The organism is Serratia sp. CY47444, from assembly GCF_052168635.1.
Lineage (GTDB): Bacteria > Pseudomonadota > Gammaproteobacteria > Enterobacterales > Enterobacteriaceae > Serratia > Serratia bockelmannii.
Genome location: NZ_JBJNMH010000013.1, coordinates 1 through 115343 on the forward strand (window position 1 = coordinate 1; position 115343 = coordinate 115343).

General features: G+C 60.2%; 105 protein-coding genes, 4 tRNA genes and 1 other RNA gene. 30 read left to right on the plus strand and 80 right to left on the minus strand.

What is annotated here, in order from left to right; all coding sequences use genetic code 11:
* Positions 1-197: 197 nt before the first annotated feature.
* The 5 genes from hemG to ACJ8IL_RS16600 form a co-directional block, all read right to left on the minus strand.
* A complete protein-coding gene (gene hemG / locus ACJ8IL_RS16580; RefSeq protein ID WP_442516678.1) occupies positions 198-731 on the minus strand; it encodes a menaquinone-dependent protoporphyrinogen IX dehydrogenase in 534 nt (177 codons plus the stop codon).
* A gap of 21 nt (positions 732-752) precedes the next feature.
* Positions 753-2204, minus strand: a complete 1452-nt coding sequence (trkH, locus tag ACJ8IL_RS16585) for a Trk system potassium transporter TrkH (RefSeq protein ID WP_025304932.1) — start codon at positions 2202-2204, stop codon at positions 753-755.
* Positions 2205-2239: 35 nt separating this feature from the next.
* Positions 2240-2854, minus strand: coding sequence for an IMPACT family protein (locus ACJ8IL_RS16590; RefSeq protein WP_442516679.1), 615 nt, complete (start codon positions 2852-2854; stop codon positions 2240-2242).
* Positions 2854-4185 (minus strand): Xaa-Pro dipeptidase, encoded by a 1332-nt coding sequence (gene pepQ, locus ACJ8IL_RS16595; RefSeq protein ID WP_164100134.1) that lies wholly within the window; start codon positions 4183-4185, stop codon positions 2854-2856. The genes ACJ8IL_RS16590 and pepQ overlap by 1 nt, the downstream gene beginning before the upstream one ends.
* Before the next feature lie 112 nt (positions 4186-4297).
* The gene (locus tag ACJ8IL_RS16600) at positions 4298-5494 is read right to left on the minus strand and encodes an MFS transporter (RefSeq protein ID WP_043137482.1); all 1197 of its coding nucleotides are present in this window, start codon (positions 5492-5494) and stop codon (positions 4298-4300) included.
* Between the two features lie 233 nt (positions 5495-5727).
* Here ACJ8IL_RS16600 and fadB point away from each other — a divergent pair, with 233 nt between their 5' ends.
* Positions 5728-7917 carry a fatty acid oxidation complex subunit alpha FadB gene (gene fadB, locus ACJ8IL_RS16605; protein ID WP_049203622.1) on the plus strand — a complete coding sequence of 730 codons (2190 nt, stop codon included), beginning with the start codon at positions 5728-5730 and terminating at the stop codon, positions 7915-7917.
* A 10-nt stretch (positions 7918-7927) separates the two neighbouring features.
* Positions 7928-9091 (plus strand): acetyl-CoA C-acyltransferase FadA, encoded by a 1164-nt coding sequence (gene fadA / locus ACJ8IL_RS16610; RefSeq protein ID WP_025304928.1) that lies wholly within the window; start codon positions 7928-7930, stop codon positions 9089-9091.
* Between the two features lie 172 nt (positions 9092-9263).
* Here fadA and fre read toward each other — a convergent pair whose 3' ends face one another.
* The 3 genes from fre to pepE form a co-directional block, all read right to left on the minus strand.
* Entirely contained in the window at positions 9264-9965 is a 702-nt protein-coding gene (fre, locus tag ACJ8IL_RS16615; protein WP_025304927.1) for an NAD(P)H-flavin reductase, read from the minus strand.
* A 50-nt stretch (positions 9966-10015) separates the two neighbouring features.
* A complete protein-coding gene (ubiD, locus tag ACJ8IL_RS16620; protein WP_025304926.1) occupies positions 10016-11512 on the minus strand; it encodes a 4-hydroxy-3-polyprenylbenzoate decarboxylase in 1497 nt (498 codons plus the stop codon).
* Positions 11513-11598: 86 nt separating this feature from the next.
* Positions 11599-12324, minus strand: a complete 726-nt coding sequence (pepE, locus tag ACJ8IL_RS16625) for a dipeptidase PepE (protein ID WP_442516680.1) — start codon at positions 12322-12324, stop codon at positions 11599-11601.
* A 246-nt stretch (positions 12325-12570) separates the two neighbouring features.
* On the opposite strand from pepE, the gene rfaH reads away from it, so the two are divergent.
* Complete coding sequence (gene rfaH / locus ACJ8IL_RS16630; protein WP_442516681.1) at positions 12571-13059, plus strand: transcription/translation regulatory transformer protein RfaH; 489 nt, start codon at positions 12571-12573, stop codon at positions 13057-13059.
* Between the two features lie 45 nt (positions 13060-13104).
* On the opposite strand, the gene hemB is transcribed toward rfaH, so the two are convergent.
* The 12 genes from hemB to udp form a co-directional block, all read right to left on the minus strand.
* On the minus strand, positions 13105-14127 hold the full coding sequence (gene hemB, locus ACJ8IL_RS16635) for a porphobilinogen synthase (RefSeq protein ID WP_025304923.1): 1023 nt from the start codon (positions 14125-14127) through the stop codon (positions 13105-13107).
* Positions 14128-14141: 14 nt separating this feature from the next.
* A complete protein-coding gene (gene tatD, locus ACJ8IL_RS16640) occupies positions 14142-14924 on the minus strand; it encodes a 3'-5' ssDNA/RNA exonuclease TatD (protein ID WP_060434942.1) in 783 nt (260 codons plus the stop codon).
* Positions 14925-14977: 53 nt separating this feature from the next.
* On the minus strand, positions 14978-15748 hold the full coding sequence (gene tatC, locus ACJ8IL_RS16645) for a Sec-independent protein translocase subunit TatC (protein WP_442516682.1): 771 nt from the start codon (positions 15746-15748) through the stop codon (positions 14978-14980).
* A 3-nt stretch (positions 15749-15751) separates the two neighbouring features.
* Positions 15752-16297, minus strand: a complete 546-nt coding sequence (gene tatB, locus ACJ8IL_RS16650; protein ID WP_025304921.1) for a Sec-independent protein translocase protein TatB — start codon at positions 16295-16297, stop codon at positions 15752-15754.
* A gap of 3 nt (positions 16298-16300) precedes the next feature.
* Positions 16301-16564 (minus strand): Sec-independent protein translocase subunit TatA, encoded by a 264-nt coding sequence (gene tatA, locus ACJ8IL_RS16655; protein ID WP_004934452.1) that lies wholly within the window; start codon positions 16562-16564, stop codon positions 16301-16303.
* 80 nt (positions 16565-16644) lie between these two features.
* Positions 16645-18276, minus strand: a complete 1632-nt coding sequence (gene ubiB / locus ACJ8IL_RS16660) for a ubiquinone biosynthesis regulatory protein kinase UbiB (protein ID WP_025304920.1) — start codon at positions 18274-18276, stop codon at positions 16645-16647.
* Positions 18273-18881, minus strand: coding sequence for a ubiquinone biosynthesis protein UbiJ (gene ubiJ / locus ACJ8IL_RS16665; RefSeq protein WP_025304919.1), 609 nt, complete (start codon positions 18879-18881; stop codon positions 18273-18275). Before ubiJ ends, ubiB begins: the two co-directional genes overlap by 4 nt.
* A 13-nt stretch (positions 18882-18894) precedes the next feature.
* Positions 18895-19650 (minus strand): bifunctional demethylmenaquinone methyltransferase/2-methoxy-6-polyprenyl-1,4-benzoquinol methylase UbiE, encoded by a 756-nt coding sequence (ubiE, locus tag ACJ8IL_RS16670; RefSeq protein WP_025304918.1) that lies wholly within the window; start codon positions 19648-19650, stop codon positions 18895-18897.
* A 78-nt stretch (positions 19651-19728) separates the two neighbouring features.
* On the minus strand, positions 19729-21276 hold the full coding sequence (gene rmuC / locus ACJ8IL_RS16675; RefSeq protein WP_049209369.1) for a DNA recombination protein RmuC: 1548 nt from the start codon (positions 21274-21276) through the stop codon (positions 19729-19731).
* A gap of 140 nt (positions 21277-21416) precedes the next feature.
* On the minus strand, positions 21417-21947 hold the full coding sequence (locus ACJ8IL_RS16680) for a DedA family protein (protein ID WP_004934438.1): 531 nt from the start codon (positions 21945-21947) through the stop codon (positions 21417-21419).
* Positions 21948-22026: 79 nt separating this feature from the next.
* A complete protein-coding gene (locus tag ACJ8IL_RS16685; RefSeq protein WP_025304916.1) occupies positions 22027-22809 on the minus strand; it encodes a tyrosine-protein phosphatase in 783 nt (260 codons plus the stop codon).
* Between the two features lie 129 nt (positions 22810-22938).
* Positions 22939-23700, minus strand: a complete 762-nt coding sequence (udp, locus tag ACJ8IL_RS16690) for a uridine phosphorylase (RefSeq protein ID WP_004934432.1) — start codon at positions 23698-23700, stop codon at positions 22939-22941.
* 486 nt (positions 23701-24186) lie between these two features.
* On the opposite strand from udp, the gene ACJ8IL_RS16695 reads away from it, so the two are divergent.
* Entirely contained in the window at positions 24187-25014 is an 828-nt protein-coding gene (locus ACJ8IL_RS16695) for a dienelactone hydrolase family protein (RefSeq protein ID WP_442516683.1), read from the plus strand.
* A gap of 84 nt (positions 25015-25098) precedes the next feature.
* Here the strand turns inward: ACJ8IL_RS16695 and metE are convergent, their stop codons facing one another.
* Complete coding sequence (gene metE / locus ACJ8IL_RS16700) at positions 25099-27387, minus strand: 5-methyltetrahydropteroyltriglutamate--homocysteine S-methyltransferase (RefSeq protein ID WP_414105102.1); 2289 nt, start codon at positions 27385-27387, stop codon at positions 25099-25101.
* A 90-nt stretch (positions 27388-27477) separates the two neighbouring features.
* Here metE and metR point away from each other — a divergent pair, with 90 nt between their 5' ends.
* Positions 27478-28422 (plus strand): HTH-type transcriptional regulator MetR, encoded by a 945-nt coding sequence (gene metR, locus ACJ8IL_RS16705; protein WP_016929455.1) that lies wholly within the window; start codon positions 27478-27480, stop codon positions 28420-28422.
* A gap of 15 nt (positions 28423-28437) precedes the next feature.
* Here metR and ACJ8IL_RS16710 read toward each other — a convergent pair whose 3' ends face one another.
* Entirely contained in the window at positions 28438-29298 is an 861-nt protein-coding gene (locus tag ACJ8IL_RS16710; RefSeq protein WP_025304913.1) for a carboxylate/amino acid/amine transporter, read from the minus strand.
* 151 nt (positions 29299-29449) lie between these two features.
* Here ACJ8IL_RS16710 and ACJ8IL_RS16715 point away from each other — a divergent pair, with 151 nt between their 5' ends.
* Positions 29450-29779 carry a hypothetical protein gene (locus ACJ8IL_RS16715; RefSeq protein WP_060434764.1) on the plus strand — a complete coding sequence of 110 codons (330 nt, stop codon included), beginning with the start codon at positions 29450-29452 and terminating at the stop codon, positions 29777-29779.
* On the opposite strand, the gene ACJ8IL_RS16720 is transcribed toward ACJ8IL_RS16715, so the two are convergent.
* The 12 genes from ACJ8IL_RS16720 to ACJ8IL_RS16775 all read right to left on the minus strand — a co-directional run bounded on the left by ACJ8IL_RS16720 (position 29760) and on the right by ACJ8IL_RS16775 (position 42046).
* Entirely contained in the window at positions 29760-30716 is a 957-nt protein-coding gene (locus ACJ8IL_RS16720; RefSeq protein ID WP_342096142.1) for an AEC family transporter, read from the minus strand. The genes ACJ8IL_RS16715 and ACJ8IL_RS16720 overlap by 20 nt on opposite strands.
* A 60-nt stretch (positions 30717-30776) precedes the next feature.
* Positions 30777-31514, minus strand: coding sequence for a glycerophosphodiester phosphodiesterase (gene ugpQ, locus ACJ8IL_RS16725; protein WP_025304910.1), 738 nt, complete (start codon positions 31512-31514; stop codon positions 30777-30779).
* On the minus strand, positions 31514-32584 hold the full coding sequence (locus ACJ8IL_RS16730; protein WP_147823493.1) for a sn-glycerol-3-phosphate import ATP-binding protein UgpC: 1071 nt from the start codon (positions 32582-32584) through the stop codon (positions 31514-31516). The genes ugpQ and ACJ8IL_RS16730 overlap by 1 nt, the downstream gene beginning before the upstream one ends.
* 5 nt (positions 32585-32589) lie before the next feature.
* Entirely contained in the window at positions 32590-33435 is an 846-nt protein-coding gene (gene ugpE / locus ACJ8IL_RS16735) for a sn-glycerol-3-phosphate ABC transporter permease UgpE (RefSeq protein WP_025304908.1), read from the minus strand.
* Entirely contained in the window at positions 33432-34319 is an 888-nt protein-coding gene (gene ugpA, locus ACJ8IL_RS16740; protein ID WP_442516684.1) for a sn-glycerol-3-phosphate ABC transporter permease UgpA, read from the minus strand. Before ugpA ends, ugpE begins: the two co-directional genes overlap by 4 nt.
* Positions 34320-34397: 78 nt before the next feature.
* On the minus strand, positions 34398-35717 hold the full coding sequence (gene ugpB / locus ACJ8IL_RS16745; RefSeq protein WP_033636688.1) for a sn-glycerol-3-phosphate ABC transporter substrate-binding protein UgpB: 1320 nt from the start codon (positions 35715-35717) through the stop codon (positions 34398-34400).
* A gap of 187 nt (positions 35718-35904) precedes the next feature.
* Positions 35905-37092 carry an aminotransferase-like domain-containing protein gene (locus ACJ8IL_RS16750; RefSeq protein WP_197781282.1) on the minus strand — a complete coding sequence of 396 codons (1188 nt, stop codon included), beginning with the start codon at positions 37090-37092 and terminating at the stop codon, positions 35905-35907.
* Between the two features lie 44 nt (positions 37093-37136).
* The gene (livF, locus tag ACJ8IL_RS16755) at positions 37137-37838 is read right to left on the minus strand and encodes a high-affinity branched-chain amino acid ABC transporter ATP-binding protein LivF (RefSeq protein WP_025304905.1); all 702 of its coding nucleotides are present in this window, start codon (positions 37836-37838) and stop codon (positions 37137-37139) included.
* 1 nt (position 37839) lies between these two features.
* The gene (gene livG / locus ACJ8IL_RS16760) at positions 37840-38610 is read right to left on the minus strand and encodes a high-affinity branched-chain amino acid ABC transporter ATP-binding protein LivG (protein WP_025304904.1); all 771 of its coding nucleotides are present in this window, start codon (positions 38608-38610) and stop codon (positions 37840-37842) included.
* Positions 38607-39890: a high-affinity branched-chain amino acid ABC transporter permease LivM gene (locus ACJ8IL_RS16765; protein WP_025304903.1), complete on the minus strand. Its 1284-nt coding sequence runs from the start codon at positions 39888-39890 to the stop codon at positions 38607-38609. Before ACJ8IL_RS16765 ends, livG begins: the two co-directional genes overlap by 4 nt.
* Positions 39887-40813, minus strand: a complete 927-nt coding sequence (livH, locus tag ACJ8IL_RS16770) for a high-affinity branched-chain amino acid ABC transporter permease LivH (protein WP_015376290.1) — start codon at positions 40811-40813, stop codon at positions 39887-39889. The genes ACJ8IL_RS16765 and livH overlap by 4 nt, the downstream gene beginning before the upstream one ends.
* 117 nt (positions 40814-40930) lie before the next feature.
* Entirely contained in the window at positions 40931-42046 is a 1116-nt protein-coding gene (locus ACJ8IL_RS16775; protein ID WP_025304902.1) for a branched-chain amino acid ABC transporter substrate-binding protein, read from the minus strand.
* Positions 42047-42451: 405 nt separating this feature from the next.
* Here ACJ8IL_RS16775 and panM point away from each other — a divergent pair, with 405 nt between their 5' ends.
* From panM to ACJ8IL_RS16790, 3 genes are read left to right on the plus strand one after another with little or no spacing between them, the layout of a single operon-like run.
* Positions 42452-42844, plus strand: a complete 393-nt coding sequence (gene panM, locus ACJ8IL_RS16780) for an aspartate 1-decarboxylase autocleavage activator PanM (RefSeq protein ID WP_049209366.1) — start codon at positions 42452-42454, stop codon at positions 42842-42844.
* Positions 42841-44058, plus strand: coding sequence for a DUF3142 domain-containing protein (locus ACJ8IL_RS16785; protein WP_442516685.1), 1218 nt, complete (start codon positions 42841-42843; stop codon positions 44056-44058). Before panM ends, ACJ8IL_RS16785 begins: the two co-directional genes overlap by 4 nt.
* Before the next feature lie 43 nt (positions 44059-44101).
* Entirely contained in the window at positions 44102-46114 is a 2013-nt protein-coding gene (locus ACJ8IL_RS16790; protein WP_442516694.1) for a hypothetical protein, read from the plus strand.
* A gap of 64 nt (positions 46115-46178) precedes the next feature.
* Here ACJ8IL_RS16790 and rpoH read toward each other — a convergent pair whose 3' ends face one another.
* From rpoH to ftsY, 4 genes are all read right to left on the minus strand, one after another.
* Positions 46179-47036, minus strand: a complete 858-nt coding sequence (rpoH, locus tag ACJ8IL_RS16795) for an RNA polymerase sigma factor RpoH (RefSeq protein WP_004934345.1) — start codon at positions 47034-47036, stop codon at positions 46179-46181.
* 317 nt (positions 47037-47353) lie between these two features.
* Complete coding sequence (gene ftsX / locus ACJ8IL_RS16800) at positions 47354-48307, minus strand: permease-like cell division protein FtsX (RefSeq protein ID WP_025304898.1); 954 nt, start codon at positions 48305-48307, stop codon at positions 47354-47356.
* Entirely contained in the window at positions 48297-48968 is a 672-nt protein-coding gene (gene ftsE, locus ACJ8IL_RS16805) for a cell division ATP-binding protein FtsE (protein ID WP_004934337.1), read from the minus strand. Before ftsE ends, ftsX begins: the two co-directional genes overlap by 11 nt.
* A gap of 5 nt (positions 48969-48973) precedes the next feature.
* Positions 48974-50590 carry a signal recognition particle-docking protein FtsY gene (gene ftsY, locus ACJ8IL_RS16810; RefSeq protein WP_442516686.1) on the minus strand — a complete coding sequence of 539 codons (1617 nt, stop codon included), beginning with the start codon at positions 50588-50590 and terminating at the stop codon, positions 48974-48976.
* Between the two features lie 242 nt (positions 50591-50832).
* On the opposite strand from ftsY, the gene rsmD reads away from it, so the two are divergent.
* Both rsmD and ACJ8IL_RS16820 read left to right on the plus strand, forming a co-directional pair.
* Positions 50833-51453, plus strand: coding sequence for a 16S rRNA (guanine(966)-N(2))-methyltransferase (rsmD, locus tag ACJ8IL_RS16815; RefSeq protein ID WP_060434779.1), 621 nt, complete (start codon positions 50833-50835; stop codon positions 51451-51453).
* Positions 51443-51715 (plus strand): DUF1145 family protein, encoded by a 273-nt coding sequence (locus tag ACJ8IL_RS16820; RefSeq protein ID WP_004934327.1) that lies wholly within the window; start codon positions 51443-51445, stop codon positions 51713-51715. The genes rsmD and ACJ8IL_RS16820 overlap by 11 nt, the downstream gene beginning before the upstream one ends.
* Positions 51716-51718: 3 nt before the next feature.
* On the opposite strand, the gene ACJ8IL_RS16825 is transcribed toward ACJ8IL_RS16820, so the two are convergent.
* Positions 51719-52075 carry a DUF2500 domain-containing protein gene (locus tag ACJ8IL_RS16825; protein ID WP_342096145.1) on the minus strand — a complete coding sequence of 119 codons (357 nt, stop codon included), beginning with the start codon at positions 52073-52075 and terminating at the stop codon, positions 51719-51721.
* Positions 52076-52234: 159 nt separating this feature from the next.
* Here ACJ8IL_RS16825 and ACJ8IL_RS16830 point away from each other — a divergent pair, with 159 nt between their 5' ends.
* Complete coding sequence (locus ACJ8IL_RS16830; RefSeq protein WP_025304894.1) at positions 52235-52861, plus strand: lysoplasmalogenase; 627 nt, start codon at positions 52235-52237, stop codon at positions 52859-52861.
* 40 nt (positions 52862-52901) lie between these two features.
* Here the strand turns inward: ACJ8IL_RS16830 and ACJ8IL_RS16835 are convergent, their stop codons facing one another.
* Positions 52902-53279, minus strand: coding sequence for an AprI/Inh family metalloprotease inhibitor (locus ACJ8IL_RS16835; RefSeq protein WP_025304893.1), 378 nt, complete (start codon positions 53277-53279; stop codon positions 52902-52904).
* Positions 53280-53333: 54 nt separating this feature from the next.
* Positions 53334-54797, minus strand: a complete 1464-nt coding sequence (locus tag ACJ8IL_RS16840; RefSeq protein ID WP_025304892.1) for a serralysin family metalloprotease — start codon at positions 54795-54797, stop codon at positions 53334-53336.
* A 683-nt stretch (positions 54798-55480) separates the two neighbouring features.
* On the opposite strand from ACJ8IL_RS16840, the gene ACJ8IL_RS16845 reads away from it, so the two are divergent.
* Entirely contained in the window at positions 55481-57799 is a 2319-nt protein-coding gene (locus tag ACJ8IL_RS16845; protein WP_173889832.1) for a zinc/cadmium/mercury/lead-transporting ATPase, read from the plus strand.
* Between the two features lie 80 nt (positions 57800-57879).
* On the opposite strand, the gene tusA is transcribed toward ACJ8IL_RS16845, so the two are convergent.
* Positions 57880-58125, minus strand: coding sequence for a sulfurtransferase TusA (gene tusA, locus ACJ8IL_RS16850; protein WP_025304890.1), 246 nt, complete (start codon positions 58123-58125; stop codon positions 57880-57882).
* A gap of 219 nt (positions 58126-58344) precedes the next feature.
* On the opposite strand from tusA, the gene ACJ8IL_RS16855 reads away from it, so the two are divergent.
* The 3 genes from ACJ8IL_RS16855 (at position 58345) to ACJ8IL_RS16865 (ending at position 60123) form a co-directional block, all read left to right on the plus strand.
* A complete protein-coding gene (locus ACJ8IL_RS16855; protein ID WP_049209361.1) occupies positions 58345-59004 on the plus strand; it encodes a 7-cyano-7-deazaguanine/7-aminomethyl-7-deazaguanine transporter in 660 nt (219 codons plus the stop codon).
* A gap of 40 nt (positions 59005-59044) precedes the next feature.
* Positions 59045-59479 (plus strand): GNAT family N-acetyltransferase, encoded by a 435-nt coding sequence (locus tag ACJ8IL_RS16860; RefSeq protein WP_043142199.1) that lies wholly within the window; start codon positions 59045-59047, stop codon positions 59477-59479.
* An 80-nt stretch (positions 59480-59559) separates the two neighbouring features.
* On the plus strand, positions 59560-60123 hold the full coding sequence (locus ACJ8IL_RS16865) for a DcrB family lipoprotein (RefSeq protein WP_025304887.1): 564 nt from the start codon (positions 59560-59562) through the stop codon (positions 60121-60123).
* 35 nt (positions 60124-60158) lie between these two features.
* Here the strand turns inward: ACJ8IL_RS16865 and glpC are convergent, their stop codons facing one another.
* From glpC to glpA, 3 genes are read right to left on the minus strand one after another with little or no spacing between them, the layout of a single operon-like run.
* Positions 60159-61358, minus strand: coding sequence for an anaerobic glycerol-3-phosphate dehydrogenase subunit GlpC (gene glpC / locus ACJ8IL_RS16870; protein WP_147823499.1), 1200 nt, complete (start codon positions 61356-61358; stop codon positions 60159-60161).
* Positions 61355-62623 (minus strand): glycerol-3-phosphate dehydrogenase subunit GlpB, encoded by a 1269-nt coding sequence (gene glpB / locus ACJ8IL_RS16875; RefSeq protein ID WP_442516695.1) that lies wholly within the window; start codon positions 62621-62623, stop codon positions 61355-61357. The genes glpC and glpB overlap by 4 nt, the downstream gene beginning before the upstream one ends.
* Positions 62613-64262: an anaerobic glycerol-3-phosphate dehydrogenase subunit A gene (gene glpA, locus ACJ8IL_RS16880; RefSeq protein WP_147823500.1), complete on the minus strand. Its 1650-nt coding sequence runs from the start codon at positions 64260-64262 to the stop codon at positions 62613-62615. The genes glpB and glpA overlap by 11 nt, the downstream gene beginning before the upstream one ends.
* A 364-nt stretch (positions 64263-64626) precedes the next feature.
* On the opposite strand from glpA, the gene glpT reads away from it, so the two are divergent.
* Complete coding sequence (gene glpT / locus ACJ8IL_RS16885; RefSeq protein WP_025304883.1) at positions 64627-65982, plus strand: glycerol-3-phosphate transporter; 1356 nt, start codon at positions 64627-64629, stop codon at positions 65980-65982.
* An 82-nt stretch (positions 65983-66064) separates the two neighbouring features.
* Positions 66065-67144, plus strand: a complete 1080-nt coding sequence (glpQ, locus tag ACJ8IL_RS16890) for a glycerophosphodiester phosphodiesterase (protein ID WP_025304882.1) — start codon at positions 66065-66067, stop codon at positions 67142-67144.
* Between the two features lie 54 nt (positions 67145-67198).
* Here glpQ and yigL read toward each other — a convergent pair whose 3' ends face one another.
* Both yigL and pldB read right to left on the minus strand, forming a co-directional pair.
* On the minus strand, positions 67199-67996 hold the full coding sequence (yigL, locus tag ACJ8IL_RS16895; protein ID WP_025304881.1) for a sugar/pyridoxal phosphate phosphatase YigL: 798 nt from the start codon (positions 67994-67996) through the stop codon (positions 67199-67201).
* A gap of 4 nt (positions 67997-68000) precedes the next feature.
* A complete protein-coding gene (gene pldB, locus ACJ8IL_RS16900; protein WP_043142212.1) occupies positions 68001-69044 on the minus strand; it encodes a lysophospholipase L2 in 1044 nt (347 codons plus the stop codon).
* Positions 69045-69192: 148 nt separating this feature from the next.
* On the opposite strand from pldB, the gene rhtB reads away from it, so the two are divergent.
* Positions 69193-69813: a homoserine/homoserine lactone efflux protein gene (gene rhtB / locus ACJ8IL_RS16905; RefSeq protein WP_060434791.1), complete on the plus strand. Its 621-nt coding sequence runs from the start codon at positions 69193-69195 to the stop codon at positions 69811-69813.
* Between the two features lie 48 nt (positions 69814-69861).
* On the opposite strand, the gene rhtC is transcribed toward rhtB, so the two are convergent.
* Genes rhtC through pldA form a run of 3 tightly spaced genes read right to left on the minus strand, consistent with a single transcriptional unit; the run spans position 69862 to position 73249 of the window.
* A complete protein-coding gene (gene rhtC, locus ACJ8IL_RS16910; protein ID WP_049203601.1) occupies positions 69862-70482 on the minus strand; it encodes a threonine export protein RhtC in 621 nt (206 codons plus the stop codon).
* Positions 70483-70494: 12 nt separating this feature from the next.
* Complete coding sequence (gene recQ, locus ACJ8IL_RS16915; protein WP_049200049.1) at positions 70495-72327, minus strand: ATP-dependent DNA helicase RecQ; 1833 nt, start codon at positions 72325-72327, stop codon at positions 70495-70497.
* 43 nt (positions 72328-72370) lie between these two features.
* Complete coding sequence (gene pldA, locus ACJ8IL_RS16920; RefSeq protein ID WP_342096150.1) at positions 72371-73249, minus strand: phospholipase A; 879 nt, start codon at positions 73247-73249, stop codon at positions 72371-72373.
* A gap of 203 nt (positions 73250-73452) precedes the next feature.
* On the opposite strand from pldA, the gene ACJ8IL_RS16925 reads away from it, so the two are divergent.
* Both ACJ8IL_RS16925 and rarD read left to right on the plus strand, forming a co-directional pair.
* A complete protein-coding gene (locus tag ACJ8IL_RS16925; protein ID WP_141971678.1) occupies positions 73453-73923 on the plus strand; it encodes a thioesterase family protein in 471 nt (156 codons plus the stop codon).
* Positions 73924-73989: 66 nt separating this feature from the next.
* On the plus strand, positions 73990-74877 hold the full coding sequence (gene rarD / locus ACJ8IL_RS16930) for an EamA family transporter RarD (RefSeq protein ID WP_025304876.1): 888 nt from the start codon (positions 73990-73992) through the stop codon (positions 74875-74877).
* A gap of 16 nt (positions 74878-74893) precedes the next feature.
* Here the strand turns inward: rarD and corA are convergent, their stop codons facing one another.
* Complete coding sequence (corA, locus tag ACJ8IL_RS16935) at positions 74894-75844, minus strand: magnesium/cobalt transporter CorA (RefSeq protein WP_004934262.1); 951 nt, start codon at positions 75842-75844, stop codon at positions 74894-74896.
* Positions 75845-76288: 444 nt separating this feature from the next.
* Between corA and ACJ8IL_RS16940 the strand changes: the two genes are divergently transcribed.
* On the plus strand, positions 76289-76762 hold the full coding sequence (locus ACJ8IL_RS16940; protein ID WP_025304875.1) for a WbuC family cupin fold metalloprotein: 474 nt from the start codon (positions 76289-76291) through the stop codon (positions 76760-76762).
* A gap of 45 nt (positions 76763-76807) precedes the next feature.
* On the opposite strand, the gene uvrD is transcribed toward ACJ8IL_RS16940, so the two are convergent.
* From uvrD to lptM, 6 genes are all read right to left on the minus strand, one after another.
* The gene (uvrD, locus tag ACJ8IL_RS16945; RefSeq protein ID WP_025304874.1) at positions 76808-78970 is read right to left on the minus strand and encodes a DNA helicase II; all 2163 of its coding nucleotides are present in this window, start codon (positions 78968-78970) and stop codon (positions 76808-76810) included.
* A gap of 78 nt (positions 78971-79048) precedes the next feature.
* Entirely contained in the window at positions 79049-79765 is a 717-nt protein-coding gene (gene yigB / locus ACJ8IL_RS16950; protein WP_025304873.1) for a 5-amino-6-(5-phospho-D-ribitylamino)uracil phosphatase YigB, read from the minus strand.
* Positions 79765-80676, minus strand: a complete 912-nt coding sequence (gene xerC, locus ACJ8IL_RS16955; RefSeq protein WP_060434799.1) for a tyrosine recombinase XerC — start codon at positions 80674-80676, stop codon at positions 79765-79767. The genes yigB and xerC overlap by 1 nt, the downstream gene beginning before the upstream one ends.
* Positions 80673-81386: a DUF484 domain-containing protein gene (locus tag ACJ8IL_RS16960; RefSeq protein WP_049203609.1), complete on the minus strand. Its 714-nt coding sequence runs from the start codon at positions 81384-81386 to the stop codon at positions 80673-80675. The genes xerC and ACJ8IL_RS16960 overlap by 4 nt, the downstream gene beginning before the upstream one ends.
* The gene (gene dapF, locus ACJ8IL_RS16965) at positions 81383-82207 is read right to left on the minus strand and encodes a diaminopimelate epimerase (protein ID WP_173889845.1); all 825 of its coding nucleotides are present in this window, start codon (positions 82205-82207) and stop codon (positions 81383-81385) included. The genes ACJ8IL_RS16960 and dapF overlap by 4 nt, the downstream gene beginning before the upstream one ends.
* Positions 82208-82278: 71 nt before the next feature.
* On the minus strand, positions 82279-82485 hold the full coding sequence (gene lptM, locus ACJ8IL_RS16970; RefSeq protein ID WP_004934241.1) for an LPS translocon maturation chaperone LptM: 207 nt from the start codon (positions 82483-82485) through the stop codon (positions 82279-82281).
* Positions 82486-82563: 78 nt separating this feature from the next.
* Here lptM and cyaY point away from each other — a divergent pair, with 78 nt between their 5' ends.
* Entirely contained in the window at positions 82564-82884 is a 321-nt protein-coding gene (gene cyaY, locus ACJ8IL_RS16975) for an iron donor protein CyaY (protein ID WP_173889847.1), read from the plus strand.
* 36 nt (positions 82885-82920) lie between these two features.
* Here cyaY and ACJ8IL_RS16980 read toward each other — a convergent pair whose 3' ends face one another.
* On the minus strand, positions 82921-85473 hold the full coding sequence (locus ACJ8IL_RS16980; RefSeq protein ID WP_019452546.1) for a class I adenylate cyclase: 2553 nt from the start codon (positions 85471-85473) through the stop codon (positions 82921-82923).
* 316 nt (positions 85474-85789) lie between these two features.
* On the opposite strand from ACJ8IL_RS16980, the gene hemC reads away from it, so the two are divergent.
* From hemC to hemY, 4 genes are read left to right on the plus strand one after another with little or no spacing between them, the layout of a single operon-like run.
* Positions 85790-86731: a hydroxymethylbilane synthase gene (gene hemC, locus ACJ8IL_RS16985; RefSeq protein ID WP_041037210.1), complete on the plus strand. Its 942-nt coding sequence runs from the start codon at positions 85790-85792 to the stop codon at positions 86729-86731.
* Complete coding sequence (hemD, locus tag ACJ8IL_RS16990; protein WP_025304868.1) at positions 86728-87468, plus strand: uroporphyrinogen-III synthase; 741 nt, start codon at positions 86728-86730, stop codon at positions 87466-87468. Before hemC ends, hemD begins: the two co-directional genes overlap by 4 nt.
* A gap of 22 nt (positions 87469-87490) precedes the next feature.
* A complete protein-coding gene (gene hemX, locus ACJ8IL_RS16995) occupies positions 87491-88615 on the plus strand; it encodes a uroporphyrinogen-III C-methyltransferase (RefSeq protein ID WP_016929498.1) in 1125 nt (374 codons plus the stop codon).
* 3 nt (positions 88616-88618) lie between these two features.
* Positions 88619-89815 carry a protoheme IX biogenesis protein HemY gene (hemY, locus tag ACJ8IL_RS17000; protein WP_004934228.1) on the plus strand — a complete coding sequence of 399 codons (1197 nt, stop codon included), beginning with the start codon at positions 88619-88621 and terminating at the stop codon, positions 89813-89815.
* 706 nt (positions 89816-90521) lie between these two features.
* Here hemY and ACJ8IL_RS17005 read toward each other — a convergent pair.
* The 20 genes from ACJ8IL_RS17005 to trxA all read right to left on the minus strand — a co-directional run bounded on the left by ACJ8IL_RS17005 (position 90522) and on the right by trxA (position 108293).
* Positions 90522-90650: non-coding RNA, RtT sRNA (locus ACJ8IL_RS17005), on the minus strand.
* Between the two features lie 32 nt (positions 90651-90682).
* Positions 90683-90759 (minus strand) — tRNA-Pro (locus ACJ8IL_RS17010).
* Positions 90760-90833: 74 nt separating this feature from the next.
* Positions 90834-90920 (minus strand) — tRNA-Leu (locus ACJ8IL_RS17015).
* Between the two features lie 41 nt (positions 90921-90961).
* Positions 90962-91037: transfer RNA gene (locus ACJ8IL_RS17020), tRNA-His, on the minus strand.
* Positions 91038-91100: 63 nt separating this feature from the next.
* A tRNA-Arg gene (locus ACJ8IL_RS17025) sits at positions 91101-91177 on the minus strand.
* 135 nt (positions 91178-91312) lie between these two features.
* On the minus strand, positions 91313-92716 hold the full coding sequence (gene thrP, locus ACJ8IL_RS17030; protein WP_025304867.1) for a bifunctional threonine/serine APC transporter ThrP: 1404 nt from the start codon (positions 92714-92716) through the stop codon (positions 91313-91315).
* Between the two features lie 366 nt (positions 92717-93082).
* The gene (wecG, locus tag ACJ8IL_RS17035) at positions 93083-93823 is read right to left on the minus strand and encodes a lipopolysaccharide N-acetylmannosaminouronosyltransferase (RefSeq protein WP_025304866.1); all 741 of its coding nucleotides are present in this window, start codon (positions 93821-93823) and stop codon (positions 93083-93085) included.
* Between the two features lie 14 nt (positions 93824-93837).
* On the minus strand, positions 93838-95205 hold the full coding sequence (gene wzyE, locus ACJ8IL_RS17040) for an ECA oligosaccharide polymerase (protein WP_342096151.1): 1368 nt from the start codon (positions 95203-95205) through the stop codon (positions 93838-93840).
* Entirely contained in the window at positions 95202-96287 is a 1086-nt protein-coding gene (locus ACJ8IL_RS17045; protein ID WP_060448382.1) for a TDP-N-acetylfucosamine:lipid II N-acetylfucosaminyltransferase, read from the minus strand. Before ACJ8IL_RS17045 ends, wzyE begins: the two co-directional genes overlap by 4 nt.
* Positions 96284-97534, minus strand: coding sequence for a lipid III flippase WzxE (gene wzxE, locus ACJ8IL_RS17050; protein ID WP_142591279.1), 1251 nt, complete (start codon positions 97532-97534; stop codon positions 96284-96286). Before wzxE ends, ACJ8IL_RS17045 begins: the two co-directional genes overlap by 4 nt.
* Before the next feature lies 1 nt (position 97535).
* Complete coding sequence (gene rffA / locus ACJ8IL_RS17055; RefSeq protein ID WP_060434811.1) at positions 97536-98666, minus strand: dTDP-4-amino-4,6-dideoxygalactose transaminase; 1131 nt, start codon at positions 98664-98666, stop codon at positions 97536-97538.
* The gene (gene rffC, locus ACJ8IL_RS17060; RefSeq protein WP_442516687.1) at positions 98653-99384 is read right to left on the minus strand and encodes a dTDP-4-amino-4,6-dideoxy-D-galactose acyltransferase; all 732 of its coding nucleotides are present in this window, start codon (positions 99382-99384) and stop codon (positions 98653-98655) included. Before rffC ends, rffA begins: the two co-directional genes overlap by 14 nt.
* Positions 99362-100243: a glucose-1-phosphate thymidylyltransferase RfbA gene (gene rfbA / locus ACJ8IL_RS17065; RefSeq protein ID WP_049295055.1), complete on the minus strand. Its 882-nt coding sequence runs from the start codon at positions 100241-100243 to the stop codon at positions 99362-99364. The genes rffC and rfbA overlap by 23 nt, the downstream gene beginning before the upstream one ends.
* A gap of 49 nt (positions 100244-100292) precedes the next feature.
* Positions 100293-101360 carry a dTDP-glucose 4,6-dehydratase gene (gene rffG / locus ACJ8IL_RS17070; protein ID WP_060448402.1) on the minus strand — a complete coding sequence of 356 codons (1068 nt, stop codon included), beginning with the start codon at positions 101358-101360 and terminating at the stop codon, positions 100293-100295.
* Positions 101357-102619 carry a UDP-N-acetyl-D-mannosamine dehydrogenase gene (gene wecC / locus ACJ8IL_RS17075; RefSeq protein WP_442516688.1) on the minus strand — a complete coding sequence of 421 codons (1263 nt, stop codon included), beginning with the start codon at positions 102617-102619 and terminating at the stop codon, positions 101357-101359. The genes rffG and wecC overlap by 4 nt, the downstream gene beginning before the upstream one ends.
* Positions 102616-103746: a non-hydrolyzing UDP-N-acetylglucosamine 2-epimerase gene (gene wecB, locus ACJ8IL_RS17080; protein ID WP_043142254.1), complete on the minus strand. Its 1131-nt coding sequence runs from the start codon at positions 103744-103746 to the stop codon at positions 102616-102618. The genes wecC and wecB overlap by 4 nt, the downstream gene beginning before the upstream one ends.
* Positions 103747-103832: 86 nt before the next feature.
* On the minus strand, positions 103833-104885 hold the full coding sequence (gene wzzE / locus ACJ8IL_RS17085; protein WP_442516696.1) for an ECA polysaccharide chain length modulation protein: 1053 nt from the start codon (positions 104883-104885) through the stop codon (positions 103833-103835).
* 27 nt (positions 104886-104912) lie between these two features.
* Entirely contained in the window at positions 104913-106010 is a 1098-nt protein-coding gene (gene wecA / locus ACJ8IL_RS17090) for a UDP-N-acetylglucosamine--undecaprenyl-phosphate N-acetylglucosaminephosphotransferase (RefSeq protein WP_127146898.1), read from the minus strand.
* A gap of 296 nt (positions 106011-106306) precedes the next feature.
* Positions 106307-107566, minus strand: coding sequence for a transcription termination factor Rho (gene rho, locus ACJ8IL_RS17095; protein ID WP_004934188.1), 1260 nt, complete (start codon positions 107564-107566; stop codon positions 106307-106309).
* Between the two features lie 400 nt (positions 107567-107966).
* Positions 107967-108293 (minus strand): thioredoxin TrxA, encoded by a 327-nt coding sequence (trxA, locus tag ACJ8IL_RS17100; protein WP_025304854.1) that lies wholly within the window; start codon positions 108291-108293, stop codon positions 107967-107969.
* A gap of 131 nt (positions 108294-108424) precedes the next feature.
* On the opposite strand from trxA, the gene rhlB reads away from it, so the two are divergent.
* Together rhlB and ppx are read left to right on the plus strand one after the other, a co-directional pair.
* A complete protein-coding gene (gene rhlB / locus ACJ8IL_RS17105; RefSeq protein WP_025304853.1) occupies positions 108425-109711 on the plus strand; it encodes an ATP-dependent RNA helicase RhlB in 1287 nt (428 codons plus the stop codon).
* Between the two features lie 5 nt (positions 109712-109716).
* Positions 109717-111213: an exopolyphosphatase gene (ppx, locus tag ACJ8IL_RS17110; RefSeq protein ID WP_025304852.1), complete on the plus strand. Its 1497-nt coding sequence runs from the start codon at positions 109717-109719 to the stop codon at positions 111211-111213.
* Positions 111214-111245: 32 nt separating this feature from the next.
* Here the strand turns inward: ppx and rep are convergent, their stop codons facing one another.
* Positions 111246-113270: a DNA helicase Rep gene (gene rep / locus ACJ8IL_RS17115; RefSeq protein ID WP_043142264.1), complete on the minus strand. Its 2025-nt coding sequence runs from the start codon at positions 113268-113270 to the stop codon at positions 111246-111248.
* A gap of 109 nt (positions 113271-113379) precedes the next feature.
* On the opposite strand from rep, the gene ppiC reads away from it, so the two are divergent.
* Positions 113380-113661: a peptidylprolyl isomerase PpiC gene (gene ppiC, locus ACJ8IL_RS17120; RefSeq protein ID WP_004934175.1), complete on the plus strand. Its 282-nt coding sequence runs from the start codon at positions 113380-113382 to the stop codon at positions 113659-113661.
* Between the two features lie 26 nt (positions 113662-113687).
* Here ppiC and ACJ8IL_RS17125 read toward each other — a convergent pair whose 3' ends face one another.
* Positions 113688-115190, minus strand: a complete 1503-nt coding sequence (locus tag ACJ8IL_RS17125) for a M16 family metallopeptidase (RefSeq protein ID WP_025304850.1) — start codon at positions 115188-115190, stop codon at positions 113688-113690.
* Between the last annotated feature and the right edge of the window lie 153 nt (positions 115191-115343).

A 115343-nucleotide genomic window follows, 5' to 3' on the forward strand; every position in this document is an offset into this window, starting at 1 on the left:
CGTATATTACGCTTTTCACCCGGAGAGTCAAGCGTTTATTTCGCTTTTCTCTCGCTGACCCGGCGGCTTGTCAGTCGTTGTTCCCGGTCAGTGGAGGCGCATTATAGGGAGTTCTCGGCGGGCCGCAACCCCTAAATGCAAAAAACTTTTCAAGCGCGGATTTTTTCGGCAAAACGCTGGCCAAACCCGCGTTTTTGTCACTTTTCGTACTGGATCTGGCTAAATTCCTGGGCAAAGCGGTCGACCTGTTGCCAATCTGTGTACTCCACTTCCTTACTGGTATCCGTTTCACCGCCCGCCATACGCATAATGAATTGAATCATGATGCGATCGAACCAGCGATAGCGCGGATAACGCAATGCGCCGGCAAACACCGCGCACTGTTTTGGCTGCCACGGCGAAGCCAACAGGAACTTGCGGGTATAGGCGTTGGTTTGTGGCGAACGCTTTTCCGGTTTGCGCGCGGTCAGGTTGACGGCAAAGAATGCGCTCGGCATCCGATTCAACTGCTCAGCATGACGCTTGACGAATTTATCCAGCGCCGAGTTAAAGTGCCCATAACGGATAGAAGCGCCGATCATCACCTGCTGATACTGGTTAAGATCGACCTGTTCTGCCTGCAGCAGATCGATCACCTCACAACGCAGCGTGTCCTGCAACTTGCTTGCTATATAAGAAGCGATAGCACGTGTTTGCCCGTCACGGCTCGAATAAAGTATCAATGCCTTCATGGCGTACTCCTTATATCAGGCTTACTCACGCCAGAAGGTTGGCGTGAACAGCACCAGCAATGTAAATACTTCCAGGCGCCCGAACAGCATCGTCACCACCAGGACCCACTTGGCCGCCGCCGGCATCGTGGTGAAGTTATCCGCCACTACGCCCAGGCCGGGGCCAAGGTTATTGAGCGTTGCCGTCACTGCGGCGAACGCGGAAAAGTCGTCAACGCCGGTGGCAATGATCGCCAGCATGCTGACGATAAACACCAGCGCATAGGCAGAGAAGAATCCCCACACCGCCTCCAGAATGCGTTCCGGCAGCGCGCGGTTGCCCAATTTGATGGTATAGACCGCGTTGGGGTGCACCAGCCTTTTCAACTCACGCGAGCCTTGCAGGTACAGAAGCAGGATACGGATCACCTTCAGGCCGCCGCCGGTCGAGCCGGCGCAACCGCCGATGAACGCCGAGCACAGCAACAACATCGGCAGGAACAGCGGCCACTTGGCGATGCTGTCGGTCGTGAAACCGGCCGTAGTCGCCATCGATACCACCTGGAAGAACGCCTGATTGAGCGTTTCCATACCGCTCTTATAGACGCCATGTCCCCAGAGCACCAACGTACACACCACCACCAGCGTCAACTGAACGAAGATAAACATGCGGAATTCAGGATCGCGCCCATACACCTTCAGGCTGCGGCCGCTCAGCAAAGCGAAGTGCAGGCCGTAGTTACAGCCGGAAATCAGCAGGAACACGGCGATGATGGTGTTGATGGTCGGGCTGGCGTAATAACCGATACTGGCGTCGTGGGTAGAAAAACCGCCGATGGCGATGGTCGAGAAACTGTGGCCGATGGCATCGAACACCGACATCCCAGCCCCCCAGAGCGCCAGCGCACAGGCGACGGTCAGCAATACATAGATTAGCCACAGGGTTTTGGCGGTTTCGGCGATGCGTGGACGCATCTTGTTATCTTTCAGCGGCCCGGGCATTTCCGCCCGATACAGCTGCATGCCGCCGACGCCGAGTATCGGCAGTATCGCCACCGCCAACACGATGATCCCCATGCCGCCCATCCATTGCAGCATTTGGCGATAGAAAAGAATAGCCTTCGGCAGCGAGTCCAACCCCACCAGCGTCGTCGCACCGGTGGTCGTCAATCCCGAGAAGGATTCAAAGAAGGCGTCGGTCAGCGACAAATTGGGCCGTTCCGAAAACAGGAACGGCAATGCCCCCACGCTGCCCAGCACGGTCCAGAACAGCACGACGATCAGGAAGCCTTCACGCGGCTTCAGCTCGTGTTTTTGCTTGCGGTTCGGCCACCACAGCATCAGCCCGATGGTCAGCGCCACGAAGAACGTTTGGCTGAACGCGCGCCCCGCCCCATCGCGATAAATCAATGCCACCAGGCCGGGAATAAACATCGTCCCGGAGAACAGGATGACCAGCAGACCAACGATACGGGTTATGGCGCGAAAATGCATTTCAGCACGATCCTTAGCAATTCAATTGGGAGGAATTATTGCGAAATGGGGGTTAATTGCAAATTACCGCGACTGAGATCACGCAATTTATTCCCAAACAGCTCGACCTCGGTGGCCGGCAACGCCAGATGCAGCACGACGGCGGCACCGTACTCGCCCTGCAGGATCCGACCTGCGGTTTGCTGCAGCAAGTTCTCCACCAGCGCCAACTGCGCATAGTCGCACTGCAAGATATATTCGGCTTCCGGCACCTTTTCTACCAACACCAGCTGCTTCAACGCCTGTTGAACACCGTTGCCATAGGCTTTCACCAGCCCGCCGGTGCCCAACTTGACGCCGCCATAGTAACGAACGACCACGGCGGTCACTTCGCCGATACCGCTGCCCATCAGCTGCGCGAGGATCGGTTTGCCAGCGGTGCCCGACGGTTCTCCATCGTCGGAGAACCCCAGCTGCTGTGAGTCATCGGGGCTACCGGCGACGAAGGCCCAACAATGGTGCCGCGCCGCCGGGTGCTCATCCCGCACTTGCTGAATAAACGCCTTTGCCGCTTCTACCCCGCTGGTTGGCGCCAGCAGGGTGATAAAACGGCTCTTCTTTATTTCTTCGGTAAAGCGGGTTGCTTCCGCCGGTATCGGGTACGACCGCATCAGGCCAGGTTCAGATCGCGCGTCATGTTCTCGATACGCTTTTCATGGATCACGATATTGTCTTCGATGCGAATACCGCCATACGGTTTCAGCGCATCGATGCGATCCCAGGCGAAGTGCTGCTTGAACTCACCGCTGCGCCACGGCGCCAACAGAGATTCGATGAAGTACAGACCCGGCTCGATGGTCAACACCATGCCCGGCTGCAACACGCGGGTACAACGCAGGAACGGATACTTGGACGGCGCCGCCAGATGGGTGCCTTGCTCGTCCTGCATAAAGCCTGCGGCGTCGTGCACCTGCAGGCCCAGCGGGTGCCCCAGCCCGTGCGGCAGGAACGGCGTGGTGATGCCCGTTTCAACCATCACCTCTTCGCTGAGGCCATTCACCAGTTTGTGATTCTTGAGCAACTTGGCGATGCGCTGGTGCATCTGCACATGGTAGTCGGTATAGCGCACGCCGGTTTTAATGGTGTCGATCAGCGCCAGCTGTTCACTATTGAGATCTTTCACCAGATGAGCGAACTCGCTGCCGCTTTGCGCCGCATAGGTACGCGTCAGATCGGCGGCGTAGCCGTTATATTCCGCCCCGGCGTCGATCAGAAAACTCAGGGACTCGGCCGGCGGCTGATGATCCAGCTTGGTGTAGTGCAGCACCGAAGCGTGCTCGTTCAACGCCACGATGTTGTCGTAAGGCACATCGGTATCGCGGTGGCCGGTCGCCGTCAGGTAGGCCAGATTGATGTCGAATTCGCTCATGCCGGAGAGGAAGGCCTCATGCGCGGCACGATGGCCGGTTACCGCCGTCTTCTGCGCTTCGCGCATGCAGGCCAGCTCATAGCCGGTTTTAATCGAACGGTGGAAATCCAGGTAGTTCAGCACCGCTTTCGGGTTGATGTTTTCCGAAGGGATGCCGAGATCGCGGGCGCGCTGTTGGGCATAACCGATATAGCCGACACGCTCGCGCTGCGGCGGAAGCTGCTGGGCGATGGCGTCGGCGTTGGCCAGCGGCATCAATTCAAGGGATTTGGTCCAGAAACTGTCCGGCAGCGGCTCTACGCTGTGCCAGTAGTCAACCGGGGAGTAGAACCACAGCTTCGGCTTGTTGACGCCATCTATCCACAACCAGCAGTTCGGCACCGACGTCACCGGCACCCAGGCTTTGAAATGCGCGTTCACTTTGAACGGATAGCTATGGTCGTCCAAAAATACCTTTTGCAGTTCCCCGGAGTGAATCAGCAGCGCATCCAACTTGTTGCGCTCCAGCACTTCGCGCGCGCGTTTTTGCAGCTCTGCCAGGTGGTCGTTATACAAAGAAGCCAGCGTTTCCATCACAGTACCCTTATGCCTTAGCACGAAAGAAGTCATCTTAACACAGCGCTCCGACGCTCCAACCTCATCGCGTTGGGCATGCGGAGCAGCTCGCAATTCCCTGCAAATGCCGTTACATCCGCAGCTTAACCATTAACCAGCCGCCCAAACCGAGCAGCGCTATCGCCAGCGCCCACAGGCCATGGTGTTCCAACAACACCGCACCGGCCGCGGCGACGCCCGCCAGACACTGCTGCAGAAAGCCGCACAGCGCCATCGCATAGGCACCGTACTCTTTGGCATCGCTGACCGCCATCGCCATGCTGTTGGGAAACAGCACCGCCTGGCCAAAAATGGTCAGGCAATACAGCGCAATGAACAGCGCCATACCGGAAAGGCCGGCCAGGACGCCGCTCCACCACAGCAGCAGGATCGCCGCCGTCGCCAGCGCCACGATGCCGCTGCCGGCCTGCATCAGTTTTTTCCCGCCGAGACGCGCCACCGTACGGTTCACCGTCAGCGCCCCGCTGAAGTAGGCGACGCCGATCACCAGCCCCAGGGCGCCGAACGCCGTGACGTTGAGACCAAACCCCTGCTGCATGACGAACGGACTCACTTCCTGCAGTGTCACCGTGGTGGCAAAACCCAGCCCACCGACGCAGGCCGGCCAAAAAAATCCCGGCCGCCGCAGGATGGCGAAGTAGGTGGCCGCCATCGCCGGACGTGGCCCACGAGCGCGCCCTGCCTCCAGCGGCAGCGTCGCCATCAGCGCCAGAATGGCCAAACCGGTGGCGCCCATCAAGACGAAGCCCATCTGCCAGTGTGAATATTGGCTGAGCAGGCCGCCGACGAACTGGCCGCCGCCCAGCGCGGTGATAAAAGCGATGGAGAGCACCGACAGCCGTCGCGCCAGCTCGTCACCGCTCCAGTTATCCCGCACGATGATACGCGCGATGATCGCCGCACCGCCGGCACCCACGCCCTGCAGCGCACGCAGCGTCAGCAATTGGGCGCCGTTGCTGCACAGCGCCAACAGCCCGCTGCAGCCAATGAAAAGAAACAAAGACAGCGTCAGGGGCGCGCGGCGGCCAAAGCGATCGGCGGCCGCGCCCCAAAACAGCACCGGCAAGGCGGCGCCGATGACGAAGATTGAAATGGACAGCTCGGTGGCACGCCGGCTCATCGCCAGCTCCCGCATCACCGTTGGCAGCGAAGGCAAATACACGGTCGTCGCCATTTGCGCCATAAACACCAACAGACACGCCAGCGCCATGGTTCTGGCGGGAATGCTCCACAAGCCGCTGCGTTTAACACAAGCCGCCTTAGTCATGCGTAACCTCGTCTGAATGTTCATTCGCTGCGAGCAAGTGTATGAGTGCCGACACACTCCAGCAAATGCCGATAGCACATAAAATATAACTTCGTTTCAAATCAAAAAACTAACTTGGCGACATGTGATCCGACCAGCAAATATGCAATCTCTCATTTGCATATTTTTAACATAAAAACCACACTCCTCTTCATCTGGTCATACCAGATCATACGCTGATTCAGGAGATAGACATGCTCTACCAAGGCGAAACATTACAACTGCACTGGCTCGATAACGGCATCGCCGAGCTGGTGTTCAACGCATCAGGCTCGGTCAACAAGCTGGACACCCGTACCGTCGCCAGCCTGGGTGAAGCGCTCACCGTGCTGGAAAACCAGCCTGAGCTCAAGGGGTTGCTGCTGCGCTCCTCCAAAGCCGCGTTTATCGTCGGCGCCGATATCACCGAATTCCTTTCTCTGTTCGCCGCACCGGCTGAAAAGCTGCACGAGTGGCTGGTATTCGCCAACAACGTCTTTAACCGGCTGGAAGATTTGCCGGTACCGACCATTTCGGCCATTAACGGCTATGCACTCGGCGGCGGTTGCGAATGCATTCTGGCGACCGATTTCCGCGTCGCCTCACCGGACGCGCGCATCGGCCTGCCGGAAACCAAATTGGGCATCATGCCGGGCTTCGGCGGTTCCGTCCGCCTGCCACGCCTGCTGGGTAACGACAGCGCGCTGGAAATCATCGCCGCCGGCAAAGACGTCAGCGCCAAAGACGCGTTGAAAGTCGGCCTGGTGGATGCGGTGGTAGCACCGGAAAAACTGGCCGAAGCGGCGCTGAAAATGCTGCAACAGGCGATCGACGGCAAGCTGGACTGGCGCGCCGCACGTCAACCTAAGCTGGAGCCGCTGAAGCTCAGCCCGATCGAAGCGGCAATGAGCTTCACCACCGCCAAAGGCATGGTGCTGCAGACCGCCGGTAAACATTACCCGGCACCGATGACCGCGGTGAAAACCATTGAAGCCGCCGCCAAGCTGGGCCGCGATGAGGCACTGAAACTGGAAACCGCCAGCTTCGTGCCGTTGGCACGATCCAACGAAGCGCGTGCGCTGGTCGGCATCTTCCTTAACGATCAGTTCGTGAAAGGCCAGGCGAAAAAGCTGGCCAAGAATGTGGACGCGCCGAAACAGGCGGCGGTGCTGGGTGCCGGCATCATGGGCGGTGGCATCGCCTACCAATCGGCGCTGAAAGGCGTGCCGGTGATCATGAAGGACATCAGCGACAAATCGCTGACGCTGGGCATGAACGAAGCGGCCAAGCTGCTCAATAAGCAGCTGGAACGCGGCAAACTGGATGGCCTGAAAATGGCGCAGGTGCTGTCGACCATTCAACCAACGTTGGACTACGCCGGCATCGAGCGCGCGCAGGTGATCGTCGAAGCGGTCGTGGAGAACCCGAAGGTCAAAGCCGCCGTACTGTCGGAAGTGGAAAACCTGATCGGCGAAGAGACCGTTCTGGCGTCGAACACCTCGACCATTCCGATTAATCACCTGGCAAAATCGTTGAAGCGCCCGCAAAACTTCTGCGGCATGCACTTCTTTAACCCGGTACACCGCATGCCGCTGGTTGAAATCATCCGCGGCGAACAAACCAGCGACGAGACCATTGCCAAAGTGGTGGCCTACGCCAGCCGCATGGGCAAAACGCCGATCGTGGTGAACGACTGCCCGGGCTTCTTCGTCAACCGCGTGCTGTTCCCGTATTTCGCCGGTTTCAGCCTGCTGCTGCGCGACGGCGCCGACTTCCGTCAGATCGATAAAGTGATGGAAAAACAGTTCGGTTGGCCGATGGGCCCGGCCTACCTGCTCGACGTGGTGGGCATCGACACCGCACACCACGCGCAGGCGGTAATGGCGGCCGGCTTCCCGGAGCGCATGAGCAAAGACTATCGCGATGCCATTGACGTGATGTTCGACAACCAGCGCTTCGGTCAGAAAAACCAGCTGGGCTTCTACCGCTACAGCCAGGACAACAAAGGTAAGCCGCGCAAGGACAACGACGAGCAGACCGATGCGCTGCTGGCCGAAGTGAGCCAACCGCGCCAGACCATCAGCGACGAAGAGATCGTTGCGCGCATGATGATCCCGATGATCAACGAAGTGGTGCGTTGCCTGGAAGAGAAGATCGTCGCCAGCCCGGCGGAAGCCGATATGGCACTGGTGTACGGCATCGGCTTCCCTCCGTTCCATGGCGGCGCATTCCGCTACCTGGATACGCTCGGCACCGCCAACTACGTTGAGCTGGCCCAGCGTTACGCACACCTCGGCGCCCTGTATCAGGTGCCGGCCGGTCTGCGCGCCAAGGCCGAGCGCAATGAAAGCTACTACCCGGTGGCGACACCGCTGTCCGACGTCGCTACCCGCCAACCGGCATGAGGTCATAAAGATGGAAAACGTAGTTATTGTTGATGCCGTACGCACGCCGATGGGCCGCTCCAAGGGCGGCGCCTTCCGCCAGGTGCGCGCCGAAGATCTCTCCGCTCACCTGATGCGTGAAGTGTTGAGCCGTAACCCGGCGCTGGACGCCGCCGAGATCGATGACATTTACTGGGGCTGCGTGCAGCAGACGCTGGAGCAAGGCTTCAACATCGCCCGCAACGCCGCACTGCTGGCCGAAATCCCGCACCGCGTGCCGGCGGTGACCGTTAACCGCCTGTGCGGCTCTTCGATGCAGGCATTGCACGACGCGGCGCGCGCCATCATGGTTGGCGACGCACACGTCAGCCTGATCGGCGGCGTGGAACACATGGGCCATGTGCCGATGAACCACGGCGTGGATTTCCATCCGGGGCTGAGCCGCAGCGTGGCAAAAGCCGCCGGGATGATGGGGCTGACCGCCGAAATGCTGGCCAAGATGCACAACATCAGCCGCCAGATGCAGGATGAGTTTGCTGCCCGCTCCCACCAGCGCGCACATGCAGCGACGCTGGCGGGTTACTTCAAAAACGAGATCATTCCGACCAACGGCCACGACGCCGACGGCGTGCTGACCCGTTACGATTTCGATGAAGTCATTCGCCCGGAAACCACCGTCGAAAGCCTGTCGGCCCTGCGTCCGGCGTTCGATCCGGTCAACGGCACCGTCACCGCTGGCAGTTCTTCCGCCCTGTCGGACGGCGCTTCCGCCATGCTGCTGATGAGCGAGTCGCGCGCCAAAGCGCTCGGTTTGAAGGCCCGCGCCCGCATTCGCTCGATGGCGGTCGTCGGCTGCGATCCTTCCATCATGGGCTACGGCCCGGTGCCGGCCAGCAAGCTGGCGCTGAAACGCGCCGGTCTGAGCGTGCAGGACATCGATCTGTTCGAACTGAACGAAGCGTTCGCCGCCCAGTCGCTGCCGTGCATCAAAGATCTGGGGCTGATGGACAGTATCGACGACAAGATTAACCTGAACGGCGGCGCCATCGCGCTCGGCCACCCGCTGGGCTGTTCAGGCTCCCGCATCTCGACCACCCTGTTGAACAACATGGAACGTCGCGACGCACAGTTCGGCCTGGCGACCATGTGCATCGGCCTGGGCCAGGGCATCGCCACCGTGTTTGAACGCGTTTAGCTGTGTCTATCTTGGGATGACCGCGTCACCACTTCAAATCGCGGCATCCCGCCAAGTTTAGTTGCCGTTCTTCCCGCCTGTCAGGGGCGGGTTTTTTATACCTGAAATTTGCCGACGCCCAAATAAAAACGGGGCGACCCTCGGCCACCCCATTCACTGCGCATCGCCTCGGTCAGATAAACGAAAACGCGTCGCCAAACATATGCGCTTCCTGCGCGCCGCGTTCGGCGCAGAAACGCTCACGGGCAATTTTCGCCATCTCGAAACGCCCGGCGATGTAGATGTCGTGCTCCGCCAGCGTACCGAAATCCTGCAGCACCGCGCTGAGCACGGTGCCGCTGCGGCCGCGCCATTCGGCTTCCGGCTGCTCGACCACCGGGATCACCTTCAGATTCGGATGCTGCAACGACAGCGCTTCCAGCTCGCTCAAATCGTACAGGTGCTTCAGCTCACGCCCGCCCCAGTAGATGGAAATGTCGCGATCGGGCTGCTGCTCCAGCGCGGTCAACAAGATTGAACGCGCGTAAGAGAAACCGGTGCCGCCGGCGATCAGCACCAGCGGACGGCTGCCCTCTTCCCGCAGCCAGGCGTCGCCATGCGGCACGTCAACGGTGATCGCCTGCTCTTTCAGGATGCGATCCATCACCGCCATGGCGTACAGATTCAGCTCCGAAGCACCGATATGCAGCTCGATGTACTCTTGCTGCGTCGGGGTTGATGCCAGCGAGAACGGGCGCTTGTCGCGCTCGTCCATCACCACCATCAGATATTGCCCTGCCTTGAAAGAAAACGGCTGCTCGGGCACCAGACGTACCCGATAAACCGTATCGGTAATGGCCTCTACCGAGGTCACTTTACAGCTCAATATTGTCATGCGTTCCCTCTGTCGGGTCATCAATGCAAAGCTGAGAACAGGGCCTGACGCTACAGCGTCGGTTCCCTGTCACTGAAGATTGCGAGCTCATCCCAGATTTCGTCGACGCGCGCACGTACCTTTTCATCCATCTGAATCGGACGGCCCCATTCGCGATCGGTTTCACCCGGCCATTTATTGGTGGCGTCCAGCCCCATCTTCGAACCCAGACCGGAAACCGGCGAGGCGAAGTCCAGATAGTCGATCGGCGTATTCTCCACCAGAACGGTATCCCTTGCCGGATCCATTCGTGTGGTGATCGCCCAAATTACGTCGTTCCAGTCGCGCGCATTGACGTCGTCATCGCAGACGATAACAAATTTGGTGTACATAAACTGCCGCAGGAACGACCAGACGCCCATCATCACGCGTTTCGCATGGCCGGCGTACTGTTTTTTCATGGTCACTACCGCCAGGCGGTACGAGCACCCTTCCGGTGGCAGATAGAAATCGACGATTTCCGGGAACTGTTTTTGCAGGATCGGCACGAACACTTCATTCAGCGCCACGCCCAGGATCGCCGGCTCATCCGGCGGGCGGCCGGTATAGGTCGAGTGGTAGATGGCGTTGCGGCGCTGGGTGATGTGGGTGACGGTGAACACCGGGAACTGGTCGATTTCATTGTAGTAACCGGTGTGGTCGCCGTAGGGGCCTTCCGGCGCCATTTCACCCGGCTCGATATAGCCTTCCAGCACGATTTCGGCGCTGGCTGGCACTTCCAGATCGTTGGAAAGACACTTGACCACTTCGGTTTTATTGCCGCGCAGCAGCCCGGCAAAGGCATATTCAGACAGGGTATCCGGCACCGGCGTGACCGCACCGAGGATAGTGGCGGGATCGGCGCCCAGCGCCACCGCAACCGGGAAACGCTCGCCGGGGTGCGCCTGGCACCACTCCTGATAATCCAGCGCGCCGCCGCGATGCGACAGCCAGCGCATGATCACTTTATTCTTGCCCAGCACCTGCTGACGATAGATGCCGAGGTTTTGCCGTTCCTTATGCGGGCCACGGGTCACCGTCAGCCCCCAGGTGATCAGCGGCGCGGCGTCTTCCGGCCAGCAGTGCATCACTGGAATACGGCCCAGATCGACATCCTCACCCTGCCATACCTGCTCCTGACAAGGCGCGGACCCCAGCACCTTGGTCGGCATGTTCAGCACCTGCTTGAACTTCGGCATTTTGTCGAACAGATCGCGGAAGCCTTTCGGTGGCTCCGGTTCTTTGAGAAACGCCAGCAGTTTGCCGACTTCGCGCAGCGCGCTGATGTCTTCCTGCCCCATGCCCATCGCCACGCGATTGGCGGTGCCGAACAGGTTGCACAGCACCGGCATGTCGTACCCTTTCGGGTTTTCAAACAGCAATGCCGGGCCGCCTGCCCGCAGGGTGCGATCGGCAATCTCCGTCATTTCCAGGTAAGGATCGATCGGCTGGCTGATGCGTTTTAGTTCCCCTCTCTTCTCCAGCAACGAGAGGAAATCGCGTAAGTCACGGTATTTCATGCTGATCATTATAACGGCCTGTGGGGAGGGCATTATAAGCCCTCTTCACGGTTGTTGCTGCAATTTTGTTAACGCCGCCCGCTGCCGGGTGGCTCTCAGCCGCAGTTGAACGGCACCAGCGCAGCCAGCGCGCGCGTATCCTGATATTCGCGCGTCTCCTCGCCATGGCGGAACACCTTGAAGCCCTGCCCATTAGCGCCGAAGTAACGCAGCGCATTGCCTTCAACATGCAGCAGGCTGCCTTCCCGCAGCGCCACCACCGATTCGCTCGGGTTGATCGCGCAGAACTCCGCCAGGCGCTCGTCACGGGTTTCGCCCATGTGGCCGCTGATGTGCGCGTCGATGTAATGCGGGTTGATCTGTACCGGGAACAGCCCCAGCGCCGACAGCACCACGCTGCAGCGCACCGGCATGTCATTGGTGGTGCGAATGCTCGGCGTGGCCACATTGCAACCGGCGCTCCAGCCGACGTAAGGCACTTCACGCTCGCGCACCGCGCGCTGGATAGGCACGATCAGGCCTTGCTCATGCAGCATTTGGTTCAGCAACCAGGTATTGCCGCCGCTGACCAAAATGCATTCCGCCTGCGCGATCGCCGCCGCCGGTGAAGCGGCGTGGTGGATGCTGGTGACTTCGATGCCCAGCGTTTGCGCCAGTTCCTGCGCACGCTGGTCGTAGTCGTAACGGATCAGGGCGTAAGGGATAAAGACGGCGGATTTGATGCCACGACGCGCAATCATCGCCAGCAGTTGGCTTTTAGCGTACCCCAGCAGCTCGGCTTCACCAGACAGCTTGCCGTTGCTCAACAGAAACAGCTCCATTTATTTCTCCCTCGGTCGAAAACGATGAATAGCGTCACAGCCGGTAGCGCAACGCCTTGCCATACTGTGACGGTAACAAATTTTTAGCCCTCTGTTATACCAGCGCCGTATCGATAAGTGTGTGACCCCTCGCTAATAGCCGCAGATTCATAGAGATAGGTGATGTTACACGCTGAAACTTGCATCACTATGTATCCGGAATAGCTTTTGATATGCTTACCGGCTGGCAGAAAGGCATGTGAAACTATGGAATCCTGGTATCTACTTTATTGCAAACGCGGTCAGCTGTTGCGAGCGCAGGAACATCTGGAGCGGCAGCAGGTAAACTGCCTCAGCCCGATCATCACGCTGGAAAAGATCGTGCGTGGTAAGCGCATCGCGGTCAGCGAACCCCTGTTTCCCAACTATCTGTTTGTGGAGTTCGACCCGGAGCGCATTCACACCACCACCATCAGCGCCACCCGCGGCGTCAGCCACTTCGTGCGTTTCGGTGCGTTGCCGAGCGTCATCCCGAACAAGGTGATCGATGAGCTGCGCACGCACGCCTGCGAAACCTATGTCGATCCGGAAACCCCACAGCCGGGGGATACTGTTCTGATCGTCGACGGCGTGTTCGAAGGGCTGCAGGCGATCTACACCGAGCCGGACGGCGAGGCGCGTTCCATGTTGTTGCTGAACCTGATCAACAAGCAGGTCAGTCAAAGCATCGACAACCGACAGTTCCAGAAGATGTAATGCAAAAGGCGCCCTCAGGCGCCTTTTTGTTGGCTCATGTTCCGCTTAGCGGCGCATCGCGTCGTCGTGCAGCCACTGGGCGACACGCTTGGCGAAGTAGGTCAGCACGCCGTCGGCGCCGGCGCGTTTGAAGCACATCAACGACTCCATCACCGCAGGTTGCTCCTGCAGCCAGCCGTTCTGAATCGCCGCCATGTGCATGGCGTACTCGCCGGACACTTGATAAGCGAAAGTCGGCACACCGAAGGTATCCTTCACGCGGCGCACCACGTCCAGGTAAGGCATGCCCGGTTTCACCATCACCATGTCCGCACCTTCCTGCAGATCCTGCGCAATCTCCTGCAGCGCTTCGTCACTGTTGGCCGGATCCATCTGATAGGTTTTTTTGTTGCCGCCCTTCAGGTTGCCGCTGGAACCCAGCGCATCGCGGAACGGACCGTAGTAGCAGGAAGCATACTTGGCGGAGTAGGCCATAATCTGGGTATTCACCAAACCCTGCAGTTCCAGACGATCGCGGATCGCCCCGATACGGCCGTCCATCATGTCGCTCGGCGCCACGATTTCTGCGCCTGCTTCGGCATGAGACAGCGCCTGACGCACCAGAATGTCTTTGGTCACGTCGTTAATCACGTAGCCCTGCTCATCGATCACTCCGTCCTGCCCGTGGGTGGTGTAGGGATCGAGCGCGACGTCGGTCAGAATGCCCAGCTCAGGCACCGCGTCTTTCAGCGCGCGCACCGTGCGCTGTACCAGCCCTTCTGGGTTATAGGCTTCTTCCGCATGCAGCGATTTCAGACCCGGTTCGATCACCGGGAACAGGGAGATTACCGGCACGCCGAGTTTGGCGATGGTTTCCGCTTCCTTAATCAGCAGATCGATCGTCATGCGCGATACGCCCGGCATCGAGGCCACTTCTTCCTGGCGGTTACTGCCTTCCATGACAAACACCGGATAAATCAGGTCATTGACCGTCAGTTGGTTCTCGGCGACCAGGCGGCGGCTGAAGTCATGACGGCGCACGCGGCGCATACGACGACCAGGGAAGGTACCCGGAAATGCATAGCTCATAGTTTTCTCCTAGCTCAAACCAGCCGGAATAGCCGGCGGGCGTTCTCATCGGTTTTTTGCCCCAGCCATTGCGGCTCTTCCTGTCGCCAGACGGCGACCTGATGCACGATATGGGGCAGGAAACAGGGTTCGTTGCGGCGAGATGCGGGTTTAGGCTGTAAATCCCGGGGCAACAGATAAGGGGCGTCCGTTTCCAGCAGTAGACGCTCGGCCGGGATCTGCGGCAACAGGGCACGCAACTCCAGGCCGCGCCGCTCGTCGCAGACCCAACCGGTAATCCCGATCGACAGGCCTAGCGACAGGCAGCTTGCTAATTCTTCGGCGGTGCCGGTGAAGCAGTGCACCACGGCCGCGGGCAGTTTATCCAACCACGGCGTCAGTAGCTCGGCAAAACGTGCGTGTGCGTCGCGGCAATGAAGAAACACCGGCAATGCCAACTCCGCCGCCAGCGCCAGTTGCGCAATGAACGCCGCTTCCTGCTGCTCCGGCGTCGAGAAGTTGCGGTTGAAATCCAGACCGCATTCACCGATCGCCACCACTTCTGGGCCGGCGGCCAGGGCATAAATCTGCTCGGCGCTGTGTTCATCCCAGCTGCTGGCGTTATGCGGATGCACACCGGCGGTGGACCAGCAATAGCCCGCATGCTGCTGCGCCAGTTTGGCGGCCTCGCGGCTCTCAGGCAGATCGGTGCCGGTAATCAACATCCCGGTAACGCCCGCCGCGCGGGCACGCTCCACCACGGTCTCGCGGTCTTTGGCGAATTGGCTGCTGGTGAGGTTAACGCCGATATCAAACATGGTTTTTTCCAAAGCAAAAGCCGCCCAATGGGCGGCTTCGCAATCAAGATGGATCAGGGGGCTGGGGGTTCGTCACCCTCGTTTTCTTCTTCCGCCTGTGGACGACGTTTTCCGGTATAGAAGCGAGCGAAGAACACCCCCACTTCAAACAGCAGATACATCGGTATCGCCAACAGGGTTTGCGAAAACACGTCCGGCGGCGTCAACAACATGCCGACCACAAACGCGCCAACCAACACATACGGCCGTTTCTTCTTCAGATCTTCCGGTGAGGTGACGCCACTCCAGCACAGCAGAATGATGGCGACCGGCACTTCGAAAGCGACGCCAAACGCCATAAACAGCGCCATGACGAAATCGAGGTAGTTTTTGATATCGGTCGCAATGGTCACCCCCATTGGCGCGGTCTTGGCGAAGAAACCGAAGGCCAGCGGGAACACAATGAAGTAGGCGAAAGCCATGCCGAGGTAGAACAACAGGCTGCTGGACACCAGCAGCGGCATCATCAGGCGGCGTTCATGCTTGTACAGCGCCGGCGCGATGAATGCCCACACCTGATACAGGATCATCGGCGCAGAGACGAACACCGAGACGATCATGGTCAGCTTGATCGGCGTAAAGAACGGCGACGCCACGTCGGTAGCGATCATGCTCGCCCCGGCCGGCAGCTGCTTGAGCAGCGGCGCAGAGACCAGCTGGTAGATGTCGTTGGCGAAAAACACCAGCACCACGAACACCGCCAGCACGCAAATAATCGAGTTAAGCAGCCGCTTGCGCAGCTCTATCAGGTGACTGATAAGGGGTTGGGTATCTTCAACAGCCATGTATTAACGATCGCCACTAGGTTGGTGAGACGCTGGGGTTTTATCCGCAACAGGTTCGACAGGAGCAGGCACGGTTTCCACCGGCGCTTTAGCCGGTTGCGCCGCCACGACGGCTTCAGGTTCCACTGCCGGTTTAGGCACCGCGGCGGGCGCGCTGGCGCTGGTTGCCGCTTCCGCCGGCGTCACGCCGTCGTGCAAAGCTTCCGGATCGATGGCCTGCGGGTTATGAATGGTGTTCGCCAGCTCTTCTTTCTCGCCCCGGTAGGTGCGTTTCAAAGATTCCGTCGCGTCTTTCAGCTCATCCATCGACGCCTTCAACTCCGGCGTCAGGTTCTGCAGGCCGGCCTGTTCGGCTTTTTTCAGGCTGTCCTGCAGCTCCTGCAGCTTCAGCTCCTGAGACAGTTCGTGCTGCACCGAGGCCGCCAGCGAGCGCAGCGCGCGGATCCAGCCCGATACCGTTCTGACCGCAACCGGCAAGCGTTCCGGCCCCAGAACAACCAGGCCGATCACCAGCACCAGCAGCAGCTCACTAAACCCAATGTCAAACACGGTTTATACCTGCTCTTTGTTCTTCGACTCTTCCGGTTTCACTTCCGGCTGCTTATCGGTAATAGGCTTGGCCGAGAAGTCAGCATCATCCAGGCTGCTTTTTTCAGCCGTATTGGGGGTCGACGGCGTATCGTCACCGATCGCTTTTTTGAAGCCCTTGATCGAGGCGCCGAGATCGGAGCCCAGCGTGCGCAGTTTTTTGGTACCGAACAGCAGCACCACGATCACTGCGATGATCAACAATTGCGTAATACTAATACCGCCCATTTTAATTACCTCTAATTTTAAAGGGTCTTTTAAAGCCAGCCCGCATTATAGAGCCGACTTTACCAGAGTAACGAATTAAATCAGGTGGTTCGCTTCCAGCCAATCACCCAGCATACGATGCCGGCGGCCATCATCCAGGCGGGAAACACCTCGATTTGCCCCAGCAGCAACAGCGTGCCGCTTACCAACAGTGTAGCGCCAACGCCGAACAAATAACGTGACTGCCCCTGACGAACCCGCTGAGCCTGCATCTGGTTGGTCAGCTTATCAACGCTTTGTTGCAACAGTTTATGCTGCTGCAGGCTGTCGTAAAACAGCTCGGGCAGTTCGGGCAGTTTCTCCGCCCAGAACGGCGCTTTCTCTTTCAACGCACGCACCACGGCGGGAATGCCGACCTGATCGCGCAGCCAGCTCTCGAGGAACGGCTTGGCGGTGGTCCACAGATCCAGCTGCGGGTAGAGCTGACGTCCCAGTCCTTCAACATACAGCAAGGTCTTCTGCAATAACACCAGCTGTGGCTGCACTTCCATATTGAAGCGGCGCGCGGTGTTAAACAGATTCAGCAGCACGTTGCCGAAGGAAATCTCCGCCAGCGGCTTCTCGAAAATCGGTTCGCACACGGTGCGGATAGCAAATTCGAAATCTTCCACGTTGGTGTCACGCGGCACCCAACCGGAGTCGACGTGCAGTTCCGCCACCTTGCGGTAATCGCGGTTGAAGAAGGCGATGAAGTTTTCCGCCAGATAGCGTTTGTCATCCTTGTTCAACGAACCCACGATGCCGCAGTCGATGCCGATGTAGCAGGGATCTTCCGGATGTTCGTAGCTGACGAAAATATTACCGGGATGCATGTCCGCATGGAAGAAGCTGTCGCGGAAGACCTGGGTAAAGAACACCTGAACGCCACGTTCCGCCAACAGTTTCATGTTGGTGCCCTGCTGCTCCAGCGTGGCGATGTCCGAGACCGGAATGCCGTAGATACGCTCCATCACCAACACGCTTTCGCGGCAGTAGTCGGAGTAGACTTCAGGCACGTACAGCATCGGGCTGCCGTCGAAATTGCGACGCAGCTGAATGGCGTTGGCCGCTTCACGCAGCAGATTCAATTCGTCCAGCAGGGTTTTCTCGTACTCGCGTACCACTTCGCGCGGACGCAGGCGGCGGCCGTCCGGCAACAGCTTCGGCACCCAACCGGCCAGCCGGTACATCAAGCGCACATCGGCTTTGATAATCGGCCCGATATCCGGTCGGATCACCTTCAGCACCACTTCCTGGCCGGTGGTTTTCAACCGCGCGGTATGCACCTGCGCGATCGAGGCAGAGGCCAGCGGTTGCTGATCGAAGTCGTCGAACCAGGCTTCCAGCGGGCCGCCCATCGCCAGCTCGATATGCTTGCGCGCCAGCGCACCGTCGAAAGGCGCCACCCGATCCTGCAGCAGCGTCAGCTGATCGGCAATGTGCGGCGGGAACAGATCGCGGCGGGTCGACATCATCTGGCCGAATTTGATCCAGACCGGCCCCAATTCCTGCAGCGCCAGCCGCAGACGTTCGCCCAGCGGTTTGTCCTTGTGCCGATTAGGCATCCAGAACAGCAGCCGGCGGCCGAAGCGCAGCGGCAGCGTCAAACGCATTGTCGGGATCAGCTCGTCCAGCCCATAGCTGAGAAAAACGCGGACGATAAAATACAAACGACGCAGTTCGCCTGGGGTCATCGCTTGCCCTCCAACTTATCCATGCGGGCAATCAGCGCTTCCGCGCCGCGGGCGAGCGCATCCACTTCTTCATTGAACCACACCACTTCCAGCGGCCCCGGCGCCAGACGCCACTCTTCAGTCAGCGCCTCAGCCATGTCTTGCTGCCGACGCATCAATCCGGCCTTGAGTAACGAAGCGCCTTTGCCCAGCGCCTGCGTAATGCCCTGAGCGGCGATATCGCCGATATAAGGTGCCAGCCATTCCGCCGGATCCCATTCCGCCAGATCGAGCAGGCCAACCAGCTGTTGCACCACCTGAATATCGCCTTCCACCGTCAATTCGCCGCTGCGCATCAGCACTGGCAACTGCTGGCGATCGCGCAGCTTCAGTAAGGCGGGAATGCGGCTGCGCACGGTGCAATCGGCACTGTCTTCAGACTGCCCCAGCACGTCCACACGCAGTTCGCTGAACACCAGCACCAGCGGTGAAGCCAACTCTTCCAGTTCGATGCGCAGCACCTTGCCCGCCAGGCGTTGGCGAGCGGCTTTCATGCTGCGATCGCGAAACAGCAGGTTATTCAGCGAGGTTTCCAGCGCACCGGTCAGCAGAGGGGTAAACAGCATCGGCATCTCCCTCTCAGAACTTGAAGCCGCGATGCAGGGCGACAATCCCACCGGTCAGGTTGAAATAGGTGACGTTTTCAAAACCGGCGTTGCCCATCATGCCTTTCAGGGTTTCCTGATCGGGGTGCATACGGATCGATTCCGCCAGGTAACGGTAACTGTCCGGATCTTTCACCACCAGCTCGCCGATCTTCGGCAACACGTGGAAGGAGTAGGCATCATAAGCCTTGCTCAGCGGAGCCAGCAGCGGCTTGGAGAATTCCAGCACCAACAGGCGCCCGCCCGGCTTCAGCACGCGGAACATCGAGCGCAGCGCTTTGTCTTTGTCGGTCACGTTCCGCAGGCCAAAGGAAATGGTGATGCAATCGAAGTAGTTATCTGGGAACGGCAACGCCTCGGCGTTGGCCTGCACGTAATTGATATTGCCGACGATGCCGCGATCGCGCAGCTTCTCGCGCCCCATCTTCAGCATCGAATCGTTGATGTCCGCCAGCACCACCTGCCCCTGCTCGCCGACCATGCGGGAGAACTTGGCCGCCAGGTCGCCGGTACCGCCGGCCAGATCCAGCACGCGCTGCCCACGGCGCACGCCGCTGCAGTCAATGGTGAAACGCTTCCAGATACGGTGGATGCCGAACGACATCAGGTCGTTCATCACGTCATACTTTGCCGCTACCGAATGAAAAACGTCCGCCACCATGGCCTGTTTTTCGTCTCTAGCGACGGTGCGAAAACCGAAATCGGTGGTTTCCTGCGGTTGATCTGCCATTGTCCTGCCTGCTATTCAGTCAATTTTGTGTTGATGAGTGTACCAGAAGCCTGGGGAATACCCCACCTCGCCACGGCCTCAGCCGTGCGAAACGAAGCCCGGCTCCCCGGCGGTATCGTCATCGTCTTTCGTCTGCGGCAGCGCGGCGACATCATCGTCGTTCGCCTCTTCCGCGTCATCGTGTTGCGCGCCGGCTTGCTGCGCCAGCAGCGGGTTGATCGGCCGTTTGACCTCAACCCCCAGCGCGCGGAAACCTTCAATTTGGCCGATAAGATTACCACGGCCCTCGCTCAGTTTGTTCATCGCCTGACGATAACTGCCCTGCGCCTTGTCCAGGCTCTGCCCCAGCGCGGACATATCGTCCACGAACAGCCGCATCTTGTCATACAGTTTCGCCGCGCGATCGGCGATGCGCTGGGCATTTTGGCTCTGATGCTCATAACGCCACAGGTTGGTGATGGTACGCAGCGCCACCAGCAGCGTGGTCGGGCTGACCAGCATGATGTTGTGCTTGAGCGCTTCGCTGATCAACTCCGGCTCGCGATCGATAGCCAGCAGGAAGGCGGGCTCGACCGGAATGAACATCAGCACATAGTCCAGCGAGCGCAGCCCCGGCAGTTGCTGATAGTCCTTGCGGCCCAGCATGCGAATGTGACCGCGCAGCGAGGCGATATGTTCGCTCAGCGCCGCCTCGCGCTCCGCCTCATCCTCGCCGTTGAAATAGCGCTCGTAGGCGATCAGCGACATCTTGGCGTCGATCACCACATCCTTGCCCTGCGGCAGGCGTACGATCACATCGGGCTGCATGCGGCTCTGGTGATCCACCCGCACGTTGACCTGCGTTTCATACTCATGCCCTTCGCGCAGGCCAGAGGCTTCCAGCACCCGGCTCAGCACCACCTCGCCCCAGTTGCCCTGCGTTTTGTTGTCGCCTTTCAGCGCCTTGGTGAGGTTGATCGCCTCGCGCGCCATCTGCGCGTTCAACTGCTGCAGATTGCGTATCTCGTGCGTCAGCGTGTGGCGCTCCCGCGCCTCCTGGCCAAAGCTGTCCTGAACCTGGCGGCGGAAACCGTCCAGCTGTTCGCGCAGCGGCAGCAGTAAACGATCCAAGCTTTGCTTATTTTGCTCGTCCACCTTGCGGCCGCTGTGTTCAAAAATGCGATTGGCGAGATTTTCAAACTGGGTGGTGAGGCGCTGTTCGCTGTTGATCAGCAGGCGTTGCTTCTCCTCCGCCGCCATACGCGTCTCTTCCAGACGGATGGTGACTTCGCGCAGCTCGGCCTCCTGCGCGCTGTTAACCTCGCGCTGGGCGCGCAGCTCCTGATTGAGCAGTTCGCATTCGTTGCGCCAATGGTTGAGCTGTTGCAGCTTCTCATGTCCGGCTGCCAGCTGGCTGTGCAGGTTGCGCAGCTCCAGCTCGCTCTGGCGCAACTGCTGCTCATGACGCTGCAGGGTATCCTGCCGCACGGCCGTTTCCTGCTGCGCCTGCTGCAACGCTTGCTCCAGCAACCGCAGTTCGGTTTCATGTTGCGCATTCGTCTGCTGCACCCGCAGACTGGCGATCAGCCACCCCAACAGCATGCCGATCGCGACGCCGCCAATCCCATAAATCAGACTGGTATCCACCCTGCCTCCTGTTGCACCTTGCCGTTCCGGCGTTTCGCACGCCCATTGCCCGTCACGTTAAGGGGAGGCTGTATGGATGTCCAGCCTGATTTTGCCCGCCGCGCACAATATTGCGCGGCGCTACGCAATTTAGCGAGAAATCAGCCCAGCCACTGGCTGAGCCACTTGATGCCGAATGCCCCCGGCGCCAGAATGCCGAACGCCCAGATCATCGCCGACGTGACGTTGGCCAGTTGGAAATAGCGCTGCGGCATGCCGCAAATGCCGCCCACCAGCGGCACCACGGCGCGCAGCGGGCCGAAAAAGCGGCCGATGAAAATGCCCAGCACGCCCCAGCGCTCAAAGAAGGCATGGCCGCGCGCCAGCAGCTGCGGATTGCGCGACAGCGGCCACATATGGGCCACGCGATCCTGATAGTGATAGCCGATCCAGTAAGAGAGCCAGTCGCCGAAAAACGCCCCGGCGGCGGCGGCGGCCCAAATCGGCCAAAAGGCGATGCCGCTTTCGCCGATCAGCGCGCCCAGCGCCAGCAGGATCACCGTGGCCGGCAGCAGCAGCGACAAAAACGCCAGCGACTCACCGAACGCCAGGAAGAAGATGATGGGAATGGCCCAGCCTTCGTGCTGACGCACGACGTCGCTGACCCAGTTGATAACGTCATTGAGGCTCAATGCAGGGCTCCTGATACGCGATGATTCGCCGCCTAGGATAAGCCGGGGCGAGTTAAACCCCGGCTAAACACGCGGTAATTTACTCGAGGTAAAACGCCTGCAGCGCTTCGCGCTGGGCCGCGCCCAGGCCGTATTCCGCTTCCAGCCAGCGGTCAGTGGAGCCGTATTGCTGGCGGATGCAGCCCAGCGCCGTCATCAGGAACTCCTCGCGCGCGCTGAGCACGTAGGCGAATTGCTCCAGCGCCGCCGCATTCAGCTTGATAGACAGCTGATCCAGCATCTGCTCGCGGAAAGTGGCCAGCGTGGTTTCAGTCAGCAGATAGTCTTCCAGCACCGTCGCTTCGTCGGCGCCCAGCGCGAACAGCACCAGCGCCGAACCGACGCCAGTGCGATCCTTGCCGACCGCGCAGTGCTGCACGATCGCGCCGCCGCCAGGGTTGCTCAACAGCTGCGCCAGCCGCTGATAGGCCGCATTGCCGAACGGCAGGCGGCGATACAGCTCCAGCATGAACGCCCGGGCGTCGAAAGCGGCCAGCGTTTCGTTGGTGAGCTTTTCCAGGTTGGCGTTAACTTCGCTGCTCAGCGGGTTAGCCGGCACGTGGTGATAGTCGGCGCCATTCCACAGAATATCCGGTTTGGCTTGCACCTCGTCGGCATCGCGGTAGTCCAGCACGGAACGTACCGGCACTCCAGCGAGGAAAGTGCAGTCGCTTTCCGTCAGCCGTTCGAGAGAACCGGAGCGGAACAGCAGGCCGCGTTTGATGCGGCGCCCGTCGGCCACGCCGTTGCCACCGAAGTCGCGGAAATTGATGCCACCGTCGAGCGGCGCAAGCGAAGGATGAAGCAGGATCTGGGCGGTCATAAACGTCCTCGTTGTTTTTGTTATGACAACGCGCGGCAGCCATCGGCGCAGCGCTGAGGAGTATCACCGTAACAGATTCGCCGCGAATGGAAAAACGGGCCGCGTCAGCGGCCCGTTGAGGGAAGGTGATTACAGCAGACGGCGGGCGGCATCCACCACGATCTGCACCGCTTTGCTTTCCGTGTTTTTCATGGTTTCGGCGTTCGGGATCTCTTGCTGGGTGCGGTTAACGATCACCCCAGCCACCATGCCGGCGCGCAGGCCCTGGCTGGCGCACATGGTCAGCAGCGTGGCGGATTCCATTTCATAGTTCATCACGCCCATCGCCTGCCACTCTTCCATCGAGCCTTTAAAACGGCTGACCACGCGGCCGGAGTAGGTGTCGTAACGTTCCTGGCCCGGGTAGAAAGTATCGGAAGAGGCGGTCACGCCAATGTGGGTGGTCGCGCCGCTGGCCTTGGCCGCTTCCACCAGCGCAGTGGTGCAGGCGAAGTCCGCGACCGCCGGAAACTCCATCGGCGCAAAGTGCAGGCTGGCACCGTCGAGGCGTACCGCCGCCGTAGTCACCAGCACGTCACCGACGTTGATATTGGCCTGAATGGCGCCGGTGGTGCCGATGCGCAGGAAGGTGCGAATGCCCAGCTGCGCCAGCTCTTCCACCGCGATAGAGGTAGACGGGCCGCCGATACCGGTGGAGCAGACGATCACCGCCTTGCCGTCCAGCTCTGCGCGCCAGGTGGTGAATTCACGATGGGAGGCCAGATGCACCGGATTTTCCATCAGCTTGGCAATCTTCTCTACGCGCTGCGGATCGCCCGGCACGATGGCAAGCTGGGCCCCTTGTAAATCGTTCTTGGTGAGGCCGAGATGAAAAACATCAGACTGAGACATACGAGACTCCTCATGGATCATGTTTATTGGGAGGAACAAAAAAGCACTCTACTGAAAATCGCCGCTTAATTTCGTGACGACAGTCACTATGAAAAGAGAAACAAATCACATGCTACATATTTTTTGTGAATTTAGTCACAAAAAACCCATTAATGGCCCTCTGTGCACCGCTGAACCTCAGTCTAGCCGACAAATCTTGCTGTCTCTCTGCCGATTGGTTACTCGTTGAAACTATCTAGCTCATCAATCCGAAATACCCCCATCTTATCGGTTGCTTAGGGACAAAAAAGCCCTCTAACGCACCTTATGGCACTTACGCGGGTCAAAACGCGTAATAACATGATAAAAAGCGCTTAAAAATGCCGCAAAGCCAGATAATTAGCCGTTTTTTATCGACTTGTCCGAAAGTGCGCCACGCAGCGCCAATAATGGGTAATCTTTCCTATAGTTAATCTCAGCGCTTTTTTCTATTGCACGGAGACCGCAATGAAAACCGAACATGTGATGACATTAGAACAGGCTCAGGGGGGATTCGCCCCGGCCGCCGCGCCGTTGGCCGCCTCCGCGATTATCACCGACGAACAGGGCATTCACGCCGGGCAAACGACCATCCCTTCTCAGGGCGACGCGCTGCCGGCCTACGTCGCCAAACCCGCCGACCATAACGGCCCTTTCCCCATCGTGCTGGTGGTGCAGGAAATCTTCGGCGTCCATGAGCACATTCAGGATCTGTGCCGCCGCCTGGCCAAGCAGGGCTATTTGGCGATCGCGCCCGAGCTCTATTTCCGCCAGGGCGACGCCAACGACTACACCGATATCAGCGAGCTGTTCCAGCAGTTGGTGACCAAGGTGCCGGATCGTCAGGTGCTGTCCGATCTGGATCACGCCGCGCACTGGGCTATCCGCCACGGCGGCGACGCCGGCAAGCTGGCGATCACCGGTTTCTGCTGGGGCGGCCGCATTACCTGGCTGTACGCGGCGCACAACCCGCAGTTGAAGGCGGCGGTCGCCTGGTACGGCAAACTGGTCGGCGAGAAAACGCTGAACTCACCGAAGCATCCGGTCGATGTCGCCACCCACCTGTCAACGCCGGTGCTGGGGCTGTATGGCGGGCAGGACAGCGGCATTCCGCAGGAGACGGTGGAAACCATGCGCCAGGCGATCCGCGCCGCCAACGCCGAGGCCGAAATCGTGGTATACCCCGAGGTCGGGCATGCGTTCAACGCCGACTATCGCCCCAGCTACAACGCCGAAGCGGCGGAGGACGGCTGGCAGCGCATGCTGGCGTGGTTCGCCCAGCACGGCGTCAAATAATTTCCCTCGCATAAAAAAGGGCGCCGAAGCGCCCAATCATCACACCAGTAAATCTATAAGCGGCGGTTTATCCGCCGCACGGCATCACGCGTGCTCGCGCAGGCGCTGCGCCGCCAATACCATGTTGGCCAGCGACTGCCGGGTTTCCGGCCAGCCGCGGGTTTTCAGGCCGCAATCGGGGTTAACCCACAGGCGTTCCGCCGGGATGTTCTGCGCCGCTTTACGCAGCAACGCTTCAATCCATTCCACGCTCGGCACGTTCGGCGAGTGGATATCGTAGACACCCGGCCCGATTTCGTTCGGGTATTCGAACTCTTTGAAGGCTTCCAGCAGATCCATATCGGAACGCGAGGTCTCGATAGTGATCACATCGGCGTCCAGCGCGGCGATGGAGTCCATGATGTCGTTGAACTCGCAGTAACACATGTGGGTGTGGATCTGGGTGTCATCCTGCGCCACGGCGGCGTTCAATTTGAAGGCGTCCACCGCCCAATTCAGGTAGGCGGCCCAGTCGGATTGGCGCAGCGGCAGCCCCTCGCGCAGCGCAGGCTCGTCGATCTGGATGATGCCGATACCGGCTTTTTCCAGATCTTCCACCTCGTCGCGCAGCGCCAGCGCAATCTGCTTGGCGATCACTTCGCGGGTCACGTCTTCACGCGGGAACGACCAGCACAGGATGGTCACCGGCCCGGTCAACATGCCTTTTACCGGCTTGTCGGTCAGCGACTGGGCGAATTTGGCCCATTCGACGGTGATGGCTTCCGGGCGGCTGACGTCACCGATGATGACCGGCGGCTTCACGCAGCGGGAGCCGTAGCTCTGCACCCAGCCATTCTGGGTAAACACGAAGCCGTCCAGGTTCTCGCCGAAATATTCCACCATGTCATTGCGCTCGGCTTCACCGTGCACCAGTACGTCAAGCCCGAGGCGCTCCTGCTCGACGATCGCCTGTTTGATGTGCTCACCGATGCTGGTGCGGTAGTTGTTGCCGTCCAAACGGCCCTGTTTGAAGTCCAGACGCAGGCCGCGGATCTCGGTGGTCTGCGGGAACGAACCGATGGTGGTGGTCGGCCAGGCCGGCAGGTTGAAACGCTCGCGCTGCGCCCTGGCGCGCTCGGCGTAAGCGCTGTGGCGTTCGCTGTCCTGCGCGGTGATCGCGGCCAGCCGGCGCTCAACCTGTGGGTTATGCACGCGGCTCGACTGACGGCGGGCGCGGATCGGCGCGCTGTAGGCGTCCAGTTCAGCCTGTTTCGTCGTGTCAGGCGCGTTCAGCGCCGAGCTTAATAGCGCCAGCTCGGCGCATTTTTGCAGCGCGAAGGCGAACCAGCTTTTCACTTCTTCGTCCAGACGGCTTTCCACGCTCAGGTCGATCGGACTGTGCAGCAGTGAACAGGAGGAGCCAATCCACAGCGGGCGGGAGCCCACCAGCGGCTGCAGACGTTCAAACCAGCGGCTCAGATCGGCGCGCCAAACGTTGCGGCCGTTGATCACCCCCAGCGACAGCAGCCAATCTTGCGGCAATGCGGCGCTCAGCGCGGCGATATCGTCATGACCGGCGACCAGATCGACATGCAGCCCCTGCACCGGCAGCGTGCGAATGGTGTCGAGGTTGTGGCCTACGCTGTCGAAATACGTGGTCAACAGCAGCTTCACCTGCCCCTGCAGCGCGTCGTAAGCCGGTTTGAACGCGTCCAGCCAGGCTTGCGGCAGCTCCAGCACCAGCGCAGGCTCGTCAATTTGCACCCACTCGACGCCGCGCTTCGCCAGCTCGGCCAGCACCTGCTGGTAAACCGGCAGGATCTCTTTCAGCAGCGACAGGCGGTCGAACGGCTCGCCCTTCACTTTCCCTAACCACAGATAAGTCACCGGGCCAAGCAGCACCGGCTTGATGCGATGGCCGAGCGCCAGCGCTTCATCCACTTCGTCCAACAGCTGAGTCCAGCCCAGTTTGAACTGCTGGCCTTGCTGGAATTCGGGCACCATGTAGTGATAGTTGGTGTTAAACCATTTGGTCATTTCCGCCGCGGCCGCCGGCTCGCCGGTCGGTGCGCGGCCACGGCCGATGCGGAACAGCGTGTCCAGATCAATAGAGCCATTCGCATTCTGATGGCGCGCCGGCACGTTGCCCAGCAGCAGGCTGGTGGTCAACACATGATCGTACCAGGCGAAATCGCCGACCGGCACCAAATCCACCCCGGCCTGCTGTTGCTGTTGCCAATGACGAGCGCGCAGCTCGCGGCCAACCGCCAACAGCTCTTCCTGCGTTGAGTTGCCGGCCCAGTAGCTTTCCTGAGCTTTTTTCAGCTCACGTCGTAGCCCAACGCGAGGAAAACCCAGTGTGTGATTCAAAATTGCCATCGTCATATTCCCCATTTAGCCGTCCAGATGTTTACACATCCATAATCAGCAGGTACTGTATTAACCACAAGCGCAATTTATTCACTGTCAATGTGAAGGACTCTCATGATCGAACTGAAACATTTACGGACGCTGCAGGCCCTGCGCAACAGCGGTTCGCTGGCGGGGGCGGCGGCCCAACTTCACCAGACGCAGTCTGCCCTGTCGCACCAGTTCAGCGATCTTGAGCAACGTCTGGGCTTCAAGCTGTTCGTGCGCAAGAGCCAGCCCTTGCGCTTCACCGCCCAGGGCGAGATCCTGCTGCAGCTGGCGGAGCAGGTCCTCCCGCAGATCCAACAGGCGCTGCAGGCCTGCCACGAGCCGCATCAGACCACGCTGCGCATCGCCATCGAATGCCACAGCTGCATTCAGTGGCTGACGCCGGCGCTGGACAACTTCCGCCAGCGTTTCCCGCAGGTGGTGATGGACTTCACCTCCGGCGTCACTTTCGATCCGCAGCCGGCCCTGCAACAGGGCGAGCTGGATCTGGTGATGACGTCGGATATTCTGCCGCGCAGCGGCCTGCACTATTCGCCGATGTTCGATTTCGAGGTGCGTCTGGTGCTGGCGCCGGATCATCCGCTCGCCGGCAAGCCGCACATCGAGCCGGAAGACTTGAGCGATGAAACACTGTTGATTTACCCGGTGCAGCGCCAACGGCTGGATATCTGGCGGCATTTCCTGCAGCCGGCGGGCGTCAACCCGGCATTGAAGAACGTCGATAACACGCTGCTGCTGATCCAGATGGTATCGGCGCGGATGGGGATTGCGGCGCTGCCGCACTGGGTGGTGGAGAGTTTCGAACGGCAGGGGCTGGTGGTGACCAAAACCCTGGGTGACGGCCTGTGGAGCCGCCTGTACGCCGCCGTGCGCGACGGTGAACAGCGCCAGGCGGTGACCGAAGCCTTTATCCGCTCGGCCCGCCAGCACGCCTGCGATCATCTGCCGTTCGTGCGCGACGCCGCACGCCCTGGCGCGACCGGCGCCAAAGCGTTGGCGGCCGGCGTATAAACTGCCGGCCCCCGTTTAGCCGAGCTGCTTCGGCGCCACCCAGCGTCGATGCACCCACAGTGAAGCGACGATCACCGCCCCGCCGATGATAAAGCTCGGCCAGTGCGGCTGCTGCTGCCAGATGGCCAGATTGACCAGCAGCCCGGCCGGCACATGCATGTTGTTCATGATGCCGAGCGTGCCGGCATCGACCTGCGTCGCGCCATAGTTCCACATGAAGTAACCCAGTCCCGACGCCACCACGCCCAGCCAGATCAGCACGCCCCACTGCAGGTTGGTGGTTGGCAGCTGCTGCGGGTTACCCCACAGGAACCAGGCCACCACCGCCACCACCGCCGCCCCCAGGTAGAACCAGGAAAAGGCGGTGTGCTGCGGCAAGGGGTGCACTTCCATCAGGCGCTTATAGCCGACCATGCCGATGGCGAAGCTGATATTCGCCGCCTGCACCAACAGCAGCCCCCACCAGAAGTGTTCACTCAGTTGGTGATAGCGAATGATCGCCGCGCCCAGCACCGCCAGCAGCGCGCTGAAGACGTAGCCCCAACGCAGGCGTCGGCCGCTCAGCAAGTCGTAGATCAGCGTGATGTACAGCGGCGTCAGCACGGTGAACAGCAGGAATTCCGGCACCGTCAGGTAGAGATAGGCGCGGAAGCTGAACAGGTACATGATGCCCAGTTGGAAGGCCCCCACCAGCATATACAGCAGGATCACCTTGAGTTTGATGTTGCGCCAACGCAGAAACGGCAGAAACACCAGCGCCGCCAGCCCGATGCGCACCAGCGCCGAGAATCCGCTGTCGACGTGGCCCGCCAGGTACTCGCCAATCAGGCTGAAAGAAAATGCCCACAGAATGGTGGTTATAACCAAAAGCAGCACGATGGGTTCACCCTAAAAAGACCGAAAGGGCGATTGTAACGGAAGATGGACGCCTAAGGGGATGAAAGGCAGTTTACATCTGAACAAAAGACAAACTACCGGCAAAATTTCACCGTTGGGTTAGGCTTAATAAAAAGGCGAGGTAACCATCATGAAAACGTCTCACATTCTGTTCGCTCTGCTGTTGCTGCCTGGGTTGGCGGCGGCGGCCAACGGCGTAACCGACCTGCGCTCACAGCAGCAGTTACTCAACCAAAACAACCAGCAAGCGCAGCAACAGCGCCTGTTGAACAACCGGCAGATGGATCAACGCCGCCTGCAGCAGCAGCGACAGTTCGACAATCAGCGGCAACAGCTGATGCAAACCACGCCGAACGGCGGGCAGTTGCTGCCTAACGGCAACCAGCCGCGCGATCCGTTCAACCGCACCGCACCGGCGGTGCCGCAGGCGCCGATGCCGGCTATGCCCGCACGCCCATAACGGTGAGGATCAGCGGCGTGGTGATCGCCGCCAGCACGGTAGACATCACCAGGCTGGTGGCGGCCGGGCCGGTGAGCGTATTGAACTGGCGCGACATCAGGTAGACGTTCACCCCCACCGCCATCGATCCAAGTAGCACAACAACGCGGGTTTCCATCAGCGGCAGATCCATCATCCAGGCCAGCAGCCAAATCACTAGCGGCTGCACCAGCAACTTCAGCACGCAGATGGCGCTGCTCAGCTGCCAGCCTTCGCTGATGCGGTACTCGGCAAGCCCCATGCCAAGCACCACCAGCGACAGCGGCGCCGCCACCTGGCCGAGCATGCTGACCGGTCGATCGACGAAGTCCGGCAGCGGCAAGCCGGTCAGGCTAAACAGCGTGCCGGACAAAATGCCGACGATCAGCGGGTTGGTCAGCACGCTGCGCGCGGTTTTAGCGAAACCACTCAACGTCGGCGAGCCGTTGCGCGCCCATTCGATCGACACCGTCACCAGCGTCCACAGGATCAGGCCGTTGAACACCAGCACCAGCGCCACCGACGGGATCGCCGCCTGCCCCAGCATTACGCTGGCGATAGGTAAACCGAGCATCACGTTATTGGAGAAAATACCGCCTAACGCAAACACCGATCCGGCGACGCCATCCAACCGGAAGAGGTGCCGGGCGACCAGGCGGCCAAGCACAAATACGATCAGGCAGCTGCCAAAGAACGCGATCAGCAGCCGGGCGTCGACCGCCGGGCGCTGCGAGAAGTCGCACATCATGCGAAACAGCATGGCGGGCAAGGCGAGGGAAAACACGAAGCGCGTCAGGCCATCGGTGATGCTGGAGGGCCATTTCCCCCAGCGAATCAGCCCATAACCCAATGCGATCAGGACGAACAGCGGTAAAGACAGCACGATCTGGTGCCACAGTGACAGGATAAAGCCAGGCATCGCATTCCTTCCGGTGGTGCGGCGGCAAGGCTTGTCGTCGCGGGATTCATCGGCGCCGGATTAAAAAGCCGGGCCAATCAAATCTATCCGGTCGGTGCAAATGCAGTCAACGCCCCAGTCGAGCAGCAGGCGCGCGCGATCCGGTTGGTTGACGGTATACACCAAAATACGCAGCCCGGCGTCTTTCAACGCTTTCACCCGCTCGGCGGTCAGCGCTTTGTGGTCGATATGCAGCGAGACGCAGTCCAAGCGTTCGGTCAGCTCGCGCCAGTTGTCGTCCCAGGCCTCCAGCAGCAAGCCGCGCGGCAAATCCGGCACGGTGCGCTGCGCCGCCGCCAGCGCTTCTACCGAGAAGGAAGAAAGCAGCGGATCGGTCTGCCCTTGCCACAGCAACCGCGCCGCCAGCGCCACCACCCGGCCGGTTTCATCGTCGCTGCCGGTGGTCGGTTTGATCTCGATATTGGCCATCAGGCCGTGTTCCCGGCAGCGTTCCGCCACCTCCGACAGCAGCGGCAACCGCTCGCCCTTGAAGGCCGAGCTGTACCAGTTGCCGGCGTCCAGCTGCACCAGTTTGTCCCACGGCAGCTCGCCCGCCACGCCCCAACCGTTGCTGGTGCGATCCAGCGTGTCGTCGTGCAGCAGGAAAATTTGCCCGTCCTGCGCCAGCTTGGCGTCGAACTCGATCATCTTGTGGCCGTGGCGCGCGCCGACGTCGATCGCCGCCAGGGTATTTTCCGGCGCCAGAGAACCGCCGCCGCGGTGGGCGACAATATGAGGGTAAGGCCAGGGTCTTGTCATCAATCCATCCGTAATCCGCTGTGGGTGTCAAAGAAGTGCAGCGCCTGAGCAGGCAGCTGCAAATATAGCGTACTGCCCGCCGTCGGCAAGGTTTCATGCGACAGCCGCGCGATCACCCCGTGACCGCCCCACTGGCCGTGCGCCAGATTGTCGGCTCCCAGCAGTTCCAGCGTCTGCAGCTGCAGCGGCACGCCCTGGCCTTGCGCCACCAATTGAATATGCTCCGGCCGAATACCCAGCGTCAACGGCCGCCCCGCCCACTGCGGCTTGGCCGCCGGCAACGGCAGCGTCATGCCGTCCGCCAGCAGCAGCTGGCCGCCGTCGGCACTGAGGGTGCCGGGCAGCAGGTTCATCGCCGGCGATCCGATAAAGCCGGCGACAAACAGCGAAGCCGGCCGTTGGTACACTTCACTCGGGGTGCCGATCTGCTCCGCCACGCCCTTGTTCATTACGATCACCCGCTGCGCCAGCGTCATCGCCTCCACCTGATCGTGGGTCACGTACAGGCTGGTGGTTTTCAGACGACGATGCAGCTGTTGCAGCTCCAGGCGCATCTGCACCCGCAGCTTGGCGTCCAGGTTGGACAGCGGCTCATCGAACAGGAATACCGCCGGTTCGCGCACGATGGCGCGCCCCATCGCCACGCGCTGGCGCTGGCCGCCGGAAAGTTCGCGCGGTTTGCGCTTGAGCAGCGGCTCCAGCTCCAGGATGCGCGCCGCCTCCTCCACCCTCTGGCGGATATGATCTTTGCCGAAACCGCGGATCTTGAGGCCGTAGGCCATGTTGTCGTACACGCTCATGTGCGGATAGAGCGCGTAGTTCTGGAACACCATCGCGATGCCGCGATCCTTGGGCTCCAGATCGGTCACGCGCCGGGTATCGATATAGATATCACCGCTGGTAGTGCGCTCCAGCCCGGCCACCATACGCAGCAGCGTAGATTTGCCGCAGCCGGACGGGCCGACCATCACAATAAATTCACCGTCCGCCACGTCGAGGTCGATCTGTTTGATCACCGGCGTTTTACCGTCGTAAGACTTGGTGACCGCCTGTAGTTTTAATCCTGCCATCGTCGTTATTTCTCGCTATCAACCAGACCGCGCACAAACCAGCGCTGCATCAGAAGCACCACCGCCAGCGGTGGCAATAAAGTTAGAATCATCGCCGCCATCACCTGGTTCCACTGGGTCGGCGCGCCGGAGGTGGAGATCATGCTCTTGATGCCCGCCACCGCGGTGCCCATCGAAGCGTCGCTGGTGATCAGGATCGGCCACAGATATTGGTTCCAGCCGTAGATAAAGGTGATGACAAACAGCGCCGCCAGATTGGTTTTCGACAACGGCAGCACGATGTCCCAGAAGAAACGCATCGGCCCGGCGCCGTCGATGCGCGCCGCCTCCAGCAGCTCATCCGGCAGCGTCATGAAGAACTGGCGCAGCAGGAAGGTAGCGGTGGCCGAGGCCATCAGCGGCAGCGTCAGGCCGGTATAGCTGTCCAGCAGGTTGAGGTTGGAGATCACCTCCACCGTCGGGAAAATGCGCACTTCCACCGGCAACATCAGGGTGAGGAAAATCAGCCAGAAAAACAGGCTGCGCAGCGGGAAACGGAAATACACGATGGCGTAAGCCGACAGTACCGACACCGCGATTTTGCCGCAGGTGATCGCCAACGCCATGATCACGCTGTTGAGCAGCAGCAGCGAGAACGGCACCTTGAGGTTGCCCACGCCGCCCTGCCAGATATTGCGAATGTTCTCCCACAGGTGGCCGCCGGGCACCAGCGTCATCGGCACCTGAAACACCTGTTTGTCATCCAGCGTGGCGGCGACAAAGGCCACGTACAGCGGGAACAGCACCACCAGCACGCCGATAACCAGCATCACATGGCTGAAGATGTCCAGCCCGCGTCGATTCTCAATCATTGATAGCGCACCTTACGTTCAACGAAGCGGAACTGGATCACCGTCAGGCCGATCACCAACAGCATCAGGATCACCGACTGTGCGGCGGAGCTGGAGAGATCCAGCCCGGCGAAGCCTTCGCGGTAGATCTTGTAGATCAACGTGGTGGTGGACTGCACCGGCCCGCCGCCGGTGGCGGCGTCGATCACCGGGAAGGTATCGAAGAAGGCGTACACCAGATTGACCACCAGCAGGAAGAAGCTCACCGGCGCGATCAGCGGCAGCACCAGATGGAAGAAGCGCCGCACCGGGCCGGCGCCATCGATGGCTGCCGCTTCCACCAGCGAACGCGGGATAGACTGCAGCGCCGCGAGAAAAAACAGTAAGTTATAGCTTATCTGCTGCCATACCGAGGCCAGCACCACCAGGAACATCGCCTGGCCGCTGTTTTGCGCATGGTTCCAGTTATAGCCCAGCCCGTTGAGGAAATGGGTGATCAACCCCAGGCCGGGGTTGAACAGAAAGATCCACAATACCGCCGCCACCGCCGGCGCCACCGCGTAGGGCAGGATCATCAGCGTGCGATAGAGGCGGCTGCCGCGCAGCACGTAGTCCACCAGCGCGGCGAAGAACAGCGAAACCGCCAGCCCGATGCCCGCCACCAGGAAGCTGAAGATCAGCGTGGTGTAGAACGAGTCGAGGTAGTAAGGATCCTGGAACAGCTGTTTAAAGTTATCCAGCCCGACAAACTGGCTGGAGAGGCCGAACGGATCGAGGCTCTGCACCGAATACCACAGCGCTTCGCCGGCGGGCCATAAAAAGAAGACGGCGGTAATCAGCAGCTGCGGCAGCACCAACGCATAGGGCAACCAGCTGCAGCCGAAACCGGGACGGGAAGATGACATAGCAGTTAAACCATTGATCGGGTAAGGAAGGATCGGCGTGAAGATGCGAGCCCGGTCTGTCGGGCTCGCGACGCAGGGTTACTTGGTCGATGCTTCGAAGCGGCGCAGCAGCACGTCACCGCGCTGTACGGCGGCGTCCAACGCCTGCTGTGGCGTTTTCTTGCCGGTCCACACGCCTTCCAGCTCCTCATCCACCACGCTGCGGATCTGTGGCATGTTGCCCAGGCGCAGGCCCTTGGTGAACGGCAACGGCGGCTTGTTCAGCATCTGGCGAGTGGCGACGTCGGCACCCGGGTTCTTGTCGTAGAAGCCCTGCTGCTTGGTCAGATCGTAAGCCGCGGTGGTGATCGGCAGATAGCCGGTCTTCTGGTGCCATTCGGCCGCGATTTCCGGCTGCGCCAGGTACTGCAAGAACTCGGCCACGCCCTTGTAGGTGGCGGCGTCTTTGCCGTTCATCACCCACAGACTGGCCCCGCCGATGATGGCGTTCTGCGGCGCGTTTTTCGCGTCGGCGTCGTACGGCATCATGCCGACGCCGTAGTTGAATTTGGCGTAGTGCTTGATGTCCGCCAGCGAACCGGAAGAGGCGGTGGTGATGGCGCAGTCGCCGTTATAGAACTTCTCGGTGGATTCGTCTTTGCGGCCGAAGTAGGTAAAGTCGCCCTTCTTGTTCATCGCCTCCAGCAGCGCGATATGCTTGACCTGCAGCGGCTTGTTGAACTCCAGCTTGGCGTTGGTGCCGCCGAAACCGTTGTTTTCACTGGCGAACGGCACGCCGTGCCAGGCGCTGAAGTTCTCCAGCTGGATCCAACCCTGCCAGCCGCTGGCGTAGCCGCACTTCATGCCGGCCTCACGCAGCTTGGCGGTATCCGCCGCCAGCTCCTGCCAGGTTTTCGGCGGCTGGTCCGGGTTTAGGCCGGCCTTTTTGAAGGCATCTTTGTTGTAGTACAGCACCGGCGTGGAGCTGTTGAACGGCTGCGACAGCAGATGTCCGCTCTTGTTGTCGGTGTAATAGCCGGCCACCGTCGGCACGAACACCGACTCGTCGAAGTTGATGCCGGCCTCTTTAAACACTTCATAGACCGGTTTGATGGCTTTGCTGGCCATCATGGTGGCGGTGCCCACCTCGTAAACCTGCAGGATCGCCGGCGCCTTGCCGGAGCGGTAAGCAGCGATGCCCGCCGCCAGGCTCTGTTCGTAGTTGCCTTTATAAACCGGCACAATCTTGACGTCGCTGTGCGACTGATTGAAGCGATCCGCCAGGGAATCCACTTCCTTACCCAGTTCACCTTCCATTGAATGCCAGAACGGGATTTCTGTCGCCGCCAGCGCCTGAGTGCTGACCGCCAGGGTCAACGCGACGCACAGCGTGGTTTTGCGAATAGCGTAGGTGAGCATGCCTAACTCCTGAAAAAGCTGGTGTAAAAGCGCGTGAGCGAAAAGAATCAGTTTTTTGTTCGGAAGCTAACATGCCATGCGCGGATGACAGAAAAATAACCGTTATATGACAGCCACATGACGGCAAGGTGAAGTGAAGATGGCGGTTTGATGTCGGCGGCGGGCATGGGCTCCGCCGCCGCGAGGATTACAGCGAACGGCGCAGGCGCGCCACCGCTTCTTGCATCTGCTGCTCGGTGGCGGTGGCGAACGACAGGCGGAAGGTTGAACGATCCGGGTTGTCGGAGAAGAAGTATTCCCCCGGCACGAACACCACACCCTGCTGCAAGGTCGTGTTCAGCCATTCGGTGGCGTTGAACGGCTGGCGGAAGCGCGCCCACAGGAACATGCCGCCCTTCGGCTTATCGAAGGTGATGTAGTCGCCCAGCTCCTGCTCCACGAAACCTGCCAGGATCTCGCCCTTTTGCTTGTAAGCGGCGCGGATCTTGTCGATCTGCGCCGGCAGGCGATCCAGGCCGAGATAGCATTCGACGATGCTCTGCGACAACGCGCTGGCGTGCAGATCCGCCGCCTGTTTGATGATCGCCACTTTGTGCAGCAGGAACGGCGGCAGGATCGCCCAGCCCAAGCGCAGGCCCGGCGCCAGGATCTTGGAGAAGGTCGAGGTATAGATGATGTGGTCAGTGTTGCCCAGCACCTGCTGTGACACCTGATGCAGCGTCGGGTGGCGCTCTTCGGTGAAACGCAATTCGCCGTACGGATCGTCTTCGATGATCAGGAAGTTATGTTCAGCAGCCAGCTTCACCAGCAGTTCACGGCGCGCGGCGCTGAGGGTGATGCCGCTGGGGTTGCCGAAGTTCGGCACCACGTACACGCCCTTGATGCGCTGGGTTTTCAGCAGCTCGGCCAGCTCTTCCACCACCATGCCGTCGCTGTCGGACGAGACCGACATGATGTTGGCCTCCGCCAGCTCCAGCGTTTGCAGCGCCGCCAGGTAGGTCGGGCGCTCCACCACGAACACGTCGCCGGGATTGACGATGGCGCGCATCACCAAATCCAGTGCCTGCTGTGAGCCGGCGGTGACCATTACCTCTTCCGCGCCAGCGGTGACGCCGCGCTCGGCGCACAGCGCGCAAATGCGCTCACGCAGCAGCGGGCTGCCCTCGGTCAGGCCATACTGGAATGCGCTTTTCGGCTGTTCGGTGATCGCCTGCTGGGTGGCGATGCTCAATCCTTCGAAATCGAACAGCGCATCAGAGGGGATGCCGCCCGCCAGCGAAATGACGTGTTCCATCTTGCTGTGCTTAAGCAATTCACGGATGGCCGAACTTTTTACGTTAACGATGCGCTGCGCGAGTAACCCTTCTGTCTTCATTTCTTCTTCTCGTACCTGATTATTTTAATTCGTAGGGGGGCGGATTAACCGCCCAGATACGCCGACCTCACTGCTTCGTTGGCTAACAATGCAGCCCCCGTATCTTCCAACACCACGCGGCCGTTTTCCAGCACATAACCGCGGTCCGCCAATTTCAGCGCCTGATTGGCGTTTTGCTCCACCAGGAAGATGGTCATGCCCTCTTCCCGCAGTTGCTGAATGATGTCGAAAATCTGCTGGATAATGATCGGCGCCAGCCCCAGCGAGGGCTCGTCGAGCAGCAGCAGCTTCGGCTGACTCATCAGCGCGCGGCCGATGGCCAACATCTGCTGTTCGCCGCCAGACATGGTGCCGGCGCGCTGGCTTCGACGCTCCAGCAGGCGCGGGAACAGCGTGAACACCCGTTCAATGCGCTGTTGATACTGTTGGCGATCGGCGAAGAAGCCGCCCATTGCCAGGTTTTCTTCCACCGTCATGCGCGAGAAGACGCGCCGCCCTTCCGGCACGATCGCCACCGCTTCGCGCATGATGCGCGAGGTTTGCCACTGGGTGATGTCCTGGTCCTGAAAGACGATGCTGCCTTCGCTGGCGCGCGGTTCGCCGCACAAGGTGCCGAGCAGCGTGGTTTTACCGGCGCCGTTGGCGCCGATTAACGTCACAATTTCGCCCTGACTTATCGTGAGACTGACCTGATGCAGCGCCTGAATTTTGCCGTAATGGGCGGATACCTGATTGAATGACAACATATTATTCTTCGCCCAAATAAGCCCGGATCACGTCCGGGTTGTTGCGGATCTCCGCCGGTGTGCCCTGCGCCAGCGGCGTGCCCTGATTCACCACGTAAATGCGGTCGGAAATGCCCATCACCAGCTTCATGTCGTGCTCGATCAGCAACACCGAGACCTTATGCCGATCGCGCAGCTCGACGATCAGGTGATCCAGCTCGTCGGTCTCTTTCGGGTTGAGGCCGGCGGCCGGTTCGTCCAGCATCAGCAGCTCCGGCCGGGTCACCATGCAGCGGGCGATCTCCAGCCGCCGCTGCTGCCCGTAGGCCAGGTTGCCCGCCGAACGGTTGGCCATCTCCAGCAGGCCGACGCGCTCCAGCCACTCCGCCGCACGCGCCAGCGCCTCAGCTTCGGCGCGGCGGAAGGCCGGAGTTTTCAGCAGCCCGGCGAACACGCCGCTTTTCAGGTGCTGATGCTGCGCCACCAGCAGGTTCTCAATCACCGTCATTTCACGGAACAGCCGCACATGCTGGAAGGTGCGCACCACGCCCATGCGGGCGATGGCCTGCCCCGCCAACCCTTCCAGGTGGCGATCGCGCAATTTGATGGTGCCGCCGGTCGGGCGGTAAAAACCGGTCAGGCAGTTGAACACCGTGGTCTTACCGGCGCCGTTGGGGCCGATCAGCGACACGATTTCGCCTTCGTTCAGCGTCAGCGCCACATTGTTGACCGCCAGTAGCCCGCCGAAACGCATCGACAGGCCCTCTACCTGCAGTAAAGGTTGAACGCTCATGCCTGTTCCCCCTTGCCCGCGTGAATGTCCGCCGCCTGCAGCTTCAACTGCGGCCGTTTCATCGGCAACAGCCCCTGCGGCCGCCAAATCATCATCAGCACCATCAGCGCACCCAGCAGCAACATGCTGTACTCATTCAGATCGCGCATCAGCTCGCGCGACACCACCAGCAGGATTGCCGCCAGAATGACCGCGAACTGCGAGCCCATGCCCCCCAGTACGACGATCGCCAACACGAAGGCCGACTCGACGAAGGTGAAGGATTCCGGGCTGACGAACCCCTGGCGCGCGGCAAACAGCGTGCCGGCAAACCCGGCGAAAGCGGCGCTGATGGTAAAGGCGGTCAGCTTGATGCGCGTCGGGCTGAGGCCCAACGAGCGGCAGGCGATCTCGTCTTCGCGCAGCGCTTCCCAGGCGCGCCCGAGCGGCATGCGCAGCAGGCGGTTGATGACGAACAGCGTCAGCACCACCAGCAGCAGCGCCACCAGGTACAGGAATACGATGCGATCGCTCGGATCGTATTTCAGGCCGAAGAAGTTATGGAAGGTATCCCAGCCGCCGTCGCGCAGGCTGCGGTTGAACTCCAGGCCGAAGAAGGTCGGTTTCGGGATCTGGCTGATGCCGTTCGGCCCGCCGGTGATCTCGGTATTGTTCAGCAGCAGGATGCGCACGATCTCACCGAAGCCGAGCGTCACGATCGCCAGATAATCGCCGCGCAGCCGCAGCACCGGGAAACCGAGCAGGAAGCCGAAGGCGGCGGTGACGATACCCGCCAGCGGCAGGCTCTCCCAGAAGCCGAGGCCGTAATAGTGATTCAGCAGCGCGTAGGTGTAGGCGCCGATGGCGTAGAAACCGCCGTAGCCGAGCACCAGCAGACCGGACAAGCCCACTACCACGTTGAGGCCGAGGCCCAGCATCACGTAGATCAGCGTCAGGGTGGCGATATCCACCGTGCCGCGCGAGACCAGGAACGGCCAGGCGACCGCCGCGACGATGAGCAAAGCCGCCAGCAGCTTTTGCCGCGGCGTGGTGCCGTCGAAGCTCGGCAGCACGAACGCCGGGCCGGAGACTTTTTTCAATCCCTGTTGCAGCAGCGGGCGCAACAGCTGGAAGAAAAAGACGATGACGCAGCCGATGCCGATCCACATCCAGCGCACTTCCGCCGCGCCGTGCACCACCAGCTTGGTGCCGTCCAGGCTGAGCTGCATGCCCATCAGGAACGACGCCATCACGAACAGCACCGCCGTGGCGATCAGCGCATTGAGCAGATTGAGTTTCATACTTTCTCAACCTCCGGACGCCCGAGGATGCCGGTCGGCATGATCAGCAGCACCACGATCAGCAGCGCGAACGACACCACGTCTTTGTATTCGGTGCTCAGGTAGGCAGAGGTCAGCGCTTCCGCCACGCCCAGTACCAGGCCGCCAATCATCGCACCGGGAATGCTGCCGATGCCGCCCAGAACCGCGGCGGTGAAGGCTTTCATACCGGCCATAAACCCGATGTAAGGGTTGATGACGCCGTAGAACTGGCCGAGCAACACCCCGGCCACCGCCGCCATCACCGCACCGATAACGAAGGTCAGCGAGATCACCCGGTCGGTGTTGATGCCCAGCAGGCTGGCCATCTTCAGATCTTCCGCACAGGCGCGGCAGGCGCGGCCCATGCGTGAATAGCGGATAAACAGCGTCAGCGCCAGCATCGCCAGGAAGGTCACGAGCCAGATGGTCAGCTGCATGGTGCTGATGGTGGCGGCGAAGCCGTTGCTTTCTCCCAGCACCCACTGGCCGGTCACTAGGCTAGGCAGCGCCAGATCGCGTGAGCCCTGCGTCAGGCTGACGTAGTTTTGCAGGAATATCGACATGCCGATGGCCGAGATCAGCGCAATCAGGCGCTTGGAGTTGCGCACCGGCTTGTAGGCCACCCGTTCGATGCTCCAGCCGTAGGCGCTGGCGATAACGATCGAGACCAGGAACGCGGCGCCGATCAGCAGCCAACCGACGTCGATGCCGAGCATCATCAGGGCGGCGATAACGATAAAGGAGACATAGCTGCCGATCATGTACACCTCGCCGTGGGCGAAGTTGATCATGCCGATGATGCCGTAAACCATGGTGTAACCGATGGCGATCAATGCATAGGTGCTGCCCAACGTTAAGCCGTTGAACATCTGCTGCAGAAAATAGAGGAGTTGCTCTGACATACTCTGAACCCTTGGCTGCGAAACCCGCCGGCGCAGAACCGGCGGGTAAAGGGAGACGGGGCCGGCAAGCCGACCCGCCGGGCGCAGCGGGCTGCGCCCCACCCTAATCATTATGGCTTATTTGATCGGTGTGGACGTGCCGTTGGCATGCCATTCGAACACGCCGAACTCGAAGCCTTTCAGATCGCCCTTGTCATCCCAGGTCAGCGGCCCCATCACGGTCTCCACCGGCTTGCCGGTTTTCAGATCCTTGACGATGTCCGCCGGCTCCTGGCTGCCGCTGCGCTCCATGCCGGTGGTCAGCGACTGCAGCGCAGCATAGGTGGTCCAGACGAACGGGCCAGTCGGATCCAGCTTCTTGGCTTTCAGCGCATCGACGATCGGCTGGTTGGCAGGCACCTGATCGTAGCGTTTCGGCAGCGTCACCAGCATGCCTTCCGAGGCGGCGCCGGCGATGTTGGACAGCGAGGAGTTGCCCACGCCTTCCGGCCCCATGAAGCGAGTGGTCAACCCGGCCTGCTTGGCCTGACGCAGGATCTGCCCCATTTCCGGGTAGTAACCGCCGAAGTACACGAAGTCGATATTTTCTTTCTTCAGGCGCGCCACCAGGGTGGAGAAGTCTTTGTCGCCGGCGGTGATGCCTTCGAACATCGCCACTTCGGTGCCCTGTTTTTTCAGGCTGTCGCGCACCGAGCGCGCCAGGCCTTCGCCGTATTGCTGCTTGTCGTGCACCACGGCGATGCGCTTCGGCTTGATGTCGCTGAGGATGTATTTGGCGGCGGTCGGGCCCTGATCCGAATCCAGGCCGGTGGTGCGCAGGATCATCTTGTAGCCGCGGGTGGTCAGATCGGCGTTGGTGGCCGCCGGGGTAATCATGATCACGCCTTCGTCTTCATAGATATCGGACGCCGGCTGGGTGGACGAGGAGCACAGGTGGCCGATCACGTAGCGAATGCCGTCGTTGATCACCTTGTTGGCGACCGCAACCGCCTGTTTCGGGTCGCAGGCGTCGTCGTATTCCACGCCGACCAGCTTGTCGCCCTTGATGCCGCCCTTGGCGTTAATGTCGGCAATCGCCTGGCGCGCGCCGGTAAACTCCATGTCGCCATACTGCGCGACCGGGCCGGACATTGCCCCGACGATCGCCACCTTGATGTCTTTCGCCATGGCCGCCTGGCTCATGGCCATCGCAATACAACCCGCCAGCAGTGCCTTACCTGTTGTTAATTTCATCCGCAAATCCCCATCTGTCGTTGTGAACGTACCTGTTGTGTTTGCCTGCGCCCGATCGTTATTGACCGCTTTTGTTATAAGTAATAATGATTTAGGCGTTTTGTCGGCATTATTTTCTAATAAGACTTTATTTTTCATGCCATTAAACAGGAATTTTCTTCTGCAAATCAACTTCATCTGACAGAAACAAGCGGTGTAAACAGGATAAAATTCGAATTAAATCTGCGCTCTTTACCTTTAGGCGTAGTGCGTTGTGCTGGTTAACAATCCGTTTACTAACTATTTACTCGGAAAATGCCCCGTGCAAAAAACATATTGCACAGTAATCGTACAGAAAAACTTACACAACGCTCTGCACAAGATCTATTACACTGTCGACATCATTTAGCTGCGCGGAAATTCTGCATGAAACTGACCATCGAGCGCCTGACCGCGCTGTCCCCGCAAGATCTCATCGACCTCGGTAAAATTTGGCCGCACCAGCAGCCGGAACAGTGGCAAGGCTGGCTGAGCGACGGCAAGGCGCTGTTTGCCGCCCGCTTCAACGAGCGTCTGCTGGGTGCGGTGAAAATTGCGCTGCAGGACGACCGCGCCGAACTACAGGATCTGCTGGTACGCGAAGTGACGCGCCGCCGCGGCGTCGGTCTTTATCTGGTGCAGGATGCACAGCGTCAGCTGCCGCAGGTCGCCCACTGGCAGCTGTCGACCGCCGGCCTGGCGCCGCGTGAACGTGGGGAAGTCGATAACTTCATGCGCGCCTGCGGCTTCGCACCGCAAGGCGATCTCTGGCAAAAATGAAGCGCCGGCTGGCGGCGCTGGTCTTGATTGCGCTGGGGTTGGCGGCCTGGTTCGCCGGGCGCCAGCAGGCGCAGCGCCTGGCCTCAGGCTGGGATCAGCAGGTTTATGTCTGGCAGCGAGTTTGGACGCCGCAGCACGCCGATGCGCTGGCGAGCAGCCGCGATCTGTTCACCAAGCTGCGGGTGCTGGCGCTGCAGGTGCATCCGCGTGAAGGCTGGCGGGAAATCCCGGCCGATCTCAGCCTGCTGAAGCAGGACGGCCGCCCACTCTGGCTGGTGGCCCGCCTCGACGGCCAGCTGCCGCAGCTGGATCAAGAGGCCATTATCCAGCGCCTGCTGGCGCTCACCCAGCGCTGGCAGGCGGCCGGGCTGCCCGTCACCGGCGTCGAGATCGATCATGATGCCGCCACCGCCCGCCTACCGGACTACCAACGCTTTCTGCAGCGGCTGCGCCAACGGCTGCCCGCCGCTTTGCAACTAGGCATCACCGCCCTGCCGGCCTGGATCGGCTCATCCAACCTGCTCGGCGTACTGCAACAGGCCGACAGTTCCGTCCTGCAGGTGCACGCGGTGCTCTCGCCGCAGCAGGGGCTGTTTGACGGCCCGCTGGCGCTGCGCTGGGTGCGGCAGTACGCTGCCGTCACACCGAAGCCGTTTCGCGTCGCGCTGCCGGCCTACGGCATGGCGTTGTTGGGTTTTGATGCGCAAGGCGCGCAGGTGGAGAGCGAATCCTCGCTGCGCGTGGCGGGCAACGGCCGTGAGCTGACGGTCGCGCCGCAGCAGATCGCCGATTTTCTGCAGACGCTGGCGCAGCAAACGCCGCCCCGGCTACGCGGCATTCTCTGGTTCCGCTTGCCGCTGACGGACGATCGGCGCGCCTGGTCGCTCGCCACGCTGCGAGCGGTGATCGAGCGCCGGCCGCTGAACGTCGACTGGCAGGTAAAATTTAGGCCTCAGCCACAGCAAAACGGGCTGTATGACCTGATAATTCATAACAACGGGCCGGTAGATGCCCCGCTGCCGCAAGAGGTGGTCATCCGCGCCGACGACTGCCTGGCGGCGGACGCGGTCGGCCACTACCGGCTGGAATCCGCACCGCAACAGCAACGCTTTATTCGCATCAGCAGCGACCAACTGCGCGCCGGGCAATCCCGGCCGTTGGGCTGGCTGCGCTGCCAACAACTGACGCCAGGAGGCACCCTTGTCACACCTTGATTCGCGCGCGGCACGGAACACCCGCCGCCTTCTTCCGCTGGCCATGCTGATCGGCGCCGCACTGCCGCTGGGCGGCTATGCCTGCGGCCCGGATTTTCCTAACCGGCTGCTGATCGATCGCAACGGCACCCTGCTGTATATGCCGGAGGGCAATTTCGCCTTCGAAGCCGGCCGGCTGGTGCCGATGGATAAACAGTTGCCGCACTGGCAAGCCCCGCCACCGCCGATGCCGCCGAAACCGATGCCGCAATCGCCGGAAACGATAGCGATCGGCAAAATGCGCGCCGCCAAAACGGTTGAAGAGGCTGACGCCGTCAATACGCAGGGGTTGTCCAACGCCGCGCGTCTCTATCAACTGGGCGCCGTGGCTTTCGCCAGCCACGATCCGCGCGCCGCAGACTATTTCCAGCAGGTGCTGAAGCTACCGGCCGCCGAGCAGGGCGACTGGGGACTGCGGGCGCAGTATTCGCTTGGCCGCGTCCTGATGGCTGACCACGGGACGCCGGTGAACGAATCCGGTGAAGCGGCCCCCATCGCCGAGCACCCGCCAAAAGCCGCGCTTGAACAGGCGCTGACGGCATTCCAGCAGGTGATCGACCGGGTGAAAAACGGCGCAGCCGATCCCGATCAGCTGGCGCTGAGCAGCCTTGGGCAGCAGGCGCGCATCCACCTGTGGCTGGGTGACGTCGCCCCCGCCGCCCACCTCTATGCGCAACAGGCGGCGCAGGGCGATCCGAGCGGCGGGCAGTCGCTGCAGTACGTCTCCAGCTTCCTGGTCAACCCCGACCATTTGGACACGCTGAAACAGATTATCGGCGATCCGTTGATCCAGCAGTTGGTGACCATTGAACTGTTCGCCCGCAGCGGCAACCTGCAAATGGCGGATACCGACGGCAACGGCCGCTCCGCGCAAATCATCAACCAGATCCTGACGCTGCTGGACGGCTCAGTGAAAAGCGGCTTCGCCGGCAGCGATCGGTTGGCGGCGCTGGCTTACCGTTCGGGGCAGTACCCAATGGCGGCCAGCCTGCTGAAAAACGCCGGCGACAGCGGCCTGGCGTGGTGGCTGCGCGCCAAAATGGCGCTGCGCGACGGCGACGTGAAAGCCGCCACCGCCGCCTACGCCAAGGCGGCAAGCGCGTTCCCCGCCGACGAAAGCTGGGGTGAACAGCGCAACGCCGACTTCGTCGCGGAAACCATCGTGCCCGAGTGCCGGGTGGCCGGCGAACAGGCCATCCTGGCGCTGAACCGAGGCGACTATCTGCAGGCGATGGACCTGCTGTATCGCGGCAAAGCGCTCTACTGGGCCGACGTAGCCGACGTGGCGGAACGGGTGCTGACCGTCGATGAGTTGAAAGGCTTTGTCGATAAGCACGCCCCGGCGCCGACGACGCCGCTCAAGCCGGTTAATCCGGACGACTACGGCGGCCAGCAGATCACGCCGGAAGTGCAGCTGCGCGAACTGCTGGCGCGGCGGCTGATGCGCGCCGGACGAGCGCCGGAAGCGCTGGCCTATTTCGATATCCCCAACTACCGGCAAGCGGCGCAGCAGTTCGCCGACGAACTGAAGGCCGCCAAGGACAAATCCGCCGCGCCGCTGACGCGCGCGCAGGCTTACTATCGCGCCGCCAACCTGCTGCGCGCCCAGGGGCTGGAGTTTACCGGGTATGAGATGACGCCGGATTACGCCATCTATGGCGCCGGCTATTCCTATCTGGGGGATGCGTTCGATACTCGCGAGCTGAAGCATAAAAGCTGGATCGACAGCGCAGAAGCGGCGCGCGCCAAGGCGGCGCTACCGGAGGAAGACAACCGTTTCCTGCACTATCGCTGGCAGGCGGTGGGGCTGGCGCAACAGGCGGCCGATCTGCTGCCGCCGAAGAGCCAGGCCTATGCCGCCGTGTTGTGTAACGCTGCCAGCTGGGTTATCAAGCGTGATGCCAAATCCGGCCGTGCGCTTTATCAGCGCTATATCAACACCGGCACCCGTTATCCGTGGGCGGCGAAATTCGGCTACGACTGCCCGGCGCCGGACTTCACCGCCGTGGCGCCATAACGCCGAATTTCAGGCACTAAAAAGCCCGGCTTGCCGGGCTTTTTTTATCGAATCTCGCATCGACTCAGGCTTCGATCGCCATTTTGAGTTTCTTCATGGCGTTCTTTTCCAGCTGACGCACGCGTTCGGCGGAAACGCCGTACTGATCGGCCAGCTCCTGCAGCGTCGATTTGTTGTCATCATCCAGCCAACGGGCGCGGATGATATGCTGGCTGCGCTCGTCCAGACCTTCCAGCGCATAGGCCAGTTTGTCTGCGGCGTTGCTTTCCCAGTTATCTTCCTCGATGCCTTCGGCGAAGTCCGAGCTTTTGTCCTGCAGGTACAGCACCGGCGCCATCGACTGGCCATCGCGGGCCTCGTCGTCCGGAGTCGGATCGAACGTCATGTCCTGCGCCGCCATGCGAGATTCCATCTCGCGCACGTCTTTGCTGGTTACGCCCAGCTCGCGGGCCACCAGTTCCACTTCGTCCTGGTTGAACCAGCCCAAACGCTGTTTGGTTTTGCGCAGGTTAAAGAACAGCTTGCGCTGCGCTTTGGTGGTCGCCACTTTCACGATGCGCCAGTTGCGCAATACGTACTCGTGGATTTCCGCCTTAATCCAATGCACCGCAAAGGAAACCAGACGCACGCCGACTTCAGGGTTGAAGCGGCGAACGGCTTTCATCAGGCCGATATTGCCTTCCTGAATCAGATCCGCCTGCGGCAGACCATAGCCTGAATAGTTGCGGGCAATATGAGCGACAAAGCGCAGGTGAGACAGGATGAGCTGCTTAGCGGCATCCAGATCGCCCTGATAATGCAGCCGTTCAGCCAGCTCCCGCTCTTCCTCTGCCGTCAGCATCGGATAGGCGTTGGCTGCCCGGATATAGGCTTCCAAGCTACCTTGGGGTACTAAGGCTAAAGTTTGCATTTCTTTGGTCATTCAAACCCTCTCTATGAGAATACAAAATCATGCAGGTGATTATTACAGCGGGGAAATGATTGATTCTACGGCAGTTGCTGAAGCAAAAGCGGTTCCACACGCCGGGCACCTTAACATTTGCTGCAATTTTTGACCGTACTCCGCCCTAAAAGTTCACCCTTTTTTGCAAGCATTGTCGCTGACAATACGTGACGAGGGTGAAGGCCGATAGGGAATTTGTGCGCTAAGAAGAGAGGGGTGGTGCTGACTTCGCTTGAGGTCACTCTTCTCCCGCAACGCGATCAAAAGCAGCAGGAGAAGAGTATACCAAAAAAATCTTACTGTGGTGTAAATCGGCGTAAATGTTGCACCGTCGCCAGCCAGGCGGCGATCCAGCCGATCATCGCGGAGATGATCAGCAGCAACAGCGCCTCATCCCAGCCCAGCCCGTGCAGGGTGAAGGTGGTGCCGAATACCTTGGCGACCCCGACGACCACCGACTCCAGCTGCCACACCAGCGCGCCGGAGAGCACCAGCGACAGCAGCGCACCGGCAAAGCCCAGCATCGCCCCGCCGTTGAGGAACGGCCGCAGAATAAAGCCGTCGGTGGCGCCGATCAGCTTCATCACGTTGATGGTGTCGCGACGGCTGAAGATGCTCAGACGCACGCTGTTGCCGATCACCAGGAACACTGCCACGATCATCAGCACGCCGATGATCGCCGCGATCTGGCCCGCCAGCCCGGTCAGCGCCGCCAGGCGGGCAAACCAGCTGTCATCCATACGCACTTCTTCCACGCCCTGCACCGCCGCTACGCGATCGCGCAGGGTGTTGAGGGTGTCCGAACTCTGGAAGCTCATCTTCGGCGTGACGATCGCCACCGCCGGCAACGGGTTCTCTTCCAGCATGTCCAGCGCGCCGCCAAAGCCCGACCAGTTACGGAACTCGCCGCGCGCTTCTTCACGCGACAGGTAGTTCACCTTCTCCACGCCGGCTTCCGCCTTGATGGCGTCGAGCACTTTCAGCGCCGCGTCGTCATCGAGCGATTTATCCAGGTAGACCGTCAGTTGCGGCGTCGGGTACCACTGGCTGGCCGCGGTGCTGACGTTTTTCCACACGATGTAGCACACGCTCGGCAGCGTCAGGGAAATGGCGATCACCATCACCGTCAGCAGCGTCGCCAACGGCTGGCGCAGCATGTCTTTGATGGCGTTCATCCAGGCATAACGCCACTGTTCGCGCCAGCCGCCGCGCAGCGCCTTGCTCTTGGCGGTTTTTGCGTTATTGGCCATGGTGAGCGCCCCCCTGCATGCGGCCCTGGCTCAGCGTCAGGATGCGGTAATTGCGACGGGCGATAAGCCCGGTGTCGTGCGTCGCCATCAGTACGGTCACGCCGACGCGGTTGAATTCTTCAAACAGGCGCAGAATGCCTTCCGACAGCGCATCATCCAGGTTACCGGTCGGTTCATCCGCCAGCAGCACCGCCGGCTTGTTCACCACCGCGCGGGCGATGCCCACGCGCTGCTGCTCACCGCCGGACAGCTGAATCGGGAAGTTTTTCGCTTTATCCAGCAAACCGACTTTGTCCAACGCGGCGGAAACGCGGCGGCGGATATCTTCGGTGCTGGCGCCGGCGATGATCAGCGGCATCGCCACGTTGTCATACACCGTGCGATCCAGCAGCAGGTGGTGATCCTGGAAGATCATGCCGATCTGCCGACGCAGGAACGGCACCTCGCGGTTTTTCAAACGGCTGATGTCGTGCCCGCCAAACCAGATGTGGCCGGCGCTGGGCCGTTCGATACCGCAAATCAGTTTCAGCAGGGTACTTTTCCCCGCGCCGGAATGGCCGGTCAGAAACGCCATTTCCGCCGGGCGCAGATGGAAATCAACCCCCTGCAGCGCTTGCCGTCCGCCCAGATAAGCTTTACTGACCTGTTCAAAGCGAATCATCCGTATTAATCCTCTCGGGCAAAAAGTGCCTCAATAAAATCGTCAGCCTTAAACGGCCGCAAATCTTCGATGCCTTCCCCGACGCCGATATAGCGGATCGGGATACCGAACTGATCGGCGATGGCGAAGATCACCCCGCCCTTGGCGGTACCGTCCAGTTTAGTCAGCGTGATGCCGGTTAAGCCCACGGCCTCATTAAATAATTTCGCCTGACTGACCGCATTCTGGCCGGTGCTGGCATCGAGCGTCAGCATAACCTCATGGGGGGCCTGGTCGTCCAGTTTTTTCATGACGCGGACGATCTTCTTCAGCTCTTCCATCAGGTGCGATTTATTCTGCAGACGGCCGGCGGTATCGGCGATCAACACATCGATGCCGCGCGCCTTGGCGGCCTGCACCGCATCGAAGATCACCGAAGCGGAATCCGCGCCGGTATGCTGCGCCACCACCGGAATGCGGTTGCGTTCGCCCCACACCTGCAGCTGCTCCACCGCGGCGGCGCGGAAGGTATCCCCCGCCGCCAGCATCACCGACTTGCCTTCCGCCTGGAACTGACGCGCCAGCTTGCCGATGGTGGTGGTTTTACCCACGCCGTTCACGCCGACCATCAGGATGACATACGGGGTTTTCCCGCTCACATCCAGCGGCTGATCGACCTTGGCCAGAATTTCGGACATTTCCTCCTTCAGCTTGCCGTACAGCGCTTCAGCGTCTTTCAGCTGCTTGCGGCTGGCGTGCTGAGTCAGGGAGGTGATGATCTTGCGCGTGGTCTCCACGCCGACGTCGGCGATCAGTAGCTGTTCTTCCAGCTCGTCGAACAGGTCGTCGTCGATCTTTTTACCGCGGAACAGCCCCATAAAGCCGGAACCGAGGTTTTGCTTGGTCTTCAGCAGGCTGCGTTTCAGGCGAGCGAAGAAGCCTTCTTTGGTCGGGCGTTCCTGCTCTTGCGCAGCGGCCGGCACCACAGGTTCAAGCGGCGCTTCTTCCGGCTCCGGTTCAGGTTCGACGATTGGCTCGGGTTCAACGACCGGCTCAGGTTCGACGATTGGCTCGGGTTCAACCACCGGCTCGGGCTCAACCACTGGCTCGGGTTCAACGACCGGCTCAGGTTCGACCACCGGCTCGGGTTCAACCACCGGCTCAGGCTCGACCACCGGCTCAGGTTCGACGACCGGCTCGGACTCAACCACCGGCTCAGGCTCAACCACCGGCTCAGGTTCGACGACCGGCTCAGGCTCGACGACCGGCTCAGGTTCGACGACCGGCTCAGGTTCAACCACCGGTTGCTGCTGCGCCACCACTTGCTCGGTGACGCTGACGATCTCTTCAGCCAACGCTTGCGGCGCCGCCGGATGTTCAGCCGCCGCCGGCAGGTTTTCCGCGATTTGCTCGCCGGCCTGACCGTTATCCCACTCCCCCGGGGTGTCGACGGAGGCGGCAGGTTCAGATTCCTGGGCGGGGAGCTTGTCATCCAGCTTGACGGCGGCCGGTTCAGCCGGCGTCTCCGCGGCCTGAGGTTCCGCCTGCTCTACCGGCTGCTCAGGTTGCTGTTGCTCTTCTTCCTTTTCCTTCTGGCCAAAGCCCAGCCAGGAGAAAAACCCACGTTTCTTATCTTTTGCCATGTTATGACTCTACTCCGTACCGAAGGCTCGCTTACCCTACATACCTGAAGGATATATGCTGACAATAATCCGCCGAGTCTATCACTTTCCCTCGCGCAGCAACACGCATCCGGCATGCTTTCCGGTGTGAAATCAGACAACAACGTTTTACCGTTCCCCCCGACGCCCGTCACCGGTAGAATAGGGACAACTTTTCGTTAACCTCTGCGGCCCCGCGCCGCAAAAGAAATCAAACAACGCTTATGACAAGACTCTCGCCACGGGCGGCGGCCAAAAAACCGCCCCAGGCCGCTGCCGGACAGATCCGCATCATCGGCGGCCAATGGCGCGGCCGTAAGCTCCCGGTGCCGAACAGCCCGGGGCTGCGCCCCACCACCGATCGGGTACGCGAAACCCTGTTCAACTGGCTGGCGCCGGTGATTCAGGGCGCGCGCTGCCTGGACTGCTTCGCCGGCAGTGGCGCATTAGGGCTGGAAGCGCTATCGCGCTATGCCGGCAGCGCCACGCTGCTGGAATTCGAACGGCCGGTGGCTCAGCAACTGGAAAAAAATCTGGCGCTGCTGCAGGGCAAAGGGGTGGTTATCAACACCAACGCGCTGGGCTGGCTGGCGGGCGACGGTCAACCGTTCGACGTGGTGTTCCTCGATCCGCCGTTTCGCAAAGGCCTGCTGGCGGAGACCGTCTTGTTGCTGGAGCAGCGTGGCTGGCTGGCCGACGAGGCGTGGATCTATGTAGAAGCCGAGGCGGAAAGCGCCGCGGCGGACGTGCCTGCCAGCTGGCAGTTGCACCGGGAGAAGGTCGCCGGTCAGGTGGCTTATCGCCTTTATCTTCGTTCGAAAGAGAAAACCGACCATGCTGATTAATCTGGGCCGCCTGCTGATGCTGTGCGTATGGGGCTTCCTGCTCTCTAACCTGTTCCATCCGTTTCCCAAGCCGCTGAAGTATTTCATCGACGTGGCGCTGTTTTTTATGGTGGTGATGCACGGCCTGCAGCTGGTGCTGTTGAAATCCACCCAGCCGAAGGATCAGCCGATCAGCTACTGGCAAGAGGCCAAGATCTTTATCTTTGGCGTGTTTGAGCTGCTGGCCTGGCAAAAGAAACAGCCGCCCATCAAGAAAAAGTGACCGCTACAGCTGAACGGTGAACGAGACGAAGCGCGTGCCCTGCATGTTTAACGTGCCGTGCGCGCCTTTTTCTATCGGGTTGTACTGCCATTGCTTCAGCCGCAGCGTAATGTCTTCACCGCCCTGGTTCGGGCTGAACACCACCTCGTAATACATCGGCTCGTTGACCAACGGCTCGCGCTGCGGCGCACGGGTCTTGGCGACCGGGAAGCTCCGCTTGTCGCTCACCGTCACCTGCAGACTGCGCATCGGCGCACGATCGTTTTCCGTCTCCTGCTGGCGCTGTTTGAAGTAGCGTTGCGTGGCCAGCACGGCGATCAACGCAATGACGGCGACAAAAAATAACGGTGGCTTACTCATCGGTTTCCCATTTCCTTCACGGCCAAATCGGCGTAAACATAGCATTCTCAAGAAAGCATTGTCGATCGTCGGCAGGCTACCTACACTGAAATAAGAAGTGACATGGGTGACAGTTTGGAGCCGGTGGTTGCGGCTCCCTCCTACATAAGGATGACATCAATGAGTTGGCCGTTCCTTGCCGTATTCTTTTCCGGTTGGCTGTTCGTCGACGCCTCTTACCGCGGGCCGCGCTGGCAGCGTTGGGTGTTCAAACCCGTCACGCTGTTGCTGCTGTTGCTGCTTGCCTGGCAGGCGCCGGTGCTCAGCGCGGCGGGTTATCTGATCGTACTCGGCCTGCTGGCGACGCTGATCGGCGATGCGCTGCTCCTGCTGCCGCGCGAGCGGGTGCTGTACGCCATCGGCGCCTTTTTCCTGTCCCACTTGCTGTACACCCTGAGTTTCGCCAGCCAGATGACGTTCAGTCTGTTCTGGCCGCTGCCGCTGGCGCTGCTGGCGATCGGCGCATTGCTGCTAGCCACCCTTTGGACCCGGCTGGAAGAGATGCGCTGGCCAATCGTCACCTACGTGGCGATGACGCTGCTGATGGTCTGGCTGGCAGGCGAGCAATATTTCCTGCGCAGCACCGATTTCGGCTTCTCGCTGCTGGCCGGCACCTCGCTGCTGCTGCTGGCCAACGTGGTTTGGCTGCTCAACCGTTACCGCTTCACCTTCCGCGCGGCGGACGCCATCGTGGCTTTCTGTTACTTTTCCGGCCACTTCCTGATCGTGCGTTCGCTCTACCTGTAGAGACCTGCCGCGGGTTCGGCGCGCCGAACCCGTTTCTTCATCAAGCCAGCGCTTTCAACGTCAGGGCATCACCCGCACCCAGCTGATTGCGGTACAGATCGCCGTCGCGCGAGAAGAACGCCAGCGTGCTGCCATCCGCCTGCAGCAGGGCGATGCCGTCCGGCGCCGGGCGCCAGCCCACCACCTCGGCCGCAAATACGCTTTGCAGACAACGCTGCCGATCCACCAGCTGGTAGCCGTTGGTCTCGCTTTGTTCATTGGCCAGAAACTCGATTTGGCATTGCCTTTCGCTGTCGGCTACCTGCCATTGCCCCGCCAGCGACTGCGCGGTCGGCAGCGCCAGACTGCCGGCCATCACCGCACTCGTCACCATCATGCCTCCCGCCGCCAGGGCGGCGCGCGTTAAAGTACCTTTCATACCGGCTCCCACATCACGCCCGGCCGAGACTGCGCCGGGCGCTCCGTTGCTGCGTTACACGATAAAGTCAGTGGCGACGTCTACCTGACCGACGATTTTCACCAGGAAGTCCGGCGCCTGATGACCCCCGATGTTCACCGACAAATCGGTCACGTTGTTGGACGCGTTGTAGCTCAGCAGCGCTTCACCGGCCGCGCCGCTGAAGTGATCGACGAAGTGAATGAAGTCGCTGCTCTGCGCCTCTTTGTTGAAGAACGACAGATCAATCTTGTCGATCCCTTTCTGGAAGTCGCGGATCCAGTCTGAAGCGCCCGGTGCGGAATCGCTGGCGGCAGAGAACACGAAGATGTCTTTACCGGCACCGCCCCACAGCTCATCCGCCCCGCCGCCGCCGAACAGTACGTCGTTACCCGCGCCGCCTTTCAGCACGTTATTGGCCGCGTTGCCGACGATCACGTCGTTGCCGGAACCGCCAATGGCGTTCTCAATGGTCACCCCGGCGGCAATCGACACGTTGCCCTTCAGGCCGCCCACGTCGGAGAACGACTTCTCGTTCAGGTTGATGCGTTGGTTAGCGGTGTAACCGGAGAAGTCGAAGGTATCGTTGCCGCCCGCATCCCAGGCCGCAAAGATCACTTTTTGCGAGTTGCTGGTGGTGCTGAGGAAGTCACGACCAGTGTTGGAGTTAAAGCCGTACACGGTGTCGCCGGTGCGGGTCGACAGGTTGGCGCCATACAGGTGCTGAATGGCGGCAATGTCATCCAGCAGCGGAGCCGCGGCGTAATGACCGCCGTTGTCGCCACCGGTATTGGTTTCACTCCAGTAGCTCATCAGGCTGAACTGACGAGTATCTTCCGCGTAAGTGACGTCGCGGTAGGTCGGGTTGCCTTCACCGGCGTTGTAATCGCCCGGATGGCTCAGACCCAGTGCATGGCCAATTTCATGGGTGAACGTCTGGCGGCCGTAGTCTTCGGTCGCCGGATGCTTGACGTTGGACTGATTGACGTTGTACCAGGTCTGGCCCCCCAGATCCTGGCCCTGCCAAATGGTGTTCGGCAGGAAGGCGTAGGCCTGGGTGCCGTAATCATAGTGGCCGGGGCGATCCTGGCTGTAGTTGCCGAAGGTGATATTGGCCTTTTGTCCGGCCGCCACTTCGGTGAAGGTGATATTGGCGACGTCGGCCCAGGACTGCAGCGACAGCTTAGCCTGCTGCTGCTGTTCCGCGCTGAACTTGCTCAGCCCGGTGTCGCCGGCGACGTTAGTGGAAGAGAACTTATAATCCGGGAAGGAGAAGGTTAATTTGATCGGCTGGCCAAATACCTTGTAACCGTTCCAGGTTTGGTTCTCGCGGGTAATAAACAGCCCAGCTTGCTCGTTAGAAAATGAATCCTTGCCATTAATCTGAATCCCGTTACCCCGCTCATGATAATGCAGCAGGTCGTCTACAGCATCGTAACCGGTTGTCGCGGCCGCGAGGCTGGATTCAGTAATTTCAATTGCCTTTTTAGTAGATTGCATTGGTTCGATTCCACTCATTACCTGATTGATATCAATCAGACAGATAGACATAACCTCCCCGTAAGCCACGGTTAATGAACCTCAAGCTTGCTGGAAGGGGCTTATGCGCCGTTACCGGCAGTGTGTTAGGTAGAATTAATGCATATATATCAGCAAATAAGATCACCATTAAAAATGGTAATCGATTCCAATTATAGGCAGGACCGTAAAACTGCACATAAAATAATCAACCATTTATTATCGCAACGAAAGTTTGTTATGCTGCTTTTTAGGCTTCTTTACAAAGCAAACGAAACTTGATGAGGATAAGTTGGCACCAAACTTCAATAGCAACGCGGCCTGCAGACTCAAGCGAATCATGCTGGCTTTACTTAGGGGAAAAGGTAAATTTTGCTAAAGCGTTATAGATTAATAACTCTTTATTATTAGGTCGGGCGATTTTTTAGTTTCTATAGGAATATTATTTTCTTATTTAAACTAACGGTAGCGAGCCTTTTCGCCCAAATAGGGGATAAGAAAAGCCGATATATTTAAATTCGCATTATTCATTATTGAATGAATCCCCCCTTTTCTACGCCCGAACGCCGTTAGCAATAATTCTCATCCGGCGCTTGACTCTGGAGTGGACTCCAGGGTGTAGAGTCAGCTGAGCAAACCCGTTTAACAGCCCGAAGGGGGACGTTATGCACAATCAGCAAAACCATAATCATCAGGAACATCACCACGCCGAAGGCGGGTGCGGCTGCAACCACAGCCACAGCAAAACGCAGCATGGCTGCAGCAGTGAGCCGAAAAGCGCAGCCGTACAGGCCGAACACGCCCACCATCATCACGATCATGGCGATAGCGGCTGCTGCGCCACCGCGCCCGACGATCCGGACGAGGAAAGCGACAGGCTGGCCGCCGCTCCCCCTTCCGGCAGCCAACGTTTCAGCTGGAAAGTCACCGGTATGGACTGCCCCAGCTGCGCCAAGAAAATCGAAAATGCCGTCACCGCGCTCCCCGGCGTTGACAGCGCACGCGTATTGTTCGCCACTGAAAAACTGGTGGTCGACGCACAGTCCGATCTCAGCCTGCGGATCCAGGACGCGGTCGCCCAGGCCGGTTTTACCCTGCTCGGCACTCAGACCGCCAAAGATGCCGCGCCAAAAGCCTCGCGCTTCGGCGAATTTGCGCCGCTGCTGTTGTTAACCACCCTGATGGTGGTCAGCTGGGTGCTGGATCGGATTAACCCGGAGCTGGGTCGCATCGCCTTTATCGCCACCACGCTGGTCGGGTTGGCGCCGGTCGCCGTCAAGGCGCTGCGTCTGATTCGCTCCGGCACGCCGTTCGCCATCGAAACACTGATGAGCGTGGCGGCCATCGGCGCGCTGTTTATTGGCGCCACCGCCGAGGCGGCGATGGTGCTGCTGCTGTTTATGGTCGGCGAGCTGCTGGAATCCTACGCCGCCAACCGTGCGCGGCGCGGGGTGAAGGCGCTGATGGAGCTGGTGCCGGAAGATGCGCTGCTGCTGCAAGGCACGGAACGCAAACGCGTGCCGGTCGCCAGCCTGCGCCCTGGCGATGTGATTGAAATCGCGCCCGGCGGGCGCCTGCCGGCCGACGCCGAGCTGCTCAATCCGTTCGCCAGCTTTGACGAAAGCGCCCTGACCGGCGAATCGGTGCCGGTCGAGCGTCAACAAGGGGAAAAAGTGGCCGCCGGCAGCCTGTCCGTCGATCAGGCGGCACAGATGAAGGTGATTTCCGAGCCCGGCAAAAATGCCATCGACCGCATTTTGCAGCTGATTGAAGAGGCCGAAGAACGCCGCGCGCCGATCGAACGCTTCCTCGATCGCTTCAGCCGCTATTACACCCCGGCCATTATGCTGCTGGCCGTCGCGGTGATCCTGGTACCGCCGCTGCTGTTCTCGCAGCCGTGGGAGACCTGGATTTATCGCGGCCTGACGCTGCTGCTGATCGGCTGTCCATGCGCGCTGGTGATCTCGACGCCGGCGGCCATCACATCCGGGCTGGCGGCCGCCACGCGGCGCGGCGCGCTGATTAAAGGCGGTGCGGCGCTGGAGCAACTGGGCCAGATTCAAACCATCGCCTTCGATAAAACCGGCACCCTGACCGAAGGCAAGCCGACGGTCACCGACGTGCTGCCCATCGGCGCGCTGACCGAACAACGGCTGTTGCAGCTTGCCGCCGCGGTAGAGGCCGGTTCACATCACCCGCTGGCGCAAGCGATCATCAACCGCGCCGCCGCAAGCGGGGCTGAGCTGCCGCTGGCGCAGGCGCGCCGCGCGCTGGCCGGCGTCGGTGTGGAAGGGATCGTGGACGGCAAGACCGTGCTGATCAGTGCGCCGGGCAAGCTAGCGCCGGGCCTGCTCGCCACACAATGGCAGAGCCAGGTAGACAAGCTGGAAAACGCCGGTAAAACGGCGGTGGTGGTGCTGGAAGACGGCGCGCCCATCGGCTTGCTGGCGCTGCGTGATACGCTACGCAGCGACGCCAAACAGGCGATAGCCGAACTGAACGCGCTGGGTATTCGCGGCGTGATGCTGACCGGGGACAACCCGCGCGCCGCCGCGGCGATTGCCGGCGAGCTGGGCCTCGACTATCGTGCCGGTCTGTTGCCGGAAGATAAGGTCAGCGCGGTCACCGAACTGAGCGAACTGCGCCCGACGGCGATGATCGGCGACGGCATCAACGACGCCCCGGCGATGAAGGCCTCCAACATCGGCATCGCCATGGGCAGCGGCACCGACGTGGCGCTGGAGACCGCCGACGCCGCCCTGACCCACAACCGACTGGTGGGCATCGCGGAAATGATCCGCATCTCGCGCGCCACCCACGCCAATATCCGGCAAAACATCACCATCGCGCTGGGGTTGAAAGGGGTCTTCCTGATCACCAGCCTGCTGGGGTTAACCGGGCTGTGGCTGGCGGTGCTGGCCGACTCCGGCGCCACCGCGCTGGTCACCGCCAACGCGCTGCGGCTGTTGAGAAAGCGCAGCTAAGCTCTGAAACAAACACGGGCGCGGCATACCGCGCCCGTTGTCATTTGGGGGAAGGAACTTTTAACTCGGCCGCGCCGCCGTTATACGCCTTTACGCAGCAGATAACGGTATGGCGCCTGCTCGGTCTCCTGCGCCACCAGCGTATGCTCCATAAAGCGGCAGAACCCCGGGATATCGCGGGTGGTAGCCGGATCGTCGGCAATAATCAGCAGCGTTTCGCCGTTGTCCATATGGCGCACGGTTTTACGCACCATCATCACCGGTTCTGGGCAACGCAGCCCCAGCGCGTCGAGCGTCTGGTCTGCCTGGGCAAATAAGTCAGTCATGCAATTTTTCTCGTTCAAAACGATCGGCGAACGCTCGCCGCATCTCATTAGCGCCTAGTTTACGCCGGTAGTTTTTCTGCGCAAGATGCGTTAACGTTTGCGTTAAATTTAACCATTGCATTGGTTGCGCAAACGCGTATCATGCCGCCGCGCAGCGTTTTTTGCTGTTTTGACAAGACACACTGGGTTCCCTCACCCCACTGCTAAAAAGGCTACAACATGTATTCGTTTACCGCACAGCAGCGCTTCACGGCGTTGGTCTGGCTTTCGCTGTTTCATATCGCCATCATTACCTCCAGCAACTACCTGGTGCAGCTGCCGATCACCGTTTTAGGCTTCCATACCACCTGGGGCGCCTTTACCTTCCCGTTTATCTTCCTGGCGACCGATCTGACCGTGCGCATCTTCGGCGCGCCGCTGGCGCGACGTATTATCCTGGCGGTGATGGTGCCGGCGCTGTTCATCTCTTATGTGATCTCCACCGTCACCTATCAGGGAGAATGGCAGGGCTTCGCGGCGCTGAGCAGTTTTAACCTGTTCGTGGCGCGCATCGCCGTGGCCAGCTTTATGGCCTATGTGCTCGGCCAGATCCTCGACGTACACGTCTTTAACCGTCTGCGCCAACGCAGCGCCTGGTGGGTGGCGCCGGCGGCGGCGATGTTCCTCGGCAACATCAGCGATACGCTGGCGTTCTTCTTCATCGCCTTCTACAAGAGCAGCGATCCCTTCATGGCCAACAACTGGGTGGAGATTGCGCTGGTGGATTACAGCTTCAAGGTGATGATCTGCCTGCTGTTCTTCTTGCCGATGTACGGCGTGTTGCTGAACATGCTGCTCAAACGCATCGCGGCGCGCAGCGGCAGCCTGCAGCCGAGCTGAGCCATGCTATTCTGGGCGGCCTTATCCTTGGAGGCCGCTCATGACCCCAATCGTCCGCACCGCCACGCTCGAAGAAATCCACCGCCTTTATCAACGCATCCCCGAATTCGGCGGCCTGCATAGCCTGGCCGATCTGCAGCAGCGCATCGGCACCGCCCCCGCCAGCCTGTTGATCGCCGAGATAGACGGGCAGCCGGCCGGTTTCAAACTCGGTTATCAACGGCAGGAAACGGTGTTTTACAGCTGGCTGGGTGGCGTGCTGCCGGCATTCCGTCGCCACGGCGTGGCGCAGGCCTTGTTGGCCGAACAGGAACGCTGGGCTCGGGCGCAGGGCTATCGCCAACTGACGGTCAAAACCCGTAACCGGTTCCGCGCCATGCTGACGATGCTGCTCACCCACCACTATCAGATTGTTCAACTGGAAAAGAAAGGCGAAGTGGCTGATTATCGGCTATTACTGGAAAAAAACTTGTGACAACATCTGCCTTGCATTTCAACCTGGAATAGGTTGCGATACGACAGTAAATCCCTACCGGAAAGGAAGAAGGAAGCCTGATGCGTAAAGTAGCGAAATTGATGGGTATCAGCCTGCTGGCGCTTGGCCTCGCGGCCTGCGACGGCAACACCAAAGACACCAAGGCAGCGCCAGACGGCGCGGCAGCCAGCGCGCCGGCCGGGCAGCAGGTGAGCCTGCTGGACGGTAAACTGGCGTTCACCCTGCCGGTCGGCATGGCGGATCAGAGCGGCAAGCTGGGCAACCAGGCCAACAACATGCATGTTTACGCAGACAGCACCGGCCAGCGCGCGGTGATCGTCATCTTGGGCGACAAGACCGCCGACAGCCTGGAGACTCTGGCCAAACGCCTGGAGAATACCCAGCGCGCGCGTGACGCCAACCTGCAGGTGATCACCAACAAGGCGCTCGACGTCAACGGCGTGCCGCTGCGTCAGTTGGACAGTATCATCACCAGCGGCGGTGAAAAGGCTTATTCTTCCGTCCTGATCGGCTCGCTGAACAACAACATGCTGACCATTCAGGTGACGCTGCCGGCGGACAATCAGCAGCAGGCGCAGACCGAAGCCGAAGGCATCATCTCCACCCTGAAGCTGAAGCAGTAATCCCACAGAGGGCCGGTTTGCCGGCCCTTTCGTTTTTATACCAGCGCCTGCGCCAGCAGGGTGATCGGATGTTCGCAGCGCTTGCTGGTGGACATTTCTATCTGCCATTTGCAGGTTTCGCAGTCGGTCACCACCAGATCCACCCCGCTCTCTTCTATCTGCCGGAACAGCGGCGCGCCGATGCCTTGCGACGTGGCGTAGTTCTCCGATTTGAACCCGTAGGTGCCGGCGATGCCGCAGCACTGCGAATCCAGCACCACCAGCTCCAGCCCCGGTATCTGCCGCAGCAGCTCCAGGGTGTAGGCGGTCCAGCCCATCTTCTCCATATGGCAAGGCGTGTGATAAGCCACCCGCAGCGGCGTGCGCTTGAGCGGTAGGCTGCGCCCCTGATTGATCAGGCGATAGAGATAGCGCGTCGCCAGCTCCACCCGATCGCGCACCGCAGTGGTGTCTACGTCCAGCAGATGAGGGTATTCGTCACGCAGGGTGAAGGTGCAGCTCGATGAGGTCGCCACCACCGGAATGCCGCGCTCCAGCACCGTTTCATGCAGCGATTCGGCATTGACCCTGGCCTGCTTTTTAGCCTGCTCGATAAACCCGTTGGCGATCAGCGGCACGCCGCAGCATTTCTCGCGTTTCAGCAGCTGCACGCCGATATCCAGCGCGTTGAACACCCGGACCAAATCCTTGCCCAGCTGCGGGTGGTTATAGTTGACGAAGCAACCGTGGAAGAATGCCACCTGCTCGGCGTAACGCTGCTGCGCCTGCGCCTGTTGCCGGTACCAGCGGCGGAAGGTGCCGAAGGAATATTTCGGCAGCTCACGACGGTGATCGATCTTCAGCGCCTTGTCCAGCAGCTTGCGCACCGGTTTCAACCCGGTGGCGGCGTTGACGATCGGCGCGAACGGCGTCGACAGCGAGCCCATGATGTCGGTGTGGCTGAGGATGGCATCGCGCAGCGTCGGCTTGCTCTGGGCGAAGTCGGCGCGGGCGCGTTGAATAATGTCGCCGATTTTGACGTCGGACGGGCAGGCCACTTCACAACGTTTGCAGTTGGTGCAGTATTTCAGCGCTTCGTCGTACAGCGCCGGGTCTTTCAGCCGCAGCCGCTCGCCGTCCGGCCCCGCCTGTTTCGGCCCCGGATAGAGCGGGTTCACTTTGGCGACCGGGCAGTAGGTGGTACAGACGGTACATTTGATGCAGCTTTCAAAGCTGTGATCCTGATGCAGGCTCATACGCACTCCTCCGCGGCGATCTGCTGCGCGACGTGCAGCGCACCGATCAATGACACGCCGGCGCCGCAGCCCTGCTGCAGCGGATCGTAGCCGCCGGCGACCGCGCCGATGGCATACAGATTGTCGAACGGCATTCCCTGTTTCATCGCCCGCAGCCTGCCGTCGGTGCGCACGCCAAACTGCAGATAAGGCTGCGGTGCAAACAGCTCGCGCTGGCTCCAGTCGGCGCGATCGGCGCGGCTGTGCACGTCCAGCCCGAAGATCGGCTCGCGTACCCCGTCAAAATCCGCCACCAGCCCATTGCTGAAGAAGCTGCCGCTGGCCAGCACCACCTGCTGCGCCCGCAGCGGAATATCGCCGTGGTTGCGGGTATATAGGCCGGTGACGCGGCCGGCTTCGCACTCGGCGCGCAGCACGCTGTCGCCGGGCATGAAAATGCCGCCCAGCTGCTGAAAACGCCGCCGCAGCGCCTGATGCAAACGCATGCCGGGCACCGAAGGCGGCAGCGTCGGCAGCAGCCGGATCGGTTTGCCGACCGCATCCTGCAGCACCACCAGCGACGTATCGTCTTCCAGGCCCAGACAGGCCGGCAGGAAGAGCGCGTCGGCCTCGCCCGCCAGCCGCCGCAGCTCCTCGGCCATCGGCGGCAGGCTTTCCATCAAATCCAGTACCCGGGCGATGTTCACCGCGCGGAACTCGCTGGGGTTATTGCGCAATCTGTCCAACGCCGGCATGTGCAGATAGGCCACGTCCGTCTGCACACCGAGCTCCCGGCTCAGAGAGTCGGCGGCCATCTGCGGCTGGAAGTCGAGGAACCCCTCGATGCCGATCACCGCGATGCGCCGCCACGGCAGTTGGCCGGTCAGCGGCAGCGTCGGGATCGCCTGCGGGCTGAGCCAGGTGGCGCGGCGCGTGCCCAGCGGCGTAATGCGCAGATGGTTATTGGTACCCTCGCCCTGCAGGTTCAACCCGCAGCGCTCCAGCAGCCGCTGTGCGGCAGCGGACAGCGCCGCCACCCGACCGGGCCCGATCAGGGCATACGGATGCTGCGGCGCCTGCTGCGCCAGCTGCGGTAACGCCGCCAGCGGCATCTCGACCGGCGTGCCGTCCGGCAATCTCGCCAACAGATCGAGCGAGCCGGAGGAGAAGTAGAGCGCGCTCTGGCCGGAACTGACCACCGCGCAGCGTTTGCCCTGTTCGGCCACGGCAATGGCGCAGCTCAGGCCCGCCAGGCCACCGCCAATCACCACGACGTCAAATCGCATCATCCGCCTCCTGCTCCTTGTCGGCCTGGGCCTCAAGCCCGCATAACCCCTGGTAAACCCAACTGGTAAATTCGCTCTCGCGCAACGCATCGCCCCAGGCGATCGGCCGTACGCCTTTCCACCGTTCGTTGAGGAACTGCGACAGCTGCGCGATAGATTGCTGCGGCGTGCTGACGTTAAAGCGCGTCAGCAGCCCGGCGGCGCGGCAGGCGCAGAGTTCGCCTTGGCAGGTACCCATGCCGACGCGGGTGCGGCGGCGCAGATCCACCAGGTTATTGACGGTCAGCGAATTGACCGCATAGCGCACTTCCCCGGCGGTCACCGCCTCGCATTCGCACACCAGGCTGGTGTCGAGCCGATCGGCCGCCGGCACCTGGCTGGCGCGATCGCCGTGGCGGTAAATTGCTGAGCCGCGAATACTGGCGGGCAGTGAAACCACGCTGCGCACCGTTTCCTCCGCCGACTGGCGAGATCCCGGCAACGCGTCCTGCGCGGTGGTGCACGGACGGTTTACGCCAAGCTTTTCGCACACCTTGTCGGTGGCCCACTCCGCCATCAGGCGGTAGGTCATCAGCTTGCCGCCGGTGATGGTGATAAACCCTTCCAGCCCGTCGCGGGCGGCGTGATCGAGCAGCACGATGCCGCGGCTGACGTTGCGCCCGCTGGGATCGTCGTCGCTGGCGACCAGCGGCCGCACCCCGGCATAGGCGCGCAGAATGCGGGTCTGCGCCAGGGTGGGCGCCAACAGCGCCCCCTCGCGGATCAGAATGTCCACCTCCTGCGGGGTCACCAGCATGTTGTCAATTTGGTCGTAGTCGATATGAGTCGAGGTGGTGCCGATCAGCGAGATGGTGTCGCCCGGCACCAGGATATCGGCGTCCGCCGGTTTGCGGCAGCGGTTGATCACCATGTTGTTGATGCGATGGCCGAGGATCAGCAGCGCTCCCTTGGCCGGGAACATGCGAATGCGTAAATCGGCATATTCGGCAATCTGCTGGCCCCAGATACCGGCGGCGTTGACCACCACAGACGCGTGCAGTTCATAGCGCCGCTGATTCTGATGGTCGTAAACGCGCACGCCCGTTACCCGATCGCCGCTGCGCAACAATCCCACCACCTGGTGGTAGGTCAGGATCTGCGCACCGTGCTCGCGCGCGTCCAACATGTTGGCGGCGGTCAGCCGGAAGGGATCGACGGTGCCGTCCGGTACGCGCACCGCGCCGATCAGCGCCGGGTTAGCCGCCGGCTCCAACCGCAGCGCCAGCTGCGGGTCGATCGCTTCGGCGTCGATGTCGGCCTGGCGACAGGCCGCGATAAACTGCTGCTGATAGTCCAGCGAGTCTTGCGGCAAGGTGATGAACAGCCCGTCGGTGCGCTCGATACAGTGATGCGCGATGCGTTTCAGGATGCGGTTCTCTTCGATGCACTCGCGCGCCGACTCGCCGTCGGTCACCGCATAGCGCGCGCCGCTGTGCAATAAACCGTGGTTGCGGCCGGTGGCGCCGGTAGCGATGTCGTGGCGCTCCAGCAAAATGCATCGCAGGCCGCGCCGCGCACAGTCGCGGGCAATGCCTGCGCCGGTGGCGCCGCCGCCGATGATGATCACATCCGTTTCGCCGCCGTCAAAATAGCTGCTCATGTCGCTCCCTCAGGATCGGTAGTTATGAGCCTATTGAGCCACGGTTATTGGGGTCTTTGTTTGATAAGGAACAATAACGAACATAAAACGAAATAAAAATGACCACAAAAAACCATCAATGTGATCATAATCACGATTTTTGGACGTTTTTCTATTTCATAACGTTAACGAATCGCTCAAAATCCGCCGTGGTTTCATGAAAGTGTAACAATTGCGCCATTCGTCACAGCGACACCAGGCGTATTTGATGACAATGGCGCTCGTTATGGAACACAAAAACACCACATTCGATATCCGCTCAATCATCAAATGAACGTAAAAGGTCATATTGATGTGATAACAGATAAAGCCATCGGAGGCGCTCATGTTGAGTATTTTTAAGCCAGCCGCACACATCGCCCGTGTGCCGAGCGATAAGGTAGATCCGCTCTACCGTAAGCTGCGCTGGCAAATTTTCCTGGGGATCTTCTTCGGTTACGCCGCCTACTATCTGGTGCGTAAGAACTTCACCCTGGCCATGCCTTACCTGATCGAACAAGGCTTCAGCCGCGGCGACCTCGGCTTCGCGCTGTCGGGCATCTCTATCGCCTACGGCTTCTCCAAATTCATCATGGGTTCGGTTTCCGACCGTTCCAACCCGCGAGTATTCCTGCCTGCCGGCCTGATCCTGGCGGCGGCGGTGATGTTGTTCATGGGCTTCGTACCGTGGGCAACTTCCAGCATCGCGGTGATGTTCGTTCTGCTGTTCCTGTGCGGCTGGTTCCAGGGCATGGGTTGGCCGCCGTGCGGCCGCACCATGGTGCACTGGTGGTCGCAGAAAGAACGCGGCGGCATCGTCTCCATCTGGAACTGCGCCCACAACGTGGGTGGCGGCCTGCCGCCGCTGCTGTTCCTGCTGGGCATGGCCTGGTTCAACGACTGGCACGCGGCGCTGTACATGCCGGCCTTCGGCGCCATCCTGGTGGCCCTGATCGCCTTCGCCCTGATGCGCGATACCCCGCAATCCTGCGGCCTGCCGCCGATTGAAGAGTACAAAAACGACTACCCGGACGACTACAGCGAAAAAGACGAAGAAGAGCTGACCGCCAAGCAGATCTTCATGCAGTACATCCTGCCGAACAAGCTGTTGTGGTACATCGCGGTCGCCAACGTGTTCGTCTACCTGCTGCGTTACGGCATTCTGGACTGGTCACCGACCTACCTGAAAGAAGTGAAGCACTTCGCGCTGGACAAGTCTTCCTGGGCCTACTTCCTGTATGAATACGCCGGTATCCCGGGCACCCTGCTGTGCGGCTGGATGTCGGACAAAGTGTTCAAAGGCAACCGCGGCGCCACCGGCGTGTTCTTCATGACGCTGGTGACCATCGCCACCGTGGTGTTCTGGATGAACCCGGCCGGTAACCCGACCGTGGACATGATCTGTATGCTGGTCATCGGCTTCCTGATCTACGGCCCGGTGATGCTGATCGGCCTGCACGCGCTGGAGCTGGCGCCGAAGAAAGCCGCCGGCACCGCCGCGGGCTTCACCGGCCTGTTCGGCTACCTGGGCGGCTCGGTTGCGGCCAGCGCCATCGTCGGTTACACCGTAGACTTCTTCGGTTGGGACGGCGGCTTCATGGTGATGATCGGCGGCGGCGTGCTGGCGGTTATCCTGCTGCTGCTGACCATGCTGAACGAGAAGAAACACCACGCGGAAATCGCTGCCGGCAAGCGCGGCTAACCGTCACACGACTTTTGCATGATTTAAAGGCCGCCCTGCGGCCTTTTTACTACCCTGCCCCCAACAACACGGAGAAAACGGAATGCGGACTCAAGTCAAAGCCCTGCTGACAGGGATCATTCTCGCCACCTCAATGGTCAGCGCCGCCCAGGCGGCGGACAAAGTGGTGATCGCCCACCGCGGCGCCAGCGGCTACCTGCCGGAACACACTCTGCCGGCGAAGGCAATGGCCTACGCGCAGGGCGCCGATTACCTCGAACAAGATCTGGTGATGACCAAGGACAACGAGCTGGTGGTGCTGCACGACCATTACCTCGATCGCGTCACCGACGTCGCCGAACGTTTCCCGAACCGCGCACGCAAAGACGGCCGTTATTACGCCATCGACTTTACGCTGGCGGAGATCAAATCGCTGAAGTTCACCGAAGGCTTTGACATCGAAAACGGCAAGAAGGTACAGGGCTACCCTGGCCGCTTCCCGATGGGCAAATCCGACTTCCGCGTCCACACCTTCCAGGAAGAGATCGAATTCGTACAGGGTCTGAACCATTCGACCGGCAAAAACATCGGCATCTATCCTGAAATCAAAGCGCCTTGGTTCCACAAGCAGGAAGGCAAAGACATCTCCAGCAAAGTGCTGGCGGTGCTCAAGCAGTACGGTTACACCGGCAAGAACGACAACGTCTACCTGCAGTGCTTCGACGCCAACGAACTCAAACGCATCAAGAACGAGCTGGAGCCGAAGCTGGGCATGGATCTGAAGCTGGTTCAGCTGATCGCCTACAACGACTGGCAGGAAACCTACGAGCAGAAAGCCGACGGCAAGTGGGTGGAATACGACTATGACTGGATGTTCAAACCGGGCGCGATGAAGAAAATCGCTCAGTATGCCGACGGCATCGGGCCGGACTACCACATGCTGGTGGTGGCGGATCAATCCAAGCCGGGCCACATCGTGCTGACCGACATGGTGAAAGAAGCGCATGCCAGCAAGCTGGCGGTGCATCCGTTCACCATCCGCGCCGATGCGCTGCCGAAGTACGTGACCGACGTAAACCAGCTGTATGACGTGATTTACAACCAGGCCGGCGTCGACGGCGTGTTCACCGACTTCCCGGACAAGGGCGTGCAGTTCCTGCAGAAGCAGGGCCAGCACAAGTAATGCCAAGGGCGCCGCAAGGCGCCCTTGTTATTTCAGAGAAACGGCCTGGTTATTTCAGAGGAACATCTTGCGCAGGTAGTGCGGCACCGCGTTATCGACATTGGAGCCGATCACTTCCAGCTCCGGCAGCATATCCTTCAGGCGCTGATGCGCGTCGCGCATGATGCAGCCCTTGCCGGCCATCGACAGCATCTCCAGATCGTTCATACCGTCGCCGAAGGCGATGCACTCTTGCAGCGTATAGCCGATGATCTTGGCCACTTCTTCCAGCGCATGCCCTTTCGACACGCCGCCCGCCATCACTTCCAGACAGGTCGGGAACGAGAAGCTGACGTTGACCCGATCGCCCCAGCGCGCGTTGATGGCGTCTTCCACCTGCAGCAACCGCTCATGATCTTCACAGGTAAAGTAAACCTTGCAGACGCCGTCGGTTTCCAGCAGGCCCGGCTCAAACAGCTGATATTTGAATACCGACTCCTGGAAGAACTCTTCCTGCTCCGGGCTTTCGCGGTTGATGAACCAGTCATCGTTACGGTAGACGTTGGTGGTTATCTCCGGATCGTCGTGCAGCATGCCGTACAGATCGCGGGCGATATCCTCGTCCAGGTTGTGGCTGAAGATCAGCTCGCCGGCGGTGTTGTGCACCCGCGCGCCGTTGGAGGTGATCATAAAGGCGCTGATCTCCAGACTGTCGCGGATCTGCGCCACGTCGATGTGGTGGCGGCCGGTGGCGAACACGAAATGCACGCCGCGCTGGGTCAGCAACTTCAGCGTTTCTTTGGCGTACGGCGACAGGGTATGGTCGGGAGACAGCAGCGTGCCATCTAAATCGGAAGCGACGACGTGATACATAGCGTTATGTTCTAACCTCTGATGGAGTTGTCGGCGGCAGCGCGCCACCTAAGTGTTGAGCAAAGAAGCGCAGGATTGCGTTCAGTGCTTCGGCGCGCATCGCGTCCCGCTCGAACAGGATCTCATGGCGTGCGCCGTTGATAACCCACGGAAGCCCCCCTTCGCAAGGGCGCCCCGCGTCTGACAGAGCCTGACAAAAAGCCTGGTGCGAACGGTTGTCAACCACCCGTTCCTCACCGGCTTGCAAAAGCAACAGCGGCGTTGTTATCTCCCCGGCCTGCGCGATAATCTGCCGGCCGGCGCGGATGCTCTCCCGCACCCAATGGTAGGTCGGTCCGCCCACCTGCAGCTCGGGGTAATCGGCGTAATAGCGCAGGCTACGCCGGTAGCGTTCGCGGCTGTGGGTCAACACGTTGACCACATAAGGCAGCGGCCGCCACTGGCCGGTGCCCACCGCGTAGTAGTCGCGGATCGCCGGACGGGTCTCCGCCCAGTCGAGGATGCGGTCGGCCAGCCAGCCCGGCATCGGCAACTGGATGCCGAACATCGGCGCGCAAAACGCCGCCGCATCGAACGCCTGCGGCCGGCGTTGCAGGAACTGCGCCAGGATCGCGCCGCCCATCGAATGCGCCAGCGCGAAGCGCTGCCGGTAACCGCGCGACTCGACTTCGCGCTGCCAAAGCTGCTCGAAATCGTCCACGTAGTCGGCGAAGTTTACCACATGACCACGGTGCGTATCCGCCAGTAAACGCCCGGAACGCCCTTGGCCGCGATGATCGACGATCACCACGTCGTAACCGCAGTGGAACAGATCGTAGGCCACCTCGGGGTATTTCACGTAGCTTTCGATGCGGCCGGGGCTGACCACCACCACGCGCTGATGCCGCGCGGAACTGAAACGCACAAAGCGGATCGGCACGCCGTCCACGCCGCTGAACTCGCCTTCTTCGCGCTGCCGCCAGAAATCCAGCAGCGGCCCGGTGGCGAAGGCAGCGAACTGCGTTTCACGCGTTAACCAGTCATCGGAGCTGAGAGTGAACGAGGTCATCGAGAGCGTTTTCCCTGTGGGGCCGGCGGAAAAATGTGACCGCTGGCACAAGAAATCATACTAGCGTATTGTGATTCAATTCTGACAAAAAACGGCGCCGCCTCGGCGCATTGTGGCACAAAACGACACTTTCAGGGAGCCGAGAACCATGACCTTGGACTGGTGGTTAACCTACCTGCTGACCACGCTTATCCTTAGCCTGTCCCCTGGATCCGGCGCCATCAACACCATGAGCACCGGCATCAGCCACGGCTATCGCGGCGCCGCCGCGTCAATCGCCGGCCTGCAGGTCGGGTTGAGCGCGCACATCGTGCTGGTGGGCATCGGTCTCGGCGCGCTGATTTCTCAATCATTGCTGGCGTTCGAACTGCTGAAATGGTTGGGCGCCGCCTACCTGGTGTGGCTCGGCATCCAGCAATGGCGCGCCGCTGGCGCGCTGGATCTGCATGCGCTGGCGGGCAGCATGCCGCGCCGCCGTCTGTTCCGCCGCGCGGTGCTGGTCAACCTGACCAACCCGAAAAGCATCGTGTTCCTCGCCGCGCTGTTCCCGCAGTTCATCTTGCCCAATCAACCGCAGGCCGAGCAGTACCTGGTGCTCGGCGTCACCACCGTGGTGGTGGATATTCTGGTGATGATCGGTTACGCCACCCTGGCGACGCGCATCGCCGGCTGGCTGAAAACGCCGCGCCAGATGCAGCTGCTTAACCGGGTGTTCGGTTCGCTGTTCATTCTGGTGGCGGGGCTGCTGGCGACCGCCCGCAAAGCCTGACAAAAAAGGCCGGGCATCGCTGCTCGGCCTTGGGCATCTCACCGCCGGTCAGCGGGTAAAGATCAGGTGTAACCCGAAGCCGGTAAACAGCACGCCCGCCACGCCGTCGATCCACTTGGCCAACCGCTGATAGCCGCGGCGCATCGCCGGCAGCGCAAACACCACCGCCACCAGGCTAAACCAGACGAAGGTCTCGGCGACGATCAGCAAGAATAGCCCCCAGCGCGCGCCGGCGCCGACGCTGTCGCCGACGAACAGCGAGAACACGCTACCGAAATAGATCACCGCTTTCGGGTTGGACAAATTGGTCAGGAAGCCGCGAATAAAGCTGCGCCCGGCCTTCGGCAACGCCACCTGGGCCTCCGCCGCCGGAGCAGCTTGCTGCGCCCGCGCGGAACGCAGCAGTTGCCACCCCATCCAGCACAGGTAAATGCCGCCGCCGACCATGATGACCTGATGCAGCCAGGCCATCTTCTGCAGGATCAGATGCAGCCCCATCAACGCCACGCCGGCCCAAACCACGATGCCGAGCGAAATGCCGACCACGCCCATCATCGCCTCACGGCGCGAACGGCTGGCGGCGGTTTGCGACACGAAAAAGAAGTCCGGCCCCGGGCTCATCAGCGCAATCAGATGCACCAGCGCCACGGTGAGAAACAGCATCAGCATGATTTATCGCCCTCAGTCTTCATCATTGTCGAGATGGTCGCGGATCATCGCCATAAAGGGCGCGCCGAAACGCTCCAGTTTGCGCTGGCCGACGCCGTTGACGCTCAGCAGATCGCCGGCCTTGATCGGCATCTGCTCGGCCATTTCCAGCAGCGTGGCGTCGTTGAACACCACGTAAGGCGGAATGTTTTCTTCGTCGGCAATCGATTTGCGCAGTTTACGCAGCTTGGCGAACAGCTTGCGATCGTAATTGCCGCCGTAGGATTTCTGGTTGGCGCTGCTGCGCGACTTCAGGCTCTGAATACGCGGCACCGCCAGCTGCAGCGCCACCTCGCCGCGCAACACCGGACGCGCCGCCTCGGTCAATTGCAGCGCCGAGTGCATGGCGATGTTCTGGGTGATAAAGCCCAGGTGGATCAGCTGACGCAGCACGCTGGTCCAGTGTTCGGTGGTTTGATCGCGGCCGATGCCGTACACCGGCAGCTTGTCGTGGCCGTATTCGCGAATGCGTTGGTTGTTGGAGCCGCGCAACACTTCCACGATGTACCCGAGGCCAAAGCGCTGGCCGACGCGGTACACGCAGGACAGCGCCTTGCGCGCGTCCTCCAGCCCGTCGTAGCGCTTGGGCGGATCGAGGCAGATGTCGCAGTTGCCGCAGTTCTCGTGCTTGCCTTCGCCGAAGTAGTTGAGCAGCACCAGACGGCGGCAGGTTTGCGCCTCGGCGAACGCGCCCATGGCGTTCAGCTTGTGGCGTTCGATGTCCAGCTGCTGCCCGGCGGGTTTCTCCTCCAGGCAGCGGCGCAGCCAGGCCATGTCGGCCGGATCGTACAGCAGGATGGCTTCGGCCGGCAGGCCGTCGCGCCCGGCGCGGCCGGTCTCCTGATAATAGGATTCGATATTGCGCGGGATGTCGAAATGCACCACGAAGCGCACGTTGGGTTTATTGATGCCCATGCCGAAGGCGACGGTAGCCACCACCACCTGCAGATCGTCACGCTGGAACGCTTCCTGCACCTGCGCGCGGCGATCGTTGTCCAGCCCGGCGTGGTAGGCGCCGACGCTCAGCCCGCGGCTTTGCAGGCGCGCAGCGGTGTCTTCCACCTTGGCGCGGCTGTTGCAATAGATAATGCCGCTCTTGCCGCGCTGATCCTGCACGAAGCGCCACAGCTGATCGAGCGGTTTGAATTTTTCCACCAGCGTGTAGCGGATGTTCGGCCGGTCGAAGCTGCTGACCTGCACCAGCGGGTCCTGCAGCGACAGCAGGCGCACGATATCGCCGCGGGTGGACTCGTCGGCGGTGGCGGTCAACGCGATCACCGGCATCGACGGGAAGCGCTGTTTCAGCTGGCCCAGCGCGCGATATTCCGGCCGGAAGTCATGGCCCCACTGCGAAATACAGTGCGCCTCATCCACCGCCAGCATCGCCGGCGGACAGTGATCGAGCAGGTTGAGGAAGCTTTCCATCATCAGCCGTTCCGGCGCGATGTACAGCATCTTGATGGTGCCGTTGCGGCAGCCGGCCATGACGTCCAGCTGCTCCTCGCGGGTTTGCGTCGAGTTGTAGCAGGCGGCGGAAACGCCGTAGGCCAACAGTTGGTCGACCTGGTCCTTCATCAGCGAGATCAGTGGGGAAACCACCAGCGTCAGGCCGTCCATCACCAGCGCCGGGATTTGGTAACACAGCGACTTGCCGCCGCCGGTCGGCATCACCACCAGGCAATCCTGCCCGCCGATCGCGGCGTTGATAATCGTTTGCTGCCCCGGACGGAATTGCTGGTAGCCAAAGGTATCGCGCAATACCTGCTCGGCCAGCAACTCTCTGTTAATCACTGCTGCGGTTGACACACACTTCCCCATTTTTTCATCGGTACACACCCAGCGGGTATGATTACATAATATCGTTCAGCATGACACCAACGCCCACCCGTGTCTGCCGGAAGTTATAGTCGATCAGCGATTCGCCGTAGCCGCTGAATACCTGGGTATAGAAACGCACGTTGCGGGTGATCGGATAGCTCCAGCCCAGCTCCGCGCCGCCGTAGCCGCTGTTCCAGTTATAGTGGCTGTCGACGCTGAACACGCTGTCGCCCCAGGCGTAACCGACCTTCAGCCGGTAGTATCCCATGTATTTGGTGATGTCCGGGTTGTCGTCGTTGTTCGAGCTCTCCGAGAAGCGGAACCAGGGCTTGAGATCCACCTGCCAGTTGCCGTTTTGCGCCATCAGCCGCGCATAGCCGCGATTCCAGCTGCGCGACGTCGGATCCGAGCGGCCGTTAGACTGATGGTTAACGCCGATTTCAATATCGCGCAGCGTCCAACCGGCAAAGCGGTAATCGGTCGCCCACCCCACGAACAGCTGCGGCTCGTAGTTGGTCTCGCGGAACGGCGAAGACTCGCCGCGGTTGGACAATTGCCACCAGGAGCGCTGAGTATAAGACGCGCCGAGCACCGAGTTGTCGCCGGCAATGCCCCGCCACAGCGGAAACGCCAGGCTAAGCTGGTATTTCACCTCGTCCTTGCGCGCCTTGTCGGCCCAGTTGTACGTCTTGATGGCTTCTTTGTTGATATCGCTGGTGTCGGTGTACAGCAGGTAATTGGGATCGTAAGGATACAGCGTGAACGGATTATCGTGCTCCTGCAGCAGGTTGGCGATAATGCTGCCGCGCACCGCCGGCTTATCGTGAATCTGCTGCTCTTTGGCTTCCTCAGCCAATGCCAGCGCCGGCACCAGCAGCGTGGCGGAAACGATCCCTGACAAAATGCGCATAACCTCTCCTCACTCCAACGAAAAAGGGCAAGCCCGGAAAAAATCAGGCCATTTTACACACAAAGGGCGTTTTACCGCAGCGCAGGCCGGTTTTATTGGAATAGTCTGGAAAGCAACAAAGGTTAAGCATAAAATCAACATTCCATTAACCTGGACTGACCAGTTAGCTCCCTTAAAACGCAAAAGAAAAACGGAAACCCGCTATGTCGACCACACCATTGACCCTGGAAACCGCCCGCCGCAAGATCGGCGAAATCTTTGTCTACCACATGCCGTTCAACCGCGAGCTTGGCCTGGAGCTGCGCCGCTTCGACGATGACTACGTCGAGCTGAGCTTCACCAACCAGCGCAAGCTGGTGGGCAACGCCGCACAGGAAATTCTGCACGGCGGCGTGATCGCCGCGGTGCTCGACGTCGCCGCCGGGCTGGCTTGCGCCGGCGGCGTGCTGACGCGCCTGGAGCCGCTGATCGAAGAAGAGATCGCCGCCAAACTGTCGCGCATGGGCACCATCGATCTGCGCGTCGACTATCTGCGCCCCGGTCGCGGCGAACACTTCGTCGCCTCCGCCAGCGTGCTGCGCAGCGGCAACAAGGTCGCCGTGGCGCGCGTAGAACTGCATAACCACGACGGCCTGCATATCGCGACCGCCACCGCCACCTATCTGGTCGGCTGATGATTGTGTGCGGTGAGCGTCTTCAGTACACTCACCGCATCTTACGTTCCCCACCAGAGTGACGTCATGGACGCAAAGCAAACGCGTCAGGGCATTTTCTTTGCCCTGGCCGCCTATTTTATGTGGGGCATCGCCCCGGCCTATTTCAAACTGATCCAGCAAGTGTCCGCGGACGAGATCCTCACCCACCGGATCATCTGGTCGTTTTTCTTCATGCTGGCGCTGATCACGCTGGGCCGCAACTGGCCTAAAGTGCGCGCCGCCTGCCAAAACCGCAAACGACTGCTGCTGCTGGCGGTCACCGCGCTGTTGATCGGCGGCAACTGGCTGCTGTTCATCTGGGCGGTGAACAATCACCATATGCTGGAAGCCAGCCTGGGCTACTTCATCAACCCGCTGGTTAACGTGCTGCTGGGGATGCTGTTTCTCGGCGAGCGCTTTCGTCGCATGCAGTGGGTGGCGGTGGCGCTAGCATTCACCGGGGTACTGGTGCAGCTCTGGCAGTTCGGCTCGTTGCCGATCATCGGTCTGGGGCTGGCGTTCAGCTTCGCTTTCTACGGCCTGCTGCGCAAGAAAATCGCCATCGACGCCCAGACCGGCATGCTGATTGAGACGCTATGGCTGCTGCCGGTGGCGGCCGCCTATCTGTTCCTGTTCGCCGACAGCCCCACCAGCCACCTGAGCGCCAACCCGTGGTCGCTGAACCTGCTGCTGGTCGCCGCCGGCATCGTCACCACCGTACCGCTGCTGTGCTTCACCGCGGCGGCTACCCGGCTGCGCCTGTCGACGCTCGGTTTCTTCCAGTATCTCGGCCCGACGCTGATGTTCCTGCTGGCGGTCACCTTCTACGGTGAGACCATCGGCCAGGACAAGCTGGTGACCTTCGGCTTTATCTGGGCGGCGCTGATCCTGTTCACCCTCGACGCGCTCTACACCCAACGCAAGCTGCGCTAAGCCCGGCGCCGCCGGGTTACAGCCAGTTTTTGCGCTTGAAGTACAGGTAAGGGGCCAGGCCGGCCAGGATCATCAGCGTGATGGCGCCCGGGTAGCCGAACGACCATTTCAGTTCCGGCATGAATTCGAAGTTCATGCCGTAGCTGGAGGCCACCAGCGTAGGCGGCAGGAATACCACCGACACCACCGAGAAGATCTTGATGATGCGGTTCTGTTCGATATTGATGAAGCCCATCGCCGCCTGCATCAGGAAGTTCACCTTCTGGAACAGCGATTCGTTGTGCGGCAGCAGGGATTCGATGTCGCGCAGCACTTCACGCGCCTGCTCCAGCTGGCCGGTCGGCAAACGCGCCTTGCGCACCAGGAAGTTGAGCGCGCGCTGGGTATCCATCAGACACAAACGCACCTTCCAGCCGATATCTTCCAGCTCCGCCAGCGTCGACAGCGCGGCGTCGTATTCGTCGCCCTGATGCCCTTCCATGATCACCCGGCTGAGCTGTTCCAGATCGCTGTAGATGTTCTCTATCTCGTCCGCCAGCTGTTCAATCTTGGTTTCGAACAGATCCAGCAGCAGTTCGTAGGCGTTGCCTTCAAGCATGGTCTGGTTGCGGGCGCGCATGCGGTACAGGCGGAACGCCGGCAGTTCACGCTCGCGCAGGGTATACAGGCGGCCGTCGCGAATGGTGAACGCCACCGTGGAGTTGCCGGCGTGATCTTCCGCATCTTCAAAGTAGAAGAAGGAGTGGATATGCAGACCGTCTTCGTCTTCAAAGAAACGGGCGGAGGCTTCGATGTCGTCCAGTTCGGGACGCGTCGCCAAGCTTTGTCCCAGCTCATTCTGCACGCGCTCACGCTCGCCCTCTTCCGGCTCGACCAGATCAACCCACAGCGATGACGTGAGATCATCCGAGTCGTCCAGTTCCAGACGGGACAAGCGGCGGTTATCTAATTTAAAAGCGCTCAGCATGTGCCAAAACTCCGTGAAGGTAACGGGTGCGGACAACGCGTTGAAGCACAGAAACAGAGGGGATGCGTATCACCGATTGTTTCAGACCATGAAGAGATCTGACTCATAGCGACACTTTGCGGGGTCGCCGACAACCACGAAGGCTATCAGCAAAAACGGAGAGCCTTAGAAGTTATACCTGCGGCGCAGGTCAGTGAGCCAGTATCTACTGGGTGTGTCCAAGGCGTCTGTCCTCAATGATAATAGTGCGCGCATGTTACGCCGAGAAGAAAAAGCCTGTCAACACGTTAGGCGGGATAATTGCGCAACAAATCATCACGATGATCAATGGCAGAAATGACGCTTAAACCGTACTGAAAAAGTCGCGACGATCGCTTACCGCCACCAAGAATGTTGCTAAGATGACATCACCCTAATGGTACGACAAGCATGCGGATTTAAACGATGAAACAGATTACCGCCCATGAACTGACCGCGATGAGCGAACAGGCCGCCAGCGTGCCCCGCCTGCGCGCGCACCGCACCTTACACGAAGAGCTGAGCGACCCGGTGCAACGCCTGGCGATCGCCATGGAGCCCGGCACCTATATCCGCCCGCACCGCCACCCGCAAACCTGGGAGCTGCTGACGCCGCTGCGCGGTCGTTTTGTCGTGTTGCAGTTCAACGATGACGGCGTCGTCATGCAGCGCACCCTGCTCGGCGAAGAAACCAAAGTGCTGGAGATGCCGGCATTTACCTGGCATGCGGTGCTGTCGGTCGATGCCGGCGGCGTGGTGTTCGAAGTGAAGCAGGGCCCGTATCAGGCGCTGACCGAAGAGGACTGCATGCAATGGGCACCGCAGGAAGGCGGCGAAGGCACCGAAGCGGTGATGCGCTGGTATGCCACCGCGCAGGTCGGCGATCGCTACCCTCACTGATAATGAACGATTGCAGGGGCCTGCCCCTGCAACTCTCCCCGCTCTTTATACCGTTTCCAGGCGAGCGTAGGCCGCCACCAGCCACTTGATGCCCTCGCCCGGGAAAGCGATCTGCAACCGGCTGTGCTCGCCGCTGCCTTCCAGATTGACGATGGTGCCTTCGCCAAACTTGGGATGGCGCACGCGCTGACCCAGCTTGTATCCGGTGTCGTTCTCGCTGATCGGCGTGCCCATGCGGCGGTGATTGACCGGGCGCGATACGCTGGCGCGCAGGCGCACTTCTTCCACGCACTCCTCCGGCAGTTCGCCGATAAAGCGCGACGGCCGATGGTAAACCTCTTTGCCGTACAGACGGCGCGTTTCGGCGTAGGTCAGCGTCAGCTTCTGCATGGCGCGCGTTACGCCCACATAGGCCAGACGGCGCTCTTCCTCCAGACGGCCGCCTTCATCCAGCGACATCTGGCTCGGGAACATGCCTTCTTCCATGCCGACGATAAACACCAGCGGGAACTCCAGCCCTTTGGCCGAGTGCAGGGTCATCAGCTGCACCGCATCCTGATAGGCGTCGGCCTGGCCTTCGCCCGCTTCCAGCGCCGCATGCGACAGGAACGCCTGCAGCGGCATCAGATCCTGATCTTCTTCCTGATAGCTGAACTGGCGCGTCGCCGTCACCAGTTCCTCAAGGTTTTCGATACGCGCCTGCCCCTTTTCGCCCTTTTCCTGCTCATACATGATGAACAACCCGGAATCGCGGATCACCCGGTCGGTCTGCACGTGCAGCGGCATATCGGCGGTTTCATGAGCCAGCGACTCCACCAGCTCGATGAAGCGCTGCAGCGCCGACGCGGCGCGGCCGGCCAGAACCTTGTCCTGCATCAGCTCGCGCGTCGCCTGCCACAGCGTCAGCTGGCGATCGCGCGCCGCCTGGCGCACCACGTCGAGGGTGCGATCGCCGATGCCGCGCGTCGGGGTGTTGACCACGCGCTCGAAGGCCGCATCGTCGTTGCGGTTGGAAATGAGGCGCAGGTAAGCCAGCGCATCCTTGATTTCCTGGCGTTCGAAGAAGCGCTGGCCACCGTAGATGCGGTACGGCATCGCCGTCTGCAGCAGCGCCTCTTCCAGCACGCGCGACTGGGCGTTGCTGCGGTACAGGATGGCGCAGTCGTTCAGCGCGCCGCCGTTGTCTTGCCAGGTCTTGATGCGGTTGACCACGAAGCGCGCTTCGTCGAGTTCGTTGAAGGCGCAGTAGAGGGAAATCGGCTCGCCTTCGCCGCCTTCGGTCCACAGATTTTTGCCCATGCGCCCGTCGTTGTTGGCGATCAGGGTGTTGGCCGCTTTCAGGATGTTGCTGGTGGAACGGTAGTTCTGCTCCAGGCGGATCGTTTCCGCGCCGGGGAAGTCCTTCAGGAAGCGCTGGATGTTTTCCACCTGCGCGCCGCGCCAGCCGTAGATCGACTGGTCATCGTCGCCGACGATCATCACGTTGCTGTTGCCGCCCGCCAGCAAGCGGATCCAGGCGTACTGGATGCTGTTGGTATCCTGGAATTCGTCCACCAGCACGTTGGTGAAACGCTCGCGGTAGTGGTTGAGGATATGCGGCTTGTTCAGCCACAGTTCGTGCGCGCGCAGCAGCAGCTCGGCGAAATCCACCAGCCCGGCGCGATCGCAGGCTTCCTGATAGGCCTGATAGATGCGCAGCCAGGTGGCCTCTACCGGGTTGTTGTAGGTCTCGACGTGCTGTGGCCGCAGGCCCTCGTCTTTCTTGCCGTTGATGTACCACATCGCCTGACGCGGCGGCCACTGCTTCTCGTCGACGTTCAGCGCCTTGATGATGCGCTTGAGTAGCCGCAGCTGGTCGTCGCTGTCGAGGATCTGGAAATCCTGCGGCAGGTTGGCTTCCAGGTGGTGGGCGCGCAACAGACGATGCGCCAGGCCGTGGAAGGTGCCGATCCACATGCCGCCCTGGCTGGTGCCGATCAGATGTTCGATACGGTGGCGCATTTCCGCCGCCGCCTTGTTGGTGAAGGTCACCGCCATGATCGAATACGGCGAACAATTCTCGACCGACAGCAGCCAGGCGATGCGATGCACCAGTACCCGCGTCTTGCCGCTGCCCGCCCCGGCCAGAACCAACAGGTTGCTGCGCGGCGCCGCCACGGCTTCACGTTGTTTTTCATTCAGGCTGTCGAGCAGATCGGAGACGTCCATAGGCACCACTAATGGTTAAGGGAAAACCCGCCGGTGACGGGTTTTTCACTGGAAATTTATACAGAGTTCTGGCAGGGATTATAACAATGCTGTCAGCGATGCCAACTGCGAAATCTCAATATGCGGCAGCAAGCGGCTGTCGGCAGCCTGCATCAGGCAGCGTTGCCGATCGTTGATCCAACAGGCCTGCAGCCCCGCGCGCAGCGCGCCGGCGACGTCGGTAGTCAGATCGTCGCCCACGTGCAGGATCTGCTCGGGCGCCACGCCCAGCCGCTCAACGGCCAGGTGGTACATGTCCTGGTACGGCTTGGCGCGCCCGTCCGGCCCGGAGCGCAACACGAACTGGAAATAACCGTCCAGGCCGCATAGCGACGGATCGACGTTGCCGTTGGTGATCGCCACCAGCGGGTAGCGCGCGGCCAACGCCTTCAGCGTGGCGTGGGTCGCTTCCGGCACCTCGATGCGGCTGCGCCACAGCGCGAAGTTCTGCATCGCCGCATCGGCCCCGATCGCCGCTTCGGCGTCGCGCAGCCCCTGCCGGCTCAGCGCCAGATGAATGGCGCGCCAGCGCCACTGGGTGACGTCATGGTAGATCTCCGGCTCCTGCTCGCGCAGCTCCTGACGCAGGCGATGAAAATCCGCCGACTGAAAGCTGCTCAGGCCGGGGTGATAACTCTGCAGGAAGGCCACCGATTGTTGTTCGGTTTGCCGGATCACCGGACGGTTATCATACAGCGTGTCGTCCAGATCGAAAGTCAGCGCCGCCAGCGGGCGCAGCGGGCGATAAAAATGCATCAGGATTTCCCCCGTTTGGCACGCGGATGCGCGGCATCGTACACGTTCGCCAGATGTTGAAAGTCGAGGTGGGTATAAATTTGCGTGGTGGTCAGGTTGGCGTGGCCGAGCAGTTCCTGCACCGCGCGCAGATCGCCGCTGGACTCCAGCATGTGGGTGGCGAAGGAGTGGCGCAGCTTGTGCGGGTGAATATGGCTGTTGACGCCCTGTTTCACGCCCCACTCGGCGAAGCGCTTTTGCACGTTGCGCGTCGAGATGCGTCGCCCCTGATTGGACAGGAACATCGCGTCATCTTCCGGCCCGAACAGATCGCGCATCGCCAGCCAGTGTTCCAGCCAGGTGACGGCGGTGCGCCCGATCGGCAATTTGCGCTCTTTGCTGCCTTTCCCCATCACCCACACCTCGCCGGCGGCCATATCGACATGACGGCAATCCAGCCCCACCAGCTCGGAGAGGCGCAGGCCGGCGCCGTACATCACCTCCAGCATGGCGCGATCGCGCACCGCCAGCGGATCGTTGAGATCGATCTCCAGCAGCTGGTTCATTTCATCGACGTCGATGTTTTTCGGCAGATGGCGGCCGCTGCGCGGCGTGCGGATGCCCTTGGCGGGGTTGGCGTGCAATACGCCCTGGCTGACCAGCCAGTCGAGGAAACTGCGCAGCGAAGAAAGCCGCAGCGCCAGGCTGGCGGACTGCAGGCCGGCGCGTTTGCTGCGCGCCGCCAGCATGCGCACCCGGGCGGCATCCAGCGCCACCCAGTCGGTGACGCCGATCTCCTGCGCCAGGCGCATCAGCGCCGCCAGCTGGCGTGAATAGCTGAGCTGCGTCAGCGGGCTGAGTTGGCGTTCTACCTTGAGATAACGCAGAAACGCGTCCACCGGCTGCTGCAGGCTGGGCGCAATCGGCGTCATGCGCGTTCGACCCAGCGTTCCAGCAGTTCCGGCAGCATGCGCGCCAGTTGATTGAGCATCACCGTGCCCATGCCCTGCTGATAGTGTTGCGTATCGCGGCTGCTGAAGATCACCATGCCCAGTTCACCGTCGTCGCCCAGCATCGACAGCGCCACCGAGCCAATCTGGCCAATCTGTTTGGCCTGCGGCAACAGCAGCAGCAGTTCGGGGCCGTTCAGACCACCGAGGTAATGTTGTTCGCTGCCCAGCCGCTGAATGCGGAACGGCTCGAACGCCGAACGCGTCAGCGCCAGGTGGGTGAAATCGGAAGGCGCGCCGATATTCCAGCGCTCGGCGAACAGCCGAACCGTGGCACCGGCCAAACCGAAGCCGCGCGCCCAGCGCTGCAGCCGGTTGAGCATGTCCTGCAGGCTGTCGGCAGTGGCCAAATCGGCCTGCAGGTGCAGCAACCGGGCGAACAGCCCTTCGTTGGCGCTGGCCTGCTCCATCAACAGCGTGATCTCTTCTTCCAACCGTTCGATGTGATTGCGCTGGCGGGCCAGGTGCCATTCCACCAGCGAAACGGTGCCGCGCACCGGGTGCGGCACACGCATCTGCTCAACCTGGCGCGCGTTGCGAATAAAGAAATCCGGGTTCTGCAGCAGGTACTGCATCACGGTGTCGTCATCCAGCGCCAGGCCAGCGACGCTCTGTTCTTCTACGCTTTTCATAGATGAATAAATCCGTCATAGACATGGGTTGCCGGACCGGTCATAAACAGCGGGTTGCCCGGCCCTTTCCAGCGAATATGCAGGCTGCCGCCCGGCAGTTCTACATGCACCTCTTCTGACAGCAATTCCTGTTGGATCCCCACCGCCACCGCCGCACAGGCGCCGCTGCCGCAGGCCTGCGTTTCGCCGGCGCCGCGTTCATAAACGCGCAGCTTGATGTGATCGCGGCTCACCACCTGCATAAAGCCGATGTTGGCCCGTTCCGGGAAGCGTTCATGCCCTTCCAGCACCGGCCCGAGCAGCTCCACCTTGGCGGTTTTTACATCATCCACCTGCAAAACACAATGCGGGTTACCCATCGACACCACACCGCACAGCACGGTATGTTCCGCCGCGCGCATGATGTAGGTCTTTTCAGCCTTAGTAGCGCGGAACGGCACCGCCTGCGGGTCGAAATTCGGTTCGCCCATGTTGACGCACACCAGATCGTCGTCGGTGACGCTGAGCACCATGCGCCCGGTTTGGGTGCTGACACGGATGTCGCGCTTGTTGGTCAGCCCTTTCAGCCGTACGAAACGCGCGAAGCAACGCGCGCCGTTGCCGCACTGCGCCACTTCGCTGCCGTCGGCGTTAAAAATTCGGTAGTGAAAATCCAGTTCGGGATCGTAAGGCGGTTCTACCACCAGCATCTGGTCAAAGCCGACGCCCAGGTGCCGATCGGCCAACCGGCGGATCAGCTCAGGTGAAAAATAGACATTCTGTGTAACGGCATCGACCACCATAAAGTCGTTGCCCAGACCGTGCATTTTGGAGAACTGCATATCATACTCCGCTATCTGGACGCGCTATCCGTCTTGATGTTGCGGTGGCGCTCGCTACCGCAAACCGGGGTTTACTGGTCAACCATCGACGGTTTTTGCTGAGAGCCAGACTGCTCCTGCTGGTTCTTTTGCACCTGATCGCCCGTTTGCACCGGCGGCTTGGCCGGTTTCTGGCTGGCGGGATCGGCAGGCGGGAAGTAAAGCGGGCCTTTCAGACCGCAGCCGGCGAGGCCGGTAACCAGAACTGCCATCAGCGCATAGCGTAGTTGTTTTTTCATTTGCATTAATGCCTGTAATTCATGCGTCCAAGGTCTCTATAATCGCAGGTGGATCATGAAAAGCAATAGGAATTGAATATGAACGACAGTGAGTTTCACCAGTTGGCCGACCAGCTGATGCTGAATATTGAAGAGACACTGGACGATTTTGACGGCGATGCGGATATCGATTACGAAACCAATGGCGGCGTAATGACGCTGAGCTTCGAAAACGGCACCAAAATCGTCATCAACCGCCAGGAGCCGCTGCACCAGGTGTGGCTCGCCACCAAGGCCGGCGGTTATCACTTCAACTACCGCGACGGCATTTGGCTATGCGATCGCAGCGGGCAGCCGTTTTATCAGCTGCTCAGCGAAGCGGCCAGCGCGCAGGCCGGCGAGGAACTGCATTTTTCCTGAGGCTAAGCAGGGCTCGGCAACCGAGCCCTTGCGGCGTCAATGCAGCTGGAACTGCTGTTTCAGCGGCTGAGCGGCGCCGTCGGCCACCGTCACGCACAGGCTGGACAGCACGTTGCTGCGGAACGGGATCACCTGCGTGCGCCCGTCGAGTTGCACGATCTGATAGAACTGCGGCAGATTGAAGTTGATGAAGCTGGAGCCGTAGGTGAAGCGATCGTGCGACGAGGAGTAGAAGCGGCTGACGTCGCGCACCAGCTCCTCTTTACTGCCCTCGCAGTGGTGATACACCTCCACCCGATTCGACTCATCCAGAATATAGATGTTGAAGCCCTTGTCGTCTGAGGTGTCTTCGAAGAAGAACTGGATGATCCCCTCGCTGGCGAAGCCGTCCACCACCGGCGGCAGATGCACCTGATCGGTTTCCACCTTGATAGACAGGCCGTGCAGCTTGTTGTTGGAGATCGCACCGTAAAACTCCACCGCATTCTCCAGCTTTTGCACCGACACGCTCAGGCGCTCGAAGAACAGCCCCCAAGTCTGCCCGGCAACGCGCACCGCCTTGAAGCGGCCGGGTTCCAGCCGGGTACTGGACAGGCGCAGCTCGATGCACTCCGACACCAGCTGCTGGATACGGGTGCGGATCAGGCCGCGCAGGTGCTGGCTGTAGCAGAACACTTCCACCGACTCCGGCGGCGCGGCGTCCTGGTGCATTTTGCCGAGAATGGTCTTCAGCGCTTCCAGCACCGACTGCTCGCCGCTGAAATGCAGGGTACGCACTTCGTTCCAGGAGTTGCGATACAGCAGATCGATACTGCCCACCAAACACTGCTGCTGCTGGCCGAAGCTGAACACGTCCAGTTTGCGGAAATCGAAGTGCACCACCTGATTGCGGAAGGCGGCGGTCGGATCGTTTTCCAGATTGACGATGATCGCCAAATGCCGGATCTCACACGGGCTGTACAGCGCTTTCGGCGTTGGCGCCGGCAGGCGCAGCGGGAAGTGATGAGAAACGTCGGCCACCAGTTCCTGCAGTTTGGCGGTGTCGCACAGGTTGCCGCTTTTGATGTGCAGGCGGGTCTGCGGCGTTAGCAGGCCGTTGAAATAGGCCCAGGCCACCAGCTTGTTCAGGTAGCGGTTATATTCCAGCGGCTGATGGCTGACGATCGAATCCATAGCCGGTGCCTGATTATACAGGTACCAGCCGGTGCGGTTGGCGCGGCCAACCGGCACGTGAATAAAGGTTAAATCGTTTTCCGACAGGTCCGGTGAGATCTGCGGGTTCACCAGCGTCACCTTGCCGGGCAGCGCTTCGAACGCCGCGTACAGTTTGCGGGTCAGCACGCCGATATCCTGCGGGCTGGCGCTGACGCTGAGGTTGTTGCGGCGAGCGAAACGGATCAGGTTGCGGTAGCTTTGCATCATCGCATCGAGCAGTTCGTTATGCGCTTCGCGCACCCGCTCGATTTTCCAGTTGGCGCGGTTATCCAGCATCGCCAGACGCTCTTCGCTCCAGCCCCACTCGCTGACCAATTGGCTGAGGATCTCGCGTCGCCAGCCGACGCAGGCCTTGGCCAGCGACAGCTTTTCACATACTTTCAGGTAAAAACAGCGGCGGGCCAGATCGAGGCGGGTGGTGTCGTTGATGTCGGTCAGGTAGCGGGTCACGCGCTCAAGCATCATGCAGTAGGCATCAAGCCCGAAGCTGACGATCTCACCCTGATGCAGCCGGTGTTTGATGTCCGTCGCCAGCAGTTGGGTATTGGGGTATTCCCAGGAATAGGCTTCCAGCAGCAAGGTCTTCAGCACCGCCTTGTAAGGCGAATCGATGCTCTTGTACAGCTGCCACAGGCTGGCGCCGAAGTACTCTTCCGCCGACAGCGAACTCAGGCCACCGAGATCCAGCCACTCGTTCGGCGTCAGCGCACCCTGCGCGTACAGCGACAGCACGTATTCATCGTAGTGCGCTTCTTCTTCACCCGGTACCATGTTCCACAGGATGCGTTTGCCAGCCAGGCGCACTGCGGTGCGATAGAATTCATCGAGCAACAGGATGTGCTGCGTCGAGCCGCAGTCTTCGCCACCCAGGCTGCCGCTTTCATTATGGCGGAAGCGGTTTTCGTCGATCAGGAAGAAGCTGACCTCCACCCCCATCGAGGCGGCCCACTTCTCAAGCAGGCTGCATTTTTGCTGCAAACGGGTGCGTTCTTCGTTGTCCAGCCAGGACTGGTGGCAGACCCAGATGTCGAGATCCGAACTGCAGCTTTGGCCGATAGACGAGGTGCTGCCCATCGAGTAGACGCCGGTGATCGGCAGCTCGCCGCTGGCCGGCTTGTCAAACGGGCTGCCCCATTTGTCTTCTAAATCGTTCAGGTAATCTTGTTGAGTTTCATCAGGCGTGTAGAGGCAAATGCCATGGGGAACGTTACCGTTCAGGTAACCCGGCATCAGCGGGTGGTGGTGGTGCAGTAAGGTGGGCAGCAGACTGTATACCCGTTGAAACGCGGGCTTCATAGCCGCTAGGGCGCGATCGACGCGTAGCTGATTGATCGCATCCAGTCTCTGCTTCAATGTCTCGATGTAGAGGTACAAGACGTCTCGCCTGATTATCCCGGTGTTTAGAAAAAAACCCGTATTCCATAAGCGCCGTTAGTGTAAGAAGAATATTTGGCGACTTATTGCTGGAAACGTGATCAATTTAACACCTTGCTGATTGACCGTAAAGGAGGTAACGCTTCACAATTATTGTAGCGCTTCCCTAAACGATTTACCCGCAGTGTTAACTGCCCCAAAGCACATCACACGTCCCTTTGATTCCGTTGTCCTTTTTCCGCCTCCGGCTTCTTGCACTGACAGTATTGGCTCTCAGTGGTAGGATGGATGGCGAAATATAAAAACGGTAACAAGCATGTTAGACAAAATTATTCGAATTGCCACCCGACAAAGCCCGCTTGCACTCTGGCAAGCACATTATGTGCAGCAACGTCTGATGGCCAGCCATCCCGGCCTGCAGGTCGAGTTGGTGCCGATGGTGACGCGCGGCGACGTTATTCTGGATACGCCGCTGGCGAAAGTCGGCGGTAAAGGCCTGTTTGTTAAAGAACTCGAGCTCGCGCTGCTGGAAGGCCGCGCCGACATCGCCGTGCACTCGATGAAAGACGTGCCGGTCGATTTCCCTGCCGGCCTCGGTTTGACCACCATTTGCGAACGCGAAGATCCGCGCGACGCTTTTGTTTCCAATCGTTTCGCCTCGCTCGATCAGCTGCCGCAGGGCAGCGTGGTCGGCACCTCCAGCCTGCGCCGCCAGTGCCAACTGCGCGAACGCCGCCCGGACCTGATCGTACGCGACCTGCGCGGCAACGTCGGCACTCGCCTGGCCAAGCTGGACAACGGCGACTACGACGCGATTATTCTGGCGGTGGCCGGCCTGAAGCGCCTGGGGCTGGAGCAACGCATCCGCAGCCCGCTGAGCGCCGAAGAGTGCCTGCCGGCGGTCGGCCAGGGTGCAGTCGGCATTGAATGCCGTCTCGACGACAGCGTCACCCGCGCGCTGCTGGCGCCGCTGAACCATGCGGCTACCGAAACCCGCGTGCGCGCCGAACGGGCGATGAACACTCGCCTGGAAGGCGGCTGCCAGGTGCCGATCGGCAGCTATGCCGAACTGGATGGCGACAGCCTATGGCTGCGCGCCCTGGTCGGCGCGCCGGACGGCAGCCAGATGGTGCGCGGCGAACGCCGCGGCCCGGCCGCCGAGGCTGAACGGATGGGCGTTGAGCTGGCGGAAGAGCTGCTGGCGCGCGGCGCGCGCGAGATCCTGCGCGAGGTTTATCAGGGAAATCCGCCGGCATGACGATCCTGGTAACCCGCCCATCGCCTTCGGGAGAGCGGTTAGTGAGCCGGCTGCGCGCACTCGGCCGGGTTGCCTATCATGCACCGCTGATCGACTTCGCCCCCGGCAGCGATCTGCCGCAGCTGCCGCAGGCGTTGCAGCAGTTGAACGCCGGCGATCTGGTATTCGTGCTGTCGCAGCATTCGGTGAACTATGCCGATTCGGTCATCGGCCGCGCCGGACTGAGCTGGCCCGCTCACCTGGCCTATTACGCCATTGGCCGTACCACCGGACTGGCGCTGCACCGCATCAGCAGTTTGCCGGTGGAATACCCGCGCGAGCGCGAGATCAGCGAAACGCTGCTGCTGCTGCCGGCGCTGCAGAAACTGGCGGGCAAACGCGCGCTGATTTTACGCGGCAACGGCGGCCGCGAGTTGCTGGGCACAACGCTGAGCGAGCGCGGCGCCGACGTCAGCTATTATGAATGCTATCAACGCAGCCCGGTGCACTACGACGGCAGCGAGCAAAGCGCCCACTGGCAGCGTGCCGGTGTGGATACGCTGGTGGTGACCAGCGGTGAAATGTTACAACAGCTCTATACTTTAGTTCCTGATTACTATCGTTCTTCATGGCTGCTGCGTTGCCGCCTGGTAGTAGTGAGCGAACGCCTGGCTACCCTCGCCCGGGATTTGGGCTGGCGTACGATTCGGGTAGCTGACAACGCCGATAATGACGCGCTGATCCGCGCGCTACAATAATCTGACTATGGGATGTGCCACTATGACGGAACAAAATACCCCAGCCGCCCCGGTTGAAGAGCCAACCACCGCGGTTGAGAGCTCCCAGCAGCCAGCCGCTGCCAGCCGCAAAGGCAAGAACACCGGCCCGGTGCTCGGCGCGATCGCTATCGTGCTGGTCATCGCCCTCGGCGCGGGCGGCTATTACCACACGCACAAGCAGGCGCAACAGCTGATCGCCGCCAATCAGGCGCTGCAGCAGCAGCTTGAAGGCGTGAAGCAGAGCCAACAGCAGGAAAGAAATGCGCTGGAAGGCCTGCTGCAGCAGCAGGGTAAAACCCTGGACGCCGCCGATCGCGAGCAGGCGAATCTGGCGCGTCAACTGAGCGAGCTGCAGGAAAAAGTGGCGACCATCTCCGGCAGCGACGCCAAAACCTGGCTGCTGGCGCAGGCCGATTTCCTGGTGAAAATGGCCGGCCGCAAGCTGTGGAGCGATCAAGACGTGACCAGCGCCGCCGCGTTGCTGAAAAGCGCCGACGCCAGCCTGGCGGACATGAACGATCCTAGCCTGCTCGACGTGCGCCGCGCCATTACCGAAGACATCAGCACGCTTTCTACGCTGACCCAGGTCGATTACGACGGCATCATCCTCAAGGTCAATCAGCTGTCCAACCAGGTGGATAACCTGCGCCTGGCCGATAACGACACCGACGAAGCGCCGATGGATCAAAACAGCAGCGAGCTCTCCGGCTCGATCGGCGAATGGCGGCAGAACCTGGCCAAGAGCTGGCGCAATTTCATGGCCGACTTCATCACCATCCGCCGTCGCGATACCAGCGCCGAACCGCTGCTGGCGCCGAACCAGGACATCTACCTGCGCGAAAATATCCGTTCGCGCCTGCTGGTGGCCGCACAGGCCATCCCACGCCACCAGAACGAGACCTACAAGCAATCGCTGGAAACCGTCTCCACCTGGGTGCGCGCCTATTTCGACACCACCGATCCGGCGACCAAGGCTTTCCTGGAAGAGCTGGATAACCTGAGCCAACAGTCGATCTCGATGGACGTGCCGGATCAGCTGAAAAGCCAGCCGCTGCTCGAAAAAGTGATGCAGACCCGGGTGCGCAACCTGATGACCCAGTCCCCTGCCGCTCACCAGGAGGGTTAAGCCATGTTACGCGTGCTATTTCTGTTCCTGGTGGTGATCGCCAGCGTGGTGCTCGGGCCGATGTTGGCCGGGCATCAGGGCTACGTGCTGATCCAGACCGATAACTACAATATCGAAACCAGCGTCACCGGCCTGGTGATCATGTTGGTGCTGCTGTTCGTGGTGCTGCTGGCGATCGAGTGGATCCTGCGCCGCATCTTCCGTACCGGCGCCCGCACGCGCGGTTGGTTTATCGGCCGCAAGCGCACCCGCGCGCGCCAGCAAACCAAAGCCGCGCTGATCAAACTGGCGGAAGGCGACTATAAGCAGGTTGAGAAGCTGATGACGCGCAACGCCGATCACGCTGAACAGCCGGTGGTGAACTACCTGCTGGCCGCCGAGGCCGCGCAGCAACGCGGCGATGACTTCCGTACCAATCAATATCTGGAACGCGCCGCCGAAGCCGCCGACACCGATCAGCTGCCGGTGGATATCACCCGGGTTCGCATCCAGCTGGCGCAGGGCGAGAACCACGCCGCGCGCCACGGCGTCGATCGCCTGCTGAACCAGGCGCCGCGCCATCCGGAAGTGCTGCGCCTGGCGGAACAAGCCTATCTGCGCACCGGCGCCTACGCGTCGCTGCTGGAAGTGCTGCCGTCGATGCGTAAAATCGAACTGCACAGCGAAGAGCAGCTGCAGGCGTTGCAGCAGCAGGCTTACATCGGTCTGATGAATCAGGCGATGGCGGACGAAGGCAGTGAAGGCCTGAAGCGCTGGTGGAAAGATCAGAGCCGCAAGACGCGTCACGAGGTGCCGCTGCAAATCGCGATGGTGGAACACCTGATCGAATGCAACGACCACGAGCTGGCACAGGAGATTGTGCTCGACAGCCTGAAGCGCCAATACGACGAGCGCCTGGTGCTGTTGCTGCCGCGGCTGAAGTCCGGCAACCCCGAGCAGCTTGAGAAAGCGCTGCGTCAGCAGATGAAACAACACGGCGCGACGCCGCTGTTAAACAGCACGCTGGGGCAACTGCTGATGAAGCACGGCGAGTGGCAGCAAGCGGCCGACGCCTTCCGCGAAGCGCTGAAACAGCGTCCGGACGCCTACGATTACGCCTGGCTGGCCGATACGCTGGAGAAACTGCATCGTTCGGATGAAGCGGCGCAGATGCGGCGTGAGGGGCTGATGTTGACGCTGAAACAGAACGGCGGCGAATAACGCCCTGCCCGAGAGAGAAGAGCGCGGCCCCGATGCCGCGCTTTTTTTTTGCTCAGGGTTTTTCTGTGGCGCAAAAAAAACACTTGCCGTATGGCAAGTGTATAAAGAAGCAATCAGGTCTAGGACAACAGGGGCGGTGCCTCACTCAACGTTCTGCCCTGAGCGTGATGACGGGTTAGTCATCGTTCTCGTGGGCGATAGGCACCCTAAATCGGCTCTGCGTCATTCCCAGGGTTTATGAAGCCTAAGGCGAACATAAGAGGTGGAATGAGCATCTACGCTATAGATATAGCATTTGGCGTGCCAACTTTTATATTGAGTCCATCCCCATAAGAAAATAGAATTCAAGATATTGAAAATATTGATTTTTTATTTAATCCCATCCTTTGCGTTGCAAACCACTTCCTGGCATTCCTTGCCAGCGGCCGTTATCAGGATGTCGCCTCAAAACGACGACTTAAGCCAAAGCCAACTTTATTTTTTTAAATCAATGAATTATTTGTCTCAACCTGACGACAGCGCTGGATGGCGTTGTCGCTGAAAACCAACACGCTTGCCAGCAGAGACAAAATGCCCATCCTTCGATACGCAAAAAACCCGCGCATTGCTGCACGGGCTTGTCGGTATTAGCTTCGTCATGCTGAGAAAACTTGCTCTCATAAACGGCAGATGTAAAAAAACCGACTTGCGTCGGTTTCTTTGAAAGTGGTCGGCGAGAGAGGATTACGCGCATCTTTGATGCGCGCCCTGCGGGCCGTTGCTAAAGCAACGTTGTCTCGCTTCGCGAGGCTCGAACCTCCTGCGGAGGTACTCATCCTCATAAACTGCAGGCGTAAAAAAACCGACTTGCGTCGGTTTCTTTGAAAGTGGTCGGCGAGAGAGGATTCGAACCTCCGACCCACTGGTCCCAAACCAGTTGCGCTACCAAGCTGCGCTACTCGCCGATTTGTGTTGCTCATACTACCCGATTTATCAGACCGTTGTCCATATAAATCTTATATTTATCAGATATTTTGCGTGGTGCGAAGAGAGGGACTTGAACCCTCACGTCCGTAAGAACACTAACACCTGAAGCTAGCGCGTCTACCAATTCCGCCACCTTCGCACTGTCACAAAATACTGCTAAATCTTCACTTCGTTAGGAAGTGGGGTGGCTAATGGGACTCGAACCCACGACAACTGGAATCACAATCCAGGGCTCTACCAACTGAGCTATAGCCACCATTACTACTTCTTCTTACTCACGCGGTAATATTACCACCGCAGCTCCTGCGCACAAACTTAATGGCGCGCCCGACAGGATTCGAACCTGAGACCTCTGCCTCCGGAGGGCAGCGCTCTATCCAGCTGAGCTACGGGCGCGTAGCGCCGTTGCGGGAGGGGATACTACGGATTTACGCCAATCCTGTCTAGTGCTTTTTCGCAGAAATGTTGCGTTTGATTACGCTTTGCTCACTCCTGCGCAGGAAAGCGCACTCCGTAGCCCCTTTTCACCGTTTATTGCCGCGTTTCTACCCGATTTTCAGCCGGATGATGTTTCTTATGCATACCGAAAGCGAAGTAGCACAGGCTGACGCCGGCTAAGAAAATCGCCCCGACCAGCAGGGAAATTCGCGTATCTGGGTTGATTCCCATGCCGACCAACACGCAAACCAGAAAAGCGATGGTCAGATAGTTCACATACGGGAACATGATCGACTTAAAGCTGTGGGTTTTGATCGCTTCCTTATGGGCACGGCGGAAATAGAGCTGGCTTATCAGCACCACGAACCACGGCACCATGCCCGGCAGCACGCTGGCGCTGTAGACATACACGAACACCTGCTCCGGATTCGGGATGATGTAGTTCAGCGCGGACCCCACCAACAGACAGGCGATGGTGACGGCGATGCAGTTCACCGGCACACCGCTGGCGGAAAGCTTGGTCAACGCCGCCGGCAGTTGGCGGTTCTTGGCCAGGGCGTACAGCATGCGGCCGCCGCTGTACATGCCGCTGTTGCAACCGGAGAGCGCGGCGGTCAGCACCACAAAGTTGATAATGCCGGCGGCGGCGACGATGCCGATCTTGGCGAAGGTCAGCACAAACGGGCTGCCGGTGGTGCCGATGCCGTTCCACGGGAAGATGGTCACGATGACGAAGATTGCGCCGACATAGAAGATCAGGATGCGCCACAGGATATTGTTGATCGCGCGTTTCAGCGTCACCTGCGGGTTCTTGGCTTCCCCGGCGGTGATGCCTACCAGCTCAACCCCCTGATAGGACGCCACCACGATGCACAGCGCAAACAGGAAGCCTTTCCAGCCACCGGCAAAGAAACCGCCGTGCGCCGTCAGATTGGCGAAACCGATAGGCTCACCGCCGTTGCCGAAACCGAAGAAGATCACCCCCAGCCCCACCAGAATCATCACGATGATGGTGGTGACCTTGATCATGGCGAACCAGAACTCCAGCTCACCGTACAGGCGCACCGCCGCCAGGTTGGCCAGCGCCACCATCGCCACGGCGATCAGTGCAGGCACCCACTGCGGTATTTCCGGGAACCAGAACTGCACATACACCCCGATGGCGGTGATCTCAGAAATACCAACGGCGATCCACATAAACCAGTAACCCCAGGCGGTCAGGTAACCGAAGTAGGGATTCATGTACTTATGCGCGTAAACGGCAAACGACCCGGCGACCGGCTCGAGGAACAGCATCTCCCCCATCGAACGCATAATGAAAAACACGAACAGCCCGGCGATGATGTAAGCCAGCAGCACCGACGGCCCGGCCCATTTCAGCGTACTGGCCGAACCCATAAACAGGCCGACGCCGATGGTGCCCCCCAGAGCGATAAGCTCGATGTGCCGGGCCTCAAGGCCCCGGTGTAGCCCTTGCGGTTTCTCTTTGTGTGCCATAAATCCTCAATAATTTTTCTCGGGTTGTGTTTGCCTGCCGGCCGCTGCCGGTCGTTATTGTCATTATTAAAAGAATAAATCATCCCCTGCCGTTCGGGTTGGCATCAACGGGTAGTCGGAGCGAAGTTACCGTGAGAAGAACATCGTTCAGCGCTGTCGCATCAGGCTTCAGCGGCCGGGGATAATTTCCGGGCGGTATCGTTTCGCATTTCGCCGCTATAAGCAAACCGCAATTTAAAACTTTATGGAATAAATGCGGCGACGTTTAGGGCTGGGGGTTATAGATATGCGGGAGAAACGTGCAAAAGCAGATTATTGGTACAGCAGACCGGAGCGGAACAGCACTTTCCGCCCCGGATGTAGAGGTTACATCTTGCCGCTGTAGTAGTAGCCGACAAACTTCAACAGCTTCAACTGCCGGCCGATGCGGCTGGGCTGGCTGAGCAGGCGGTAGAGCCACTCCAGACCGAGGTTCTGCCACACCTTGGGCGCACGCTTCACGTGGCCGGTAAAGACGTCGTAGGTGCCGCCCACGCCCATGTACAGCGCCTGCGGATGCACCTTGCGGCAGTCGCGCATCAGGATCTCCTGCTTCGGCGATCCCATCGCCACCGTCACGATAGCGGCACCGCTGGCGCGAATACGCTCGAACAGCGCCTCACGTTGCTCCGGTTTGAAATAGCCATCCTGGCTACCCACCAGGTTGACATTCCACTGGCTGCGCAGCTTTTGCTCGGTTTCCGCCAGCACCTCCGGCTTGCCGCCGACCAGGAAGACCGGCGTGCCTTCACGACCGGCGCGCTGCATCAAGGCTTCCCACAGATCGGCGCCCGCAACGCGCGAAACGTCCGCCGCCGGGTATTTGCGGCGAATCGAGCGCACCATGCTGATGCCGTCGGCGTACTTGTACTCCGCCTCATCCAGCAACGCATGCAGCGCCGGGTCCTCTTCCGCCTTCAGGATCTTTTCCGCGTTCATGGCCACCAGCGTGCCCTGTTTGACCCGGCCGCCGTCGAACAGAAAGTCCATGCAGTGCGCCATATCGCGAAAGCCCCACAGGCTGAAACCGCGCAGCTCATACTGCGGCACCGAAATCTTTGTTTCCATCGTTCTCATTACCCTTACAAAAGACCGTCCGCCCGTGGGGGAGAGGCCAGCGCGCGGGCGCGCGTCACTCTGGCCTTGATGAGCCCGGCGGTATCGAACAGCCAATACAGCAACTTCGCCAGCACCAGACAGGCGCCGAAAATAATGCAGAAGAACACCACGCGCGAAACGAATGAGTCCACCCCTTCGCGCGCCAATACGATTATGTTGAACACCGCGCCGAAGCAGAATCCTTGCAGGATAGCCGCCTTATAGCGGTTCGGCTCGGTTTTGCCCAACTCATACAGCCAGTCGAACCACTTGATGATCATGCCCACCAGAATCGCGCCGAGCGGGATAAACAGCGCGCCGCCCATCACCACCAGCGAACCGATCAGCGTCGGGGATATCGCCAGCCCGGAGTGATTGTTCAGCACTTCCCAGGTGAAATAGTTGGCCGAGTTCAGCACCACGTCCGGCCGGCCCGGCCATAGCCACGTTGGGATAAAGACGTAGAAATCGCGCAGGATCGGCGCCAGGCCCTGGAAATCGATCTTGTCGTAATTTTGCAGCAGCAGCGCCAGATTTTCCCACGGCGAGAAAGTATCTCGGGTCAGATAAAGGAAGGTATAAAACGCTTCCGCGCCGCTGACGTCCAGGCTGTAGCGCTTCAACGCCAGCCAGAACATGCCGACCACACCGAATATGCCCGCCGCCGCCAACATCCACAGCGTGATCCAGCCGCGCACGATACCGATAAACAGGAACAGCGCGAAGGCGATGATGATATTGGCGCGGGTGCCGCCGACGATGACGTAGGTCAGAATGCCGAACGCCACCGTCGCCACCAGGAACAAGAACCAGGCGCGCAGATCCTGCCGCAGGAAATAGACCACCAGCATCGCCGGAATGAAGAAGTAGAAGAACCGTTTGAGCGCCACGCCGGACACGTCGCTGGAGAAGATCTGGCTGTAGGAATTGAGCTTGAACAGCAGGAAGCCGTTCTGCATGAAGAAGATACCCACGGTGCCGAGCGCCACCAGGGCCAGAAGCACCCAGGTCATATGGGTTTCCACCCGGTTCATGGTGAACAGCGCCGCACGCGGCTGAGAGCGGCGCTTGCGCAGCCGGGTCTTGTAGGTGACGTAATAGATGGCGTAAAACGCCGTCGCCGACAGCAAGGCGTACAGCAGAAACTCCACCGGCACCACCTCGACGTCAAACTGAAACACCAGCAGACAGGTCAGCGGGAAGCCGAAATAAAACGTCAGCAAATACAGCAGCGAGAAGAAGACGTTGAAGTTAAAGCGCACGCGCCGAAACTCCTGGTAGGTCAGCGTCAGAATAAACGTCAGGCTGACCAGGTAGACGACGAACAGGCCGCCGAATTGCGCCAACGTCATGAGTGCTCTCCCGCCGCCAGCGCCAGGGCTTGCTGCCAGCCGTCGACATAGTTCGGATTGAAGAAAGCGATCGCCTGTTTATCTACCGCCGCCAGCTGACGCTGCGCTTCGCGCACCACCGCCTCGTCGAGCGAGTCGCCGTAGAACAGCACCGGCAGGTGCTGTTCCGCCAAATCCTGCCAAAACGGGTTTTGCCGGCTGAGCACGAAAGGCACGCCAAACTGAATCAGCAGGCACAGGGTGCCTATCCCCTGCTGGCGATTGAAAATGAAATAGCCGAGATCGCAGGCGCGCAGAATATTGAGGTAGTCTTCAAATGCCACCTGCTGCGTGAGCAGCTGCAGATTTTTCTCGCCGAACAGCGGCAATCCGGCGGCACGCACCTGCTCGATGTAAGCGTCGTTATTGGCCGGATAGCCCATCGGCAGGATCACGCGCACGTCGGCGCCGAACTGCTGATGGATCGCCTGCAGTGCTTCGATATGCCGATTGCTGCGATCGCCGGAGTTGCCCACCAGAATCGTCATCGGCCCGGCCAGATTTTTCTCGACGTGAACGTCGGTCAGCGCCGGATCCATGCGGGTCGGGAAGTACAGCAGCGAAGCCGGTACCCGCGCATGGCGCTGCTGGTAGTGAATCACGTCGCCGCGGGTAGCAAATACATTCCCCACCCGCCCCTGGGCAATGCGGCGCAGCAGATAAAACAGCCTGAATTTCCAGCTGGTGGCGTCTTCGTACAGATCGGCGCCCCAAATATGCCAACTGACCTGACGCGCCTTGATCTTGCCGCTCAGCAGCGCCAGCCACAGCCCCGGATTGAACTGGCCGTGCAGGAAGAAGCGTGCAGCGCGATCGGCCTGGGCACGGGCGATGACCGCTGCCGCCAGGCTTTTCTTGTCGGCGTAGGGCTCAATATTCAGGGCGGGGAAATCACCCAGTGCCGCCACATCCTTGGCCGCCACCATAAAATGCCGCGTCTGCTCAGCCGGCAAACGCGGCGCCAGCACGTCGTTGAAGAAGCGCAGCACCGTCTGGTTATGATGCGGAATATCGGATCCCAGAACGTGAATCAGTGTGGTCATACTCGTCTACGATAAATAAGGAACACGCAGCTACAGAGCGCGAAATACACGATGTAGGTTGCCATATAGGCCTGAGCCGCCCCCAGCGCGCCGTGCAGCGGGATCAGCCAGTGCGAGAACAGCGTCAGCAGCAGAAACTGGCTGACTTCCGTCAGGATATAAAAGCGCAGCGACGCTTTAGCGATCACCAGATAGCCGAACACATAAGCCCCGACTTTCAGCACGTCGCCCACCAGTTGCCAGGCAAACAGATCGCGCATGGCGACGAATTTATCCGAGAACAGCAGCCAGATAGCGAAATCGCGCAGCACCCAGACCGTAAAGCTCGCTGCCGCTACCGCCGGCAGCACGAATTTCAGCGAGCGCACGATCTCCCGCGAGATGGCGCCCTTGTCCGTCAGCCGCGACAGCGTCGGCAGCAGATAGACGGTAAACGAGGCGGTGATAAACTGCAGATAGGCATCGGAAATGCTGCTGACGCCTTGCCAGATCCCCACCTCATCCCAGCCGTAATGCGCGGCCAGCAGGTTTCGCATCATGACGTAGGCCACCGGCAGCGTCACCGAGGTGATCAACGCCATGACGGTGAATTTGCCGAGGTTACCGGCCACCCGTTTGTCCCAGCGCAGCGCCAAATAGCGCAGCGGCAGCGTTTTGCGCCGCCACAACATCAGCCCGGCCGGCAGCACCACCAACGCCGGCACCAGCGCCAGCCCCGCCAGCGCGCCTTCATAGCCACCCAGCTTGAAGCACAGGTAATATGCCACCACGCCGATCAGGCTGCCGCCGATCACCGCCAGCGCATTGCCCATCGCGTCGCGATAGCCTTTCAGCACCGCCATGAACAGGTTGGCGTAGGCGATGCCCATCTGAATGAAAGCGACGGCGCGCACCACGCCGACGTAATCGGCATGCCCGAACAGCCCGATGCTGATCGGTTCGGCGGCGAACAGAAACACCAGCGCCAGCAAGGTCGAAAAGCCCAGCACGATGCTCGACGCGGTACCGACCGCCAGGCGCAAACGCTGCGGATCCTGATGGTACTCCGCAACGTATTTGGTTATACCGTTAAAAATACCCGCGCCGGACAGCACGCCCAGCACGGTGATCAACTGGCGAAAGTTACCCGCCTGCCCCACGCCGCTGGGGCCAAACGCTACCGCCAGCAGTTTCACCACCAAGAGCCCCACGCCAATTTTGATCAGCGTGGAGCCGGCGGTCCATATCGATGCTTTTGCCAACGACATATCAGGCAAAGAAGCTCAGGATGGTATTGATTACCGTACGCTGATTGACATCAGACATATTGTAGAACAGCGGCAAGCGCACCAGACGCGCACTTTCCTGCGTGGTGTAACGATCTTCGCCGGCAAAGCGGCCAAAGCGTTCACCGGCCGGGCAGTCATGCAGCGGGATATAGTGGAACACGGCCATGATTTCGGCTTCCTTCAGGTAGTCGATAAAGGCCGTGCGCTCTTCGATATCACGCAGCTTGATATAGAACATGTGCGCGTTATGCACGCAGTCGGCTGGGATGCTCGGCAGTTCGATGCGGCCGGCCTTCGCCAACGGCAGGAAGCTGTCGTAGTACTTCTGCCACAGTGCCAAACGGCGCTGGTTGATGCGTTCCGCCACTTCCAGCTGGCCCCACAGGTAAGCGGCCTGCAGGTCAGACATCAAATAGCTGGAACCGATGTCGCGCCAGGTATATTTATCGACCTGGCCACGGAAGAACTGGCTGCGGTTGGTGCCTTTCTCGCGGATGACTTCCGCCCGATCGATCAGGGCCGGATCGTTCACCAGCGTCGCGCCGCCTTCGCCGCCGGCGGTGTAGTTTTTGGTTTCATGGAAGCTGAAGCAGCCGATATGGCCAATGGTGCCCAATGCCTTGCCTTTGTAGGTCGACATCACACCCTGCGCGGCGTCTTCCACCACGAACAGGTTATATTTCTTCGCCAGCGCCATGATGGTATCCATCTCGCAGGCAACGCCGGCATAGTGCACTGGCACAATCGCGCGGGTTTTATCGGTGATCGCCGCTTCGATTTTGGTTTCGTCGATGTTCATGGTGTCCGGCCGCAGGTCGACGAACACCACTTTGGCACCGCGCAGCACAAAGGCGTTGGCGGTTGAAACGAAGGTAAAGCTCGGCATGATCACTTCGTCACCCGGCTGAATATCCAGCAGGATGGCGGCCATTTCCAACGACGCGGTGCAGGAAGGCGTCAACAACACTTTCGCGCTGCCGAAACGCTGTTCCATCCACTGCTGGCAGCGACGGGTAAAGCCGCCGTCGCCGCACAACTTACCGCTGCCCATAGCAGCCTGCATATATTCCAGTTCAGTGCCAACAACCGGTGGAGCGTTAAATGGAATCATGTCTACCTCTGTATAACCAGTACGCGGTGCTTTCAATCACGGCACCCTGTCGTTGATAGAGTCGTAATGCGGCGATATTGCTTATCTGGGTCGCGACCCGTAGGCGCTGCATCCCTTGCCGCCGACATTCGGCCAGCGCCGCCGTCATCAGCCTGGCGCCCACGCCACGGCCAGATGCGCCGGGGAAAACCGCCAACAGGCCGATGCGCGTTTCCTGGCCGCCAATGTCACGCAGGCTGACAAATCCCTCTGGCCGCCCCTGTTCGTCCAGCGCCAACAGGCACTGATGATCGAAGGTACCCAGAACGGCCTTTTCGATCCACAAAGCATAAAACCGGCCGCTGTCATCAGGTTGATACCAGGGGGTACGAAAGCGGCTGACGGTGAACGCCTGAGCCGCCGCGGTGCGCAATGCCGGGATATCGGCTTCTGCCGCCAGGCGGGACGTCTGGGCGACGAAACCCGGTTCAACCACGTGATCATGCTCAAGAGCCAGAACCAGATCGACCTCGCCCTCAACCAGGCGAAATCCCAAATCAGCCAGACCGTCCGCCAACGCAAGGTGCTGAGCGGGGACTTTGGCCTGCACCAAGGCATAAGCCGCCAAGTCGGCCTCAGCCAGAACCGGGGCTGAGGAGGAGAAGCTGAGTTTCGCGCTGTCTAGCGCGAAAAACTCGCTTTCCCACTCCAAAGGCTCAATAATGGCGTGGACGCACATGCAGTAAATCCAGCAAATACTTGCCATAGCCCGTTTTGGACAAGGAGTGGGCGGCACGTTTGACGCCCTCATCATCCAGCCAACCGTTGCGCCAGGCGATCTCTTCCAGACAGGCGATTTTAAAGCCCTGACGTTTCTCGACCGTCTGCACGAAGCTGCTGGCTTCTAGCAGACTGTCGTGAGTCCCGGTGTCCAACCAGGCGAAACCACGTCCCAACAGCTCGACGGTCAGTTCACCGCGCTCCAGATACATCTGGTTGATGCTGGTGATTTCCAGCTCGCCGCGCTCGGAAGGCTTCACCTGCTTGGCAAACTCCACCACTTGGCTATCGTAGAAGTACAGACCGGTCACCGCCCAATCGGATTTCGGTTTCTTCGGCTTTTCTTCGATCGACAACGCACGGAAGTTATCGTCAAACTCCACCACGCCAAAGCGTTCAGGATCCATGACCTGATAACCGAATACGGTGGCCCCCTCGGTGCGGGCCGCGACGGTTTTTAATTTCGGGCTGAAAGATTGGCCGAAGAAGATGTTATCGCCCAACACCAGGCAGCAAGAATCGCCGTTGATAAACTCCTCGCCGATCAGGAACGCCTGGGCCAGGCCTTCAGGCTTAGGCTGCGCAGCGTAGCTGAGATTGATGCCGAATTGTTCGCCGTTACCCAGTAAACGCTCGAAGGACGGCAGATCTTCCGGGGTCGAGATGATCAAAATATCGCGGATCCCCGCCAGCATCAGTACCGACATCGGGTAATAGATCATCGGCTTATCGTAAATCGGCAACAGCTGTTTCGAGACTCCGCGGGTAATCGGATGCAGACGCGTCCCGGAACCCCCAGCCAGTACAATACCTTTCATACTTGCTCCCAAATCCGCAGTGCCTTATAAAGACAGCACTGCGCTACATTCACTCGGACAGCCCCAAACGCTCGCCGGCATAAGAACCGTCTTGCACCCGGCGCCACCATACCTCGTTGTTCAGGTACCAAACCACGGTTTTGCGAATGCCGCTTTCGAACGTTTCCTGCGGCCGCCAGCCCAGCTCACGATCAATTTTGCCGGCGTCGATGGCGTAACGCATGTCGTGGCCCGGACGATCCTTCACGTAAATGATGAGATCGCGGTAGTGCGCCACTCCCTGTGGTTTGTTTGGCGCCAGTTCTTCCAGCAGATCGCAGATGGTCTGTACCACTTCGATATTCTTACGCTCGTTGTGGCCACCAATATTGTAAGTTTCGCCCACCACGCCTTCGGTCACGACCTGATAGAGCGCACGCGCGTGATCCTCGACATACAGCCAGTCGCGCACCTGCGCGCCGTTGCCGTATACCGGCAGCGGTTTACCGGCGACGGCATTCAGGATCACCAACGGAATTAACTTCTCCGGGAAGTGATAAGGACCGTAGTTATTCGAACAGTTAGTCACGAGGGTCGGCAAACCGTAGGTGCGCAGCCAGGCGCGCACCAGATGATCGCTCGACGCCTTGGAGGCGGAATACGGACTGCTCGGCGCATAGGGCGTGGTTTCGGTGAACAGATCGTCGGAGCCATGCAGATCGCCGTACACCTCATCAGTGGAGATATGATGGAAGCGGAAAGCCTGTTTTTTCTCCGCTGCCAACGGCTGCCAATAGTGGCGCGCCGCTTCCAACATCGTGTAAGTGCCGACCACGTTGGTTTCGATAAACGCCGCCGGGCCATCGATGGAACGATCGACGTGGCTTTCCGCCGCCAGGTGCATCACTACATCCGGTTGATACTGGGCGAATACCCGATCCAACCCGGCGCGATCGCAGATGTCGACCTGCTCGAAGGCATAACGATCGCTGTCGGCCACCACCGCCAGCGACTCGAGGTTACCGGCATAGGTCAGCTTATCCACCACCACCACGCTGTCGCCGGTGGCCTCGATGATATGCCTCACGACTGCGGAACCAATAAATCCGGCGCCACCGGTGACTAAGATGCGCTTCAACGCCAAACCCCCTTGGTATCCACAATCCAGCTTTGCTTAATCTCTTCCGGCCGGATGGCCTTGAACTGTTGGTGATCGACCAACATCACGATCACATCGGCCTGCTGCAACGCCTCGGCAATCGGCGTCAACGTCACATGGCCCGCCAGCGACTTCGGCAACTGTTCGACGTTCGGTTCCACCGCCAGCGTTTCGCCGACGTGCCATTCGGCGATCAGGTACGCCACCTCTACCGCCGGGCTTTCACGCAAATCGTCGATATTCGGCTTGAAGGCCAGGCCGAAACAGGCAATTTTCACCTCGGACGCGCGCTTGTCGGTGGCGGCCAGGCAATCGGCCACCGCCGCTTTCACACGGTCGACCACCCACAGCGGTTTGCCGTCGTTCACCAGGCGTGCGGTGTGGATCAGGCGCGCCTGCTGCGGATTCTGCGCCACGATAAACCACGGATCGACGGCAATGCAGTGACCGCCGACGCCCGGCCCCGGCTGCAGAATATTCACCCGTGGATGGCGGTTTGCCAGGCGGATAAGCTCCCAGACGTTGATCCCCTGCTCGGCGCAAATCAGCGACAGTTCGTTGGCAAAGGCGATATTCACGTCGCGGAAGCTGTTTTCCGTCAGCTTGCACATCTCGGCGGTGCGCGAATTGGTGATCACGCATTCGCCCTCGAGGAAAATCTTGTACAGCGCGCTGGCGCGCGCCGAGCACTTCGGCGTCATGCCGCCGATCACGCGGTCGTTTTGAATCAGCTCCACCATCACCTGCCCCGGCAACACGCGCTCCGGGCAGTAGGCGATATTCACGTCCGCCGCTTCACCCGCGTGCTGCGGGAAGCTGAGATCGCTGCGCGCCTGCGCCAGCCATTCTGCCATTTGTTCGGTGGCGCCCACCGGCGAGGTGGACTCCAGGATCACCAGATCGCCTTTTTTCAGCACCGGCGCCAGCGATTTCGCCGCCGCTTCGACATAGGCCAGATCCGGCTCGTGATCGCCTTTGAACGGGGTAGGCACTGCGATCAGGAACGCATCGGCCGCCCGTGGTTTGGTCACCGCCTGCAGGAACCCGCCGTCGACGGCGTCCTTGACCACTTTATCCAGATCCGGCTCAACGATGTGGATCGCGCCGCGGTTAATGGTATCTACCGCATGTTGGTTAACATCTACACCCACCACTTTTTTCTTGCGGGAGGCAAACGCCGCCGCCGTTGGCAAGCCGATATAACCCAGGCCGATAACCGAAATAGTGTCAAAACTCATAGTTTCACCTGATGATTCTTTAAAGCTTCGAGGATACGCTGACAGGCATGCCCGTCACCGTACGGGTTGTGCGCCCGACTCATCGCGTGATATTCGCTTTCGTCCGTCAACAGCCGGGTCACCGCTTCAACAATTTTGGCCACGTCGGTGCCGACCAGACGCACCGTGCCCGCATCTACCGCCTCCGGGCGTTCGGTGGTGTCGCGCATCACCAGCACCGGTTTGCCTAACGATGGCGCCTCTTCCTGAATGCCGCCGGAATCGGTCAGGATCATGTAAGCCTGGGTCATCAAATAGACAAACGGCAGATAATCCTGCGGTTCGATCAGCATGACGTTGTCGATGCCTTTCAAAATGCGATTCACCGGCTCACTGACGTTTGGATTGAGATGCACCGGATACACCACCTGCACTTCCGGGTGATTGCTGGCGATCTCCGCCAGCGCGCTGCAAATCCGCTCAAAGCCGCCGCCAAAGCTTTCGCGGCGATGGCCGGTGACCAAGATCAGTTTCTTGTCGGCGTCGAGGAACGGGTAACGCTGTGCCAGGCCCGCGCGCAGCGCAGCATCACTCATCACGCGGTCGCGCACCCAGAACAGCGCGTCGATTACCGTATTGCCGGTCACGAAAATGCGGTTGTCCGGCAGCAGCTCGCGCAACAGGTTTTGGCGCGAGTTCTCGGTTGGCGCGAAATGGTACATCGCCAGATGGCCGGTCAGTTTGCGGTTGGCCTCTTCCGGCCAGGGAGAATACAGATTGCCGGTGCGCAGCCCGGCCTCGACATGCCCAACGGGGATGCGTTGATAGAACGCCGCCAGGCTGGTCGCCAGCGTGGTAGTGGTATCGCCGTGCACCAGCACCACATCCGGTTTGAAGTCTTCCAGCACCCCTTTCAACCCTTCCAGGATGCGACAGGTGATTTCCGTTAGCCCCTGGCCGGGTTTCATGATGTTCAGATCGTAATCCGGCGTGATCTCAAACAACCGCAATACCTGATCCAACATCTCACGATGCTGTGCCGTTACGCAGACTCTTGCGTCAAAGGCCTCATCCTGGGCCAGTGCATGTACCAGCGGCGCCATTTTAATGGCTTCAGGTCTGGTGCCGAAAACAGTCAACACTTTCACAGCGAATCTCTTTTGGTCGGTTAATCGCAGGCACCGCCTGCGAATGGGGAGCTCACGCGCCCTGCATCAGATTATTATATTATTTTTTAACTACGCGGCCGACGCGCCAAGGCAACACCCGCGCCAACCAAAGCGCCCATCGCGCCCCACAGAATCAGCCAGAATACCCGGCGTGGGCTGTCACGTTTTACCGGCTCTTCCGGCGTGCGCAAATAACGATAGGTCTGGAACTTCTCATCCAACGTCGGGCCAACGTTCAGCGTCGCCAGCATCGCGCGGTTCTGATCGTAATCCAGATCGTAGGTCGGGCCGGAGGCCTGCAGGCCTTCCAGACGTGCCTGCAGCATTGGCCGGCCCAGCAGGAACAGATCCGAATCCGGCAGTTGCTCGGCCGGAGTGTCGGTTTGCGTGCGGCTAATCCCCTGGCTTTCAGCGATTTTCAGCGCCTGCTGCGTGGTATTCAGCTCGCGCTTGTAAACCGACTCTGCCACCGCTTCCTGACGCTTGACCTGCGCCTTCATCGAGGTGGTGCGAGCGGCCCATGCCCCTTGGATCTCTTCGTTCAGGTGCAGAGCAGCACGGTGGCTGGCGAAAGCCACGTATTGACGCAGCAGGCGGTTGGCGTCCGCGGCGGTTTCCGCCGTCAGCTTCACGCCGTCGTTCGGGACTTTTTTGTCGTCACGCGGCGTGAACAGGATGTTGTTGATCAGCTCGTCGAGCAGCACCGCATCGGCGCGGGCATCCCCTTCCTGACGTTGCTTGTAATAATCACTCTGCAGCCAGAAATCGCGACGCGTATCGTAAGCCGCCAGTTGCATGATGAACTCATTGTACGCTTCATCCGCGATGCTCGGCTGATCGCCCGCCGTCGCCGGCAACGTGCGCACATCCAGATTGCGCAGGAACTGTTGCTGGGAGTAGTAACCGCCCAGCGCATTCACCGTGGGTTTGTCGGTGATTGCGGTCGCGCTCCATTCTTGCTTAACCAGATAAGAGACGATCAGCGCGACCGCCGCGAACAGCACCGCAATGCCGATTATCCACGGTTTGCCGCGCCACAGGGTGCAGCACAGGCCGCGGATATCGAGTTCGTTATCCACCGCCGGGGTATGCTTGTCAGACGTTGTTTCTGGATTCATCACAGCCAAAAAGCCTCTGGTCTCTGGTTAAGGTACTTGCTTGTTATCGCCCGAACGCCGCAGCCGGCGCTTGATACGCTTAATGTACCGCGCAACCCGCCAGGCGCGCTTGATGCAGTAACCGTACAGGAAGAATGCAAGCAAGAATAATGCCAACATAACCCACTCAGGGATAAAAGTCAGGCGTTCGCCGATCACGCCCACCGCCGCCAGCAATGCGGCCGCCAGGGTGATCAATACGAAAGCCTGCCGTGGCGTAAAGCCGGCGCGCATGATCAGGTGGTGAATATGTTGACGATCGGGAGAGAAGGGGCTCATCCCCTTGCGTAAACGACGATACATGATTGCTATCATGTCCATCAGCGGAATAGCGATGATCCACAGCGCAGTCACCGGGTTAATCGAGTGTGCCTTGCCCTGCGAGCTTTGCAACAGCAGCCAAATGGCGGTAAAGCCGATCAGGGTACTGCCGGCATCCCCCATGAACACCTTATAACGGCGGCCGAGGATGCCGAGGTTGAGCAAAATATAGGGAACGATGGTGGCGATCATCGCAAAGCACCAGAACGCCATCTCATGGTGACCGCTCAGGTACAGCAACAGACCCAGCGCGCCGAAGGAAACGCATGACAGCCCACCCAGCAGGCCATCAATACCATCGACCATGTTGAAGGCGTTGATCGCCGCCCATACCGCGAACAGCGTCACCAAATAGCCGAACGGCCCCAGCAACATCTCCCAGTCGCCCAGCACATGGCCGAAGCTGCGCAGATACAGACCGGCGAACACCATCATGGCGATGCCGACCAACGCCTGCACCAGGGCGCGGATCTTAACGCTGATGTCAAAACGATCGTCGAGCGCGCCCACAAACACCAGAATGCCGGCGCAGGTGAGGTAAAGCTTGGCGTGCGCGATAGGCAGTTCGGAGATCCAAAATGCGAAGCACAATCCGGCATAAACGGAAATACCGCCGACCAGAGGAATCAGCCCCTGATGGCGTTTGCGATAATTGGGTTTATCTACCAGACCAATACGTTTTGCCGCCTTGCGGGCAACAAAGAGAAAAGCCAAAGAAAACAGGAAAACAAATAGAATTTCAGTACTCATAGTGAGTAAGTTCACAGTTAACAGATCTCTGTAGAAGATAAGGCAGCTTACCACGGGCAATAGCTTGTGCCATCGGCCCCCGCCACCTTTCGGTCATTTCCTATGACAACGGTGATTCATGCCTATTTTCTTCGCATCGGCTGACAAAACGACAGCAGCAAAGCCGACCGACGCAACGCCGACCGACAAACAAGATGAATTCTCAATAAGTCGAGGAAACAACTTATTTTTCCATTACTGCTACTTATCGTATCCGCCAAAAGCGAAAAACGCCACGACTAGGCGTGGCGTTCAGCGAATTTTTTAACGAATTATGAGCGTTTCATCATATCGAAGAATTCATCGTTGGTTTTAGTCATCGCCAACTTATTAATGAGGAACTCCATCGCGTCAATCTCACCCATCGGGTGAATGATTTTGCGCAGGATCCACATTTTTTGCAGCTCTTCGGAGGTGGTGAGCAGCTCTTCTTTACGGGTACCGGAGCGGTTGTAATCGATCGCCGGGAATACGCGTTTCTCGGCGATTTTACGCGCCAAGTGCAATTCCATGTTGCCGGTACCTTTAAATTCTTCGTAGATCACTTCGTCCATCTTCGAACCGGTATCAACCAGCGCGGTCGCGATGATGGTCAGGCTGCCGCCCTCTTCCACGTTACGTGCCGCACCGAAGAAACGCTTCGGACGATGCAGGGCGTTGGCGTCCACACCACCGGTCAGCACCTTACCGGAAGCCGGTACCACGGTGTTGTAGGCACGCGCCAGACGGGTGATAGAGTCAAGCAGAATGATCACGTCTTTCTTGTGCTCAACCAGGCGTTTGGCCTTCTCGATTACCATTTCGGCCACTTGCACGTGGCGCGAAGCCGGTTCGTCGAAGGTCGATGCGATCACTTCACCTTTCACCAGGCGCTGCATCTCGGTCACTTCTTCCGGACGTTCGTCGATCAGCAGCACCATCAGCACGCAGTCTGGGTGATTGTAAGCGATACTCTGCGCAATGTTCTGCAGCAGCATGGTTTTACCGGCTTTCGGCGGTGCCACGATCAGGCCACGCTGGCCGCGGCCAATCGGGGCCGCCAGGTCCAGTACGCGCGCCGTCAGGTCTTCGGTCGAGCCGTTGCCGCGCTCCATCCGCAGACGGGAATTGGCGTGCAGCGGCGTCAAGTTCTCGAACAGGATCTTGCTGCGGGCGTTTTCCGGCTTGTCGTAGTTGACTTCGTTGACTTTCAACAGGGCAAAATAGCGCTCGCCTTCTTTTGGCGGACGAATCTTACCGGAAATGGTGTCACCTGTGCGGAGGTTGAAGCGGCGGATTTGGCTAGGGGATACATAGATGTCGTCGGGACCGGCGAGGTAGGAACTGTCTCCAGAGCGGAGGAAACCGAATCCATCCTGCAATATCTCGAGCACGCCGTCGCCGAAGATATCTTCTCCGCTTTTCGCATGTTGCTTCAGAATGGAGAAGATAATGTCCTGCTTGCGCATGCGGGCAAGGTTTTCCAGCCCCATATTTTCGCCGAGAGTAATCAGCTCAGAAACCGGCGTATTCTTTAATTCGGTAAGATTCATAGTGGTGGGTTCTTAAACTCGGGGTATGTCTCGAACTTGTATCGTGAATGGTATGGCAGCGAGATGCGTGCCTGTTTACTGGACGTTCGATCACCGGGCGCAGAGCCGTCGCGGTAAGAAATGGCTTACATCGGGCGCACGCATTGACGGTTGAAGATCGAAGGTACCTTAAAAATGATTTTTGCAAAACCGTTTGATTGCCAAAACACGGGCTGAGTTCAGTTTACTTTCAACGCCAGTGGTTCGACACAGAGTATAGCTTTAGATTCAAACTCTTTAGATTTAAAACTTCGGGCAAGTTCTATATGCAGTGTGGTTAAACTTAACACGCTTCTTGGCAGGCGTCTAGCGGTGAATTGAACATCACCGCCAGGCACCTGATACTGGGCTTCCCGCCCGATTACAGATTCGCGTTCAGGAAATCTTTGAGCTGACCTTTAGACAACGCGCCAACCTTGGTCGCGGCCACTTCACCGTTCTTGAACAGCAACAGCGTAGGGATGCCACGGATACCGTACTTAGGCGCGGTAGCCGGGTTCTGATCGATATTCAGCTTGGTGATGGTCAGTTTGCCTTCGAACTCTTCGGCAATCTCATCCAGAATCGGAGCAATCATCTTGCACGGCCCACACCATTCAGCCCAGAAATCGACCAGGATCGGCCCTTCCGCATTCAGCACATCGGCTTCGAAGCTGCTGTCAGTCAGGTGAATAATTTTATCGCTCATGTTCTACTCCACAGGATTATGTCTACCTTGTTGGTGTAGCATTAACCAACTCAAGGTGATTTTATTGCACCGCGTTTATTTCAACGGATGTGCTTTCGTAAAGCAATAGTTAGCTGATATTCTACCACACTATGAGCAAAACACACTTGACCGAACAGAAGTTTTCCGACTTCGCCCTGCACCCGTTAGTCCTTGAAGCCCTTGAGAAAAAAGGGTTTCACAATTGCACGCCTATCCAGGCGTTAGCATTGCCGCTCACGCTCTCCGGGCGTGACGTTGCAGGTCAGGCGCAAACCGGTACCGGAAAGACGCTGGCGTTTTTGGCGTCTACTTTTCACTATTTGCTGACTCACCCGGCGAAACAGGATCGCCAGACCAATCAGCCGCGCGCCTTGATCATGGCGCCTACGCGTGAACTGGCGGTGCAAATCCACTCCGATGCTGAAGCGCTCTCCCAGAGCACCGGCCTCAAACTGGGCCTGGCCTACGGCGGCGACGGCTACGACAAACAGCTGAAAGTGCTGGAAAGCGGCGTGGACATTCTGATTGGCACCACCGGCCGTTTAATCGATTACACCAAGCAGAACTATGTCGATCTCGGCGCGATGCAGGTTGTCGTGCTGGATGAAGCCGATCGCATGTACGATCTTGGCTTTATCAAAGACATCCGTTGGCTGTTCCGCCGTATGCCTACGGCCGATCAACGCCTGAACATGCTGTTCTCCGCTACCCTGTCCTATCGCGTACGCGAACTGGCCTTCGAGCAGATGAACAACGCCGAATATGTTGAAGTGGAACCGGAACAGAAAACCGGCCACCGCATTAAAGAAGAGCTGTTCTACCCGTCCAACGAAGAAAAAATGCGTCTGCTGCAGACGCTGATCGAAGAAGAGTGGCCGGATCGCGCCATCATCTTCGCCAACACCAAGCACCGCTGCGAAGACATCTGGGGCCATCTGGCCGCCGACGGTCACCGCGTCGGCCTGCTGACCGGTGACGTGGCGCAAAAAAAACGCCTGCGCATCCTCGATGATTTCACCAAGGGCAACCTGGATATCCTGGTCGCCACCGACGTCGCCGCGCGCGGTCTGCACATTCCCGCCGTCACGCACGTCTTCAACTACGATCTGCCTGACGACTGCGAAGACTACGTGCACCGCATCGGCCGTACCGGCCGAGCAGGCGCCAGCGGCCACTCCATCAGCCTGGCGTGTGAAGAGTACGCGCTCAACCTGCCGGCGATCGAGACCTATATCGACCACAGCATTCCGGTGAGCAAGTACAACAGCGATGCGCTGCTGACCGATCTGCCGGCGCCGAAGCGCCTGTCGCGTCCGCGCGGCGGCAACGGCCCACGTCGCAACTCCGCGCCTCGTCGCGGCGGCGCGCCGCGCAGCAACCGTAAACGCCCGAGCTGATCGCCATGCTCAGCTCCAGCACGCTTTATGCTGCCATCGATCTCGGCTCCAACAGCTTCCACATGTTGGTGGTGCGCGAGGTAGCCGGCAGCATTCAGACTCTGGCGCGGATCAAGCGCAAGGTGCGCCTGGCGGCCGGGCTGGATCAGCACAATCACCTGTCGCATGAGGCCATGCAGCGCGGCTGGCAGTGTCTGCGGCTGTTCTCTGAACGCCTGCAGGACATTCCGCGCGAGCAGATCCGCGTCGTCGCCACCGCCACGCTGCGCCTGGCGTCCAACGCCGATGAATTCCTGCAGGTCGCCGAGCAAATCCTCGGCTGCCCGGTGCAGGTGATCAGCGGCGAAGAAGAGGCACGGCTGATTTATCACGGCGTCGCGCACACCACCGGCGGGCCGGATCAGCGGCTGGTCGTCGACATCGGCGGCGGCAGCACCGAACTGGTCACCGGCACCGGCGCACAGGCATCGCAGCTGTATAGCCTGTCGATGGGCTGCGTTACCTGGCTGGAGCGCTACTTCAGCGACCGCAACCTCGGGCAAGAAAACTTCGAGCGCGCCGAACAGGCCGCGCGCGAAATGGTGCGGCCGATCGCACCGCAGCTGCGCCAGCAAGGTTGGCAGATCTGCGTCGGCGCTTCCGGCACCGTGCAAGCGCTGCAGGAGATCATGGTGGCGCAAGGCATGGATGAACGCATCACCCTGCCCAAGCTGCGCCAGTTGAAACAGCGTGCCATTCAGTGCGGCAAGCTGGAAGAGCTGGAGATCGAAGGGTTGACGCTGGAGCGCGCGCTGGTCTTCCCGAGCGGCCTGTCCATTCTGCTGGCCATTTTCCAGGAGCTCGGCATCGAGAGCATGATGCTGGCCGGCGGAGCGCTGCGTGAAGGCCTGGTTTACGGCATGCTGCATCTGCCGGTGGAGCAGGATATTCGCATCCGCACCATCCGCAACCTGCAGCGCCGTTACCTGATCGATACCGAGCAGGCCGAACGCGTGAGCCAGCTCGCCGCCAATTTCTCGCAGCAGGTCGCCAACGAGTGGCAGCTGGACACCCGATGTCGCGAGCTATTGCACAGCGCCAGCCTGATCCACGAACTCGGCCTCAGCGTCGATTTCAAGCAGGCGCCGCAACACGCCGCCTACCTGATCCGCCACCTGGACTTACCCGGCTTTACCCCGGCGCAGAAAAAACTGCTGGCCACCCTGCTGCAAAACCAGAGCAACCCTCTCGACCTGTCGCTGTTGAACCAGCAAAACGCCCTGCCGCCGCGCACCGCGCAGCGTCTGTGCCGCATTTTGCGCCTGGCGATCATCTTCGCCAGCCGCCGCCGCGACGACACGCTGCCGGCGGTGCGTTTACGCGCCAATCAGGACGATGAACTGACGGTGATTTTGCCGCCGGGGTGGCTGGAACAGCATCCGCTGCGCGCCGAGGCGCTGGAGCAGGAAAGCCACTGGCAGAGCTACGTCCACTGGACGCTGCGGTTGGAAGAACAACGTTGAAATGACCAGGGCGCGATGAGCGCCCTGTCTTTTTAATTCCCGCCTTTGGCCTTGGCCAGCTGGGCGCGGATATTGGCCAGATGGCTCTGCCCTTTCTGCATCCGCTCCTGCGGGCTCACCACTTTGCGCTCGGTTTCCCACGCCAAATCGTCCTGCGGCAACTCCAGCAGGAAGCGGCTCGGCTCCGGCCGCACCAGCTCACCGTACTGACGGCGCTCGCGGCACAGGGTGAAGATCAGCTCTTTTTGCGCGCGGGTGATCCCCACATAGGCCAGACGCCGCTCTTCGTCGACATTGTCTTCGTCAATGCTGCTCTGGTGCGGCAGCAGGCCCTCTTCCATGCCCACCAGGAACACGTAAGGGAACTCCAGCCCCTTGGAGGCGTGCAGCGTCATCAGCTGTACCTGATCCAGTTCTTCTTCGCTTTCGCCGCGCTCCATCATGTCGCGCAGGGTGAAGCGCGTCACCACCTGGGTCAGCGTCATCGGCTCGTCCAAATCGTTGCCTTCCAGCATCTCCGTCATCCAACCGAACAGCGTGTTGACGTTCTTCATCCGCATTTCGGCGGCCTTCGGGCTGGTCGAGGTTTCAAACAGCCAGCTTTCATAATCCACGCCGCGGATCAGATCGCGCACCGCCGCCACCGGCTCACGTTCCGCCTGTTGAGCGATGCCGCCCAGCCAATGGGTGAAGCGCTGCAACGATTCCAGCCCGCGCCCGGTCAAGTGCTGGCTCAGCCCCAGATCGAAACTGGCGTGGAATAAACTCTTGTTGCGCTGGTTGGCCCATTCGCCGAGCTTCTGCAGCGTCGCCGGGCCGATCTCGCGCTTGGGGGTATTGACGATGCGCAGGAAGGCGCTGTCGTCCTCCGGGTTGGTCAGCACGCGCAGGTAGGCCAGCAGATCCTTGATCTCGGGGCGCGAGAAGAACGAGGTGCCGCCGGAAATCTTGTACGGAATGCGGTTCTGCATCAGCATCTTTTCAAACACCCGCGACTGGTGGTTGCCGCGGTACAGGATCGCATAGTCGCCGTAGTTGGTCTTTTTCACGAAGTGGTGGGCGATCAGCTCCCCCACCACCCGCTCGGCTTCGTGCTCCTCGTTGTTGGCAGTCACCACTTTCAGCTCTTCACCATACCCCAGCTCGGAAAACAGCCGTTTTTCAAACACGTGCGGGTTATTGGCGATCAGGATATTGGCCGCCTTCAGAATGCGCTCGCTGGAACGGTAGTTTTGCTCCAGTTTGATCACCTGCAGCGCCGGGAAATCCTCCTTCAGCAGCACCAGGTTCTGCGGCCGCGCGCCGCGCCAGGAGTAGATCGACTGGTCATCGTCACCCACCACGGTAAAGCGCGCGCGGTTGCCCACTAACAGCTTCACCAGCTCGTACTGGCTGGTGTTGGTATCCTGGTATTCATCCACCAGCAGGTAGCGGATGCGCTGCTGCCAGCGTTCGCGCACCTCTTCGTTGCGTTGCAACAGCAGCGTAGGCAACAGGATCAGGTCGTCGAAGTCCAGCACGTTGCACGCCCGCATATGGGCGTGGTACAGGCCGTAGCAGTGGGCGAACAGCTTGTCGCGCTCCGAGCGCGCCAGCTCCGCCGCCCGCTGGGGATCGATCAGGTCGTTTTTCCAGTTGGAGATGGTCGAAATCAGCTGCGCCACCAGCGTTTTATCGCTTTCCAGCCACTTTTCGGTCAGCTCTTTCAACAGCGCCAGCTGATCCTGGTCGTCGAACAGCGAGAAGTTGGATTTCATCCCCAACGCCACGTATTCCCGCTTGATGATCTCCAGCCCCAGGGTATGGAAGGTGGAAATCATCAGCCCGCGCGCCTCTTTGCGCCCCAGGGTTTGCGACACGCGCTCTTTCATCTCGCGCGCGGCCTTGTTGGTAAAGGTCACGGCGGCGATGTGCCGCGCCTGGTAGCCGCAGTGGTGGATCAGGTGGGCTATCTTGTTGGTGATAACGCGCGTCTTGCCGGAACCGGCACCGGCCAACACCAGGCAGGGCCCGGTAACGAATTCGACGGCTTGTTGTTGGCTGGGGTTTAATCGCATGGTGCTGGCTTGCTCGGCTGTAAAACGTGGAAGGGAATTGTAGCAGAAAGCGCCGACGAGATTTAGCGGGTATAATCAGCGCAATTTTCGCATCGACAAAGGCAATACCATGGCAAAAACGGCGTGCGCCCTGCACATTCTGGTAGACAATGAAAAGCTGGCCAACGAGCTGCTGGCCAAGCTGAAGCGCGGCGTCAGCTTCGACACGCTGGCGCGCAAATACTCGAGCTGCCCGTCAAAACGCAACGGCGGCTCGCTGGGCGAGTTCAACAAAGGCGCGATGGTGCCGGCGTTCGATAAAGCGGTGTTCAGCATCCCGCTGCTCAAACCTTACGGCCCGGTCAAAACCCAGTTCGGTTACCACATCATCAAGGTGCTGTACCGCAACTGAGGGGGCCTGAGCCCCCCTGCGGCGAATTACTGCGCGCTGGCGTCCGTCGCCGGCGCTGCCACCGCGGCGTCGGCCGGCTTGGCTTCTTCCGTCACCACCGCCGGCGCCGGCATCATGATGCCGTCATAGGTTTCCTGCAGCTGCTTCATGCTCATTTCCGGCTCGCCCTTCGGCTGCATCAGCACTAGCGTCGCCTCCTGAGAAAGCTGCAGCTTCAGCGCCTGATTCAGCGTCTCCAGCGTCAGGCTGGACAGGAACTCCTGGCGCAGCTTCTGATACAGCTCCGGCGCGATATCCACCACCCCGCTCTGTTGCGAGCGCAGACGCTGGCTCATCAGCACATCGGTGTCGGTACGGGCGTAGGTCGCGAACAGCTTGCTCAGCTGATCGTTTTTCTGCGCCAGCAGCGCATCGAATTCTTCTTTCGACAGGCCGTTGTCACGCACGTTGGCCAGCTCGCGGGCAATAAAGCCCAGGCTGCCGTTCAGATTGTTGTTCGGCGTATCCAGATGAATGGCGCACTGCCCTCGTTGATACTGCACGCGGCAGTCAAAGCCCAGATGCAGGCTCTTCTGTTCGCTTTTTTCCAGCGTCTGCTGGAGATGCCAGAACAGCGCCTCGCGGGCGAGATCGCCACGCCAGTAACGAAGCAGGCTCTGCGAATCGCGAATCGGGTGCCACGGCGAATCCCACATGATCGACAGCGTATCCTGTTTCACCTGCTCGCTGATCAGACTCACCGGCTGCTGCGGCAGGGGTGTCAGCGTCGGCATCGGGGCCGGGGTTTCACGTTTGCCTTGCAGCGGCGAGAACGCCTTGTTGATCTGCTCGCCCAGACTGCGGCTGTCAACCTTGCCGACCACGAACAGCGTCATGGCATCCGGGGTATACCACTGTTGGTAGAATTTCTTCAGCTGCTCGAGGTTGACCGGCCGTTTTGCCGGCTGCGCCGGATCGTGCGCCAGCAGCGTCGAGCCTTTCAGGCGGTAACGCCACCAGACGTCTTGGGTATTAGGCGGGAAAGTGCCGACCGGATTGATGCTGGAATTCATCACCGCATGCACCGTATGCTCGTCGATCGCCAATTTGCCGGTGGTATCCGCCAGCCAGGCCAGCGCTTCTTTCAGCAGGTCGGGCCGGTTGTTCGGCAGGCTGAGGTTATACATGGTGAAATCATACGAGATGATAGCCGGCGGCAGCGGCCGCTCGTTGTCCACGCTCTGCTGCCACAGGGCGCGCAGCTGCGGGGCCGTGAAGCTTTCGCTACGCGCCAACGCCAGCCGCGGCAGCAGATGAGCAAAGCCGGTCTGCTGCGAAGACTCCACCAAAGAGCCGGTATTGACGATCAACCGCAGTTCAACGCGGTCACTCGGCCGCTGCGGCGTATCGAGAATCTGCCATGAAAACCCGTTGGCCAACGCCCCCTGCTGCCAGGCAGGGTCGGGTTGTAGTGCTTCAGCCTGCACGCTGCTACTGGCTGCAGCCAATAGCAACCCACCAACTATAAGATGAATTCTGGTGCCCTGCATGTGAACCCCTACTTAATGACTATCCAATTTCTTATGCAAATGCGTGTATTCCATTCAATGGAATCATAAAAATACGCCCTGAGTTTCACGGTGGGGCGGAAAGCAGAAAGTGTACCACCGTGTTAGACCGCGCGCCTTTGCGGATGTCACTCA

Coding starts and splice junctions, on each gene's coding strand:
- hemG (WP_442516678.1), bottom strand. CDS start 731: ATGAAGGCATTGATACTTTATTCGAGCCGTGACGGGCAAACACGTGCT.
- trkH (WP_025304932.1), bottom strand. CDS start 2,204: ATGCATTTTCGCGCCATAACCCGTATCGTTGGTCTGCTGGTCATCCTG.
- ACJ8IL_RS16590 (WP_442516679.1), bottom strand. CDS start 2,854: ATGCGGTCGTACCCGATACCGGCGGAAGCAACCCGCTTTACCGAAGAA.
- pepQ (WP_164100134.1), bottom strand. CDS start 4,185: ATGGAAACGCTGGCTTCTTTGTATAACGACCACCTGGCAGAGCTGCAA.
- ACJ8IL_RS16600 (WP_043137482.1), bottom strand. CDS start 5,494: ATGACTAAGGCGGCTTGTGTTAAACGCAGCGGCTTGTGGAGCATTCCC.
- fadB (WP_049203622.1), top strand. CDS start 5,728: ATGCTCTACCAAGGCGAAACATTACAACTGCACTGGCTCGATAACGGC.
- fadA (WP_025304928.1), top strand. CDS start 7,928: ATGGAAAACGTAGTTATTGTTGATGCCGTACGCACGCCGATGGGCCGC.
- fre (WP_025304927.1), bottom strand. CDS start 9,965: ATGACAATATTGAGCTGTAAAGTGACCTCGGTAGAGGCCATTACCGAT.
- ubiD (WP_025304926.1), bottom strand. CDS start 11,512: ATGATCAGCATGAAATACCGTGACTTACGCGATTTCCTCTCGTTGCTG.
- pepE (WP_442516680.1), bottom strand. CDS start 12,324: ATGGAGCTGTTTCTGTTGAGCAACGGCAAGCTGTCTGGTGAAGCCGAG.
- rfaH (WP_442516681.1), top strand. CDS start 12,571: ATGGAATCCTGGTATCTACTTTATTGCAAACGCGGTCAGCTGTTGCGA.
- hemB (WP_025304923.1), bottom strand. CDS start 14,127: ATGAGCTATGCATTTCCGGGTACCTTCCCTGGTCGTCGTATGCGCCGC.
- tatD (WP_060434942.1), bottom strand. CDS start 14,924: ATGTTTGATATCGGCGTTAACCTCACCAGCAGCCAATTCGCCAAAGAC.
- tatC (WP_442516682.1), bottom strand. CDS start 15,748: ATGGCTGTTGAAGATACCCAACCCCTTATCAGTCACCTGATAGAGCTG.
- tatA (WP_004934452.1), bottom strand. CDS start 16,564: ATGGGCGGTATTAGTATTACGCAATTGTTGATCATCGCAGTGATCGTG.
- ubiB (WP_025304920.1), bottom strand. CDS start 18,276: ATGACCCCAGGCGAACTGCGTCGTTTGTATTTTATCGTCCGCGTTTTT.
- ubiJ (WP_025304919.1), bottom strand. CDS start 18,881: ATGCTGTTTACCCCTCTGCTGACCGGTGCGCTGGAAACCTCGCTGAAT.
- ubiE (WP_025304918.1), bottom strand. CDS start 19,650: ATGGCAGATCAACCGCAGGAAACCACCGATTTCGGTTTTCGCACCGTC.
- ACJ8IL_RS16685 (WP_025304916.1), bottom strand. CDS start 22,809: ATGACCGCCCAGATCCTGCTTCATCCTTCGCTTGCGCCGCTCGACGGT.
- udp (WP_004934432.1), bottom strand. CDS start 23,700: ATGTCTCAGTCTGATGTTTTTCATCTCGGCCTCACCAAGAACGATTTA.
- ACJ8IL_RS16695 (WP_442516683.1), top strand. CDS start 24,187: ATGAAAACCGAACATGTGATGACATTAGAACAGGCTCAGGGGGGATTC.
- metE (WP_414105102.1), bottom strand. CDS start 27,387: ATGGGGAATATGACGATGGCAATTTTGAATCACACACTGGGTTTTCCT.
- metR (WP_016929455.1), top strand. CDS start 27,478: ATGATCGAACTGAAACATTTACGGACGCTGCAGGCCCTGCGCAACAGC.
- ACJ8IL_RS16715 (WP_060434764.1), top strand. CDS start 29,450: ATGAAAACGTCTCACATTCTGTTCGCTCTGCTGTTGCTGCCTGGGTTG.
- ACJ8IL_RS16720 (WP_342096142.1), bottom strand. CDS start 30,716: ATGCCTGGCTTTATCCTGTCACTGTGGCACCAGATCGTGCTGTCTTTA.
- ugpQ (WP_025304910.1), bottom strand. CDS start 31,514: ATGACAAGACCCTGGCCTTACCCTCATATTGTCGCCCACCGCGGCGGC.
- ACJ8IL_RS16730 (WP_147823493.1), bottom strand. CDS start 32,584: ATGGCAGGATTAAAACTACAGGCGGTCACCAAGTCTTACGACGGTAAA.
- ugpE (WP_025304908.1), bottom strand. CDS start 33,435: ATGATTGAGAATCGACGCGGGCTGGACATCTTCAGCCATGTGATGCTG.
- ugpA (WP_442516684.1), bottom strand. CDS start 34,319: ATGTCATCTTCCCGTCCCGGTTTCGGCTGCAGCTGGTTGCCCTATGCG.
- ugpB (WP_033636688.1), bottom strand. CDS start 35,717: ATGCTCACCTACGCTATTCGCAAAACCACGCTGTGCGTCGCGTTGACC.
- ACJ8IL_RS16750 (WP_197781282.1), bottom strand. CDS start 37,092: ATGAAGACAGAAGGGTTACTCGCGCAGCGCATCGTTAACGTAAAAAGT.
- livF (WP_025304905.1), bottom strand. CDS start 37,838: ATGTTGTCATTCAATCAGGTATCCGCCCATTACGGCAAAATTCAGGCG.
- livG (WP_025304904.1), bottom strand. CDS start 38,610: ATGAGCGTTCAACCTTTACTGCAGGTAGAGGGCCTGTCGATGCGTTTC.
- ACJ8IL_RS16765 (WP_025304903.1), bottom strand. CDS start 39,890: ATGAAACTCAATCTGCTCAATGCGCTGATCGCCACGGCGGTGCTGTTC.
- livH (WP_015376290.1), bottom strand. CDS start 40,813: ATGTCAGAGCAACTCCTCTATTTTCTGCAGCAGATGTTCAACGGCTTA.
- ACJ8IL_RS16775 (WP_025304902.1), bottom strand. CDS start 42,046: ATGAAATTAACAACAGGTAAGGCACTGCTGGCGGGTTGTATTGCGATG.
- panM (WP_049209366.1), top strand. CDS start 42,452: ATGAAACTGACCATCGAGCGCCTGACCGCGCTGTCCCCGCAAGATCTC.
- ACJ8IL_RS16785 (WP_442516685.1), top strand. CDS start 42,841: ATGAAGCGCCGGCTGGCGGCGCTGGTCTTGATTGCGCTGGGGTTGGCG.
- ACJ8IL_RS16790 (WP_442516694.1), top strand. CDS start 44,102: ATGCTGATCGGCGCCGCACTGCCGCTGGGCGGCTATGCCTGCGGCCCG.
- rpoH (WP_004934345.1), bottom strand. CDS start 47,036: ATGACCAAAGAAATGCAAACTTTAGCCTTAGTACCCCAAGGTAGCTTG.
- ftsX (WP_025304898.1), bottom strand. CDS start 48,307: ATGGCCAATAACGCAAAAACCGCCAAGAGCAAGGCGCTGCGCGGCGGC.
- ftsE (WP_004934337.1), bottom strand. CDS start 48,968: ATGATTCGCTTTGAACAGGTCAGTAAAGCTTATCTGGGCGGACGGCAA.
- ftsY (WP_442516686.1), bottom strand. CDS start 50,590: ATGGCAAAAGATAAGAAACGTGGGTTTTTCTCCTGGCTGGGCTTTGGC.
- rsmD (WP_060434779.1), top strand. CDS start 50,833: ATGACAAGACTCTCGCCACGGGCGGCGGCCAAAAAACCGCCCCAGGCC.
- ACJ8IL_RS16820 (WP_004934327.1), top strand. CDS start 51,443: ATGCTGATTAATCTGGGCCGCCTGCTGATGCTGTGCGTATGGGGCTTC.
- ACJ8IL_RS16825 (WP_342096145.1), bottom strand. CDS start 52,075: ATGAGTAAGCCACCGTTATTTTTTGTCGCCGTCATTGCGTTGATCGCC.
- ACJ8IL_RS16830 (WP_025304894.1), top strand. CDS start 52,235: ATGAGTTGGCCGTTCCTTGCCGTATTCTTTTCCGGTTGGCTGTTCGTC.
- ACJ8IL_RS16835 (WP_025304893.1), bottom strand. CDS start 53,279: ATGAAAGGTACTTTAACGCGCGCCGCCCTGGCGGCGGGAGGCATGATG.
- ACJ8IL_RS16840 (WP_025304892.1), bottom strand. CDS start 54,797: ATGCAATCTACTAAAAAGGCAATTGAAATTACTGAATCCAGCCTCGCG.
- ACJ8IL_RS16845 (WP_173889832.1), top strand. CDS start 55,481: ATGCACAATCAGCAAAACCATAATCATCAGGAACATCACCACGCCGAA.
- tusA (WP_025304890.1), bottom strand. CDS start 58,125: ATGACTGACTTATTTGCCCAGGCAGACCAGACGCTCGACGCGCTGGGG.
- ACJ8IL_RS16855 (WP_049209361.1), top strand. CDS start 58,345: ATGTATTCGTTTACCGCACAGCAGCGCTTCACGGCGTTGGTCTGGCTT.
- ACJ8IL_RS16860 (WP_043142199.1), top strand. CDS start 59,045: ATGACCCCAATCGTCCGCACCGCCACGCTCGAAGAAATCCACCGCCTT.
- ACJ8IL_RS16865 (WP_025304887.1), top strand. CDS start 59,560: ATGCGTAAAGTAGCGAAATTGATGGGTATCAGCCTGCTGGCGCTTGGC.
- glpC (WP_147823499.1), bottom strand. CDS start 61,358: ATGAGCCTGCATCAGGATCACAGCTTTGAAAGCTGCATCAAATGTACC.
- glpB (WP_442516695.1), bottom strand. CDS start 62,623: ATGCGATTTGACGTCGTGGTGATTGGCGGTGGCCTGGCGGGCCTGAGC.
- glpA (WP_147823500.1), bottom strand. CDS start 64,262: ATGAGCAGCTATTTTGACGGCGGCGAAACGGATGTGATCATCATCGGC.
- glpT (WP_025304883.1), top strand. CDS start 64,627: ATGTTGAGTATTTTTAAGCCAGCCGCACACATCGCCCGTGTGCCGAGC.
- glpQ (WP_025304882.1), top strand. CDS start 66,065: ATGCGGACTCAAGTCAAAGCCCTGCTGACAGGGATCATTCTCGCCACC.
- yigL (WP_025304881.1), bottom strand. CDS start 67,996: ATGTATCACGTCGTCGCTTCCGATTTAGATGGCACGCTGCTGTCTCCC.
- pldB (WP_043142212.1), bottom strand. CDS start 69,044: ATGACCTCGTTCACTCTCAGCTCCGATGACTGGTTAACGCGTGAAACG.
- rhtB (WP_060434791.1), top strand. CDS start 69,193: ATGACCTTGGACTGGTGGTTAACCTACCTGCTGACCACGCTTATCCTT.
- rhtC (WP_049203601.1), bottom strand. CDS start 70,482: ATGCTGATGCTGTTTCTCACCGTGGCGCTGGTGCATCTGATTGCGCTG.
- pldA (WP_342096150.1), bottom strand. CDS start 73,249: ATGCGCATTTTGTCAGGGATCGTTTCCGCCACGCTGCTGGTGCCGGCG.
- ACJ8IL_RS16925 (WP_141971678.1), top strand. CDS start 73,453: ATGTCGACCACACCATTGACCCTGGAAACCGCCCGCCGCAAGATCGGC.
- rarD (WP_025304876.1), top strand. CDS start 73,990: ATGGACGCAAAGCAAACGCGTCAGGGCATTTTCTTTGCCCTGGCCGCC.
- corA (WP_004934262.1), bottom strand. CDS start 75,844: ATGCTGAGCGCTTTTAAATTAGATAACCGCCGCTTGTCCCGTCTGGAA.
- ACJ8IL_RS16940 (WP_025304875.1), top strand. CDS start 76,289: ATGAAACAGATTACCGCCCATGAACTGACCGCGATGAGCGAACAGGCC.
- uvrD (WP_025304874.1), bottom strand. CDS start 78,970: ATGGACGTCTCCGATCTGCTCGACAGCCTGAATGAAAAACAACGTGAA.
- yigB (WP_025304873.1), bottom strand. CDS start 79,765: ATGCATTTTTATCGCCCGCTGCGCCCGCTGGCGGCGCTGACTTTCGAT.
- xerC (WP_060434799.1), bottom strand. CDS start 80,676: ATGACGCCGATTGCGCCCAGCCTGCAGCAGCCGGTGGACGCGTTTCTG.
- ACJ8IL_RS16960 (WP_049203609.1), bottom strand. CDS start 81,386: ATGAAAAGCGTAGAAGAACAGAGCGTCGCTGGCCTGGCGCTGGATGAC.
- dapF (WP_173889845.1), bottom strand. CDS start 82,207: ATGCAGTTCTCCAAAATGCACGGTCTGGGCAACGACTTTATGGTGGTC.
- lptM (WP_004934241.1), bottom strand. CDS start 82,485: ATGAAAAAACAACTACGCTATGCGCTGATGGCAGTTCTGGTTACCGGC.
- cyaY (WP_173889847.1), top strand. CDS start 82,564: ATGAACGACAGTGAGTTTCACCAGTTGGCCGACCAGCTGATGCTGAAT.
- hemC (WP_041037210.1), top strand. CDS start 85,790: ATGTTAGACAAAATTATTCGAATTGCCACCCGACAAAGCCCGCTTGCA.
- hemD (WP_025304868.1), top strand. CDS start 86,728: ATGACGATCCTGGTAACCCGCCCATCGCCTTCGGGAGAGCGGTTAGTG.
- hemX (WP_016929498.1), top strand. CDS start 87,491: ATGACGGAACAAAATACCCCAGCCGCCCCGGTTGAAGAGCCAACCACC.
- hemY (WP_004934228.1), top strand. CDS start 88,619: ATGTTACGCGTGCTATTTCTGTTCCTGGTGGTGATCGCCAGCGTGGTG.
- thrP (WP_025304867.1), bottom strand. CDS start 92,716: ATGGCACACAAAGAGAAACCGCAAGGGCTACACCGGGGCCTTGAGGCC.
- wecG (WP_025304866.1), bottom strand. CDS start 93,823: ATGGAAACAAAGATTTCGGTGCCGCAGTATGAGCTGCGCGGTTTCAGC.
- wzyE (WP_342096151.1), bottom strand. CDS start 95,205: ATGACGTTGGCGCAATTCGGCGGCCTGTTCGTCGTCTACCTGGTCAGC.
- ACJ8IL_RS17045 (WP_060448382.1), bottom strand. CDS start 96,287: ATGACCACACTGATTCACGTTCTGGGATCCGATATTCCGCATCATAAC.
- wzxE (WP_142591279.1), bottom strand. CDS start 97,534: ATGTCGTTGGCAAAAGCATCGATATGGACCGCCGGCTCCACGCTGATC.
- rffA (WP_060434811.1), bottom strand. CDS start 98,666: ATGATTCCATTTAACGCTCCACCGGTTGTTGGCACTGAACTGGAATAT.
- rffC (WP_442516687.1), bottom strand. CDS start 99,384: ATGTGCGTCCACGCCATTATTGAGCCTTTGGAGTGGGAAAGCGAGTTT.
- rfbA (WP_049295055.1), bottom strand. CDS start 100,243: ATGAAAGGTATTGTACTGGCTGGGGGTTCCGGGACGCGTCTGCATCCG.
- wecC (WP_442516688.1), bottom strand. CDS start 102,619: ATGAGTTTTGACACTATTTCGGTTATCGGCCTGGGTTATATCGGCTTG.
- wzzE (WP_442516696.1), bottom strand. CDS start 104,885: ATGAATCCAGAAACAACGTCTGACAAGCATACCCCGGCGGTGGATAAC.
- rho (WP_004934188.1), bottom strand. CDS start 107,566: ATGAATCTTACCGAATTAAAGAATACGCCGGTTTCTGAGCTGATTACT.
- trxA (WP_025304854.1), bottom strand. CDS start 108,293: ATGAGCGATAAAATTATTCACCTGACTGACAGCAGCTTCGAAGCCGAT.
- rhlB (WP_025304853.1), top strand. CDS start 108,425: ATGAGCAAAACACACTTGACCGAACAGAAGTTTTCCGACTTCGCCCTG.
- ppx (WP_025304852.1), top strand. CDS start 109,717: ATGCTCAGCTCCAGCACGCTTTATGCTGCCATCGATCTCGGCTCCAAC.
- rep (WP_043142264.1), bottom strand. CDS start 113,270: ATGCGATTAAACCCCAGCCAACAACAAGCCGTCGAATTCGTTACCGGG.
- ppiC (WP_004934175.1), top strand. CDS start 113,380: ATGGCAAAAACGGCGTGCGCCCTGCACATTCTGGTAGACAATGAAAAG.
- ACJ8IL_RS17125 (WP_025304850.1), bottom strand. CDS start 115,190: ATGCAGGGCACCAGAATTCATCTTATAGTTGGTGGGTTGCTATTGGCT.